Genomic DNA, 102413 nt, shown 5'->3' with positions numbered 1-102413 from the left:
AGGTGTACATTTTTAGAATAAGATCGTTCTTCTCAGATCAGAGGTTCCGAAAAAAGCTTGACACATACGGCGTAAAAGTGCAGCTTTGCTATTTTTCTGAAAAGCGTTAAAATAAGAAATGTAAACGATTCATTTTATTACTATTATGGAAATCTGCAGGCCTGAATTGGACAAGAGGTGAACGTCATGACCTTGCTGCATGATGGAATCACATTTTTAAATTTTGACGGATCTTACGAACAGCAGAAAAAGCTGACCGCATCTGTTCATCATAAATGGATTGATTTCAGCAATTTGCGGGGAACAAGTCTTTACTGCTCTCCCCGCGCGTTCCGGATCATCAGCAGCAAACTCGGTCTTATTCCCAATAAAGGGCTGACGTTTCTCGGCAGCGGAAACTATCACTATGCCGCCCTGGCTCTGATGCATGAGATCACACGTCCGTTCACTCTGGTTTTATTTGATCACCACACCGATCTGAACAGAGGACAGATCGGATCGTTTCTGTCATGTGGTTCATGGGTCTACCATGCGCTCACTAGTGTTCCCCTCCTGAAAAGAGTGATTATGATCGGACCGAATCCCCTCTCCGCCCGTTCCTTTCCTCCACCGATCAGACGAAAAGTGATCATTTTCCCGGAAAATGGCATTCCGTCAGAAGAACAGATCGATGCCGTCATTCCGACCGAAACCATTCAAATCAGTATCGACAAAGATATTCTCTCTCCACATTTTACAAAGACAAACTGGGATCAGGGAAATCTTTCAATGGATGAACTCTGTCAGACGGTTGCGGTACTTCTATCCAAAAAAGAAGTGGAAGAAATCGATGTATGCGGCGAATGGCCGACAAGACCGCATGAACATTTCAATCAGACAGCGCAGCAGCGGCTGCAGCTGAATGAGAGGAGCAACATGAAGATTGCAAAGATGTTCCTCAAGACATTGAACAGAAAAAAAGTCAGAGAATACAAGCTATGATTCATACATACTTTGACCCGAGGTAATAAAAATCACCCTATGCACAACTATTATTCGCCTCTGACTGACCGCATGAGCAGGCAGAGATCCCACTTTTCTGGTTTACTCCCGGTTGATTTTTTTGTGCATTGAAAAAAAGTTCCTTACTATACAATAAAGTTTTTTACTGGACAAAAGCTCTTTACTCAGTAAGAATAGCTGTTCCAGTAAACGAATAATGTGAAGAAACTGTTGACAGTTTAAGATGAAGTTCGGCCCAATTCGGATATCCTTCTGAATTAAACTGTTGCTCCGTACCACGCAATATTATCCACTACTCAGGTCAAACTTAAGCTCAAAATTAATATTTCTCCATTTTCCCCCATGATCTTTCGCCCTGTATCGATAAACCCAACTTTCTCATACAATTTCTGTGCTTTAAAATTCTTATGATTTACTCCTAAAACAACTTCATTACATTCACTGAAGTTCCCTCTCATAAATGGTTTTAGTTGCCACAAGCCCTTTTCAGCAAAACCTTTTCCCTGTTCTGAATAATTAACCGAAAGGTCCATTAAGAGTAAAGCGTTTGGATTATCCGTATGTTTATTAACAAAGTCATCTGCATATAGAACAAAGAAGCCGACAGCTTTTTTGTCTGCTGTAATAACAATAGGCGATCTATCTGGATTAAGTGAAGCTGTTTCTAGAGCCTTAATGGGCAGAGGGGAATATTTTTGTTGATAACTTGGCAAAGTAAAACGTTTGATACTATCTTCATATACTTGTTTATAGAAATCTAATGATACAATAAATTCTGCCAATTAAAGTGTCTCCTCTCAATTCTTGAGTATTGCTCAGTTTACGTCTGTTCATTATAAGCTTCTTATTATTGATATTCTTAAAGTCACTTTAAAACAGGATTAAAAAAGCGAGCCATGAAAAGATTCACTTTCTATCTTTTGACTATTTTTTTCTATACTCGGATGTTGTTGAAATAATTATCAATATGTAGCCTAATAAAACCATAAAAAAGAATGCTCGATCTATAATATTTCCCTGCTGGATAAAAGAAACAATAAACGCTGGTAATAATAGAATAATGCCAATAGGCAAAAGATAGCATACCGTGAATATCTTTCGCTTGCTTTCATAAACGAACTCCTTTACTGTAAACTCAATTTATTTTTGATGGCATCCATAATGCCAACTAATTCAAATGAAATATCAATTTCAGAACCTAACCATTAACAAAAACTGGTGTATCTTAAAGTATTGTGTTTTTTAAAAGTACAGCTGGATCTGTATATAATAATAAATTTAGAGCTCTCAATAATTCGTTAAGTTCTTTAGGCGGCGCTTTCAATTTATTGTCTAAAATACACATCGAAATTTTATTTTTTAAACTAATTAACATAGGCACATAATTAACTTGCGTTTTTAATTGATAATTATAGTCATTTAATAAATCAATTAATGGTTTGTGATGATTAACATCTAATACTTTTAATGTATTTTCTATAGCTTCTATAGCTTTTATCGCTCTTTTACTCTTATTCATTTGTTTTTACCCCTCATATAAAAGCTATTATATTCTTTTGTCAATTCTATTGTAACAATAACCAACACAATTTCAATAATATTCCCGCAACTTAGCGGATAGTTTAAATATCCATCTGTCACATAAAAAGTTTGATCACTGGACATTAATCTGTCTACTGTGCCGTATTGTACTTTCTTTATTATAGAGCGACAAGGAGTTTTCCATTAACGAGCTTCGTCATGAAATCTACGGGTGAATAATGAAATGGCTGCATGAGTTAGCACCTTCATTGTCAATGATCGTTTTTCCGAAAAAAAGCCGCTGTTCATTCGCTGAACAACGGCTTCGTGCTATTATTTATACCGGATCTTTAAGCGAGAGCTTTCAGGCTTTCGCGATTGAAAGCCGGAATATCGTCAGGCGTGCGGCTTGTCACCAGATTGTGACAAACAACAACTTCTTCATCATGATACTTGGCGCCGGCATTTTTCAAATCCACAGCGATCGATTTGTAGCCGGTCACATTGCGATCCTTCAGCGCTTCGGCAGTAATCAGCAATTGCGGTCCGTGGCAAATCGCGAAGACACCCTTGTCGGCATCCATGAATGCTTTGGTGAAAGCAACAAAACGGTCGTCGTCTCTCAGGTTGTCCGGTGAGTAACCGCCGGCAATCAACAATGCATCGAAATCTTCCGGTTTCACATCATCGATTGACGCATCGGCTGTAACCTTCGTTCCGTGTTTTCCCGTAATGGTCGCACCCTTTTCCGTCCCGATAACGACGACAGTATGGCCGGCTTCTTTGTACGCATCAGCCGGGCCTGTGAATTCAACATCTTCGAAATCATTTGCGAGTACTGCAGCAACCTTCTTTGCCATGAAAAAATCCTCCTTAATTATTTCCATAGTCAACCCGCCGGTCTCCCGTGACAGCTTCAAGAACGGGTTTTCCACTCAACGAAGTGAATTTGCGTTCCTAATTTCAATGATTATTTTAGGGAACACCATGAAAAATATCAAACATCTTGCTTTAAGCAGAAAAAAAATTTAATAATAGAAAAGTCTTGAGCTTGACGTAACGTCATGCTATAAAATGAAAAATGTCAGGGGGGGTTGCATGAACTACACCGTGAAACAGCTCGGCGATCTGGCCGGTGTCAGTGCACGGACACTGCGCTTCTATGATCAGATGGATTTACTGAAACCGGAAAAAATCAATGACTCGGGATACCGGATCTACAGCCGGAAACAGGTTGACCTCCTGCAGCAGATCCTCTTCTATCGTGAGCTTGGTTTCAGCTTAAAAGACATCCGCCGTATTCTTTCCGCACCGGGCTTTAATATCGATACCGCCCTGGCGGAACATTATCACAAATTATTGGCAGAGAGGGAGCGTCTGAACCGACTGATCGCGACAGTCGAAAAAACGCTGTCCGCTGAAAAAGGAGAGATCACAATGACTGATCAGGAAAAATTTGAGGGATTTAAGAAAGAGCTCATCGAACAGAATGAAAAACAATATGGGAAAGAAATACGGGAAAAATACGGAACAGAAACGGTTGAAGAATTCTATAAAAAGTTCGGAAGTATGAGCAAGGAAGACTATGATCAGACTGTCAAAATCCAGGATGAGATGTTTTCCGAACTGGAGAAAGCAATGAAAACCGGAGATCCTCACGGCGGAGCGGCTCAACGCGCGGCGGATCTGCATAGGCAATGGCTTGGTTATTTCTGGACATCCTACACAAAAGAAGCTCACGCCGGACTTGTCCGGATGTATGTAGACGATCCTCGCTTTACGGAACACTATGATAGCCGCCTTGGCACGGGCGGAGCGAAAATACTGCGCGACGCGGTTCTGATTTATACGGGACTTAGTTGATAAAGACAACTTGCCGATTGGCAAGTCTTTAGGCGAAGCCAGAGGCTTAGTTGCGGGGGCCAGGCCTAATGCCGAACATGCCGCAGGACGCGGCGATCTGCTCGGTCCCTTACACACTTTAACCCTTAAGTGTAAAAAAGGGCAGGAGCAATTTTCTCGGATGCTCCTGTCCTTTTTCTGTTTTGCCAGCCGAAACCGTTCTGTGTGAAAAATGCCCGTCCGTTTCCGGCTTTTCTTCCTCGCGAAAGTGGTAAACCGGATCAGGACCCGGTTTACGAAAGACAGGGACCGCTGCTCAATTTATGGAGGGCTGATTCATCCGCCCTCTTCTTACATATGCAGTCGATTGAAAATTCTATTTCGATAATTCCGGAACGCCATCGACTTCCGGACGGATCTCTTTTCCATCAGCTGATTAAACTTCAGCCTCTTTATCCGCAGTTCACTGCTGAGAAGCTGCCGTTCCGATTCGTCCCCGCAGCAGCGGATCAGTTCGTTCAAAGTGACGATGTCTTTTTTCAACTGCAGTTCCTCAGGCAAATATCCCGCGTTTTTCAGCATTTTATAGCCCACGTGCAGATCTTCCGGAACTGCCGATAAGTCTTCATGCTTCAGCGGTTTGCCTTTCCCCTCCAGATTATCAAAGGCGCCGGACTTAAGCCCTTCCTGGATCTTCGCTTCCGCAAGGATGTCAATAATGCTCAAGCGAACAACACCTCTTTTAACACGTATCTAATGTTCACCGTCTGCCCCATGTTTTTCCGCAAAAAGCTGTTTCAAGGACTTTCTCGACGGACCGTCAATGAGTTCTCCGTTCGCTTTGAAGCGCGATCCGTGGCACGGGCAGTCCCATGTCCGCTCGCCCTGGTTCCAGTTTACCTCACACCCCATATGCGGGCAAGTCGTATCGACGATCATCAGTCGCCCGTTTTTATCCTTGTAAGCACCGGCACGTTTTCCATTGAAAGAGATGACCGCTCCTTCGTCAGTCGCCAGATCTTCAATCGAAGTCCGGACTTTTTCCAGCTTTCCTTTGATTAAGTGACCGGCCACTTTGCTGTTTTCAATGAAAAAGCGTTTGATCATCGGATCGGCCGCAAAGCGCGACGGGCTGAAAACCTCGCTGTACGGATTGTTGCGTTCCAGAAGTTGATCCGCCAGCAGCCTCGCGGCAAGCGTCCCCGTCGTCATGCCCCATTTTCTGAAACCCGCCGCCACATAGATATGACGCTTTCCGGCGGACAATCTTCCGATATAAGGGACCTTGTCAAGAGTCGTGTAGTCCTGAGCCGACCAATGGAAAACGATCTTGTTCGCGCCGAAAACCTGATCGGCAAATGCAGCCAGATTCTGAAAATGGACTGCTGTATTCTCTCCACGGCCGGTTTTATGATTCTCACCGCCAACGAGCACGAGTGGCTCCCCGCCCAGGGACAGACTTCGGATCGAGCGCCTCGGCTCCCCCGCACTGAGATACATGCCTTCCGGAATCGGTTGTTCCGTCTCGACAGCCATCAAATAAGAACGTTCGGGATACATTCTCGAAAAGTAGAAGGCCTTGTCATAAAAAGGAAAATGCGAACAGATCAATACGTCCCGGCAATGAATCCGCGGCCCCTCCTGAGTATGGACGACACAGGACGGTTCTTCTTCAATATCAACTGCAAGCGTCTCTTCATAGATCAGAACGCCCATTTTAACCAGTTCCGAGATCAGAAAGTGGAGAAACATCAGCGGATGAAATTGGGCCTGATCCGGCATAGTCAAGGCTTTTTTAACCTGTAGCTGCAGATCCGCTGAATCGGAAAGACTTCCCGGAATGCCCAGTTTTTCATAGGCTTCAGCCTCTTTTTCAATCTCTCCGGCTTCCTTTTCGGACGCCGCGTAAACTAAGGCCGGCTGCTTCTGAAAGCCGCAGCGGATATCTTGTTTCTGAACGATTTGGTCGATCCAATGGAGTGCTTCCCGATTGGCCTGATAGTAGAGTTTCGCTTTCTCCTTGCCAAAATGCCCGATCAGTTCATTATAAATCAAGCCATGCTGAGCGGTTATCTTAGCCGTTGTGTAACCGGTCGTTCCGCTGCAAAGCTGTGCCGCCTCGATTAGAGCGACCTTCATCCCTTCTTTAGCCAGCAAATAGGCGGATATAATCCCAGTAATCCCGCCGCCTACAATCAACGTCTCGGTTTGTATATCTTCTTTCAGCGGCTTAAAGGAGGGCAAATGCACCGTGTCCCGCCAAACCGAACAGGTTTCTTCAGAAAAAGGGGCCGTTTTTTGCTTCATAATTTCAGTCCTTCGCTATGATTGATAATCTTTAGTTTCCCCAATCCAGCAAAGGGTATGCGGAACCCGACATTCCTGGCCTCGATCCGGTACATCTCGCCGCCCTCTGCCGGAATTCTGCACCATCTCTTCATGAAGATGAAGATCCGGCCAAAGTTCGATTCTCCCGGTATTTTCCATAACGGATCCTTACCGGTCGTTTGGAAAAATGATCCCGCCCTGTTTGCGTACTTTTTCCATAATCCTGAGCACTTCATGGCTCAAATTTTTCAGATACAGATAATCTGATGTGAGTCCGTTTTCAATGATATCGGCAAAACGGTTGATTTCGTAAAACTTGTCGTTGTCCGACGGGTTCGATGCCACAGTTTCTGTTTCTTTTGTGTGCGCGTCCAGCCACTCAAGCTGGGAGATATCGGATGAGCTGTTGATGCTGAATGTTCCTTTTTCACCGTGAATCTGCGATGGCGCGCAGGAGTGGGCGATCTTCGAACAAAGGATCGTGCAGACAAAACCTTCATACCGCAAAACAAGCGTGCCGCTTCCGTCGATACCGTTTGACAGTTTGACCGGATAATAAGCCGCATCCTCCGGGGCCCCGAATAGCGTGACGGCGACATAGAGCGGATAAATGCCAAGATCCTCAAGCGCGCCGCCGGCAAATTGAGGAGAGAAAATATTCGTGATTTCCCCATCGAGGAACTGATCGTATCTGGAAGAATACTGGATCAGATGCAGGATAGCGGAGCGGATTTTTCCCGCTCTCGGCAACTCCTTCTTCAGCCGGGCAAACACCGGCGTCTGAATATTGCGGATCGCTTCAAACAGAAAAACGTGATTTTTTTCCGCCAGTTCAAATGCTTCGTTAAATTCTTTCACATTCGTGAAAATCGGTTTTTCACAAATTACGTGTTTGCCTCCGCCGAGAAGAACTTTGACCTGTTTAAAATGCAGGCCGTTCGGAGAAGCCACATAAACCACGTCGATATCGCTGCTTTCCGCCAGTTGCTCAATCGATGTAAACCACCTTTTCCCTTGATGTGCTTCGGCAAACGCCCGTGCTTTTTCCTCTGTCCGCGAATAGGCGCCTTCAAAGGTCAGCCTTCCGCTTGTTTCAACAGCTCTGAGAAATGAGTCCGTAATCCGGCTCGTTCCGATCGTCGCCAGTTTCATCATGATCGCCTCCAGCAAATATGCAAACTTGTCTTTATTATAGCTGTTATTCGGCGTGTTGACAGCCCTTTCATTTCATGTGCGGCCTTTGTAAAAAAATGGGGTTTATGATCTTTTTCATGATTTTTATGATATTGTTTATTAATGCGGATTAGATGCCGAACATCTGCAAAAGCGCGTACCTCTTTACAAATAATTAACAGATGTATAAATTTACACACAAATCTCCATTATCCGGGGATTTACTGTATAAGATATAATGAGCGAAACTGAATGTATAATGAGTCTCAATTTCGGGGGAATTAATGAGATGAACGGAATGAAAATCATCAAAAACCAGCCTCTCATGATCGGCTTTATATTACTATATGTTCTTCCGCCGCTTGGAATGGCATGGCTCGCCGCACTCGGAGTCATGGAGTGGACGGATATGATTAAAAAAAGGCGTTCTCTGCCTAGGGATTCAATCAGTATCCTATTTATGCTGATGGCGTTAGCCTCTGTCGGAGCCGCTCTGATTAATTTCCAGATTATTTATCTGTTGTCGACGCTGATGATTCTGGCCTACATGGGGGTTTACCTTTATTATCTGCATCATCATGAATTTCTGCAGATAAGGCAGTACGTCTGGATCACCATTTTCGGCGGAGGTTACCTTTATCTGTCCGACAAACTTTTTCATTTTTTCTCCAGCCATTCGCTGCTCGGGCAGGGAGTCTCACTGATGACCGGGCATCTGCTGCTTGGGTTCACCAAACATAACCGCCTGTATGGGTCTGCTTACAACCCGAATTATGCGTGTTATTTGCTCATCCTTGCTCTTGCGTTCCTTCTCGTGGAACTGCTGCGCGCCATCAGGCGAAAGAATTATAAAATGGGCGCGTTCTGCCTGGCTTTGCTTCCAATAATCGGCCTCGCGATCTATGATACGGGATCGCGTGCGGGGTTCATCATTATGCTGCTGCTTCAGCTGCTCTTTCTGGCCAAGCTGGATAAGCGTCTGTTTTTTGCCGTGGCAGGAGTCATCGCGCTTCTGTCTCCGTTCATTTTCAAGTTCATGCCCCGTTCGGACAACACAAGCTCGTCACTTGGCGACCGCATGTCTATCTGGAAAAACAGTATTCGTATTTTTTTCGAACAGCCTCTTTTTGGCACGACGCCTGTGGGGTTCTCGAGTCAATATTTCAAACTGACCGGTCATACGGTATCGCACGCACATGATCTTTTTCTTTCCATTTTTGACTCTTCGGGTGTGGTAGTCGGTCTGTTCTTTATCGCCATTATGTTGTTCAGCGGATACTCGCTGTTTCAATGTCTGAGAAGCGATAAGAAAAATCGATATTCGGTTAATCTGTTCCTTTTTTCACTTCCGACCATCATCGCTTATGGAATTATGGATTTCACACTTTCATCACCTCAGGTGCTGCTCATTGTGCTTGCACTGGTCGCCTACTGGATCCGTTACACATCACAGATGCGCGTGTTTACAAACTTTCGCGGCTTCCATCGAAAGTTTACCACAATACGTTATTCCGGGGGACAGATCGACCAAAAGGAGCAGAAAAGAGAGGCCGGCCTGATCCGTTCACTTCCCGATCACTCACAGGGGCCATACGCCTCTGAGAAGGAACGGTTTTGATTTTCCCGGTTCCATGGTTTAAAATTCACATGAAAAGTCAGAAATTACGATCATCACCCTTATCAGCTGAACAGTCGTAAGGTATAATAATTACGATTGACTTTATTGGGAGGATCAACCGATGCTTAATAAAATTGCTTTTATTGGCGCAGGTGAACTTGCGGAATCCCTGCTGAAGGGCTTTCTGAACAAGAATTTCATCCGTGCCGATCATGTCTGGATCAATAATCATTCCAGCATGGACCGTCTTAAATATCTTGAACGCACTTATCACGTGAATGTGACTCAGGACAAGCAGACTGCACTGAAGCAGGCCGAAGTGGTCGTTCTTGCGTTCCGTCCTGGCAGCGCGGAAGAAGCTCTGGTCTCTATGAGAGATTATCTTCAAACGGATCAGCTGATCATTTCACTGATGGTTGGCGTTCCTTCAGAATATATTATTTCTGTCGCCGGACAAAGCCTGCCGGTGGTCCGGGTTATGCCGAACACATCCGCCTCGATAGGACTGTCGGCCACAGGAATGGCTGCTGGTGAATTCGTTTCCCGCGAACAAATGGACCTGGCGACGGAATTGTTTGAAACTGTTGGCACGGTAACTGTTGTCAGGGAATCGGATATTGACGTGATTGCAGGGTTGTCAGGGAGCGGACCCGCCTATCTCTATTATCTTGCCGAGGCGATGCAGGAGGCCGGCATCCGCGAGGGAATTTCCGCGGAAGCCTCTGCTCAGCTTGTCCTGCAGACTCTAAGCGGTGCTGTTGCACTTCTGAACCGTTCCGGCAAAGCGGCCGGCGATCTGCTTAAAGCAGTAGCCACACCGGGCGGAACTACGCAGGCAGGCATCGACACTCTGAACGGATATCGAACCAAAGAAGCCATTATTGATTGTGTACATCGGGCAATCGTTCGTGCCGGCGAGATGAGCGTGCCCTTCTCCAAATAACCTGCATTTCTAGTGTCAGAAGATCGGCTGCAGGCAGTTTTTTCATCGTTTTGTTTGATAAAATGAAATTTTTGTGTTAGATTTTATGACATGAATGTTGAATGCTCGCATCAGGATGCCTATGATAAATGAGTAAGCTTTAACACACCTTCTGTTGCAGTTAACCTTAAGTTAAGATGTTCGATCTTAATTTAGGAAACCATCATTTACTCGTTTGCGATGGAATGCCGGCAAGCATTTCCACCGCATATTTTTTTGCTTTTTTTCAGCCACCGCCAAACGTCTTAAGTGAAAACGAAAAGTTTGATTGACGGACCTACTGTTTTCAGGTCGATGTGTTTTCACTATAATGATTATGGAAAAAAACTAAAAAAACGATTGCTTAAAAATCCACAGACCGTCACCGTCCTGGGCGACGTGATTTCAGGACGGTTTATGAACGCAGATGTCATTGTGTCACTTAATGTAATGGAGAGGTGTCTCATTCTATGAGAACAAAGATTTTCACGATAACGGTTGCAAGCCTGCTTTGTTTTGGCTTGACCGCCCCGTCTTTTCCGGCGCCGTTCAGTCGGACAGCTAAAGCGCAGACAGTTTCGTCCACCTTTTTCACATCTTTTGAAAAAGGCGATCCGATGCCTGCCTGGACAAATACAGCGGAGACCGATAAAAATGGAAAGGTCCTTTCCTCAGGCATCGTCGCTTTAGACGGCGATGGGAAAAACGTGAAAACCATGTACACCTCAGTCGGAACCGGACCGGCCGAGCTCTATGCCTCCTCCGATAATGGTGGATGGACGGGCACCCATGCGCTTACTTATTCCGGAAAAGTCACCGGTAAAAAGGGCAGTTTTGCCTTCAACAAACTGTACAAACTTAACATTCCCGTTAAGTCCGATACACAGCTCTCGTACTTTGTCGCGCCGGTCGCTCCGAAAAGCGATCCCGCGTCCGCAGTATCCAGCTATGTTTCCATAGATCTGGCCTTTTCGGATGGTACCTATCTTCACCAAATCAGCCGAGCCATGGACCGGGACGGCATCAGGATGACGCCGTCCGCACAGGGACAGTCCGGGACGCTGATCGCCAACCAATGGAACCAGAAAATTGCGGACATAGGAAAAGTGGCCGCAGGAAAAACGATTACCCGTCTGCTGATCGCCTATTCCGCACCAAAGTCAGGGGTAACTTTTCAAGGGGCGGTTGACGATATCCGGATCGGAAGTGCATCCGAAAATGCGCCTCCTTCATCTCCTGCGGACGAAGTGAATATTCTGAGGGGAACCGCTTCAAGCCCTGATTTTTCAAGGGGAAACACGGTTCCGGCAGTTGCCGTACCGAACAGCTTCGCCTTCTGGTCTCCCGCCATCGACAGCAGTTCTCCCGACCATCTCTATCCGTACAGCGAAAATAACGACCTGCAGAATCTCCCTGAGATCCAGTCCTTTTCTCTGAGCCATTCTCCCAATTTTCAGAGCGGCGACAGGCAGTCTTTTCAAGTCATGCCTTCGGATTTTACCGGAACTCCGGGTGCGAGCAGGCTGAACCGGGGGCTTGCGTTCCAGCGTTCCAATGAGACGGCCAAGCCTTATGACTACAGCGTGACTTTTCTGAACGGCATTAAGGCGGAAATGGCGCCCGCCAGTCACTCCGCCATCCTGCGCTTTACTTTTAAAGGAAGTACGGGAAATTTGATTTTCGATAATCTCGATAACCAGGGCGGACTGACACTCAGCCCAGACCAAAAATCGATACAAGGCTACTCCGATGTCAAGGACAGCACAACCGGAAACACGGACCGTCTCTTCTTTTACGCATCTTTCGATCAGCCGGTGATCGATGCCAGCCGTCTGTACGGGCAGGGACGCGGCCGTGTCACGGCCTTTTATAAATTTGACACGTCGATTAATAAAACAGTCACCATGCGCGCGGCATACTCTCTGATCAGTATCGACCAGGCAAAGACGAACCTGAATCTGGAGATCGGCGGAAACATGTCGTTCGAGCAGGTGGAACAAAACGCGAAAAACGCATGGAATAACGTGTTTGGAAAAGTTTCCGTCCAGGGGGCGGACAGCGGGCAGAGGACGACCCTGTATTCCAGCCTGTACCGTCTTTTTCTCTATCCGAATGCGGGCTTTGAAAATGCAGGAACAGACCAGAATCCCGACTATCGTTATGCCGACCTTTCCGCACACCCGGCAGGGAAAAATACGGCAGAAAAAACAGGGGCCCCGGTGAAAGAAGGACAAATCTACGTTAACAGTAATTTCGCATACAGTGCCCAGACCGTCTGGCCGGCCTACGTCCTGCTTGAGCCGCAATTAGCCGGGCAGCTGATCAACGGATTTCTTCAGTATGAAAACAACGGCGGCACATTTCCTCAATCGTCCTCCGGCTCTTTTGCCGACATGGCTTTCAGTGATGCGTATATTAAGGGCGTGCCGGGAGTGAATCCGGATCTGCTCTATCAAACGCTGCTGAAGGATGCCTCCTCAGACGGGTCAGGTGTCCAGAACCGGCCGCAGCAAAATATTGCGCCCTTTGTCGGGTACACGAATACGGACCAGAAACAAAGCATTAACTGGACATTATCCGACAGCATGAATGATTTCGCGTTTGGCAGCCTGGCCTCCTTCTTGTCAAAGGAGTATCCGGGCCAATCTTACCCGGATGACAGCGCCTATTATTTAAGCCGCGCACAAAACTACCTGAACATCTTTGACCGCGGCACCGGCTTCTTTAATGGCAGAACCGCGGGCGGACAATGGCAAAAAAACAAAAGCGCCACTGATCCGGGATCCTGGGCCAGCGATCAGGCTGACCCAAATATCTGGAATCTTGCTTTTGACGTACCCCAGGACGGCCAGGGGCTGGCCAACCTGTACGGCGGCCGGAACGGACTTTCGAATAAGCTTGACCAATTTTTTTCAACGATTCCGGCTGCCGCTGAAAAATATCCCGCGGCGCGGGAAGCCGCTGCCGGGCATTCCGGCATGTTTACACTTGACAGCCCCTCGTCACCTTCCATTCCTTATATGTACACCTTTGCAGGGGTTCCCTGGAAGACTCAGGATAAGGTTCGGAATATCATGAACCATTTCTATTCGGGCGGCAGCATCGGCCAGGGTTATCTGGGAGACGACACCAGGGCTATGCTTTCCGGCTTCTATTTCTTCAGCGCGGCGGGTTTCTACCCGCTTCAGAAGGGGACTTCGGATTATGCGCTTGGCGCGCCCTATTTCAAACAGATGACAATTCACCTCGACAATGGTCATGATCTTGTCATTAATGCGCCTAATGTCAGCAACACGAATAAATACGTTCAAAGTGTTACATTCAATGGCCGGCCTTTATCCTCCGCCTCAATCCCGCATCAGCTGCTTGCCGGCGGAGGAACACTGTCCTTTCAGATGGGACCCAGACCATCGAACTGGGGGACTTCCGGGAACGACCTGCCGAAGTCACTGACGCCGCTGTCGACCGACGGATCATCCATCTATCCGATGGCTCTGACTGATCTGACCGGTGGATCGGCGTCCAACAAGCAGGCAGATACGTCCTCAAGCGACAATAGTTCTGTTGATCCCATGCTTGATAACCAGTCTGATACGGCGGCCATCTTCCTGAGCGCTCAGCCGTCGATCGTGACCCGCTTCAAAACAGAAAATCCCAGGGTGAAGATGTACACACTGACTTCTTCCGTCGACAATCAGGCGACAAGCGATCCGAAGAGCTGGAGCCTGTTTGGTTCCAACGATGGAAGCAACTGGGATTTGCTTGACAGCCGCTCCAATGAGACATTCGGCTGGCGGTCAATGACCCGTTCATTTTTGATACAAAACACGAACGCTTATCAATTTTATAAGCTGCAGATTACAGACAAAAGCGGAACTTCACCGCTTGCAATCGGCGAATATCAGCTGCTCGGTTATTCAGGCATCGGCAGCAGCTTTGACACCATGCGCCAACATTTGATTTCTGAATTTGAATCGAAAAATCTGTCGGAGCCGGATACCGCGGCGCTGTCCTATGCATTGAATCAGGCACAGACCGCTTATGGACAAGGAAAAATATTGACGGCTGTCTACTATCTTCAAAATTATGTTCAGCAGGTCAACTCGCTCGTTCTCGGAACAGGAATGCAGCAGAATGTACAGAAAATCCTTGCGGCGGATGCACACGCCGTCGTCAATCTGTTATCTGATTAACACACTTTTTTCATGGATAGCACAGAGCTTGTGATCCTGGTATTAGCGGAGACGCGGCGTTCTCGGTTTATGATTTTACTTAATGACAGGAGAACTGCCGCATCGAATCCGTTCATCATATTGAGAAAGTACAGGTGGTTCCAATGCTGGAGAATATAACAATACGTGATGCTGCTGAAGAAGATTTGCCGGCCATCGTGGCGATTTATAACTCAACCATCCCGGGAAGAATGGTTACTGCCGATACGTCCGAGATCAGTGTCGATGAGAGAAAGCCGTGGCTTGAGGAACATCTGGCAAACGAACACCGGCCGCTTTGGGTTGCAGAATTTAACGGGAAAATCTGCGGATGGCTGAGCCTAGAGACCTTCTATGGCCGCCCTGCTTATCAGGCAACAGCGGAAATCAGTGTTTATATTGATCCGGACTGCCGTGGCAAGGGGATTGGCTCATTCCTGATGCGTCAGATCATCGGCCAATGCAAAAATTTTAGGATCAAAACACTGTTGGCCTTTATTTTTGGACACAATACGCCAAGCCTTCATCTATTTCAGCGTTTCGGATTTGAAAAATGGGGCCATCTCCCAAAAGTTGCGGAGCTGGACGGCATCGAAAGAGATTTGGTGATTATGGGCAAAAGAGTAGAAAAATAAGTTTTCCAAGCGGCAAATCCAGTGAAAAAGTATTGATGAGCGGCTTGCCGTCAATGACAAAAGCGCTTCTCCACAAGATTGGGGAGAAACGCTTTTTTACTGCATTTACAGTTTTCTGCTTTCACCAATAATTTTTACTTCAGTCTCCAGATCGACATTGAATTTCGCCTTCACCGTTTTCTGAACGTGGTGAATCAAGTTGATATAGTCTGTGGCCGTCCCATGATCGATGTTGACCATGAACCCCGCGTGCTTTTTCGAAACCTCCACGCCGCCGATGCGTGTTCCCTGAAGACCGGAATCCTGTATCAGCTTCCCGGCAAAATGTCCCGGCGGGCGCTTGAATACGCTCCCGCAGGAGGGATATTCAAGCGGCTGCTTCATCTCGCGGAGATAAGTCAGACGATCCATTTCCGCTTTAATTTCCGGCTCGTGTCCCGGGGTCAGGGCAAATGTCCCTTCCAGAGCAATATAGCCGTTCCTTGAAATTGCGCTGTTTCGGTAGCCAAGCTGGAGATCACGATGATTCAGCTGAAGAAGCTTACCCGAACAGTCAACCACCAGCGCATGATCCAGAACATCGGCTGTCTCGCCGCCGTATGCACCGGCGTTCATATAAAGAGCGCCTCCGATCGACCCCGGGATTCCGCAGGCGAATTCCATCCCGGACAAACTGTGCTTCAGTGCAAAACGGGAAACATCTATGATCGCCGCGCCACTCTGAGCGACAATATGATCCCCTTCGAGACGGATCGCGCTCAGACGGGTCAGATTGATCACCACACCCCGTATACCCCCGTCACGAATAATGACATTTGATCCGTTTCCAAGAACGGTAACGGGAATTCCTTCACGAGCTGTGTATCTGACTATCTCCTGAACTTCTGTATAGCTCTCCGGAAGTACAAGGACATCGGCTTCTCCGCCCGTTTTCGTAAACGTATACGCACTGAGCATCTCATCATATTTTACACGGTCCGCATCCTGAACGATTCGCATAAGATCCTGATATACATTCATCTTATTCATTTCAAATCCACTGTCATCAATCCGACACTTCTTTCAATCACGTACTTGATCGGTTCACTCAAAATTATATCCGCATTTATTATTAATGCCATGATGGCGGCTTTCTGTCAACTTGGCAAAGCAGTAAACCGGAGACTCCGTAAAAAAAGATCAGTGAAAATAAAAATCAGCCTGATCTTTTATAGACAATTAAATTTAAGGCGAGCTAAGCTGAAGGTTTAATTTACCCTAGGCGGACACAGCCTTCCGGAGCATCCTTTTTCAGTCTTAACCATCTTTTTTCATTTCCGTTCTGGACTCGTGTTTCTGTATGTACATGAACGTATCGGCTTTTGCAACCAGTTCTTCGATCGTTATGCCATCATTCGGATAAAAGCTTGCTCCGATACTCAGAGACAGGCTGATCGTGTATCCATCCTGAACAATTTTCCGATTTCTAAGGGCATCAATCTGTCCTGCAATTTGCCTGTAATTTTCCAAGCTCTGAATATCAGGGAGAAGAATCAGAAACTCGTCGCCTCCGTACCGGCAGACGATATCGTTCTTTCTCGTGGATTCTGTCAAGAAGGCCGCAACACGCATCATGATTTTATCGCCCATATGGTGACCATATGTATCATTTATCAACTTAAATTCATTGACATCTACGAACATCAGGCCGAGCATGCTTCCCGTTTGTTTTGCCAGGTTCAAATATTTGTCCGCAAACTTCTCGAAAAGCGCACGGTTCGCCACTCCGGTCAGTTTGTCATAATAAGCCAGTTTTTCAATAACCTTCTCTTTTTGTTTCAGTTCACTGTTTAATCGGGAAAGCTGCTTTACATAATCCCTCAACTGGTTAATTCGGTGAAATTGATTGGTCACATCTACGAATTCAAGCAAAATAGCAACTTGCTCCCTGTCGATCACCCGATTCATTTTCAAGTTCACCTGATGATTTTCGCTGATCATTCGGCGGTGCATCGCGGCTGAGAAGAACGCAGGACTGCCTCCTTCCAGAATTCCTTTCACAGCATGATGAAAAAAAGGTTTATCCAGATTGGGCAGCGCGTTTTCCACACTCATTCCGAGAACGTCATCCTGTCTCCTACCTGTCAGTTCCTCCATGAACGGGTTCCAATAAGCAATCTTCAGGTCCGCGGTCACGATCACGATTCCCTCGTTTATACAGCTTAATATACTTGGCAAAAAAGAATCCATATCAATCATCTTCCATTAAACATTCTATCAATGGTTTGCACGATATCTTCCAGGGATTTAAGCGTCATGTTGATAACAATAGCACCCTCTATCTCCGTGCCCTCAATATCGAAAGTGATGTACAGCATCAATACAAAATTGCTTTCGCATCCGCAGACAAAAAGTTCCGCACTCGCATCATTCAGGACAGTCACTTCAGGCAGCGAGTACTCCACAGGTATATTGATCGTATTGCTCAGCTCACCAATGATAGCATTCAAAACAATATTCCCGATTTCTTTAACTGTATCAAAATCGACATCGGTAAATTCCATATTCCCGATTTGTTCATGTTCTTCATGAAGGCACAGGTTTATAAAGCGATGCATTTTGTCAGCAGGAAATATCAGGCTGACTTTTCCCTCCAACTGTCTGTCGAAAGTAATGGAAGAGACCATGACCGCTCCTTCAGCCACGTTGTTCAGAAACCTGTCCAGTTCGTTTTTTCCCTGTTCAATATCCAGAACTTTGAGATCAGGAACATTCAAAACAATTTTCTTGTCGATTATATCGGACAGCGTAGCCGCCGCGTGTCCGACGCCGACATTGAACAATTCTTTCAGAACGTCTTCTTTGCTCACTCGATCACTCACCGGGCATCATTCCTTATGATGTTACATATCTTTTTCGCCTTCTCTTCATCAAGAGGCTTGTTGATAAAAGACAGGACACCCATTTTTTCAATAACATCCCGCACACGTTTCTGTACGTCTGCCGAGATCACAAAAATTCTGGCGTCAATGTCCCACTGTCTGATTTTTTCAATTAAATCTCCCCCGCGAAGTTTAGGCATCAGCAAATCAACAACGATATAATCCGGATGGTCCGCCTTGAATTTTTCAAGACCTTCTTCGCCGTCACCGGCAAATTCAAACTCCGCATCATCTAAGTATTGCTTGATCAAAGAAGATGTTATCTTTTGGGAAAATTTGGAATCATCAACAATCAGTATTTTTTTCACCTTTCATTCTCTCCCTTTCCTTAACTGCCAATGAATTCCATAAACTTAATTCCCATTGCGACAATCCATCAGGCCTTATGTACGTCCGCCATCGTTCTCTAAGCGGATTTCTTATGACAAAGTTTATCGTTTTCTATTATTCTACAAAGCGAAAGAAACAAAAGAATCGACGTCGTTCTCATGTTTTACCAAAACAGTTAAATAGGACTTTCTACTCATCAAAAACGCATGAGGAAACAAAAATTACTATTCTATTATACGAAAAATATTGAAAAAAAGACAAGCCTATTTCTTTTTTTCCTATTTACTATTGGAAAAACTACCTAATAATTCCTTTTGAATCCGTATCATCTAATAGTCATGAAAGATTGGAGAAGGTTTCTTTTGTCCTGGCAATATCTAACTGATTTTCTTTTTTCAATTCTGTTCCATATCGTTCGTTATAAAAGGATATCATATTCCATTCGTTTTGCGGTCTGTGCCGCTATCTCCTGGCCATAAAGCTTTGAAATCAGATGAAAAGACAGATCCATTCCTGCCGAGATCCCTCCGGACGTCATCAGAGAACCTTCGTCAACAAATTTTATCCCTCTTTGAACGGATACCTTCGGGAACTCACGTTCGAGTCTGTCAAGGTCCATCCAGTGTGTGGTCGCCCGCTGCCCGTCAAGAATACCGGCCCGGGCAAGAAGAAATGCTCCTGTACAAACAGACATCAGAAATTCCGCCTCTGAATATTGTTTTTGAATCCAGCTGATGACATTTTGGTTCTTGATCTCGATCTGCTCGGCACCGTAACCTCCTGGAACAATCACAACATCCAGATGGGGGTGTGCTGCGAAGCCGAAATCAGGTTGAATCTTCAAACCATTTCGCGCTATAATTGTTTCCCCTTTTTCCGAAACGGTGATCACATTGAAAGGCTTTTCATTTGTCTCAGGGAGAGTGGTTACGGAAAAAACTTCGAACGGTCCGGCGAAATCCAGTACTTCCACTTCATTAAATAATAGAATCCCTACCGTATGTTCGGTCATTTTCTCAGCCCCTTATATTTAATTAAATGTTTTACAACATGTAAATAAAATGTCTCTTTCCAGCTATTCTTTAGCTATGACACAAATATCCATTTTTCTCAGAGATGGTACCTCATCCCTTTATTCCATGGATTTATTCACTCCGCGCTATTTCTTTCTGGACCTTCTTGCTCATTGAACCAAGCACAATTCGGTAAGCCTGATCCAGCATGCCTCTCAAAACTTTATCCGGTACGTCGCCCCGCAGATACAGCGAATTCCAATGGACTTTATTCATGTGATAACCCGGGACAATATCTTTATATTCCTCTCTCAGCTGAGCTCCCGACAAAGGTTCTAATTTAACGGTGATGATCGGCTCTCCCTTCCCGTCACCGCCTTGCATCGCAAATATTTTCCCTCGGATCATATACCGGGTTGCCTGCCATTCCTCTTTGTAATCCTTCTCCACGCCTTTTTTCGAAAGGCAATAAGCGTCCATCCAATCGTATTTCAAGAAATATGCCTCCAAACTGCTCCTATGCTTCTGGCAATAAATGAAAAACAATCATTTTAAGAAAATATAAACAAATATAAGGACATTCGGAAGTGTGCCCCATTTCGCGTCCGGCCACCAGAGGATGATCAGCACTTGTGAAACAATAACGGCTAAAAGAGTGACGAGCTTCCACCAGCGCTGACGGGCAACAAGCCCGATCGCGGATAAAAGAAAGAGGACGACAGCAACAAACCAGGCCACCCCGAATATAGAATGCGACCAGCCCGGCAGCGAAAAGAGTGTGCCGCCGGAGAGTTCTTTAATGTGAACAAGACCGAGTTCATTCAGCCCTCCCATTAAATGAATCAATCCGTGCAGCAGCATGACCACAGCCATTACCCAGGACATCAATGATTTCCTCCTTAAAAAACTATGATTAACTTATCCGGACAGAAGAAGTACACAACCGGCAGATTATAGTCCACATCAGTAATCTCCAGCTTGTACCAATCAAAATCCTCTGTTTCTTTCTTCCAGACAATCTCTGACCTGCACGGTATTCTTACACCGTTAAATTCCTTAAATGCTGTATTGACGCCTCCCCAGTCGCTCAGGACATATTTTCCGCCGGTTTCCCGATATCTTTTCGCGGCGAACCGGACCGGATCGCCCTGTTCATTGAAGAAAAAGATTTCTGACGCCTCAATCCCTTTGTAACTCATGGCCGCACGGGCTGAAGAAGCATCAATTGCCTCCCAGGAAATATATGGATTTAAAGCGGCTGTCGGAAACCAAGGCATTTCGGCAAGGTACCTCAGCAGCGTGCTCACATCGATTTCGTACCCTGCCGAGTTGACGACTGGGAATAAGGAAAGCAGACTTATCTTCATCTTCCCTCTGCCGTCCAGATAACGATCCAGGCCGGAAAGATGCAGAAACGAGTTCATCTTGACTGTCGCCAGCCATATAAAACCCGGCTCGTCCGCTCTGAAATATTGTTCCGCAAGGGCAGGCATCCACGCTCCGCCCGGTTTGATTCTCATCCGCCCCTTTTGCTTAAGCCGGACAGTGATAATTCTTTCTTTGCCGACAATATGGGCGTTCTCCAGCCAGGTACGGACCGGCCGCGGCAGTGCGGACAGGTCTTCTTCTCTGATCTTTCCGACACCATTGGTGCTCGCTCCGTTAAGTAGTCCGGCAGCCAGTTCCTTGGCCTCTTTTCTGAATCGGATTTTTGCGGCCGCAGACACAGCTGCAATACATACAGCAATAATGACAATGACAATCAGTATAATAAACAGCGCTTTGATCAATCGATTTAACCCCGCTTTTATATATTGACACTAGCTGTAGTGTCTCTTTATTCGTACAGGATTTTCGATGACAAGTCAATGACTGCAGTACGGCTCTCTGCCTTTTTTAGAGTATCTTTACAAACGGATTCAGTTTAAATGAAAGGAATCCTCAGCCGTTGCTTTAAAGACTCTTCAGTGATTTTAAGCTGGGCAGATATGCCGCCACGCCAAACCGCAATACGTCTGCTTTTTGTTATACCAATCATCCTTGAATCTCCGATCATTCAATGTCGTTTCCGCACTGTAAGAAAAATTTGGCGAAGCCAGGTCTTTGACGACGGCCTGAGTCTTAGTTTTTCTTATACTAGACACCTCTAATCTTTTATTTTTTATACCTTCTCATTTGTATAAAAAAGGCGGCAGCTCTGAACGCTGCCGCCTTTTTTATTTTATTTTTCGATTTCCGGATTATATTTCGCCTCTGAAATGATTGGTTGGAGATGTCCAGTTGCTATTTCCGCCTATAATGATGACTCCTTGTTTTTTGGCTGCTTCCTTGATCAGCGCCAGTTCCTGGCACATTGCATAGGATAAGAGCCCCTTCTCAATATTTGTTTTTATAAAAAAATACAAAGCCGTCAGATACTTGACTGAAAAGCTGTCATAGGACGACGCCGTCATAAGCCTCCACCTCTATTCAAGAATGTCTATTGCTTTTCTCAGGATAACGTTGATTTCCGGGACGAATCGCATTTGTTTCCTATCACATTAAAGAAGCGTTCTCAGGATCCTGTAATAATGTTAAATTATTCCCCTATTTGTTAAATATACTAGAATAGCGTTCACAATAAATCCGTATTTACCGCAAAAAAGATAAAAAAAATATTTATTTTTTTTGCAGAAAAAAAAGGAAATACAAAAAAAGATGTTGAACTTTGGAATGTACTAAATTTTCCAATAGGAGGGATTTTTGCATGAATCAGAAGCTTTGGGATGTGATTCAACTATTTTCCGGGAAGGAAGTCATCGGGGCGGGAGAAATGGCCCTTGCAAGACAGAGTCTGGATGCCGATGTGTTTAATGTATTTAAGGAACAAGTTGAGAAAGGAATCATTATGAAGACTTTTAATTGGGTATGAGTATGTAAAAATGGACGCCAAAAAAGAAATAAGACGGTTTCTTCTCGATTATTTAAAAAACAGTGAATGGGATAGTGAAACACGCCATCTGATTTCTTCCCTTTTGCACGGTGAGGGGAAGATTTTTCATGAATCGGCGCCTTTTACATGGGGCGAATTCTCTTATTATATTGCCTCAGTTTTTCGCGAGGACACCGAGTTTCACGACGAGCAGACCGCCTGTGCCGGAATTGTTGAGCTTCTGATCCTTGCCACGGATATCATTGATGAACTGGCGGACGGCGATGCAAAAAGTCCTGTGCTGTCCGGGCTGACACCGCAGCGAACGCTGACTTTGTCGAGCATGCTCTTGATGGAATCTTTCTACTTGATTTTAAAATGCTCTGCAGCAGATCGGCTCGGGAAATTAAGCTGTGTGATCCGGAATCTAAGAACGGCTTCTATCGGTCAGTGGAGGGATTTGTCTTTCAGAATTACTGGAAACGCGCCTTCGGAAAGCGATTATTTTGCTCTGACCGAACAAAAATCGGTCTCCTTAATGCGGCTTGTTTTCGAAATGAATGCAATTGAGAACGAACCGGTCTGGGAGGATATTGCGAAATACATCGGATTCTCCGGCCAGTTAAGAAACGATGCCGCCGATATTCTTCGCGATACGAAAAGCGACCTGATCAACAAGAAAGCGACGCTGCCGCTGATCAAGGCCGTCGAATTCAGTAAGCAAAAGGACGGCGGCCGATTGCTCGATCAGCTGAATCTTCTCGGCACCTCCTGGGACGACAGCCTGCTGAGGCAGAATATCAGAGACTATATAAAAAAAACGGGCGCCATTGATTATTGTCTGATCCTTTCAAAAGTCTATTTGAACAGGGCGGTCAAATTGATTAAAAAATACGGCGAAGCGCAGCGTGACAAGAGCGATGTTAAACAATTAATAGATTACCTGGAAAGGTGACAGCCGATGAAAAAGAAAATGATACCGATTCTTTTTGTATTTATCTTTGTCATCGTCAACCTTTACTGCCTGGGCCGCGTATTAACCGACCGCTCACTGCTTCGTTTCTTATCAAAGGTTTCCTCAATAGACTATTACTATTCTTTGCTGTTTATCGGGCTTATGTTTGTCGGTACCGGCCTTGTTTGCTTCTTGAAAAGACCTGATTCCATCGTTATCCGCAGCTTTTTTTATCTCATGTATACCTCAGGGTTTGCCATCGCTCTATCAAACGCTTCGGGTCTTGATGTATTACCCGGCAAAGAAATTGAAGTCATCACGGCAAGCCTCGCCCCTTATTTCCTGATACGGTTCTTCGAATTTTTTCCATCTTCTTCGAAACCGTTGTTCTTTCAATATATCCGGAGAGTCACCTTGTTGCTGGCGGCCATCATTAACATCGTATTCTTCTGCACTTATCCCTATCATTTAAGCAGAAGCCCTGAGCTGCTCCAGTTCATTAGAATAGCCCTTATAGCCAATGTGTGCATCTCTCTAATCGCCTGCATCTGCCTGACTTATCTGCACTTAAAAATGAACTCTTCAAAGGTGAAAAATCAGCTGTATATTTTGATCGCCAGCCTAGTCCTTTCGTTTTTGCCCGTTCTCTTTCTGAGCCTGATTCCAGCAATTCTTCACCTTGCAAACATCCCTTTCTTCTTCAGTCTGCTGAGTATCATCCTGTTTCCGGCAACCCTTGCCTATCTGTTGACCATGCAGGAAATCATCGATATAAAAATGAGCATGAGACCGCTTCTGTTCGAGATTCTGGCCCTGCTGCTTTCTTTAGTTTCTGTTAATGTTTTGTTCTTTCTCTTTTATCCTCTGACTCCTGAACTTTTTTATCGATTAAACGGGTTTATGCTGGTCATTCTTGCCATTTACCACCTCATTCAAAAAATAGTCGAGCCTCTGGTTAAAAGGGAGTGGACGAGCAAAGAACACGATATCCAAAGAGAAAAAAAGATCATCCTGCAGCAAATCCTGAACGGGCAGCATCTCGCCTCCTGCGGCAGGCTGATTGTCAACCTGATTCATCAGACGGTCGACATCAACGGTGCCTGTCTGATCTGGAAGAAAAATCAAGCACCGAAAATCATCTACCAGACCGGGATTTTTGCTGATGGACGTCTTGCCGATGCGTGCATGCAGCATCTGAATCACAAAAAAAATGAACATCGCTCCGAAGCTCTGAATTGCCACATTTTCCCGCTCGATAACGAACAGGGCAATAAAGGATGGATTATCATCGGACAAAAGATCAATGAAACACATCTGGATCGAAACGAACGCCTGCTGCTTGAGAAAATACAGTCCGATGCGGCAGAGTTGCTGACGAGCACAGAAACCCTTTCCGGATTAGGCAGGGAATTAAGAGAAACGCAAAACCGGTCTCTGTCTCAGGAACAGTTTAATCACGCCTTGCTGATCGACAGAGAAGAAGAAAAACGGAAATTATCGATTTATCTCCACGATGAAGTGCTCCAGAATGTTATACTGATGGCAAACAAAGTCGAAGCGCTGCATGATGAACAGATAATCGGAGATAAAGCGTACCTTGAAATGAAAGAAATTTTTATGAACGGTATTTACGACATCAGGGAGATGTCCCGTGAGCTTCATCCGTTCATGGTTGAGGATCTGGGGCTGGAGCAAAGCCTTCAGGCATTGAAGCGCAAACTGCAGAATAATTATAATGTCGTTATTCAGACGGCATACGATCTGAGCTTAAAAGTTATATCTAAAAAACTGGCGATTCAGGTTTATCGGATGATCAAGGAGCTCTTATATAACGCGATCAAGCATTCATCCTCCCCTTTTGTTTCCGTGTCGCTGAAAAGTCTGGATCATTCTTTAATCATCAACGTAAAAGATAAGGGAAAAGGATTTAAAATACCGGCGAGCCTGTCCAACCTGACCGAAGAGAACCACCTTGGTTTAATCACCGTACAAAAACGGGTGGATCAGTTGGGCGGCCGATTTGACATTACATCAGAGGAGGGCAAAGGCACATCGATTACCATTACGCTTCCGCTGGAACGGAGTGATGAACTTGAGTATCAACGTACTGCTGGTCGATGACCACGTGTTAATGCTGATGGGTTTAAAAGAATTGCTAGAGAAGGAAGCCGACCTGCATGTCGTTGCTACGCTGTCCGATCCGTCGGCTCTCGAAGAAACGATCGGGCGACGGAATCCCGACGTGATCGTTCTTGACGTCCGGATGAAAACAAAAAACGGGATTGAACTGGCCAAAATTGTCAGGCAAGAGTTTCCCGATTTAAAAATCGTGATTCTGTCCGGTTACAATTATGATGAGTATATTGATGCCGCCAGACAGGCAGGGACGGATGCCTATGTCACTAAGGAGAAATCAAATACGGAATTGATTACCGCGATCAGGCAGGTCTGTCAGGGACGCCGGATTTTCCCTTATCAGCACCGGGAGCAGGCGGGGGAGGCACTGACCGCAAAGGAACGGGAAATCCTGAGGCAGATTGCCGCGGATAAGACCAATGCTGAAATCAGCGAAGAATTGTCGATCAGCAAACGAACGGTGGAATACCATATCGCCTCTATTATGCGCAAACTGGACGCCGACTCCCGTGTGGGTGCCGTCGTAAACGGGATTAAAAAGGGACTGCTCAACGTTTGACCCATAGAAGGTCTGGAGCCAATTCAACAGATAATCCGCCTTTTTCCTGGGGCTCCAAATACTTATTTTCTTTTCTTCGTTTGTTAATCCTGAAACCATTCATCAAGCGGCTGCACTGAAACAGGCCTTTCACCTCATCCATTTGTCCCTTCCCTCACGCCGTGGTTCACATAGAATGCAGTATCAAGTTCGGGGAGGTGTTGATACATGGGTTATGGTTGCGGCTGCTACACAGGCGGTTATACTGGCGGCTATGGAACTAGCTTTACTTTAATTGTTGTTCTGTTTATTCTGCTGATCATTGTCGGTGCTACTTTCGTTTATTAACCCACTTCCTGAGCCCTTTCAGGACCAGCATCTATTCATTTCATTCCTCATGGGCACCCCGTCGCACAGGTGCCCTTTTGATTTTACCCTTGCAGCAGGCTGCATCTATTTTCCAGGTAAATGAATCACTTTTAAAACGTCCCGTTCCAATCCAAAAAAATCATCAGCGGACTCTCCGCTCCCCGTCATAGGACGTGATGGCGCCGTAGAGATCCGGACGGCGGTCCCTGAACAGGCCCCAGTCGAGGCGCTGGGCCTGCAGCTGATCCAGATCAAACTCGGCGGTCAGTGCCTTCTCAGTTACCCGGTCGGCCTCGGCAATCTTGTTTCCCCGGGGACCGGCGATGAACGAAGAACCGTAAAATGTAATTTCCGAGTCATCGTCTCTCTCGGTTCCGATCCGGTTGGAAGCAATCACAGGAATCAGATTTGACGCCGCATGACCCAGCATGCAGGCCTGCCAGTGTTCCTTTGAATCGATGGATGAATCATAAGGCTCGGATCCGATAGCCGTTGGGTAGAAAAGCAGCTCGGCGCCCATCAGTGTCATACAGCGGGCCGCCTCCGGAAACCATTGGTCCCAGCAGACACCGACGCCGATCGTTCCGAAGTGGGTCTTCCACACTTTGAATCCCGTGTCTCCCGGATTGAAATAAAATTTTTCTTCATAGCCCGGCCCGTCCGGGATGTGGCTTTTCCGATAAGTTCCGAGTACCGATCCGTCCGCGTCAATCACGGCCAGAGAATTATAAAGCGCATTGTTTTTCTTTTCATAGAAACTGATCGGCAGCACCACCTGCAGTTCCCCGGCTATTTTTCTGAAATGGTTCACCGCCTGGCTCTGTTCCAGTTCCTTTGCCAGTGCGTAATAATCTGCTTTTTCCTTCTGACAGAAGTACGGTGTTTCAAACAGTTCCTGAAGCAGGATGATCTGCGCCCCTTTTTCCGCCGCGCTTCTGACCAGTGCCTCTGCTTTCGCCAGATTTTCTTCGATTGCCCATGAGCAGCTCATCTGCGTTGCCGCCACTTTGACCTTTCTCAAAAGACTCACCTCTTGTTTTGTACTGGTGCCGGCATCTGCTGGGTCGAGCAATGCACATTGCCGCCTTCTTTGATGATTGCCATGCCATCTACTTTCCGTATTGTGCGGTCGGGGAACTGATCTTCCAAAACCTGTTCAGCCATCCGGTCTGTTTCTTCAGCATCGCCGCCGAAAACCGGCAGTATGACCCCGCGATTTACGAAGTAAAAATTTAAATAGCTTAACGTTAACCGGGTTCCATTATGTTCCCTTTTCGGAGGCTGCTGAATAGCAATGACTTCAAATTTTCTCCCCTTTGCGTCAGTGGCCCGGCTCAATAGTTTAAGGTTTTCCCGGGCAATTTCGTAATTTTCGTCCTCCGGATCGTCACAAACCTGTATCAGTATCTTGCCTGGCGCGACGAAACAAGCGACATTGTCGATGTGTCCGTCAGTCTCATCGCCGCTCAGTCCCCGTTTCAGCCAGATCACTTTTTCGATGTTCAGGAATTGCCTGAGTTCATCCTCGATTTCGCTGCGGGTCCGTTCCGGATTCCGATTAGGATGGAGCAGGCACTGTTCGGTGGTCAGCAGTGTCCCCTCCCCGTCCACATGAATCGAGCCGCCCTCAAGCACCAGAGGCGCGTCAAATCGCCGGACATGAAAATGGTCCAGCATGGACGGAGCAACCCGGTCGTCCAGATCCCACGGCGCATATTTTCCCCCCCACGCATTGAACCGCCAGTTGACGCCCGCCCGATCCCCATTTTCATCAATGAGAAAAGTCGGACCGTTGTCGCGAATCCACGAGTCGTTATGACGAATCGCAAGCACTTCAACGTTAAGTCCGGTAAAAATAGCTTTTACCGCTTCCGATTCTCCGGGATTGACGATCACCGTCACCGGTTCGAACTCGGAAATGGCTTGAACAAATTCTGCATAGCCCCGGCAAACGGACGCGTAATTCTGTGGAAAACACATAGAATCCCGGACCGGCCATGAGATGAATGTACGCTCATGGGCATCCCATTCCGCCGGCATCCTGAAGCATAAATCGATCGGATTCATAGAGTACCTCACCATGACAATTTTTTAACCATTCTCTTATGTTATCATAAAATCCGTAATGCAGACATTCCCGAATATATCCCCCTTCACATGCAGCGATCTGCAGATTCAGCACCCCGGATCCGTCTGAGAAACAGCCACAAAAAGCCAAGACAAATTAATGTTAACGCGCTGAATCCGATGATCATCGGCAGATTATTCGAAGGCATTAATGTCATCGAAACGATCATCAAGGAGAGAATGTTCAGGCCTGTCATGATTGAAAAGACGATCATCACCGGCGCAAGAAGAAAGCCAAGCGTTTTCTTTTTCAAAATCATGACCGCGGCAATACCCATAAGAGGCAAATAAAAGGATAAATCAAGCGCATGTACGGGATTGGTAAGCAGGCCGTCTTTGACGATACTTTCAGGAACAGTATTGGAAAGCGCCGCGGGAAGCGATTGAGAGAGCCATAATAAAACGAACAGCACAGCGATAACGAGCAGGAAAATGCCGACTGCCCTTGTCGGTGCTTTTTCAGTAAACCACTTGCTGAAGTTTTCCTTTACATGATTCATAAAAAAGCAGATGACTGAATAAAGCGACAGTCCCAGAATCAGACAATAGACGTGGAACAGGAAGTTAAAATGAACAGCAAAGGTGTAGATCACGTAAGCATAAATGTTGGTAGTCATTGTGCCCGCCCAAATCAGTTTGGCTGTTCTGCTGCCTTTGGAAGAAAAAATAGCGGAAATAATGAGGACGGGTACCACAATGAACAAGTTCGAGATGTCCTGTCCAATACTTTGGGCCACCCAGTCAATCGTCTCCCTCGCGTAGAAATCAGGGTACCAGATCCCGATGCTGCTGGTTATAGCCATAAGAATGACAGTTGGGACCGTGAAATAGAGCAGTGTTTTATTCGCTGAAGATCGTTCTTTCATTTTCATCGTCCGTTCTCTCCATTTATTTTATCCATTTCTGATATATTGGACAGCATTTTCCTTATAACGTTTCGGGCTGCCCTCAGTTCATCTCCATCAATATCTTTAAATAATGTCCGGGTAAAAGCATCGGCTTCCTCTCTCAGCTTTTTCCAGAAGTCAAGGCTTGAGTCGGTCAGTTTCAACCGGATCGCCCGTGAGTCCTGTTTGTCTTTTTCCAGTGTTAAAAAACCTTTTTGCTGCAGCTTCAATGCGATCTGTTTGACATTTTGGTGGGAGCTCCCCATTTCCCGGGCAGCTTCTTTTATGGTCGGCGGCCGATCGAACAAGTTATCGATCACAATGGACAAAAACCATTGTTTCGTCGTCACGTCAAATTTTTTTAATTCCTTTTCCAGCATGGTATTGATTCTGTTCGCCGCCACAAAAACAGCCCCGAACACATATTGTCCGTCCGGCATCAAGTCTAATTTACTCATGTTTTTCACCTGCCATAAAAAGATCATCTGCGACTTTTACATCAGCCTTTCATGTTGTCAATCGTCCGGAAAGCTTGCTTAAGTTCAAAAAGGTAATGCATTACCCATTTAGATAATATATTACCTTTTTGGCATTTGTCAATACACCACGGCGAGCACCCGGTTCATAATTTTGTCGGATCAACCGAATCTTTACGCTTCCACAGTTTCTTCATTCGTTTGGTATTGACCGCGAAAAGCACCGTTTTGTGCGAGCAATAAATGTTCTGCGATTGAGTGTGTCCGTCAGATCATCGCTTTCAGCGAGCCGGATCAGTTCATGATCCTCGCTTTCCTTCATCAGCAGAATAAACCCGGTATTTCCAAGAACCATCACTAAATATGTAGCCAAGAACGAGTATGTCTGGATAACGCCGGCTGTAAAGAGGCCTATTGTAAAATGGAATGACAGAGCCGCAGCGCCTCTTCCCAGCAAAGACAGTTTACACATGATAGGATCTATTCTCAGAAAAGGACAGGGATCACGCCATAACCCCTTTGCGCAATCCCTGTATCCAACCCTCATCACATTTAAAAACCGCACTCTTCATCACTTTGATTACTCTTTGGAGCCTGCAATCTCCTTTTTAACCGTGTCCAGACTTTTCTCTTCAATCGCATACCCCGCTTGCACCGCGGTGTCCCTGATTGTTTTGACCCAGGCTTCCGATTCATCCGCCAGATTGCCTTCCGAGTACAACTGCCAGACACGATTGCAGGCGGGCGGATAACTTAATTCTGCAGACAGCAGCAGCAGATGCAAGCCCTCTTCCGCGTCCTGCTTTACGGATTCTCCTCCGAATTCACCCTTGGTCCGTATTTCCGAAAGAGTATACATTGCTTCCGCATTATGCAGAGAGACGGCCTCCTCAATCAGCGCGATCCCTCGCTGTGTATTTTTTTTCACTTCTCTGCCCTCGCCGAAAGCCATGCCCACGTGATAGAGCGCCGGACTGAACTTTTGAGCGGCACTGCGGAACAGGTATTCAATTGCATTCTGCGGTGTGATGTCTATATCGGAATTTTTCTTATCTCCGGCAAGCACCCATATCTCATACTGGGCCTGAGGCAAGGTCCGTGCGGCTTTCAGGAGCCACTTGTAAGCCCGTTCCCGATTGACCTGTCCGCTTTTGAGCGTCTTGTATCCGGAGAAGTAATACTGGTACAGGGCAAACTGAGCGTCCGGATAACCGGCTGCGGCAGCATTCTCCAGCAGTTTTTTGGCACGCTCCAAATCCTTCGGGAAGTAGAGGCCATCCAGCAGAACATTGGCCATCTTGTACATGGCCGGGACAAACCCGTCGTCCGCTGCCGCTTTCAGATAGCCGGCCGCTTCCCTGTGCTCAATTAACATTTCGTTGCCGTTCTCATACTTGTCCATGATAAGCATCCGTGCGTTCGGATTGCCCGCGTCCGCGAATTTTCTGAGTAGTGCAAAAGCCCTTTCGGTATCCTTCTGAAACAGAATATCTTTATAGCGTCCTTCATAATAACTCTGAAACTGCTTCATCTGCGCGTCCCAGTTATTCTTCTCTGCCGCTTCTCCAAGATAATAAAGACCTTTTTCATTGTCTTTTTTCAGGCATTTCCCGTCTATATAAAGATCGCCCAGGCGCGCTTCCGCCGCCGCGTAACCCTGTTCCGCCGCCGCATTCAGCCATTTAAGCGCGCCCTCCTGCTCCATCAGAAACTCATTTCCGTTTTCGTAGAATTTCCACAGGCTGTAGGCTGCCTCAATGCTGCCGCCTTCTGCCGCCGCATTTAGCATAGTATACGCCTTCTTCTTGTCTCCGTGTACGGGCTGGCCCAAGCAAACACCATCGTAGTAGATCTGGAAAAGAAGATATTCGGCTAGAGGCAACTTTTTCTCAGCCGCCGATTCAAGAACAGCCAGATAATCCTCGGCATTTTCTTTGGAAATAAATACATAGTTTTTCTCAAAAGCGTCCGCCAGCGCGCCTACCGCCTGTTCGTAACCGCCGGCGGCTGCTGTTTTCAAATATGAAAATGCCTGTTCCTTGCTGAAGGCCGCCCCCTGCGGCGAGCGGCTGAATGTAAAGATCATCCACATCGCCTCAAGGCTGCCTTCCTCAGCCAGCTGTTCACTGGTTCTGAGAGCAGCCTCGTCCGTGATTTTCTCAGGAAGATCTTTTGAATCCACAGATTTTCCTTCTCCGGCTGCCGAAGGGGCGGCCTGATCCCTCTGCTCCATCCGCGCCAGCCATTTCCGGGCTTCGCTTTCATCGTAGACGGGAAGATGCTCATCACTGTACAGCTCATACAGCTTCTTTTCCGCTTCCGGCAAACCTCCGACGGCAATCTCTTTCAGCAGATCGATCCCGGCACTCAGCACCTTGCTGTCTCCGGCATACCGCCCGAGCCAGTAAGACGTTTTTTCCCATCGCTCGTCCAGAGGAATTCCGCTTCTGAGATACTCTTCCAGCGCGCTGGGTGTCAGCGGCTTCAGCAGTTCTTCTTTTGTCACGAACAAGGATAGCGTTTCATGACTGAGAACCTCTCCTGTTGCGGAATTTTCCAGGCTGATCCGCGCCGTAACCAAATCTCCGTAATGAAAGAGGGGTAAAACAGCGTATGGAATGGAGACTTGCATCCGATCCTGGCGCAATGGAAAAGAATAGTCAAATTCCCCGTCCTCATTCTTATACGTACCGCTCTCCGGTCCGGACTGAACGGCCAAAGGAGTGCTGCCCGGTTCCTGGTACAGTTGAATACTGATTTTTCGACGGCGCCTCAACTTACGGATTAAATGCTCGGGGGCCACCTGCAGATTGAACGTTACTCCCGATTCAATGTCTGTGTTGCCCAAAGTTACTTCCAGCATACTATTTGTCGAATTTTCCATAACGGCTCCTCTTCGTTTTCATGTTAGACGGAGATGACAGGCGATCATCTCTACTCTCTCGCCACCGTTTCCCACTTTATTATCAGAGACTGAATGTACGGTCGAAGGCTCTTGTGGAACGTTTCCGGACAACTCACACGTTTCCATTTCACAATTGATTATTCGTCTGAGACATCAACAACACGACAGTCATATTCTCTTTTTGTCCCTTAAAAATTACTGAAGACTCCTTCTCATTTTTATATTAAATGAACGCTAAAAGTGAATCAAGCCGTATAAATTTTCAGTAAATTTGAAATTGATGACGCTTTGAGTGTTTTTAATTCCGTAATTGCGGAGGAACACTCAGTCAGTTAATGGTTTTTCCGATCTAATTGATCGGTCAGTAACGTTTTAATCCAGGTAGTCCCCGATCACTTTCCAGATTTCAACCTTCTCTTCAAACGATTTCGTATAACGGCCGGGTACGGGACTGGACGACGGAAGCCGCGTATAATCGATACCCTGAATCGAAGAAAAACCAATATACTTTTTAAATACTGAATAGGATTTTCCTCCATTGAAGGCGATAAGTTTAATGTCGGGATGTGCTTTCAATAAACTCTTTATATCGTTCGGCTCCTCACCCCTGATCGCCGAATCCAGACTTCCTTTTCTGATGCACTGGTGAATGGAATCCCAGAGAGCGATTTTGTGCCTTCTCAGGAACGCCAGTTTATCCACGTAATCGTTTTTTTTCTTCTCTCCGAAGAGTGTGGAGAGTATTGTCCAGAAATGATTTCTCGGGTTGGCATAATATTGCTGCTTCATTAGCGAAATTTGGCCCGGGATCGATCCGAGAATCAACACCATGGAATCCGGTTCGATGATCGGGGCCAATGAAAAGATGGTTTGTTCGGTGCTCACTTATTGCGCACTCCATTTCTCATGTGTTCCTCAATTAATGACTGACTTTAAACCGCTGGCCCAAATGCCGGATTAAACATTGAGATCCCTTTTCCGGTAAAAGAAATAGGTCAGTGCAGATAAGACGGCAACAAGCAAAATCGCCGGAATAATGATACCAGCGCTGAGACCGCCACCCTCAACCAGATCTTTATAACTGAAATATTTAAAGGGAGACAGCAGATTGAGCATGTTCAGCCTGTCGGTCAGATCCGTTATTTTCGATACCACAAACGAAGCCAGCAGAACTCCGGCAGAAAGTGAACCTGACGCCTTCGGGTTCTTGATGAATGCCGCCAGCGCCGCGCCGAGCGACAGGAAAATGAGCTGAACGATAAACATGCTCACCATGAACCGAACAATTTCGCCGGAAATGTCCGCCCCTTTATTATAAGCGTCAACCATAAAAATGGATGAAACGAGTGTAACGATGTTCAATACAAAGACCTCCACTAGGGCGGCAAACAGTTTGGCGGTGATAACGGCGGTTCGTGACAGCGGTTTGACGATCAGAAACTCGGTTGTCTTGTCACGCTCCTCTTTGGCGACGATGCCCGCGCCGAGAAGCACCGCATGGATAGCGACCGTAAGCTCAATATAAAGAAACAGCATCGCAAAATACCCGCTCATCGTCGTCACATCAAACGAACCAAATCCCAGCAGCGCTTTAAGCGAATGCGGCATACTGTTGAAGAGCGCGTTATTCTGTCCACTTGAAGAATAAGCCGTGTACTTACTCATACCGCTTAAAACGAGTAAAAACATGCAGACGCTCCATATGATCAGGGCTTTTCTGTTCGCCTTCAGTTCTCTCAGAAAAATATTCATCATCATGCCTCCTCGTATGGCCCGTGAACCGTTCAGTTCACTGCATGTATATCTTTTTTCACATAAATGATATAGCTTATCGCTATCGCTGCGATGACGATACCCGCACCGGCAATAAGATAAGACGGCTCATAGCCGGTATGCTTAATAATGTAGGTCATATCAAAATATTTAAAAGGAGAAATAAAGCGCGCGGCCGCGTTATCCTTGCCGGCGGCAATAATCGCGCCGATCATGTAAAGGCCGAAAACGACGCCGAGCGAGACCGGAATCACGGATTTCAGTTTTGCGAAGAAGACGGAAACAGCGACTCCGATCGCGAGAAAAATCAGCTGAATGAAAAACAAGGTCAGATTAATCAGAAAAAAGATCCGACCGCTGTAATCCGACGTTTTCACCATCGATGCCATAAGAGACACTGCAAGATAATAGATGACGTCGGTGGCCATGATCATCGTAAACGCAGCCAGAAGTTTGGCGCTGACAACGGCCGAACGCGAGACAGGCTTGACGAGAAGAAAGTCCGCCGTCCGCTCCCGCACTTCTTTTGAGAGGACTGAAGTGCCAAGGTTCATCGCCTGGATGGCCGCACACAGTGTGATAAACGAAAAGATCATGGAATAAAAACCGAGAAGCGAGGTGATGCTGTCAACCGAGATGCCGAGCGCCGCCCGCACCGGCTCGGGGTAGCCGCCCAGCAGCCTTTTAAAGCCTGCCGCATCGCTTACAATACCGCGGTATACTGAAAAATAGATTGCAGCCAGCGCGATCATAGCGCATATCCAGATCAGCGTCGATCTTCTCATCGATTTCAGCTCGTGCAGATACATGTTCATACCGTTTCACCCTCCTTTTCATAGTAATGAAGGAAGATCTCCTCTAGATCGGGTTCTTCGATCAACAGGTTGGCGATGTTGGTCTGTGAAATCTTCCTGATGACTGTGTTGATATCGCCTCTGAATAAAAAATTCACCATATGATCCTTAAGCTCCAGTTTGCTTACTCCGGGCATTTCAAAAAACGATCGGTCGATGGCCGCAGGTGTTTCAATTCTGATCCTTTTATAGTTGTTTTCCCTCAGATCGCTCATTTTTTCAAGCTTGATAATCCTGCCCTCTTTGATGAGCGCAACACGGTTGCACATGCGCTGCACCTCTCCGAGAATATGCGAGGAAAAGAATATTGTCGCCCCTTTTTTATTCTCATCTCTGATGAGTTCAAAGAATTTCTGCTGCATCAGCGGATCGAGCCCGCTTGTCGGTTCATCAAGTATAATCAGTTTAGGGTCGTGAAGCAGCCCCTGTACGATACCGACCTTCTTCCTGTTGCCAAACGAAAGGTCGTCAATCTTCTTTTTCAGATCGAGATCCATGATTTCAGCTAGTTCGCGGATTCTTTTTTTACAGTCTTTCTTATAGAAACTTGCGGAATAGTTGAGCAGATCGATAACCCTCATATGATCGTAGTAAAACACTTCGGACGGCAGGTAACCGACGTCTTTTTTTACTTGCGGATGCTCGATGCAGCTCTTCCCGAAGATCGTTGCGCTGCCGCTTGTCGGGTGAATCAGCCCGAGCAGCGTCCGGATCGCTGTCGATTTTCCCGCTCCGTTCGGTCCGATAAATCCGAAAATGTCCCCTTCCTCAACCTTAAAATTAACATCAATAATTCCTCTGGACTTGCCGTAGCTCTTGGTCAGTTTTTTGAACTCGATGGCACTCATGTTCATTCCTCCCGGACAGTCATTTATAGAAAGCATTTTCCAAAATAGCGATATACTCATCAAACTCCGTCATGAATTCCTGAATATCAAAGTGTGCTTTATAATCGGGATCTTGCCGCATCCGTTCGAGTACGCGGTTGCCAAAGCCCTGGCTGACCCACATAATGATTTTCGTCACATGGCGTAAATCCAGCCCTTCTTTCAATTTTGAAGCGTCAATATTTGCAAACAGCTTGTTGAAACCGTCCTGAACGGCAGCCTTATACTTATTTTCAAGTTCCGGCTTGATCTCGATAGCGTCATCTACCATCGAAACAACGAGAAAGTTATATAAATCGGGATGCTTCTGACTAAGCTTGATTTTCAGCAGCGTCACTTGTCTCAGCCTTTTGATAAGATCGGTCTCTCCATAATCGACTTTACTGTAAAAATCATTTAAAAAAATATCTAGGGAATAATCGTAAAGAAACAGAAACAGCTTTTTTTTGTTGCCAAAATAATGGAAGAGCAGCCCTTTGGAGATGTTCGCCCTCTTCACGATCTCGTTTGTCGAAGCGTTTTTATACCCCCTTTCCGAGAACTCCGTCAGCGCGGCATTGATAATACGCGTTTGTTTCTCGGGTTCAAGACTCAGAAATTTTGAAATCAACCGATCACCTTCTTATTGCCATCACTATTGACCATTTCGGTCAATTAAAGTATACAGCCGTTGACCGGCTTAGTCAACGGCGGCAACCGCCTGCTATTCTCCCGCTGCTTTCGTTATATCGATCGTCAGCCAGATTCGGCGCTCTATCGGCCAGATTCGGCGCTCTATCGGCCAGATTCGGCGCTCTATCGGCCAGATCGGTTTGCCCCCCGATTTTGGACACCAAAATCGAGGGGCAAACCGATCCAAGGTTAAAGGAAGAAATCCTGCCCATACTAATGCTTGGAGGTGTACCAATTGATGATGAATCTATGGATGGCCGTGTTCTTCCTCATGTTCTCTGCACAAACCGCTCAGCCTCAGGACAGTTTGACCGTCACTCTTCAGGGGCAGACAATTGCCGTTGTTCACCGTACAGATTTCACAGCCCCCGTTCCGGTTGCGCCAATGATTGACGATCAAAAGTACAGTCAATTCATCAATAAAATTGATCAGCAAATCTACCGCGCTCCCGTAAACGCGATGATCAATGAACAGGGCAGCATTATCCATGGGCAGGCCGGACGCAGATTATACAGGCAGACATTCAAAGATCAGTTTTATGCCTATTTCTTCGGATTTGGGCCTTCAAAAATAGAGCTTCCCCTGCTGAATATTTATCCGAAAGTGGACGGCGAGCTGCTTGCCAACATCCGGGTAAAAAAAATTGGCCGGTATGCGACTTATTTTAATGCGGGGAATACAAACCGGACGCACAATATTTTGCTCGCCGCAAAAGCCATTGACAATTATGTTGTTTTTCCAAATGAGACATTTTCATTCAACGAAGTGGTCGGGAAGAGAACCCCGGACAAGGGATACACGAGTGCTCCGATCATTGTTAAAGGGGAATTTTCCGAAGATATCGGAGGAGGGATCTGCCAGGTCTCATCAACTTTGTTTAATGCCGTCGACAACGCGGGGCTCTACATCGTGGAACGCTACTCTCACAGCAGGAGTGTCCCTTATGTCCCGCCCGGACGCGATGCGACAGTCAGCTGGTATGGGCCGGACTTGCGTTTTCAAAATAAATATAACCAGCCGATCCTGATTCGAGCGAAACAATATGGGGGGAGTATAGAAGTCACCCTTTATTCTTCCGACGTGATCAATATCGAACCGCGAAAAATTCCCGACCCCTCATCCCAGTTGCCGGAGGAAATCAAAAAACAGCCGGAAACGCAATCTTCCAGACCGCCCGGAGATGAAAAATCACGATATCCATAAGTGAATTCGGTTCCGCCTTAATTCAAAAAGCTGCCCGCCCCACGTGAACAATAATGTCCTAGTGCAGGGCCGGCAGCCTGATGGTTAGTCAAAATATTTCTGGAAATCCTTATTCCATGATTGGGTCTGTCTGTCATCCATCTGTTCCATTTGATCGATAAGCTTCTGAATAAAATCAATTTGCAATTTGCAGTGATCAAACATGTTTTCAAATTGCAGTCTAGCAATAGTATCCAGGGTGACGTATTGTTCTTTTTCCTTCTGACCTGCTCTTAATTTATCCAATTCCTTTTCAATCATTAATTTTTGTTCTTTAAATGCCCGCAGTTTCTCGTCTTTCGGCAGATCATGAAGGAAGGCTAAGCCCGTATAGAGTGTGCCTGGCAAAATCACTGAATTCTCAACCAGGCTTTCTTTCAGTAATCGGATATACTCAACCTGCCCTTTTTCCGTGATCTTATAAATCGCTTTGATGCGATGGCCCGTTTGTTCCACACTATCCACTTCAACAAGCCCTTCTTTTTCCATCTTCTTCAATGCATGATAGATGGATCCCGGCAGGATTCCGGCCCAGATATCCGACTGGTTCGTCTGCAGTATTTGCTGAATTTCATACCCGGACAGAGACTTTATTTTTAACATTCCAAGCACCATGAGACGAACCATTTTACAACACCTCAAACTTACTTAATCAACTTTGACTATTTGTGTAGAATTAATCATATCATAAAGATCAGGCTGTGGCTATGCAACATGGTCGGGATTTCTCATGACTTTTTTCAATCGGATCTGACCTTTTCCCTCCTGATTAAAAGTGACCGCCGACAGGAGCAGCAGGACGAACGTAAAAATAACCAAGATCATTACTGAACCAGTAAAAGACATATTCGATGTCCCCAGCGCCGATCGCAAGCCGTGAACATAATAACCAAGCGGGAACAGCTCACCCATCTTTACAACCCAGCCTGGAGCGGAATGCAGGGAATAGAAGGTATCCGTTCCAAAAATCATCGGCATGAAGAGGAGGTTTGATATAATACTGATTTGACCTTCGTTATGGGCAAAATTGGAGATCAGAAAGCCTAAGCACGTAAAACACAAGATGCCGATAAACATCATCCCCAACAGCGCAAGCACTTGACCAAGGTTAATAGCCACATTGAAAAAAAGTGTTCCTGTGAAAAGAACGACTAAATTAATCACTATTCCTAAAATCGTTCGGGCGGCCGTCATCAGAAAAATAAAACCGATAACCGGAAAGGGTGTTAATTTCAATAATTGATAAACTCCTCGGCTGCGCTGCCCATGAACCTGGAAGGCGATTCCGGAAACACCCCAGAACAATGAGCTTAAAGCGATCACGCCGGTTAAAAGTTTCGGCGTGTAAGCATCGTTATTAAAATAATAACCCAGGCCAATCAACAGTCCGATTGGAAAAATAATCGAGTAAAACAGAGTGATTTTATCCCTCAGTGACGTCACAATCATCGTTTTTAATATCGTCATCATGTCAGTTCTCTCCCATAGTTAATTGTAAATACAGTTCTTCAAGATTCTGAACGCCATGTTTCTGACACAATGCCTTTACAGTCCCCTCGGCAATCACCATTCCCTGATCAATCATGATCACACGATAGGAAAGTTTTGTGACTTCATCCATGTCATGTGACGTAAAGACCACCGTGGTTCCTTTCCGATTCAAATCCAGGATCAATTGGTGAATCTCCCTCCGAGACTTGGGATCCAGCGCGGAAGTCGGTTCATCCAGAAAAACGACTTTCGGATCATGTACCAGTGCCACCGCAATAGCCAGACGTTTTTGCTGCCCACCGGACAGTTTCGACGCCTCTGTTTTCACCACTTCGCTTAAACCACACAGAGTCAGCAGCTCCACCGCTTTCTGTTTCGGAAGTTTTCTCTTATAAAACGCGGCAAAAAGATTTAAATTTTCAATGGCCGTTAATCCCGGAAAAAAAGGAGTGGCCTGAAGCTGCGCGCCTATCGACTTACGGTAATCGTGCACCCAGTAACCAACTTCTCCCTCGTCCTGTTTTCTTATTCCAAGCATCATCTCAATTGTAGTGGATTTTCCCGCTCCGTTTGGGCCGATAATCGCCAGAATTTCTTTCTCGTGCACTGTGATTGAAACACCATTAACAACATTTCTTGAATCGTATTGCTTTTTAAGACCCTTTGCTTGAATCAAAATGTCAGGCATCCATAATCCTCCTTTGGTTATCTTTGAATAGTCAACGTTGAATTATAAAATAAATAAAAAGTTGAGTTCTTATACTCAACATTGATTATTCATATTTATATAACCAATATAACAAAAAACAATTAAAAAGTTAAGCGTAATTTATAAACTTGGGCGATTCTCTAATCAAATCAAGTTCTACAGAATTGACGGTCCAGTTATTAAAACAATCATACTCTCTCTTTAAGAGCAAAGCTTTTGACTATTTTAATAAGGAGCAGCAGTTAACGTATTTTACGTTAGCCAGCTGCTCAATAGTTTTTTTCTTAGGAGCAAAGGCGTTTCCCTTAGCAAAAATTTCTTCACTTTTTTGAAGCGGCGCTGGAACTTGCTTTTTTTATTGAAAGAACGTCTGCCAAAAGCTGGCTAAAGTCAATCCGATCAGTAAGATGACCATGGTCCAGCTCCATATTTGGCCGAACATCCTGGTTCTGTATGGTCCCATCAGCTCTCGGTTGCTCGTCATTAAGACCATGAAAATAAGCAGGGGAAGCATCAAAATACCACCGATGACCTGAGCGATGACAGAGAAATAATTTAGCGGCAAGTTGGGTATCAGAATGGCAAACGCCGCTAGGATCAGGCTCCCAAAATAGACTGCATAAAATTTAGGTGCTTCCCATATCTTGTCATTGAGACTTTTTGACCAGCCAAACAGCTCCGCTATACTCCAGGAAGAAGAAAGCGAAACCGTTATCGAGGCCAGAAAACCGGCATTGAACAGTCCGAGCCCAAACAGAATAGCCGGCCACCGCCCGACAACGTTATTAAGCGCCAGGATCATATCGGATGGTCCCGCACTGCTGATATTTTGAATGTGACCAAAAAGAGCCGCGCCTGCGATGATCGCTCCTGCGGCGATAATGACCTGAAAGAGAATGCCTACGGCCGTGTCGATTCGGCCAAGACGAAGCTCTTGCGCCGTTACCCCTTTATCAACGGTCCCGCTCCCTTGAAAAAAGACCATCCACGGGGCGACCGCGTTACCGATGGTCGCGATCACGTACCAAATCACACCGCCCTGAAGCGCGGCCGGAACGTTCCACGCCGCAAAAGCATGCCCTATAGCTGCCAGACTCGGATGTGTCATTGCTGCAACCACCAAAAAGATCACATTCAGTGCGGCTATAAAAAGCGCTACCCGCTCTTTTGTCCAGTACCCGGTAAAGAGAACGAAAACGACAACAAGCAGTAAACAGAACAAGGAACTCAGCCATAAAGGCAAGCCCAGCAGAACGAGTCCGGCCGTCATTCCGATGAATTCAGTAACCAGTATCAGCAAATTTTCAAAAGCAAGAGTTGAGATATGATAGTATCCCCAGAATCGTCCGTAGCGCCGCAGGGCCAGTTTGGAGAAGCCCTCCTGTGTTACGGCGCCAAGACGCATGCTCATTTCCTGGATCGTAAAGGTCAAAGGGGCCAGGCACAGGATCAAGGGAACAAAAAGGCCGATACCGAATACTGCCCCTGTCACCGTGTAAGAAATCACCCCGCCGGCATCATTATTTGCCATCGCAGCAATCAAGCCGGGTCCCATAAGCGCCCAAATGAGCAAAACGAAACGCCGCCATCCTCTCCTGCGGTTGGTAACCATTTCACGGAACTTGGATTGACTGTCGGCTGTTGAGGTCAATGTTGATTGAACTTTACTCATTTTGATTCACATCCCATACAGATTTTGATATTTTTAAGCAATCTATTCCCGGATGCAGAGGCATGTGCCTGACCTCACCCGCACGTGTTGAAAAAAAAGAAACACCGTGCAGCACATTCCTCAAACAAATGAATCGTGATAAACGGAATTTGAGATCTGCCAGAAGAATGTATTATACAGAACGATCCATTTGTGCCAGACGTTCCATCACCAGTTTTACCGCGATCGCATCGTCCAAATAACCGATGGGAAACGCGTAATCAGGTATAATGTCTGCTGATAAAATAAAATATAAGAGCGCGCTTCCCAGTATGGCACGTTCATCAGAAGAAGTGTTCCCATCGCAATATTTGCTAAACATCTGTTTCAGTTGTTCAATAAAAGGACCTGCGCCATTGACTTGTTCCACCTTTGAATGAAAATCGTCGTGGATGATCTGATCTCCCTCACCCGTTTGCGCGTACTTTTCATATTTTGCTAACTCCTGGCGAACGCGGTCAGCAGTAAATTGTTGATCAAATAGCTCGGATGATTCAAGGACATTTTGAATGGAATCAATCGAGTGATACATGTCATCAGAATGCCTAGTCGGTTCCGGAACATCGCCAACACTGGCGTTCACCAGTTCCTCCAATGGAACATGCAAATGCAGGGAGAATTGTTTTAAGTGGCTCAGTTTTGCCTGTTGTTTGCCATTGATAATTCGGGAAATCGTTGCCGGATCGATTCCAGACAGCCCGCTTAGCTTGCGCATCGAAAGCGCATGTTTCTCAAGCAAGGACTTTAGAAGCACGCCGATAGTTAAATGCTTTGACACGGAACTTCCACCCTCCCTTATGAATGCTAACAGATAAACATATGCAATGAATCCGCTCGTTGTTTCTTCTTTTTTGTTTCTCATTCACTGGCAGATGTTGCCGGTTTATCAATGTATTCTGTCTGCTTGTTTATGTTTTATCAACCAAGTCTAACCGAAGCAATTTGAGCTCGCTAAGGGCACCCTAATTTTACGGTTTTCTCCATATACGTACGCAGCACTAAAAAATAGATTTTACCATTATACATAAAACCCCCGGCGATGTTTAATGACAACGCCGAGGGCTGCAATCCTGATTCAAGGCCGTTCTTTCATTAACCTGTTCTCTGAAAAAGATTAACCTACTAATCTATTAATAAGTATGGGAGATAAAACCCTTAGACACTTTTCTGATCTTCCTGTGCTTAGGCCGGGCTAGTCCTACGATGCACTCCGGGGTTGTGATCCTCTCCATTATCCTCCCTAGTGAGCGGTTCCTGGAAACCATCAGTTAAAGTATTTCTTCGTGAGACTCTGCAACTGGCTGGGGTTAAGGACAACCTCGTCATTGTTCGCCTGCAGCATATCATCGTACATGACTTCATCCGTTCCCTGGATTTGATGGTAATGGATTTGCTGCTGCGGATGCAGATCGCTCACGGCACTCAGTCCGGCACTCACCATGTCGTCCTGAGTCATATTGGTCGTAATCAGGTATTTCGAGAGCGAACCGAACAAGGCCGGCAGCTTCGTCACATTGGCAGGCTGACCGACTTTTTGGGCAATGCCGACCAGTGCGGCTTCTTGGAGCTGCTGGCGGCCGTAATCAGTCCCGGGAAGAGAATATCGCTCATGAACGATCTCGTTAACTATTTTTCCGTCAAGTGCATGTGTTCCGGCCGTAAATGTCTTGTTCTGGTCTTCAGCATACCATGGATGGGTCAGGGTTACATTAAACGGCAGGGTCATATTAATCCCGCCGATCGCGTTAACCATGTCCTGAAAACCCCAGTTATTGGTTTCCGCAAAGTAGTTGATCGGCACACCTGTAAGCTGTGAGATGGCCCCTACCGCGTTAGTCGTTCCCTGTTTGAGCCCGTGGTTCAGCTGCTCCATGTAGTTGACGCTCGTCAGTTTTGTGTAGCCGACTCCCGGCATATAGACGCGGGTATCGCGCGGAATACTCAAAATGTCGTAATTATGGGTATTCAAATTCACATGAACGAGAAGCATGGAGTCGCTGTGACCGGCAGGATCTCCCGGCCGCGCATCCGAACCGATAAGCAGCAGATTGAATGTTCCGGTTCGCTGTTTAAATTTGTCCGAAGACTGACCAATCGCTTTTAAATGATTGAAGTGATTCTGCGGTTGGAGTTTATAATAAGCATAGGCTCCATATCCGACTCCTCCGATGATAAGAATAGCGAGTGTCAGCAAAACATAGCGTAAAACCCTGTGACTTTTTTTAGCCTTTTTATGTGAAAGCCTGGATTCTTCATTAAGCTGAACCATTTTCTGCTCCTTCTGATCTCAAAAATGTATTTTTCTAGTAAAATTATCTGTTCTCTTAAATTTTGTCTCACTTTTTTTTAGCAAGTATAAGGCAATTTGCACAGCGATCGCGTCATCCAGATACCCAATCGGAAAAATGTAATCCGGAATCACATCCACTGGCAAAATAAAATAGATCAGCGCGCCTCCCATGATCGCGAGTTGATAGGGTGTACCCTTTCCCGAACGGAATCTCTCAAACATATCTTTCAAATGGCTGATAAAAGGGCCAATACTGCCCACCTTTTGGAGCTTTTTCTCAAAACCCGTCAGAATGGTTTTTCTTCCCTCTTCAGTTTTTGAAAACTGCTCATAATCAGCCAGCTGATGTTTCACGTCTTCAATTGTGAACTTTTTATTTAATAGATTAGAGGATTCGAGGATATTTTGAATGGTGTCAATCGACGAATAAATGTCACGATCTGAATCCGGATTTCCCTGTTCCCGCTCGGTGAGGTATCCTGCAGCCACAAATAAATCCGCAACAGGCACTTCAAGGCATTCAGCAAATTTTCGCAAGTGCTCCGGAGTTGCCCTTCGCTTACCGTGAATGATCCTTGAGATGGTGGCGTTATCGATCCCGGTGAGCTCGCTAAGTTTTTTCATCGATAATGACCGCTGTCTTGACAATTGCTTCAACAGCAAACCCATATCACTGTTTCTTCCCGTTTCAGACATCCTTTGCTTCCTTTCTATGATTTACTGTTCACCACTATCCCCGTTTATGAATCTAAGTTTTTTATTTGCTGCCTGTCACCTACAAAAATTATATTATCTTAATTTGACATTTTGTCAAACAGTATTTTCTTTTTGTCAACGCAAGCGGAGTTGTAAATGATGGAGAAAAAATGAAAATCCGATTTAACCTGTCACAGTAGAAATCGGATTTTGTTACTGTCTAATCGCTTACTCGTCTAAGGCGTATAATCGTACATGTTCCAGATTTATTTGAGGTGATGAAATGAAGAAGACATTACGTTTATCTGACTTTGTTCAGTTCATCGATAAAAGCTGGCCTGCGAGCGTATTGCTGCTTCAATTTTTGGATTAAGGCATCTGCTGCCCGTTTTCCGCACGCCTTCTTGAACGTTTTGATTTTATAGCAGACCTGCCGGTACTGGCTACGGTTGCTGCTGCCCGCAGCTCCATTTTCGATGGTTGCTGTAAAAATTCGTTTGACTTCATCCGGATAGATTTTCGAAAGATGCGGATGCAAATTTTCAATCTCATATGGATGGTTCTTGCAATAACTCAGCAGCTTTTCGTACCTTTTCTCATGAATCAGAATCTTGACATAGGCCGCAGGCAGATACGAGCCCTGTTCGAAGTGAGCGATAATTTCTTCTGAGACCCTGTTCCATTCATCCGGTGCGTACATACCGGCGAGCGGTTCGTAGTAGCTGTAGTCGCCTGTGTACAAAAAGCGGAGCATCAGCTGTTTTTCACCGTCCGTATTTCCAAGATGCGTGTATGCCTGCAGCCGGTATTTCATCCATCTCTCGACATATCCCGGACTGCCTTTCCTGTCCGACTCTTCGCCGTCCTCACAGAGCCTCAGCACTTCCTTCCAGTCGTCACGGCCAGCTGCCAGCTTAATCGCCCGCTCCCTGAAAGAGGCCAACCGGATATGTTCATATAAAAATTGATGTGCGGCTTCTTTCTCTTCAAGAGATTCCAGCAATTCCAGCCTGAGATAGAGCAGCCTCTCCCTCTCATAATGCAGACTCCATGAATCCTCTTGGGGCACCGCAATCAGACGGTCAACCGCTTCTTCCCATTTCTCTCTCAGACTGTCGATACGGCACAATGGGATCAGGGCGTCAAGCATTTGATTCCGCCAGTCGGACCAGCCGTCATACCGCTCATTCTGCAGCTCTTTCATTATTTTATTAAACATAGCCCTTTTCGCGGACTGGCTGCTGTTTTTGGCAGAGGAAACGGCTTCAGCCAGCATATTCAGGCTTTGATCAATGACCTCTCCCGGCCCGCCATCCGAGTCATCGCAGTACTGCAGCATGTCCACCACTTCCGGGAGTACGACCAGGCACAATGAAGCGGCAAGTTCGCTTCTTCCATTATCCAGCTCGTTCCGGGCCTGCTCAAGAACCATATTGGCGCCCTCAAGCGCCTGATCTGCCCTGTTCCATTCAATAAAACCGTCCCTTCCTTCAGCCCGCCGGATGGAGCCGGCAACGAGTTTGCGACTTTTCTTGAGAAGTGATTCCTCAGGGGCATGTTGAAAGAGCAGTTTATCCTTGATTTCTTTATTTTCATCAGCCAGGCCGATAATAATCGAAAGCAGCTCATCTTTTGACAGATGGCTTAATTCCTCATACAGATCAGGCTCGGTCTTCTTTTTACGTTTGCGCGGCTCAGGTTTTCTCTGATTATCCGACCTGTCTCTGAGTGCGTAAAAAGCCGCTGCCTGATGCTTGCAGTACGGACCCCAGTCGTACGGACAGTCGCAGGACGTTCCAACGATTTCGGTGTCTTGATCCAGTTCAACCTCCACCGAATAATCCGAACTCCCGGAAACCGAGATTTCGTAATGATCCGGCTCCCTTTCCTCTATCCGCTCCACATCTCCCGAATTGTAATAATCCAAACCGCGCGCAAGAATAATCGGGTCCATTTCATTCTCAAAGTTTTTTAAATTCAAATCGAGCACTCCCTATGTCGATGCGTATGATGCAAAATCAAATTCAACTTAAAGACTTACCCATGATTTCCGGATTTCTTTTATTATACTGCTGTCAGCCGGATTCCCTGAAGTGCATGAACATTCAAAACTCCTATGGCTGAAAAGAGAAAACCTTGGACTCATTAAAATGGACACCAGCCGATATCGCAACCACGGAACGGCTTTCAGACAAAATCAGTAAGGATTCGACCCATTTTTATTTTCCCAGAAAATGTGTATAATGAAGTCAGAAAATACGTAAAATCAAAACCGTCCGATCTGACTGCAATCAGATCAGACGGTTCGATCAGGCAATATCCGCATTGAGCGGAATCAGTGCAGAAATTGAATCATTGAAGAATGACCCGTCTCAGCACTTGGGTGAGGATATGAGACGGATCATTTTTTATTTCTAGACAAGCGAAGGGAGCGATGAAACGTCATGCGCCGACAATCATTACTTAAGCTGAACTTATTCAGTTGTCTGTACGGTTTTCTTCTGTTTGTACTGACGTTTATGATCTTCCAGCCCTATCGAGCAGCTTCTCTGCTGCACATACCGATCGGATCGGTTTCCAAAGGATTTTTCTGGATAGCTATTTTATCTGCGGTGATTTATATGGGCTTTATGTCCCGTTTGGCCACCCAAAGACCGCATGACTGGAAATCGGCATTGGCCGTTTCCCTGTATGCGGTGCTCTGGTTTCCCTATTGGTTGCTGTTTGTACTCATCACTTTTCTTACGCTTCGCTGATGCCAGATCGGATCGGCGGTTAAAGAACAATCTCCGGCAAAAATTTACCGGTATTGATGACAGATTTGTATAATAAAACTAACTCCTGCGAAGACCGATATATTCTCAGAACGGCCGATGTATTCCCAGGACGGCTGATATTTTTCCGCGAATACCGACTTATTCCCAGGACGGCCAATATTTATCCGCGAAGGCTGTTATTTTAAGCCGATTTCTGAACCCGTACACCCGGCTAATCATTCGATTTTATCTTAGATGATTTATTCCTTACTGACTTGAACAAACTCCACGAGCGGAGGAAATGACGTGAAAACGAATGAACCATCAGAAAATATTACAATCCCATCCAGTGAATTAGAGGAACTCAGGAAAAGCTTTGAGAAGAATTAGCCTGAATCCCTGTTGAATCATATTCATATGTCTCCAGGCAGCAGACAATTAGTGGAAAATGACAGTTTTGCCCTGCTGATTGCAATCGTTGCCGATCAGTCGGTAAAAATGGAGGTTGCTTGGAATCTGCCTTATGAACTTGGCAAGAGAATCGGGATGGAGCATCTTAATCCGGAATGGATTTCAAGGAATATTGATAAAGTCAAAAATGCGATTGCTTAAAAACCGGCGCTTCACCGTTTCCCTCAAAAGATTGCCGATTATATTTTTTCACTGTCGGCGATTATAGAAAACAAGTATGCTTCTGCAACTGACATGTTGAGAAGTTCTATGGATTATCATGCCTTTGTCTCGACTGTCAAAGAAGTTTCAGGAATCAGCGACAAAAAAGTAAACTTTCTATTTCTGATATTATCAATGGATTTTCATTATTCATTTAAAAATACGGAGGAAAGCTCGGTGCTTTTCGATACACATATGGAGAAATGGCTGTCTCAGTATTTCAATAGACCCGTATCAAAAAAAGAAACGAGCGAAATCTGCAGCATTGTTTCTCCCGAAAATCCGGCATTATTCTGTCCGTACATCTGGAATTCAGAGCGTCAAATGAAAAAGTAAGGGGGCATGTCCTTCACTTAACGGATTGTACCGCATGCGCGTGTCAAATCTCAATTGGATGGGACAAACCGTTGGAAAAGGGGCGGAGTTTTCTTCATTCGGCGACAATAGAACCCGTTTAACTGTCATTTCAATAGTCGGAAGCCGATTTTTCACTAAATGATGAAGAAGCGGGCGGATCTGGCTGGTTCCCAATCTGCACGCAGGAGCAAAAAGCCTGAAATCGTCAGTAAAGTGCAGGGAATCGTTAGTAAACGTTTGAGAATCAACAGTAAACGGCCTGAAATCAATAAGTGTGAATAATCAGAATTGAGTCAAGGCTTTTCACCGATACCGACTGCTCAATGTGGGCGGCAGCGGGACGATGATCTTGTGTTGTTGACTTGTTAACGAAATCTCAGGACGCAGTTCGCCGGCTTGACTGAATCACTACTTTTGACCCTTCTGCAGCAAAAGTTCTGCTTAGCAGACCTCCGAGATTTTAGCACTACCGCTGAGTACACTGTTTTTCCTCTGTGATGAAGCAAAAAGATTATTTGAGTATCCCTTTAACTCATTCAGAGCGGAATATATCGCCCCTCACGAAGATATATCGACGCTCAGCGAATTATATCGCCCTTCGCGAAGATATATCGACGCTCAACAGATTATATCGCCCTTCACAAAAATATATCGACGCTCAGCGGATTATATCGCTCTTCACAAAAATATATCGACGCTCAGCAGATTATATCGCTCTTCACAAAAATATATCGACGCTCAACAGATTATATCGCTCTTCACAAAAATATATCGACGCTCAACAGATTATATCGCCGTTCACAAAAATATATCGACGCTCAGCAGATTATATCGCTCTTCACAAAAATATATCGACGCGCGGCAGATTATATCGCTCTTCACAAAAATATATCGACGCTCAGCAGATTATATCGCTCTTCACAAAAATATATCGACGCTCAACAGATTATATCGCTCTTCACAAAAATATATCGACGCTCAACAGATTATATCGCCGTTCACAAAAATATATCGACGCTCAGCAGATTATATCGCTCTTCACAAAAATATATCGACGCGCGGCAGATTATATCGCCCTTCACAAAAATATATCGACGCTCAGCAGATTATATCGCTCTTCACAAAAATATATCGACGCTCAGCAGATTATATCGCTCTTCGCAAAGATATATCGACGCGCGGCAGATTATATCGCCCTTTACGAAAATAGACAATGATGGATTATGAACTAGCGGAATTATCAGTAAATATTAATTCAGATGGGAACTGTTTCAGGTGACTCACCGATATGGAGGGTGAAGACGTTGCAGAAAAAATCATCGGTAAAAAAGAAGTCAGTATGCTGGAATTATTTTATGATCTCATATTTGCTTATGCGATCAGCCGTATAACCGAAGTGCTGCATCTGGTCAGCAACCATACCATTCCTCTGATCAATCTGGCCGAGTATTTGATGATGGTGCTTGTTTTTTGGTCGATATGGACCTATCAGACGGTTTATGCCAATCGTTTTCTGGAAGAGAACCTGAGCAACTCCGTTTTTTTAATCTTTGATATGTTTTGGGTTGTTGTTCTGTCAATCAATGAAAACTTTTAATCTACTCATTTCGCCTTTGCCGGATCAACATCTGTCCTGCTTTTAAGTATTGTAGGTATTCATTTAATAACCGCACTGCTGGAACTGTTTATCCTGAAGGAACTGGATACAACTTTCTTTGTCATCGTCTTTGATATAGGATCAGCCTTATTCATCTACTCAATGTTGGGCATATTGATCGCTTATCCAAAGAAAAATGCTCATATTACAGGTGCTGAAATCACCGTTAGTGTACTTAACATGGATTATTTTCAGCGTGCTCTTTAAAAACAGTACTTGCCATTTTTGTGCGGATTCATGCTCACCTTGGTCACATTAGCGGTATACTGGTGGCATATCATTCTGCAATCCGAACATAAAGTAAAACGTGAAGTTACAAGGGAATGAGTTATATTCTTCTTAGATGTCATTTTCCCGCATCTACCCTATCATTCCTCTCAACCGAAGTATCCCTGCAATTTACACAAAATTAATATCTTTTGTATTAGTAAATCTTGCTTACTAAGGTATAATTTACTTAGAAATATAGGGAAAGCCTGGGAATAATGAACTATGGAGCAGAAAATTGTCAGAGAATTGGATAAAATCATCAGTGGAAAACATATCAAAACGGTTTTCCAGCCGATTGTTTCTTTGCGTAACGGGGAGATCCACGGCTACGAGGCACTGAGCCGCGTGATTTGCCAAACGGATTTGGCGAATCCCGAAGATTTGTTTCACGCGGCGTTAACATATAATCGTTTGCGGGAACTGGATCAGTTATGCCGAACAACAACCCTGGAGACTATCAGCGGAAAACTGACTTTTGATAAAAAACTATTTCTTAACGTCAATTCGCTCATTATCAATCATGATCAGTTCCAACTTGGATTTACAAGTCGTTTTTTAAAACAATACAGCCTTAAGCCCGAGCAGATCGTTCTTGAAATTACGGAGCGCAACTCCATTGCGGATATTGATAAATTCAGAAAAACAATCGCCCATTTTAAAGCGGAGAATTTCCACATCGCGATCGATGATGCGGGGGCGATGTATTCGGGATTAAATTTGATAAACACCATTCACCCGCATTACATTAAAATGGACAGGCGCCTGATCCATAACATTGATCTGGGCAGGCTGAATTTTGCTTTGATCAAAGGCATGACTGAATTCTGCCGCATGTCGAATATTCGTCTGATCGCCGAGGGAATTGAAACACAGTCAGAACTGATGATTCTGATTGATCTGGGTGTACCTTATGCTCAGGGGTACTTTCTTCAGAAACCGGATGAACAGATCAAGGATATTGATGCCGCTATTAAAAGGATGATCACTGATTGCCATAAAAGAAAAAACAACGTTTTTGGAACGCCAAGCGCGAACAGCCACATTTCAAATATCTGCACACCGACTGAAGTTGTCTCGAAAGATACGAAAGTCGAGGATATTTTTAATAAATTAAAGGCAAATCCGGATGCCTTTGGATTTTGTGTCGTAGAAAACGAGCGTATCATCGGCATGATCACTAAATCACATCTGACTTTGCAGCTAAGCGGACGATTCGGGTTCAGCCTGTATCAGAACCAGCCGGTATCGCTGCTCATGGACACCGATTTTATTGCGGTCGATTACCAGATGCCGATTAATGAAGTATCCAGGATGGCCATGTCACGGCCTCAGGAAAAGCTTTACGATTTCATCGTCGTAACTAAAAATGATAATTATCTCGGAACGGTGACCATCAAGGACCTGCTGCAGAAGACAACGGAGATAGAAGTCGTCAAGGCAAAATATGAAAATCCGCTGACCGGTCTTCCTGGAAATCTCGTGATTGAACAAAAAATAAGAATGTGTCTTTCTGAAAAAAAGACTTTTGGCATTCTTTACCTCGATATTAATCACTTTAAGGAATACAATGATATCTACGGTTTTGAAAACGGGGATTGTGTAATTAAGCTTCTTGCCGATATCCTTGTACTCCATCTCCCTCCCGGCCAGTTTGTCGGGCATGTGGGAGGTGACGATTTCGTGGTCATTCTCGATGACAAGGATCTGAAAAGCTATTGCAGCCATGTCAGCTCAGAATTTAGTCGAAAAGTCCTGCACTATTACAACCCAACCGACAGAGCGAACGGGTATATTGTCGCCGAAAACCGCTGGGGTGTTATTGAAAAATTTTCACTGGTTACTGCTTCTGTAGCCGGAATCCGCGCGAAAAGCCAGGATTTTACCAGTGTGTTGGATCTAACAGAAAAGCTGGCCAAACTGAAAAAGAAAAGCAAAAAGCTGAAGGATGACAACTATTTGCTGATTCAGTCTTAACGCGCTAAAATGACTGGTCAAGTCCGGATCCGACGTGATTTGTATTTTAACAAGGAAACAGAAGTTTTTCCGGATAACGGGAGCGCTATTTCTTTCTCCTTCAATTTCATTTCCTGTGAAGCCCAGTTTTTTTAGCTGGGCACTCTTCATTAAAATCCCTTTTGAAACAGTAGTTCCTGCACGGCCGCCGTTTGTCGGAAGCCGTTTATAAAACATTCATTGAAAATTTTTATGCAACTGTTGCATAAAATCCTGCCGGTGAATGATATAATAAGAGCTATGATTTCGAGGAGGAGCATTGATGGTAACCATTCGAGATGTGGCAAAATGTGCCGGTGTGTCCGCGTCGACGGCATCGCGTGCCATGCGGAACAGTTCGCTGATCAGCCTTGCCACCCGGGAAAAAGTGCAGCTCATTGCAGCAAAAATGAACTATGTCCCAAACTTCACTGCTCATAATTTAGCAACTAACGCCAATAATACGGTTGGTATTGTTTTCCCGGTGGATAAGGGCGATCTGTATCAAAACCCATTTTATACCGAATTAATTGAGGGAATTAATCAAGAATTAAACCCGAGGCATATCTTTATCACGGTTGTGATGGGCAGTACGGTTAAAGAGCTGAAGAACAACATCCAAGTAATGATTGAAAACAGCAAGATTCAGCAGTTCATTTTGCTGTATTCTGTAGAAAATGATCCGATTTTGAAATACTTGCAGCAACGAAAAGTGAAGTATGCCATGATTGGCAAGCCCTATGCGAGTCCCAATAGCATCCCCTATGTGGACAACGATAATATCAATGCCGGACTGGATGCAACGGAATATTTGATAAGCAAGGGGCATCGTCATTTAGGGTATGCATTTACCAGCAGATGCCAGCTGGTACAAACAGACCGGCTGCGCGGATTTCATGAAGCCATCCGCCGCAGTGCGCTTGACGGGTACGATTTGGAGTTAAGCAGTAAAAGTTTTGACGCAAAGATCAAGGAATTTCTGCAGTGCCGCCCGGATGTATCCGCCATCCTAGCGAGTGATGATATTTTAGCCTTTCAAGTGCAAAAAGCGGTGCAGCGGATCGCCCCCGAAAGGCAAATTGAGCTGATGGGGTTTAACGATTCTTTATTTGCTAAATTTGCCGAACCGAAAATCAGCACCGTGCAAATTTATCCGAAACGACTTGGTAACGCAGCCGCACAGTTGATTATTCGGCAACTCGAGCAGGATTCAAATGAACCTTTCGAAAAAATGATTGTACCCTATAAAATCATCGAACGAAACTAATAAAATTTAACCAGCGGATTTGTCCCGCTAATCGTGCAGTTATTTCGCCTAAACCACGAATCGGCTGCTTTTTTGTTTGCTTTTTGATACAATCGACTGTCTCCTTGTAAATAAATCTTCAATTTTTTTGCTTGCAACCGGTTGCATTATTTTGTAAGCCGTTACATAATAGATTATGCAAGTAAAGAACATTATCCTTTTCAAGGTATTTTTGTTCTATTTTGTCACATTATGATGAGGAGGAGAAAAAACTATGTATCAAGAACAATCCGCTAAGGCCGATGTAAAAAACACCGGACAACTATTACCAAGTCTCCCGGTCAGTACGATTTGGATGATTAGTTTTGGTTTTTTAGGTGTGCAAATGGCATTCTCATTGCAAAGTTCAAACATGGGACGTATCTTCCAGACAATTGGCGCAGATCCTACTAAACTCGGTTTCTTCTTTATCTTGCCTCCGCTGGCAGGCTTAGTTGTTCAACCCTTAGTTGGTTATTTTTCCGACCGCACGTGGGTACCAAAACTTGGCCGCCGTATCCCTTATCTGCTCATCGGAGCCGTTGTTGCCGTCATGGTCATGTGCCTGTTGCCTAATTCCGGCAGTTTTGGTTTTGGTTTTGGATCAATGACAGCGTTGACATTTGGAGCCGTCACGATTCTTTTTATGGATCTATCGTCGAACGTTGCTATGCAACCGTTTAAAATGATGGTTGGCGATATGGTTAACGAGGAACAAAAAGGCTTTGCCTACTCAATTCAAAGCTTTCTCTCTAACAGCGGTGCTGTTCTGGCCTGCATTTTCCCCTTCGTTTTAACCGTGCTGGGCACGTCAAATACTGCACCAAAAGGGATTGTACCGCAATCAGTTGTTGTTTCATTTTATGCTGGGGCAGTTATTTTAATTGTCTGCAGTTTAATTACGGTATTAAAGGTTAAGGAATATTCACCTTCTGAGTATGCATTTTATCATGGGATTACTGATGAAAACGTTCACAGAGAGAGCAACATTTTCAAGCTGCTTGTCCATGCACCAAAAGTTTTCTGGACAGTCACCGTCGTGCAGCTCTTTTGCTGGATGGGCTTCCAGTATTTATGGGCTTACGGCGCAGGTGCCGTTGCTAAGAATGTTTGGCAGACAGTCGATCCAACCAGCGCAGCTTATCAAGACGCCGGGAACTGGTTTGGTATTTTATCAGCTGTGTATTCATTTGCAGCCGTTTTGTGGTCACTTGCCTTGTCGCGCATGCCAAACGATAAGCGGAAGCCAGCTTATGCCTTCAGCCTATTGCTAGGCGGTATCGGCTTTGGCTCAGTATTCTTCATTCATAATCAATGGGCATTGATCGTTTCATTTATCTTGATCGGTATAGCCTGGGCAGCTATGATGACATTCCCATTCACGATCCTGACCAATGCTTTGTCGAGCGAGAATATGGGAACGTATCTCGGACTGTTCAATGGAAGCATTTGTTTACCGCAAATTATTGCATCCTGCGCAAGCTTTGCCTTATTTCCAGCGTTCGGATCATCGATGCCGACAATGATTTTACTTTCAGGTGTCTTGCTCATTATCGGCGCATTCTCTGTTTCAATCGTCAAAGAAACCTATGCAGAATAAGTTAATCAGCAATATTAAATGAGAACTGGTCTGTTATATTTACGGCAATGTCAGTTGAAACCGTTTTAAATTCCGTTTGACGGTGCAACCGGTTGCATTTAATATAAGGGCATATAAGAACATTCAAAACGGACATATGAGGAGGAATCGCACTATGCAACGGATCTTTGATATTGATTCCTGGGAAGTCGTTACCCATAAACTGGATAAAGAAAACAAACGCCTTCAGGAAAGCATGACCAGCATTGGCAACGGCTACATGGGCATGCGGGGGTTTTTTGAAGAAAATTATAGCGGCGACACACTGCAAGGTATTTACATCGGCGGCGTCTGGTTTCCTGACAAGACACGTGTCGGGTGGTGGAAGAACGGCTATCCAAAGTACTTCGGTAAAGTGATCAACGCTGTTAACTTTATTAAGACAAACGTATTTATAAACGATAAGCCCATTGATCTGGCCACTGATTCGATCGGCGATTTTACATTAAGGCTGGACATGAAACGTTCCATCCTATCTCGTGAATTTATGCTCGAAAAAGACGACGCCAAATTAAAAGTATCCATTGATCGCTTTGTCAGCGCCGCACAAAAGGAATTATTTGTAGATGCTTATCAATTTGAAAATGCGGGATCAACAAGCTTTAAATTGACCGTTAACACCCAAATTGATGCCGATGTTAAAAATGAAGATGCAAATTACGGTGAACGTTTCTGGGAAATACTGGATAAATCACAAAGTGAAAACAGAGGCGAAATTGTTGCGATAACCAAAGCAAATAATTTCGGCACTCCTCGATTTATCGTTGGTGATGAAATGGTCAACAAAACCGATTTGATGCCTGAAAAGACGAATCAATTAGAATCGGCCGTTCAAAACCAGTTCAGTAAGGAACTTGCACCGGCTGGCACAGCTTACTTCGAAAAGCGTGTTGTTGTCGTTACTTCACGCGATTACGAGGATCAGCCCAGCTTAATTCAAGCCATGCACGAATTAGCGGCTAAAATTGCCGAAGAAAAGTTATCTGATCTGCAATCTGCTCACTCACAAGTCTGGGCGCAACGCTGGGAAAAATCCGATGTTGAGATTGACGGCGACGATGCTGCGCAACAAGGAATCCGCTTCAACCTGTACCAATTATTCTCCACTTACTATGGTGAAGATGATCGTTTGAATATCGGTCCTAAAGGCTTTACCGGTGAAAAGTACGGCGGTGCCACCTATTGGGATACCGAGGCATTCGCCATTCCGATGTACTTAGGGGTTACCGATTCTTCAGTTACCCGTAATTTGTTAATGTACCGTTACAAACAGCTTGATGGTGCTTATGTCAATGCTAAGGAACAAGGCTTAAAGGGTGCTTTGTATCCGATGGTGACTTTCAATGGAATTGAATGTCACAACGAATGGGAAATCACCTTTGAAGAAATTCACCGGAACGGCGATATTGCATTTGCGATTTACAACTACACCCGTTATACCGGTGATAAATCCTATGTATTGAACGAAGGCAGCAAGGTCCTAACCGAAATTTCCCGCTTCTGGGCAGATCGGATACACTATTCGCAACGCAAAGGTCAGTACATGATTCACGGTGTTACCGGACCTGACGAATATGAAAACAATGTCAATAACAACTGGTACACAAACTATCTCGCAAAATGGACATTAAAATACACGCTTGAAATTTTGGATGATGTTTCACCTGAACAGGCGGCTGAACTAAACGTTTCTAATGAAGAAAAGCAGCATTGGCAAGATATCATCAACAAAATGTATCTGCCGGAGGACGATGAACTTGGCATCTTTGTTCAGGACGATGACTTCCTGGATAAAGAATTGAAGCCGGTCAGCGAGCTTCCCGCTGATCAATTACCCATTAACCAGCATTGGTCTTGGGATAAGATTTTGCGATCGGCATTTATCAAGCAAGGGGATATCCTTCAAGGCATCTGGGACTTTATCGATGACTTCACACCTGAGCAAAAGAAAGCTAACTTTGATTTCTATGAACCCTTAACTGTTCATGAATCAAGTTTGTCGGCTTCCATTCATTCGATTTTAGCCGCCGACTTGCATTACGAAGATAAGGCCGTTGAAATGTATGAACGGACATCCCGGCTGGATCTGGATAACTACAATAACGATACTGCCGACGGACTGCACATTACATCAATGACAGGCAGCTGGTTAGCGATCGTGCAAGGCTTCGCAGGTATGCGCGTCCGCCATGATCAATTACACTTTTCCCCATTTTTACCTAAGAAATGGAGCGGATACCGATTCCGGCTCAACTTCCGCGGACGGGTTGTTCAGGTCTCTGTTGGCAGTGATGGAACACACTTGACATTAGTTTCCGGCAAACCGCTCACTATTGATGTTAAAGGACAAAATGTTCAACTGGGGCCGGAAACAGTGACGGCTTAATCCATCAGAATACTGGATGACGACAGGTATTCTGATGGATTCATTCCGAAATTATACCTGAAGGATAGAGAATGGTTAAGGAGGCGGCATCGTGAAAATTTCCAAAGCTGTGATTGGTTCAATTGCCGATGAGCCAATTATGCAATATACATTGGAAAACGATCACCAAGTGCAGGTCGTCTGTATGTCCTATGCAGCAACCTGGCAGGGATTTATGGTCCCGGATCAAGATGATAAATTGCACAATATGATTTTACAATTCGATGACGTCAACTCTTATCTGACGAATCCATTTCATGTCGGTCACACCATTGGCCGCGTGGGCGGCCGGATTAAGAACGGGTGCTTCACCATTAACAACGTTAAGTACCATGTTTCAGCAAACGAAGGGCCGAATTTGATTCACGGCGGTGACCATGGCTTTTCCAGCTGGAACTGGCAAGCCGCGACGGAAAGCTCCCATGATGCTGTGAAGGTTACATTCAGTCGAAAGATTACAACTCAAGACGATGGTTTTCCGGGAGATATTGAGGCAAAAATCTCTTACATTCTGGACAATCAGGACAAAGTCACGATTCAATTTTACGGTCAAAGCAATGCGGACACACTTTTCAATCCAATGACGCATGTATACTTCAATTTAAGCAATGACCAAGAAACCATCATGAACCATGAACTGCAAATTAATAGCCGTCAACACGTCGAAACCGACGGTCAAAAACTGCCGACCGGTCGTTTACTTGAGAACCATGAAACAGCATTTGATTTTTCCAAGCCTGTAACATTGCAGTCTGCCCTGGCGCAATTGCAGCGAGAATCAGGTAAAACACAATTTGACGATGCTTTTAAATTGGCCGACCGGGAGCAGCCGGCTGTTGTGATACGGGATCGCTCAGATCACCGGCAAATCAGCGTTTATTCCGACCGAAATGGTGTCGTGATGTTCACGGCAAATCCTGATGTGATTGGAAAATCAAAGGAATGGGAAGCAAGCCATCCGTATAATGGCGTGGCGATTGAAGCACAGACACTTCCGGATGCCATCCATCATCCAGGCTTTGGGGACATCGTTTTAAGTGCGAATCAAGCTGAAGTTTATACCGTACAGTATCACTATGAAGAAATTAGATGAGGAGGGAAAATAGATTGGCAAACTTTAAAGATATTAAAGGATTTATTTTCGATTTGGACGGCGTGATTACGTTAACCTCCAAGTATCACGGTCAGGCCTGGCACCAACTTGCCGATGAGCTCGGTGTGACATGGACAAAAGCACTCGCGGATGGTCTTAAAGGGATCAGCCGTATGGACTCACTGGAAATGATTTTGAAGGCGGGCAATAAAGAAAACGATTATACCGAAGAAGAAAAGATCCGGTTCGCCGCTAAAAAAAATGACAACTATTTAACACTGATCGGAAAAATGACCGATGAAGATATATTACCTGGAATCCCGGCGTTCTTAAAAGACTTGGCTGCCCACAATTATAAAATTTGTTTGGCATCCGCTTCAAAGAATTCGCCGATCATCCTTGAGAAGCTGGATCTGGTAAAATATTTTCCAATAGTTGTCGACCCGTCGAAGCTGAAGAAGGGCAAGCCGGATCCGGAAATATATGTTCGTGGGGCTGAACTGCTGCACTTGAAGCCCGAAGAATGCATTGGGATTGAAGATGCCGCTGCCGGGATTCAAGCCATTAATGGCGCCGGCGAAACATCCATCGGAATTGGTGATGCCACTGAATTAAGCGCCGCTGATATTCGCTTTGCCCGTACGACAGACATGACGCTGGTTAACATTGAAGCCGCAATGAAGATTAACGCATAAATAGCCGATTTAAAAATGTTTCCGATCGACGGAGGGGATTGGAAACATTTAGGTTGGGGCAAAAACGAACACAGCCGCGATTATTATCGGCGTTGTTTTCGCTACCGGATATGTACTCAAAAATTGCTTAGTGCATAACGAAAACTGTTTGCGAGGTAAACACGGATTTTGCGGGTAAATTTGAAGAGAGTGAGTTAAAGTAACCATTGAATGTAAGATGGAGAAACTTTCTTTGCAACTTTGACAAAGTTTCACTTCATGACATAGAACGAATTTTGATCATTTTTGGCTGAACTTTTTCTGGATTAAGTTGAACTTTTTCTCATTTCGGCTGATCTTCTGAATTTCGGTTCTGTTTTTTTGCTTTTGGGCAGACAGTCAAGATTCAGTTCCTTCTTGGCTCAATCTTCCTCAACCATGCCGCAACTGGATAAAATCAATCTTAGTTTCTAAACGTCAATCGAGACTGTGCTTTAATAGATTTAATCATGTACAGGAGGCCTGATCCTTGAAATCATTCACTATCATTCTTGGAGATATTACAACTGTCAAAGCGGATGCCATTGTCAATGCCGCAAACACATCTCTGCTCGGCGGAGGCGGTGTAGACGGCGCAATTCACAGAGCCGCCGGGCCGCAACTCCTTGAAGAGTGCAGGGCATTGCACGGGTGCGCAACCGGCGAAGCGAAAATCACTAAGGGCTATCGTCTGCCCGCTAAATTCGTGATCCATACCCCCGGCCCGGTCTGGCAGGGCGGCAGCCGCCATGAAGCCGATTTGCTGAGGAACAGTTATCTGAACAGCCTGAAACTGGCCGACGCCCACGGATGCCGAAAGGTCGCGTTTCCCTCCATTAGCACGGGCGTTTATCACTTTCCATTGAACCAGGCGGCTGCCATTGCCGTTCAGACCATCCGGGATTTTCTTGCCCGCTCAGAACATGTTGCACACGTGCAGATGGTTTGCTTTGATGAAGAAACCAGGAAAGCCTATGAAAAGGCCGATAAAGGCTGACTCAAGTTTCTCTGTGACGGAACGGCTCTTTTTGATTATTATAAAAGCGATATTCACTAGCGCACAGTCCCATACTCCGCCATTCTGTTATTCGCACAAACACGGTTGCATTCCTCACAAGCTGTGACAACACTAACTTTTCTATCAATAGATCCGCTTCAGCCATAGAACGGATTATTTTTTATGGAAAATTATCTTACAAATAGACTGACGTTTCGAAATATAGTGATATTATAAACATATATAAAATCTACCAAGGAAAGAAGGGGTAAAATGTTCAAAGACGTTATGAACTTGTCGGTTGTCACGTTTAACGCTGTTTGGGGAGATAAGGAAAAGAATCTGAATCGCATTAAGGGGTACATTGAAAGCGCCGCGAAACGGGGCAGCGATTTTATTGTTTTTCCTGAAATGGCTCTGACAGGTTATGATGACGAGACTGAAAAACCTCTCGAAGAAAAAATGCAGTTTAAGCTTTCCGAGACGATACCAGGTGAATCGACTTATGAAATCGCCGATCTGACAAAAAAGTACGGCATCTATGCAGTTTTCGGCATGCCTGAAAAAGATACTGCGGATCCATCAAAACTTTATAATGCGCTGGCCGTTTTTTCACCGGACGGATTGGTCGGTTCTTACCGGAAAATGCATCTCCCGGCACCGGAACCCAATTGGGCGACCCGGGGGGATAAACCGTTTATATTGGATACGCCATGGGGTCCCGTCGGATGCGCCATCTGTTATGATTCCTATTGTTTTCCTGAGCTGATGCGTTATTATGCCGCTAAAGGCTGCCGGCTCTATATCAATAGCACGGCGCTCGCCAAATGCCACGGCAAGGGCCTGGGCACGACAACACTTGAAGCCGGAGTTATCCGTGAAGGCATTTATATCGCGTCTGCCAATCTGGGCGGCATGGATCTCTATAATGATTTCTGGGGAGGCAGCAGCATCATCGGGCCGAGCCGAAAAACATGGGAACCGTATTACTTTGCGGGGCATAAATTTACGGATGATGTCGCCAGCGAGTCGGAGATGTTCACTGCGACCATTGACTTGTCCCTTGCTTCCCGGTTCCTGTTTAAATACAACGCATCAGTTGAGGGTACCGACTGGAGACCGGAAAAATACATTGAAATGTTCGAAGACACGTTAAAGGATTCGGCGCTTATAAAAAAGTGAAATCGAGATAGCTGCCCTTTCAGACTCTGACGGCAGGCAAACAAAACCAGCAGCAAAAGGACAGCTGCGTGTGAGTATGAAAATGATTGACTAAGAGATTCGCTTCAGCCATACAGCAATGGCATACGGAGCGGATTTTTTCTTTATATGGGCGGATTGCTTGGATCGATAGGCAGACCCATCTGCAAGGAATCGTAAAACACACCGTCAATAAGAAAATCTCTTCTGATCGTGCCCTCTTCTTCAAAACCGAATGATTTATAAAGACGGATTGCCCGCGCGTTGTCTGTACGGACGCGCAGATTTATTTTTCTGATGACGTCATTTTTATGTGCCCAATTGATAAGTTCCGCCACCAGCGCTTTGCCGATCCCTTCACCCCAATAGTCTTTCAGCACACTGATGCCGAATTCACCGGTATGGGCCGTTCTGGATTTGGAACCGCCGGAAAAGTCCAGATTGCCAACGATTTGCCCCCCGGATTCAGCGATCAGAAACAATGCATTTTCTCTGCTCAGGACGCTCTCAATCAATGACTCTTCCTTTGCAATGGTCAGATGGAGCTATCTGCCGAACCGAATGTCAAAAAATCAGATTCTGCGGCAATCTTGTTTAGATACGTGATTAATGGCTCCGCATCCGATTTTTCCGCTTCTCTGATCATAATTTTTCCTTCTTCCATCGTTGATCAGACCTTTCTGCTATTTGATGTGCCTAAAAATCAAATCATCACGATTCGCTCGTTTAAATTGGAAGCCGTTCCTCCGACTTCTATGCGGGTAACCCTACCCTGTTTGTGTGTTAATTTGGAAAGGATTAATGAAGGGCGGTTCATACTGTACCCTTGTTCAAAAATCAACGGACGCACAGGCTCTTCTGAAATTCTTCCATATTTGTATAAATAGCATGTTAATGCCCCTGTGGAAGTGCCCGTAGCACTTTCTTCAGGAATATCATACAAAGGCGCAAAGTTTCTGCAGCAGGCGGTCACACCGGTTTTTGGATCAGGCGTGAACAAGTGATAGCCAACGACGTGATATTTTCTGCTCACTTCAGTAATCTGAGAAAAATCAGGTTTAATCTTGTTCAGAATGTCCACGCTTTTTATTGGAACAAGTATATCTTTAAGTCCTGTTGACACAATCTCTATGGGCAGGCTGTTGTCCAATTCCAAAACAGATACATTTAAAGAATCCGCGATCTCTTCTCTGTCCGGCTGTTCATAAAATGTGGGAAGCGATTGAGAAAGATAAACCCGGTGATCCCCGTCAACAGTTACCTCCAGCAAACCTGCGCGGGTTTCCAAACTGTACGTGCCGACACGCACTCTTTTTTTCAATAACATTAAAGAGAAAGTAGCAATGGTCGCGTGACCGCATAAATCAACTTCATGGTTAGGAGTAAAATAGCTCAATTTGAAGTTGGCTATGTCCGACTGCTGAACGAAGGCTGTTTCTGAGAATCCAATCTGGCGGGCAATCTTCTGCTTATCCTCGAGGTTAAGAACATCAGCATCTAAAACGACTCCGGCAGGGTTGCCCCCATTCACGTTTTTAGAAAAAGCGTTTAGAGTATACACGTGAACATCCAAATGAATGACCTCTATTCTTTTTTATCATCAGATCCATGCACAATTTTAATGTGGATTACGTGCTAAGCAACAGTTTAAATCCGTTCGTTATTTTCCTTTGCATGAATGGCTTGTAACATTCCAAAAGTAACACCAAGAGATATACACCATCAGAAATGATACGTCCTAATCCTATAAGCTGTTCGTGATCGTCAACGCTCAGAGTATACCCGCTGCGAATTGCATGACAAAGTTGTTCTTACTGTATGTTTGATCATCATTCCAGCCCGTTGTTTAATATGAAAAAAGTCCATTGACGATGGCACTTTATCAAGGAATCTTTTCAAATTAATCTCCCTATTTTGTTACGCAGCTTCTGAATGTTTCGCATCACCATCAAGATTGAAATTTATTTTTTAGATAATCATCTTTTAAAATACCATAATAAACTCTATCGTCATACTCATTTTCATCTTTGTAAAAAAAAGATTGTCTCAAGGTTCCTTCATAGTTCATCATTGATTTTTGCAACACTTTACCCGAGGACATATTTCTTCCTCTATGAAAAGCCTGCAATCGATTGAGTCCCGTTTTTTCAAATGTAAATTTTATTAAAGCGGATAAAGCTTCGGATGCATATCCCTTTCTTTGATAAGACCTGCCGATACAATATTCGACATCTGCATAGTTATGATTCAAGTCAATGTCGCAAAAAGCAATCTGACCAATATTTTCATTATTTTCTCTCAAGATTATGGCCCATCTATAATACTCATCATTACAATACGCTGCAATCCAATGATTAAGTAATTCAGTAACTGAATCAATGTTTTCATATACCGGTTCGCCATAATTTAATTGAACTTCTTCATCATTAATCCAGTTTTTCAGCATATCATTGGCGTCATTCAAAGTAAATCTTCTGAGTAAAAGCCTATCCGTTTCTATTGTTTGTGTCCCAATATTTATCAAAGCTGCCACCTCGCAAAAAATCACATTTTCGTCTTGTCATTTGCTATAAAAATAAGCGATAAACCCTTTCATCAATTTATCGATTAGATGGGTTTCTATTTTGCCCGGTTTTTGTTGCCAGAGAAGATAATTTCTCATGAGATCCTATTATCACAGTGTACATCGCGTTTTTGAATTTATTAATTCATATGATGTTACGTCAAATCACCGCCTTTGGCACTGTTCCGTTTGCTCTTCTGATGTAAATAAAAAGCACCTCAGAAGGTGCATAAATCAGCAGCATTCACTTTTTTCTATTCGATATTTCCCGGGTATTAATCCTTTAGTTTTGCGCTTCATCTATTTTCCATTGCTGAGCAGGCTGCGTTCACTTGGCAGGAACAGTGTGAGAATGGCCGCAATCAGCGGAAGTATTGCGAACAGATTGAAGATGGCGTACACACCGTATATATCGGACAGCCAGCCGATGGCCGTCGCACCGATGCCGCCGGCGCCGATGCCGAAGCCGACCATCAGGCCGGAAACGAGGCCGATGTTTTTCGGAAACATCATTTGTCCGTAGACAACCGTGACGGCAAATGAAGACAGCACAAACAGCCCGAAAACAAACAGGACAATGATTGAGAAAATGCCACGAACGTGCGGCAGCAGCCAGGCGAATGGAATGGTGACGGCCATCGAGACAAACAGCAGCCATTTTCGGCTGACGATGTCGGAGAGGCGGCCGCCTAGAAAGGTCCCCACTGCTCCCGCGGCGAGAAACAGGAACGTCAGCAGATCTCCGTATTTCAGCGCAATGCCCTGGTGCAGATAGAGAAAGGGCAGGAATCCGGCAACACCGATCTGCGTCCACGAACGCAGGATAACCACGGCGGTCAGCAGGCAAAGGCCGGCCGGATGATTCCGTCCTCTGATGTTAGCCTGGCGTGCTTTGTTTCGCACCAGGCTTTGCCGGTACCAGGGCAGTATCGAAAGCACGATCACAAATCCTAAGACTGTTGCCAGGGTAAACCAGCCAAGGCCCCTCAGGCCGGTCGCAATCAGAAAAAGCGGCAAAAGCAGCGGCCCGACCGCCTGGCCGAAGTTTCCCCCGACCTGGAAGATCGCCTGCGCCGTTCCCCTCGCGCTGCCGGCCGCCATGTAGGTGCCGCGCATTGCTTCTGGGTGGAAAATACCGGAGCCGATTCCGGACAAACCGACCAATAGAAGCAAGATCCAGTAAGCGGACGCGAACCCCGAAGCCGTCAGTCCGAAACCGGTCAGACAAATACCGATCGGCAAGAACCACGATTTTGGTTTTTTATCGGTTAGAATTCCGAACAGTGGTTGTGAAACCGAGGATGTGATCATGGAGACAAACAAAATCACCCCGGCCTGCAAATAGTTCAGATGAAAAGCCTGCTTATAAAGCGGCAGGAGCGCCGGAACGATGCCGGTTGTCATTAAATCATTCAGAAAATGGGTCAGGCTGAGGCCGACCAATTCTTTTTTCGCCGCCAGACGCCTTTTCGTCTTACCCTTGACCGTTGGTAACGCCATACTCATAATTTCAAAGCCCCCCGGTTTGAAGCCGCATTCTTTTACAGATGGGTTGAATACTTCTATACTATCAGAAGAATCCGGAAAACTCATGGACGATTCTGCTTTTCTTTCGCACGATTTTGATCGGGAGGATTTCAGATGATAAAAAATGAGGCCAACCACTACAGCAAGTCCAAGCCTGAAGCGCACCCCTACGTCGATATTCAGAGACGCGCGCATCTTGGGTACGGCCCGACTTTCAAGGAAAACTGGCATGAAGAAATCCAGCTCTACTATCTGACTTCCGGGACGGGATTGCTCCGATGCGAATCTGAGAAAATTGATATGCAGTCCGGCGACATCGCTCTCATTAACAGCAATGAACTGCACGTTCTGGAAAGCAGATGCATGAAATTAAGCTGCTATGTGATTCGCATTGATCTCGCTTCGTTTTTCAGTCTGATGCCCGGTCCGCGCCACACCAAGTACGCCGAGCTGTTATCGCAGCAGTTGATCTGTTTCTGTCACCTAATCAGAAAAGACCCGCGGATCCTGCACTGCGTCCGCACCCTGATCAGGGAAGATGAAATGCAGAATGACGGCTTCGAACTCGCCATCCAGTCATCCCTGCTCGAATTGCTTGTTCTGCTCTTGCGCGGCTATGTCACCAAAATCTATACAAAAAAGCGATTTAATACGCGGATGATCAGCCTGAATCAGCTGAAGTCCGTGATCAGCTTCATGAATGAGAACTTTCAGAAATCGATGACCGTCGCCGAACTCGCCGATCAGGCGCTGATGAGCGAAGCACACTTTTGCCGCACGTTTAAAAAAATATACGGGGAGACAGTTGTCAATTATATCAACTTGCTCAGGGTCGATAAAGCCGTTGACCTTTTACAGAGCGGTTCATTAAGTATAACGGAAATCGCCATGGCTGTCGGATTTAATGATGCGAACTATTTCAGCCGTGTATTCAAACGAAAAAAAGGCATCACTCCGCAGGCGATGCGTCAGGCTTTCAACCATTCAAAACGGGCTCTGGAAAATCAGCGGCCTCAAGGCAGTTCCATCGTAACGTGAGGAATGTTATCGATTAAATAAACTTCCGTAGTTTTTTTAAAACCGAATGATGCATAAAGGGACTGTATGTATTCCTGGGCTTCGATGACAACCGTTTTCCCGGGAGCCCCATCTTCGATAACATGTAGAATTTTGGAGACCAGCAATTTGCCTAAGCCTTGCCCTCTGTATTTTCGATTGATTAGTACCCGGCCGAAAGTAACCGAATTTCCTTCCTCAAAGATCCGGGCGTAAGCAATGATTTCCTGTTGATCGTCCAAAGCATACACATGAAGGCTTTTCAAATCATTTTCATCCACTTCGTGATAAGGGCATTCTTGTTCAACAACAAATACATCTTCTCGAGCTTTGTATATTTCATATAACTCTCGAGCTGTGAGCTGTGAGAACTCTTTGATTTTCCAGTCTAATTTCATTGTTCCGCTCCGTTTCAGTATTGGTAGTTTCAAGATTTTTATCGATCGTTACCGGATTTTTCATCGTTTCAGCTGTTCACTGGTAAAGTTATCGGTCGTTACAAGCGTATTATCGGTCGTTACGCACAATTTATCGGTCGTCACAAGCGTTTTATCGGTCGTCACGAACAGTTTATCGGTCGTCGTGAGCAGTTTATCGGTCGTTACCGGATTTTTCATCGTTCAAGCTGTTCACTGGTAAAGTTTATCTGCCATAGAAGCAGCATACGCATACCGCCACCACACTGGACCGGGATCATCCCTTTCCAGACGATTCAGGGAGAAAACACTTACTTTTTTTAGAGTTCACGCCTGCGGAAATAAAGGCAGGCGCAAGTCAGCAGGAGGAAGATAAGGAGGCACGCCGTCAGTACCGGCATTCGCATTGCTGAAGACGACAGATGGCGGCTAATCAGATCCATGTTGGCACTGCCGATTACAGATGGTGCTCCATCTTTTATTTTCGGAAGAAGTGAGCTCAGGTTAATGAGTCCCCAGATGACGAAACCCCCGACGGCGGCGAGTGCATAGTTTTTAAAAAGCGTTCCGGACAGAATGACGGCAGCGATCGTCAGACATCCGTACAGCCACATACAAAAGAGTGCAAGAAAAAGATGACCCGGCCTGTCTCCCGGGAAAAGATAGACGGTGTAAATGACACAAAGCGCTGCAGAAACGGTATAGGACAATGTCCAGACAAGCACATCAGCAAAAAATTTTGAAAGGATAAACTGACTTCGCGAGAGCTGCTTCGTCAGCATGATCTGCGCAGTCCCCTTCAACGTTTCTGTCACGATACCGCTGGAAAAAACAAGAATGAGAACAATGATGCCCAACTGGCCGATATTTTTAAAAAATTGCGCGTAGGCATCCAAATAAGTCGGTGTCGGCACCTGGATAATCGTGCCCGTTCCTGCCATACGGAGTAAATCCGGCATCAGCTTGGCAAACAGCGGACTGGTCATCCCGAAAATAATCAGTACAAGAAAGACGATAACGCCCTTGAATGTCTTAAACTGTTCTTTTAATTCTTTAGCAGTGAAAGTCAATAAGCTATGCACCGTGAATCACCTCGATAAACACATCTTCCAGACTTGATTCCATTTGTTCAAAATGAGAGAGTGGTATATTCAATTCCGCTAAGAGCGGACAGATCACTTCGCATAGTTTTCCGGAATCGGTGGAGATGAGAAGCAGCTGCGACGTTCCTTCCTGTCTGACTTCCCTAACAAATGGAAATAAGGAAAGCCGGTCTTTCAGCTCGTTCATTTTGTCAGCCGTGGGCACCTTCAGGCGAAAACTCTGACCGGCAAATTTTTTCTCAATGTCCGGCAAATCACCTTCCAGCTCTAAATGACCGTGATGCAGGATGCCAATAGTATCACAGACTCGCTGTACGTCGGCGAGAATATGTGTCGAAAAAACAACGGTCACCCGTCCTTTCAGCGAGGCGATAATGTCCAGGATATCTTTCCTTCCGACCGGATCCAGCGCCGACGTCGGCTCGTCCAAGATGAGCAGCTCCGGTTCATGGATCAGGGATTGAGCAATTCCGAGCCGCTGTTTCATACCGCGTGAAAAGCCCCCGATTTTCCGTTTCACACTGGCAAGTCCGACCAGTTCCAGCAGTTCGTCGATCCTTTTTTTATTTTTTTTCATATCCATGCCGCTAAGATTGCCGCAAAGTAAAAGATACTCTCGAGGTGTCATAAATCCATAAAATTCAGGAACATCGGGCAAATAACCGATATGTTTGTTTGCCGCTGCCGAGCCGAAACGTACACGCTCGCCGCAGACCGTGATTTCTCCTCCGTTTGGTCTGGTGAGGCCCATGATCATGCGAATCGTTGTCGTCTTGCCTGCTCCATTAAGTCCAAGAAATCCGAAGATGCTTCCTTTCTCAACTGATAAGTTCAGACCATTGACGACATTGGTTGAGCCATAACGCTTTGTCAGATTTCTGATCCCCAGTACCGGCATATCAGTCCTCCTCCCGTCCGATGATAAAGTAAAGAACCGGACCAATCAGGCTAAACAGAATAATAATAACCGCCCATATGCCCGTATTAAGCGTACGGGTCCTTCCCCGGCGAATCATGTGAATCAGAGCAATCAACATTAATCCAAGTTCCAGAGCCGCTACAGGAATAAGAAACGGCCAGTATTGCAGAGCGTGCATAGGTACCCATCCCTTCAGTCTATAAAAGTGGCAGTGCTTTTTATACTATTTTTCCGCTTCCAGCGAAGCAAGCCTTGCAAGAATACGGCCGTAACGCGGTTCGGAAGCCAGATCTGCAAATACAGGATTATTCTTCACGACCGCGATTAAATCTTTGCGGACGAGCCGGTCGCTGCGCGGAGCTCCTGCGCCAAGGGGCAAATCGGCAAATAGTTCCCCCAGCGCGTCAAAAACGCCATCGGTTTTCAATGTTAACGGAAACAAGTCTTTTCGCAAAGCAGCATCCGTGTACGCCTCAAGCATATCAAGCGTCCGTTCTTTTTTTCCATGACTGATGAACAACTGCGCGGCAATCAGGTAAACGGGAAAGTAGAGTGAAGGATTCAAATCAGCGAGATTAAACACGCGTCCGAACTCCAGGGTCTTATCAAGCCACGTTTCCAGTTTCTCTGGCGTGTCCGCATAAAGCGTGAGCAGATCGGGACCGGCGCCGACAATACCGCATATGTTCAGGTAAACAGAGCGCTGAAGCAAACCGATCGCTTTTTGGCTCTCGCCTCTCATCGCGTGTGCCTTGGCAAGCAAAATATCGGTGGAAATCGGCAGTTCCTCGATTTCCGCAAGAAGGCTGATCGTCTCTGCTGGCTGCCGCAATGCCAGATAACAGAATGCCCGCATTGAAAGCGCCTGCCTCGCAAGAATGGACTGACCACTTTCCGCCTCAACCCGCTGAAACAGTCCGGCTGCTTCCTGATAAATTTCGTCTGAACGCTCCGGACCGGCAAGCGGTGCATGATTGACCAGCAGCGTCCCCATAGCAAAAAGCAGTCTCCAGCAAGAAAAATACTTTTTTATATAAGAGCGGCACTCCTCATGAACACGAGCAAAGGGCTGCTCTGCAAAAGCCTGGCTCAGTTTGTGGTACAGCTTCTTGATCTCCTCCTGCGCCATCTGCTCCTCATATCCGAGCAGTTCATCCACGCTGATGCTGAAATAGGCGGCAATGACCGGCAGAAGCGCAACATCCGGATAATTCTGGCCAGACTCCCACTTGGACACGGCAGCTTTGGACACACCCAGATAGGCGGCCATTTCTTCCTGAGTTACCCCTTTTTTTCTCCGTTTTTCGGCGATGACTTGATTCATACGAATCATTTTCATCTCTTCACCTTCTCACCTGTCAGATTCTAAGTCTTAGAAAAAATCGAATGGGATCACTGAATGCCCCTATGTTCATTATATTCAGTCGCTATCATCTTCTAAAGCGAGCATCTATTAACAACAGCTCCATATTGTTAACTAATGGTTAACTCTCTTACATGTGTCATCCCTTACTTGCCCCAGGGAGAACGATTCGTTGAAAGTCATCGCCCTCAATCTGGAGACAATCGCCCCAAAACGTAAAACTTTCGCCCCGTTTTTGGCGGTAATCGCCCTAAAGCGTTGAATGCTCGCCCCCTTATCAAGGACAATCGCCCTGAAGCTTAAAACGATCAATTGTCTCTTTATCTTGACCCAACAATACTTTTTTCTCCGTCTCCGGTTCTTGTCCATTAATTTTAATCATGCTTTAAGAATTGCGATTTACACTTGCGTGAGTAGGTTCAAAATCAATGAGGAAGGAGACGCTTATCATGGAACGGATGAAACAATTTAATTTTTGGATAAGCCATCCTTGTGTCCGTCGTATTATTGATTGAATCGGGATACGGTCTCTATACGTACTATCAGAGAAGCCAGAGGCCTTTCCAGCCAGGAACTTTTTCATTAAATATGCCGAATGCCTTTCCAAATAATTCCGGGGGCTATGCCCCGGGGGCCGATTCTTCACAGTTTGGCGGCGGCAACTTCCAAGGCGGAAGACGAGCGCTCGGTGGAATGATGGGTGCAAGAAATTTTCAAAACAGCCCTTTTGGACTGGCTGTTGATGTGGCGGGTCTGATCCTGGCTGTTATTGCTTTGATAAATTAGACTTCAACAAAGAAACAACCGCTGAAAACGGAGCCGAACATCATGAGTCGCAGACCAATCAGGAATCTTTCTGCGAGTCAAATCAGCGATGGCGTTAAGACAAACAGAATATGAATGGTGTGATCGGATTTGTTTAAAAATTTGTGTTTGACACGCGGAGGAATGCGTACGACATCGCCTTCGTCCAGAACATGTTCATGGCCGTCCAAAACGACACAAGTTTCTCCGCTCATGACAACCGCGAGTTCTTCTTTCTCCTGATGGACAAAGTATCCTTTTGTTGTTTGCGCGTGGGGCCGTAGATCCATCATCAGCATCTCTATATTGGCCTTCATAAAGTCGGGGGTGAGCACATCATAGACGATGTGCTCACGATTCTCGCGACAAACTTTTTTTCGGTCCTTTTTTCGTGAAATAAGCGTATTGGGATCAATGTCATTGATGAATAGTGTGAACAGCAGGACATTCAGCGCTTTTGCAATCAGTTCCAGAACGCTGAGTGAAGGGTTCGCATTCCCCCGTTCCAGTTGGCTGATCAAGGACGTACTTATCCCGGAGTGCTCCGCAAACTGCCGAATAGTCATCCCCGTTTTCTTTCTGTAATTCAGCAAGGTTTCCCCAAGCTTGTTCCGTAACATTTTATTCACCCGGAATCCTATAAATTGTGTTTTTTGCTGCGATAACCACAACATCGTAAACTCGGTGGTCAAAGCCTTGTCCTCGGCAATGTAAAGACGTAAGATGATCATTGTTTATTATAATGCATGACTATATTTTATTGTGTACTTTTTCTTTTTCGTCCGAGGAGTGATTCTTTGAAAACCATCAGTCCGCCATTATCTTATATACTGTTGTTCTTCGGTGTTTTCGCGCTATCCACATCGGCCATTTTTGTCAAACTATCCGACGCCCCGTCGACAATCATTGCAGGTTACAGAATGCTCTTTTCCGCGCTCGCGCTCCTGCCTTTTCTGCTGTTCAGGAAAGCCGAGCTGCGGGAATTAGCCCACTTGTCAAAAAAGCAATGGTTGTTAGGTGTCTTATCCGGCATTTTTCTTGCCGCCCATTACACATTATGGTTCGAGTCGCTGCGCTTCACTTCGGTCGCCAGTTCAACCGTGCTCGTGACGCTTCAGCCGCTGTTTGCCTTCGCATTCGGCTACCTGCTCTTTGGAGAAAAGTTGACACGGCGCGCGCTGTTTGGAGGTTTTCTGGCTATTGCCGGAAGCGCGATTATCGGCTGGCAGGACTTCCGGGTCAGCGGAACTGCTCTTCTGGGTGACGCACTGGCTTTATTTGCAGCCGGCGTCATCACCGCTTATTTCTTCATCGGGCAGCATCTCAGGCAAAAACTGTCGCTCTTCCCCTATGCCATTCTCGGATACGGGAGCAGTGCTATCTTTCTATTAAGCTACTCTCTGTTTCAAGGATTTTCCCTGACACGCTACTCGGCTTTGAATTGGCTGTGGTTTGCCGGTCTCGCTCTGATCTCCACGATTCTGGGTCAGACCGTTTTCAACTGGCTGCTGAAATGGATGAAGGCTTCAACCATATCGATGAGTATTTTAGGCGAGCCGATCGGTACCTGCATCCTTGCCTATTTTATTTTGGGGCAGGGCATGACGCTGCAGCAGGGTATCGGTATTGTTGTGATCCTCGCCGGTATTTTCATTTTTCTATACAGAAAATAAGAGATAGTCTGGCAAAACGAGCATTAGTGACTATAAATAATCAGAAAAATAAAATTTAGATGAATTACGATTGAAATGGCCGAGAAAAAAAGATAGTATATGGGACAAACAATGTTAGAAATGTTTACGTCAAATTGATGAAAGGATGAATGATCATGAGTCTGGAGGCTTTGAACGAACGTGTGAAAAAAGATCTTTCTTGTCTCGCATTCGGCGGTCCCGACTGGGTGCTTCCGATCCATCATCCCGAGGGTCATGTCTACGACGCCGTGATCGTCGGCGGCGGTCAATGCGGCTTAGGTATCGCCTTCGGTCTCCTGTGTGAACGGGTGTCCAACATCCTCGTCATCGACGAAAATTCTGAAGGTCTGGAAGGGCCATGGGTTACCTACGCCCGTATGATGACGCTGCGAACGCCCAAACAGCTGACCCCGATCGATCTCGGGATTCCCTCTTTGACCTGCCGTGCATGGTGGGAAGCTCAGTTCGGACCGGAAAGCTGGGAAGCGCTCGACAAGATTCCGAAGGGTGACTGGATGCGCTATCTGCGCTGGTATCGGGAAGTGCTTCGTCTGCCTGTCATGAACCGTGTGAAGCTGAAGCTGATCGAGCCTGCGGAAGACGGCGTTCACCGGCTGCATATCGAAGGAGCCGGAGCGACATCCGACAGGCTGCTGGCGCGAAAAGTCATTCTGGCGACCGGAATCCAGGGCGGCGGACAATGGTATGTGCCATCAATGATTTCGGAAAAATTGCCGCGCCGGCTCTATGCCCATACGTCCGAGGCCATTAATTTTGAAGCGCTTAAGGGTAAGAAAATTGCTGTTCTGGGCGGCGGAGCATCAGCCTTCGATAATGCCAATTTCGCACTCTCTGAAGGTGCAGGTGAAGTTCATGTCTTTGTCCGCCGGGAGCAGTTGCCGCGCATCAATCCGATCCGCCAGATGGAATCTTCCGGCATTATCGCCCATTTTCACACACTTTCGGATGCCGACAAGTACGCGGTTATGGCCCATTTCTTCAAGTTCAATCAGCCGCCGACCAATGACACGTTCGGCCGTGCGGCCTCATGGCCCGGTTTTCATCTGCACCTTGGAGCGCCGTGGCTTGATGTGGCAGCCGCAGATGACGGAGCAATAGTGACAACGCCTCAAGGCAAATTGACTTTTGATTTTCTGATCATCAGCACCGGCCTTCGCACCGATCCGGCTCTGCGCCCGGAACTGAGCCTGGTCGAAAGCCACATCGCCCGCTGGCGTGACCGTTATCAAGCGCCGGAGGAAATCGCCAACCCTATGCTTGACGCGCACCCTTATCTCAGTTCCGGCTTCGCCTTCCGGAGCCGCGACGAAGAAGGGCAGAATCTGCTTCACGGTCTCTTCGCGTTTAACTATTCCGGAATGATCAGCTGCGGCCTCTCCGCCTCGGCGCTGTCTGGCATGAAATACAGCATACCAGAAGTCGTCGCGGCGGTAACGGACCAGCTCTTTCGCGATGATCGCAAGGAGCATCTGAAAAACTTCTTTGACTATGATGAGCCCGAGTTTGTCGGCGAATGGCCGAAAAAGAGCCGGGTGTGAATTAACTGGAAATAAGCATCGTTTATAGGAAGAACGTCAGAGCGCACCGTCTAATTATTCAAGATGCGTTCTTTTCGTATGTCGACCTAAATACAAGAGGAATGAATCTTACGTTTCTATCAAACCAGGACCAAAATGGACTTATTGTCGTATTGAAATAAAGTTCTTTACTTACAAATAAAGTTGTTTACTGGACAAAAAAGTCCTTTACTGAAAACGGTCTTGTTGCGCGGCAATGTCGAACTGTTCATAAAATCGATAGGAGTGAAAGATCTGACAATATATAATGGCTGAACTTTTTTGTCATGTTGACTCAGCTTGGTCCAATTTGAATTTCGGTTCGACTTCTTATTTTCGGTTCGACATTTGCCAGATTCGGTTCTACTTTTCAATAGTTCGGTTCGACTTTTTCGCATTTCGGTTCAACTTCTCACTTTCGGCTCTACTTTTGCCAGATTCGGTTCGACTTTTCAATAGTTCGGTTCGACTTCTTCCCGTTTCGGTTCAACTTCTTATTTTCGGTTCAACTTTTGCCGGATTCGGTTCTACTTTTCAATAGTTCGGTTCGACTTTTTCGCATTTCGGTCCAACTTCTCATTTTCGGTTCTACTTTTCAATAGTTCGGTTCGACTTCTTCCCGTTTCGGTTCAACTTCTCATTTCTGGTTCGACTTTTGCCGGATTCGGTTCTACTTTTCAATAGTTCGGTTCGACTTTTTCGCGTTTTGGCTCGACTTTCTCCTGATTGGGTTCAGCTTTCTAAATTCGATCGAACTGTTGCGCATTGTCCGTCTACTACGCAACAGACCATTTATCTAATTATAGAGCAGTAAAGAACTTTTTTTCGTGAAATCTATGGTTGAATGCTGGTATGCCAGCATGAGTAAACAACTGTTTTCTTGAATGGCTATGCAATCTCCTTTTGTATTTTTCCATTTATATTTCCTCCACACCTGAAAAATCCAAGATTTCTTCGATAGTCAATCCGAAATATTTCGCAATCTTATAAGCAAGAACCAAAGCCGTGTATATTTTTCACGTTCCAATGAGGTAATGGTCTGCCTCGTTACGCTGACTGCAAAAGCAACCTCTTCCTGTGATATTTTATTTTTTTGCGCAACTCCTGAATTCTTGATTTCAAATATCCTCCTCCCTATATTGCAAAGCAAGCTTTGCAAAAATGTCAAACACGCTTTCCAAAACAATGAAACAACTGTCCTGCTCATTATAAAAATGCTCCGCGAAAGCGCGAAGCACCTGAAGGATGCACATTTGAAATGTTTGATAATCATATTGTCCACAGTGGCGCAGTATAACAAGCCGGATGAACACTATCTCACTCTCCTAATCAAAAACCGTGAGTACCTGATTTAATTCAATTAATGCACGCGGGTCGATTTTTAACGTAGACGTTGATTGTCCCGTCCCGCCGTAAATAAAATCATAATCGAACAGACGCCTGTCTGCCACGCAAGGTAAACCAAAACCAATCAGGGCAACGCTCCCTACATCAAATCCTGTTGCTTTCCGAACTTCCCCGGGAGAGGCCAACTTTACTTTACTGCAGCCAAGAAGATCAGCCAGTTTATTAAAATCGATCTTTTCGCGACTTCCCGATATAATAGCCCCCAGAAATCCTTGATCTGTTTTAAGGATCAGCGTCGGAGCTGTCTGGCCGACTTCAATACCAAAATAATCCGAGCCGTCTTCTCTAGTCAGGATTGGCTTCTCATGCTGGATGATTTCATATCTATATTGAGTGCCTTTTAAAATCTCCGATAAGTTCATCTCCGCTGCATCTCCAATTTAAATCATCTTTTGTTTATCGCTCATCCTTCACGTTCATCTGAAGGCGGCCTCACCCTACTTCACTTGCTTTATGGAAATGTTAACCTTGTAGCGTCCATAGTTCAATAACTCCTTGCAAAAATTATCCAGTTCGCCGGGCAAAAAATGCGCGGTCAGCAGATAGCATCCGTCTCCAGAAATCTTATACACCGATTCAACATTCGGATTGACGGCCATCGTGTTTTCAAAGACACCATAATCCTGAGACCCATATACATCGTGATAAAGACCTATCCAAACAGCTTTTTACAAACGGTTCTTAAGGAAAAATTACAGGAGCAGGGAGTCAATCAGCTGGTCATTTGTGGTATGATGACTCATATGTGTGTGGATTCAACAACCCGGCAGGCTAAAGAATTGGGCTATCAAGTAAAACTGATTTCCGACGCTTGCGCTACGCGGGATCTTTCATACGGTCAATCCATCGTATCCGCTACAGACGTACAGAACGCCTTTCTTTCAGCATTGTCCAGTTTTTCCGAAGTTGAATCGACAGCAGCCTGCTGTCGTAAATAAGCTGTATTACCCAATAAAACGATGGAGGTCCCGTCATATGAAACAAGCCCTGATTGTCGTTGATATGCAGGAAGTCTTTTTTAATAACCCGGAAAACGATCTGTACGAAAAAGAACGTGTACTGAAAAATATCAATCGCTTAATCGATCAGGCCCACAATCAGGACATCCCGGTGATCTTTATACAGCATACAAGCCAGGATCCCGATGATGAACTCTTTGAAGGCACATTCAACTGGCAGCTCCACAAAAATTTAAACCGGTCGGAATCGGACCAAGTGATCAGGAAGACGACCTGGGATGCATTTTACCGGACAGAGCTCCATAACTATTTAAAGGAAAATAAAATCGACCAGCTAACGTTCGCGGGAGCGCAAACCGAGTTCTGCCTGGATACAACAATCCGGGCGGCATACAGCCTGGGCTATCAGCAGAACAGGTTATTTCGGTACACCCACAGTACCCTGGACAGTTCCGTTCTGAAAGCACAGGACATCATTGACCATCATGAATCCATCTGGAACAATCGGTTTCTGACCCTGATCGATGGCGGTATTCATTTGTAAGAAAAAGGAGTTGCACCCATTGTTTGCGAACCATGATGATCCAAATTCAAAACCCAATATAAACCACAGCAGTCTGCACCCCGACTGCGGTAACTGTTTCGGTTTGTGCTGTGTTGCACTGTCTTTCGCAGCTTCAGCAGATTTTGCGATCGAAAAAGATGCCGGCAGACCCTGCCCGAATCTGCAATCGGACTTTCGCTGCAGCATTCATAAAGATCTCAGGCAGAAGGGGTTTAAAGGGTGTACCGCTTTTGACTGTTTCGGTGCAGGGCAACAGGTTTCTCAAGTCACTTTCGGAGGGGTCGATTGGCATGACGAGCAGGAAACGGCAAGGAAAATATTCGATGTGTTCCCAATTATGCTGCAGCTTCATGAGATGCTCTGGTATCTGACTGAAGCTCTTACCTTGAAAGCGTCTCTGCCGATTCACCGAGAGCTTTGCTCCGCACTTGATGAAACGCAGCGATTGTCCCAACTTAGTCCCGATTCACTCCTGGCACTCGACGTTCCCGCTCACCGATCAAAGGTTAACGCGCTGCTCTTAAAAACAAGCGAACGCGTGTGGGCGGAGTCACGCAGGCTGCTTAAGGGTTATAAAAAAAATAAGCGAATCGACCGGCGTGGAGCCGATCTTATAGGGGCATATCTGAGCGGAGCCGATCTGAGCGGAGCCGACCTAAGAGGTGCATATCTCATTGCTGCGGATCTCCGAGGCGCCGATTTGCGAGCAGCCGACTTCATCGGTGCTGATTTACGGGATGCCGACCTTAGCGGAGCTGATCTCACCGGGAGTATCTTTCTCACTCAGGCTCAGATCAGCTCGGCGAAAGGCGATACACGCACTAAACTACCGCACCTGCTTTCTCGCCCGGCACATTGGTCTGTTTCAAGCAAATAAAAAAGGGGACAGGAATTTTTTATTCAAAGCGCAGCATCGATTTGAACAGTGAAAACAAAAATGTTCACGTTTTTTTATAATAGACAGCACTAAAGAGCATGTTTCGATCCGTTTTTTTCAAAACATACTCTTTGACATACTCTCTCTATCCGGACTTTTCTCAGGCGGTTATTGACCGAAACAAATTATGGCTTCACTAAATTAACCCGAAATCCTTTAAAAGATTGTCCGATCGAAGCCGCACTCAATTTAATTGGAACGAAGTGGTCATTTTTAATCATCATGGAGCTGATGATCGACGGCACTTTGAGATATAGCGAAATTCTGAGGAATTTAGAGGGGATCAGCCCAAGGACGTTATCCGCCAAATTAAAGCTGCTTGAGGAATCTAAGATTATTTCCAAGAAAATATATGCTGAAGTTCCTCCTCATGTTGACTATTCATTAACGGAATTTGGAGAAAAACTGGAGCCTATATTTTTGGAACTGAAAAAGTTCGGGATCACCCTGCAAAATTAGACGGGAAATCATGCCGGTTTGGACTGCGTTCCCGGTTGATCGTGACTCATTGTGAAACTTTACAATGAACAGCCTATTCATTAACCCTTTCTGCTTTCAAGCGGCCTGTTCGCCATGGACTGTTTTTGCAACCGGCCTTTTGTCTCTGCGTGCCGTCTATAGTAAACCGTAGTAATGACGAAGAGACCGCCTAACCGTCCTTGTTCACCACCTGCACATAGGCAAAAAGAGCCGAAAATTGTGGCTGTGCTCCATGAGCATCGGCTCGTGTCGGCGATGTCCGCCAACCACGCTTTTTCAAATTTCATATTTTTCACACCGTATTCATTTCTTTAATGTCGCAATCATGCCTTTAATAAAGATATCAAAGGCAATGGAAATCGATTCATTGAGAGGAACGTCGATATTGAACCCTCCTTGTCTCTCAAGTGTACTAAAACCATATGAAAGGGCACGCAATCCTCTGACGAAATGGATCGCTTTCTCTTCACTCAGATGATAAGGTTCCAGCACCCGTAAAATAATGGCGATAGTATCTGAACTCATTTGATTGATTTCCGTATCCTGTGGATCAAGCGCGCTTAAGGTCGCGCTATACAATCCGGGATTATCCTTCATTAAATGAATATAAGCGAACCCGATGGCTTTCAGTGCTTCCTCGCCCGACTTCCCGACGGCTGCAGTCATAATCTCATGATAAAGCTGTTTCAGCGCGTGAAGCGCCAGCGCTTTTCGTAAATCATTCAAGCTTGAAATATGATTGTACAGTGACGGTGTCTTAATTTCCAATGCTTTTGCAACTCTTGCAAGGGTCAGAGCCTCATACCCCTCCTGATTGACAATTTTCTCGCTGATTTGGAGAATCGCTTGCCTAGTAACCTTTTCTCTCATTTTGTTCCACCTTTCAAAGCTCTTTCGGCCTGTCGAATGGCGCGCGACATGATTTCTTCAGGACTATTCAATAACTTCCCATGCCCGACACCTAATAAGCTTGGTGACAATTTTTTAAGTTTAATCGCGCTTTGAACGGCAACTTCTTTATTCCAGGTAGCCCAAGCCGGAAAAGGAAATAAGGGCTTTAACTGGCCTGAAACTGCTACCCCTCCCCTTATCTGAAAAGCGTCGCCTGCAATCAGCGCTCGCGTTTTTTCGTTAAATAAGGCGATGTGTCCGGGAGTATGGCCCGGAGATGCGATCACTTGAAAAGGTCCGATGATATCGCCTTCGGAAACTAAAGTATCAGGTGTTGTCTGAATTTGCCCCGGTTTTGGAACGCCCCCCTTGACAGGTGTTTGCGGTTCATCCGTCTCAAGCGTCACGTCCCCCTTCAAAAGTTTCGCATCCCGTGCAGAAATCACCACTTCGCAATCAGGCAGCAGCTTTTTCAGTCCGTCCAGAGATCCGATATGATCACTGTGGGCGTGTGTTAACAGGATACGCGAAATCGGTTTACCGATATCTTCAGCGGCCTTCAAAATTCCTTTATAGCTGAACGGCAGGGCGGTATCAATTAACGTCAATGCATTTCCTTCATCAACTAAATAACAATTGACGGGAAACCAGGACGGAAAGAAAGTGAGCTGATAAATGGAACCTTCTCTTGTAATTTTCATTTTGAATGACTCCTTTTTACTATTTATATTAGCATTATAACTAATATCATTAGTTTTGTAAAGATCCCATTTTACTTCATGATTTAACAACAAATAATTGGTCTCAAAATAAAGGATCCCAGAGCCTATGATTTCAACTTACAAATTCAAATGATTCTATTTAGAGATCACTTAAAATGAAAAAGATTCTCTCCAGTCATATAATGCAATTAATCCCACCATAGTTTAGAGGCCGCTAAGCGTCCGTCTTGCTGACTTATGTTGTTCAAAATTTGTCCGCTCTGCTGAATGCAGCCAGGCAGATGTGGTGATAAATCAGCGAAGGTCAATACAATTGGGCTGATGACCGATAAATCAAGCCTAACGACTGATTAACTGCTGTTAACGACCGATAAATCAAGCCTAACGACCGATTAACTGCTGTTAACGACCGATATTTAAGCCTAACGACTGATATGCGGATAATTATTCTATTTGATGGTTGAAACAAAACCTCCTTCCTATTTCATACGGCGACAACAAAAAATCCGGGAATCGATCATCCCGGATTCAAGCAGATAAGCCGCGCGGGCTGAAGAGCCCGACTTTATTTATAAAAAGATTTTACATTCAGCACTTGGCAAGTTCTTTTATATCTTCAAGAAAAGCGGATATTGCTTCCTCTTTTGTTGCCCATGAAGTCACGAGACGAATGGCTGAATGATCCGAATCAACTTTTTCCCAGACATGAAAGGAATAGTTATTCTGAAGGCTGGAAATTAATATGTCGGGCAGGATTGGAAAGATTTGATTGGACGGAGAGTCTGCCAGAAACCCGAAATTCGCTTCAGACAATCCTTCTCTGAGCCTGTCCGCCATCTTATTGGCGTGCGCGGCCAGATCAAAGAACAGATTGTCCCCGAACAGCTCAAGAAACTGAATGCCCAGAATCCTCCCCTTCGCAAGCAGCGCTCCTTTTTGCTTTATGTAATACCGGAAGTCTTCCTTCAGCGCGTCACGGCAAATCACTAAGGCTTCACCAAGCAGCGCGCCGTTCTTGGTCCCGCCGATATAGAAAGCGTCAACGAGCTCAGGCAGATCGCTTAATTCCAGGTCATTGCCTTCGGAGCACAAGGCCGATCCAAGCCGGGCGCCGTCCATATACAGAATCAGATTGTGTGCATGGCAGAATTCGCTTAACTGTTCCAGTTCGCCTTTGGTATAAATGGACCCTATTTCAGTCGTATCGGAAATGTAGACCAGCTTTGGTTTCACCATGTGCTCATCAGGATGCGCATCGAGCACCGCCTGAACCGCTTCAGGGGTCAGTTTCCCGCCTTCATCCGACTCGGCGACAACCACCTTGTGTCCTGTTGCTTCGATTGCGCCGGTTTCATGTGTGTTGATGTGGCCGGTCTTCGCCGCGATTGCGGCTTCATGCGGACGCAGGAAAGCAGATATCGCGATCAGATTCGTCTGCGTCCCGCCCGGAATCAGATGGATCGCAACATCTGTCCGTCCGAGTTTCTGCTTCAGCAGATCGATCGCTTTTAATGAATAGCTGTCTTCCCCGTAACCCTCTTCCTGCTCCAGGTTTGACTCTATTAAAGCGTTCAAGATTCTGGGATGTGCCCCTTCACTGTAGTCATTCTTGAAACTATACATTCATGTCCCCCGTCTCGTTATAACGTTACATCTTTTAGCCCGGACATCTGAAAAAGCATCAGCCGCCGTAATAAAAACCGGTCTCTTTCATCGTCAGCGGATCGCCCTCACGGTGCACACCGGCGCCGATCACTTCGCCAACATATATATAGTGATCGCCTTTCTCCACCTTATCCACAACCTTGCACTCGAAATAACTGAGCGCATCCTTGAAGATCGGACATCCGGTCTCCCCGGTGTAAAATTCATACCCGGCCAGCTTATTGCCTTCCGGTTCAAGGGCACGAAAAAACGCGGTGACCATCTCTTTCTGCCCGGTTTCCAGTACATTGACGCTGAATACGCCGCCGGCGGCTATTTGTTCCTGGGAGCGTGTGCCCGCCTTTGCGGCAAGAGTGACCATGGGCGGTTCAAAAGAAGTCTGTGTCAGCCAGTTTCCCGCAAAAGCGTTGACGCCGCCTTCATCCTTCGTTCCCACAAGATACAAACCATATGTAATACCGCGCAGAGCCGTCTTCTTTGCCTTTGCATCCATCTTTGTTTCCTCTTTTCTTATCATTTATTTCACAAATTCTCCTTAAAATTATTATAGGGCAAACTTTCTTAATACGTCCAATGCAACGCAGCTGCTGACCGTGCAAAAGAGACCTTTCTTAAGAAGGAAGGGAACGAGCGCGCAAAAATAGCGGGACCTCAGAAATCTTCAAGGCCTCGCTTATAAAGCGTTACAATCCGCCGTTCGCTTACGTCAAAGATGCGGATACACATTTCTTTGAACCAAGTTCATGTATCTGGCATACTCTATTAAAAACATTAGAAAACTTGGCGTAGGCTGAGCCTTAGTTGCGGGGGCCAGGACGGCCTAATGCCGAACATGCCGCAGGACGCGGCGATCTGTTCGGTCGCTTATACTATAATCCTTAAAAACTTATACTCTCCTATAGTATGAGAAAAACCAGGGCGTCTTCCCCGCCATGAAAAATGTGAGAGTCCAATTTCGCATCCATCCTTCTTAAGCGCAAGGTGGATTATTTTTTGTCCTCATGTGCGGCTTGATTTCTTATAAATGGATTCATCTGAAGAAGGATCAATCACGGTAATTGTATCATTTTGATATGCTCCAGATTCCGGAACACGGTTTCCCTTTCAGCGGTTATGATCGTCATTTTATTATTCTGCACCTTCTGAACCAGGCCTATTTTTTCAGCATCATTTCCACCATCGATGATCACCAGCTGGTTTTCTAATTTTTTCAGCTGTTCTTCAAATGTTCTGGCCAGTGAAATGTTAACCGGTATAAGCGGCAGTTTTTGATTGTTCAGGGAATAAGGTGTTGCATTTGCCGGATAAGGTATGAGCCATTTGACATGGTTCATGGAGATAAACATCGTTTTATACACAGGGGAGTGAAAGACAAAGTAGTCGTTCATGATGCTGGTTAAATAGCCATGAATGGAAATATTACTAGTCACAAACACCTGAACAAACATTCCTTTGGCATTGGTCAGCATGTTGCGGAAAGAGATTTGATCCGTTTCAAACGGTTTTTCTACAGGAGGATCGTACGAGGCATCTTCCTCTATCGTGGTTTCTTTCAATTTTTGAATATGAACCATCGGAATGTAATAAAAGGAACGGTTTTTGCCCACATACAGAACAATAATGTCCAGCCCGGAATCGATGAGGGTTCCTTTGTAAAAACTGCCTCCGGAGATCTCTACTTCTATATATTTTCCAATTAAATCTTTAAAATCATTCATTTTAAGGTTCCTTTCTTCTTATATGAGCCTATACTTGACCAACTCCGCCGAAAATCCAGGTTACCCAGTAATATAAAATGACTAGTGTAAACAAAACGGTCGGCGGAATGACGAACACGGTGACTTTTACATACTCCCGCCAGGTGATTCGTACTTTTCCTTTTTTCAGGATATGCATCCACATCAAGGTGGCAAGCGTTCCCATCGGGAGAAGCAGGGAACCCATGTCACTGCCGATGACATTAGCCAGATATGAGACTTTCAAGGTCAGCAGATTCAGATGCATGTTCGTTAATGTGAGGGTCCCAACCATAAGTGCCGGATGATTGTTAAAAAGATTGGAGAGAACGGACAGCAGCAAACCCATCATGACACTCGCATGGAGCAAGTTCCCGGATACCACAGGATGCAAATAGTTGACGAGTAAAGTGGTCAAACCGATGTTATTCAAGCCATAGATAATGACATACATGCTGAAGGCGAAAATGAGAATATACCAGGGCGTTTTCTTTAGCATATCGTAAGGAGGTATTTTTAAATAAGCCCATCTCCATCCGAGAAGGATCAACGAACCGGCAACAGCGACAATGTAGACCGGGATCGACAGAAATGAAGCGACAAACAGGCTGACCCGGACGGAAAATACGAACAGCAGGACATTGCGCATCAGCCGGGAACGGTTCTTTTCCGATACATGATGAAGTTCTGATTTGAGCGGATGATACGATTTGAATGAACGTCCGGTCACCGTAACAGGAACGGTTTTCGGCAATATTTTGTAAAATCTGAGGAACAGAAGCCCGGTCAGCAAAAGCAGGCCGAGCGATGCCGGAACAAACATCATAGCCGTATGCATATACAATGTCATATGCACGATCTTCAGAGCAATCAGGTTAACGATATTGCTAACGCCGATCGGAGCACTCGACGCGGTGGCGATCAGGCCCCCGGACAGCAAATACGGGATTTTCTCATGATTTTTCAGGCCCATATTGTTGAGCAGCATGACCAAAATCGGCGTGGTGATTAAAATACTTCCATCATTATTGAAAAAAAGAGTCATTAGAAAACAGAGAAGATTGATGTACCAGAATAAGCGAATTCCCGACCCCTTTGCCTGGGCGGCGAGTTTTTCCGCCATCCAATTAAAGAAACCGAAGCTTTCCAGGACAATCGCCATAACAATCGTTGCTATAATCGTAATAGCCGCACCGCTTATTGTATCTGCTATTTTCCCAAGATCCGATAGTGAAACACTTCCGCTCAGTAGCACAATAAACGCGCCAACTGCAGCAGGTATGGCTTCATTAATCCCTCCCGGTCTCCAAAGAATAAATACAACAGTCGCAAAAAAGGTTAAAACGGTTATCCAAACCATAGGTTGAAAAATCATAGTTGTCTCCTTTCAATCTGGCCGGCAAATTCATGATGTTTTTAAGAGACGACCCTGCCTCTTATGCGCTCCGCTCATGTCACTCCCTTCCATCTATCTCTGCTGTCGTATTGTCCTATATTTATATGCATCATGAGGTAGACGAGCTTTGGGTTAGTTACCTGTTTTCCATAACTTCCACTGGAATCTATGTACTTGTGTCTCTGCGACGGGACGTGTGCCGTGAAAAGACAGATTAGAAGAGAGCAAAAATTGTGTCCTTGCCTGAATGAAAGGGTTTAATCAAGCCGGTATGGTTTTGAATTTGGATAAACGCCATATTGGAGGATGTATTCTTCGACCAGGTCGGGATAAAAAGCGCGGTTTAATATTGGGGTTACAAGGTTATTCGCTTACTCGGGGTTTTGTCCTGACGGTTTAGCGGCCCGCTTTTACTCATGCAGGCGATAAGGGCTCAGCAGGCGGAATTTTCTGCAGTTCGTCATCAACTTTAGCCTGGTGAAAACTTGCTTTTAGCACACACGCTCCCCGTGAGGCTTTCTTGTCATTATAGTTTTTTCTTATAGCCTCTATTATTTCGTTGAAATCCATAAGATTCATAGAAACTGCAAGCATCAAGCCGATCTTCTTCTGTCACCAGAATCATTTGCGTGCAGTTCCTTTCCGCAGCCCTTTTTTCTAGTTCAAGCAGTAAGGCCCTGCCAACTCCCGCCCTCCTCGTGGTTTGATCAACGATCATGTTTTCAATCACCAAGAAGGGTTTGCAGTCCCCGTAAAGCTCTTCACAGACAATACCCATCACCGAACCGGCCAATTTATTTTCTATTATTGCGCTTAATAGGATGTGCGTGTTTTCCTCTCGAATTTTTACAAATTGTTTTTTCATCTTCACAACATCCGATTCTTCATTCCAAAACTGCCGGTAAAGAACTGATAGTTGAGGAATATCCTCAAGCTGCATTTCTCTGACGATCATACATTCACCTCAGATCAATAATCCGTATCAACTTTCCGTTTTATGTTTTTCATACTTCTCAATTCGCTTCCGTATACGCTTAAGGCTTTATTTGCGAAATGGAGAACTTAGCCGCGCCATTGACTTACTTGACAGTGTTTAAATTACATTCTGTCATCTTTTATACAATTTTAACGCACAAATCGGTCTCTCAAAACTATTTTTTGTGTTTGACTATTAAATATTAAAATGAACAGCAACAGTATTGATATATAAATACATATGTGATATATTTCTAATAAATCAAACATTTGGGATTACAATATGCCGATACCGAAAAACTATTCTTCTCCCGTCCGTTTATCTGCCAAGGATAAGGCATTTAATCAATTGCAACGATGTATTATTGATGGAACGCTTGAACCCGGAGAAAAACTATACGATTCGGAACTGGCAGAAACTCTCAGCATCAGCCGAACACCCATACGCGAAGCCCTGCAGCTGCTTGAAGTTCAGGGATTTATTGAGACGTTTCCCGGCAGAGAAACACGTATTACCCTGATTAAAAAGAAAGATGTTCTGAAAGTGTATCCCCCGCTTGCTTCGTTGCAAGCTTTGGCAGCTGAGGAAGCAGCTGAACTCATCACTCCGGAACAAGTTGAAGAGCTGAAGGCCATTAACCAAAAATATGAAGAAGCCATAAAAAATGGACAGCCATTTGACGCGATGACTTGTGATGAAGACTATCACAATCTCATTTTAAAGATTGCTGATAATCCGTACATCGATCGTTTTTCGGCAACCTTGCAGCTGCACATTCGACGCTTTAAATATGTTTTTCTAAAAAATGATCTTACCCTTAAAACAGATTCCGTAAAGGAACATGCCGCCGTTATTCAAGCTTTTAATGAACACAACCCTGAGTCAGCCTCAGCTGTTATGAGCCGGAACTGGCTGAGGCCCATGAACGAAGTTTATCGTCTTCTAAAATAGCAAAATTCATGAAAGGGGCATTCTCTATGAAGCTAAGCACAAAAATAACGGTTGTTATAAGAGAAGGACTGCAAATGTGGCAAGAGCTGAATATCACCGCATTTACAGTCAGCGGCATTGCCGGAACAGTAAAAGATATTATCGGTGAAAATTATGAAGACGGCTCCGGGCACATGTACCTGCCCATGTTCAAGCAGCCCGTATTAGTTTTCTCCGCGGACAAAGACCAAATTAAAAAGGTGCATCAGCGTGCGTTAAGCAGAGATATCCATCTCTCAATCTATACGGAGGAACTTTTCAAGACGGACAATGACCAGGATAACCGGGCGGCCGTTAAATCATGCAGGGATGAAGACCTTCAAATTGTCGGCATGGCGATGTATGGTCCGAAAAATACCGTTGACAAGATCGTGAAGGGGCTTTCTCTGCATAAATGATTTGATAGTAAATTAAAGTCAGGCAAGGGAGACCGCTAAATGAGAGCACAAGAGAAACAAAACAACGGCATCTATTATATTTTACTCTTACTTGTCCCGATATTTTGGGGCGGCGCTTTTGGAGCAACGAAACACGTGATCACCGAGATACCCCCCGTAACAGCTGCAACAATTCGTTTTGGATTAGCCAGTATTATTTTATTGACGATTACAGCGGTCAGATCTGAATGGAAAACAAATTTATCTAAAAAAAGCGGAATCGGTATCCTGTTCATGTCGCTCACCGGAATTTTTGGATACAATCTCTTTTTCTTTGAATCAATGAAATACACTTCGCCTATCAATGGATCTTTAATTATGGCGACGACACCCGTTTTTGTTGTCCTTGGTGCCGTTGTTTTCCTGAAAGAATCATGGAATCTCCGGATTGGTTTCGGTCTCCTGTTGTCTCTCTTTGGTGTATTTCTCGTGATCGTCAGGGGGTCGCTTCAGACGATCACGGCGCTAAAGTTCAACATCGGAGACCTCTTGCTTCTTACAGCGTTAGGCTGCTGGGTCGCCCACGGACTCATCGGGAAGGTTGTGATGAAGACCTGCTCCCCCTTTTGACGACAACAGTTACGATGTTGATCGGCTCATTTTTTCTGGCCATTGGTTCTTTTTTTGAGAATGGCTGGGGGAATGTGACTCATGTGTCTGTGCAAGCGTGGGCGGAAATGGCTTTTATGGTCCTATGCTCGACGGTCGTCGCTTTCTTTCTTTGGAATATGGGCATTCAAAAAATTGGAGCGAGCAGAACGAGCATGTATATGAATTTAGTCCCTATTAATGCCACGTGGATTTCGATGCTCTTCTATGGTTCGTCCATTACATGGCAGCAAATCATGGGTATGGCTTTAGTCATCATTGCGGTGTTCTTTTCAACAGGCAGCCCGGGACTCCATTTCAGCAAGTTCAGGCAGCATAAAAATGATCCATTGAAGAAAACTCAATGGATGATTAAAAAATAAACGGATTCAAAAATTCTGTTTATTCTTGAATCGCAAACACAGTTCATAAACTGCAGCGAATCGCGTACGTTGGATAAGTAATGGTCGAAACGGACGGGCTGATGTCTCATTTACAAATCGAGGGGAGATGAAATTATGGGCAAAAATAGGATTGAAGCATTTAGTGACGGTGTTTTTGCTATTGCCATAACCCTGCTGGTATTAAATATTAATAACCAGGATCTCATTAAAGCAGACATCACCTCAACCCTGATTCACCTTTACCCTAACATCCTGGCTTATATTCTCAGCTTTCTGATCATCGGTGTGTACTGGGTGGCCCATCACACGATGATCCATTTTGTCAGGACCATTGATCGGAATGCTTTATGGATTAATAACCTGACTTTACTCTTTATAGCCTTTATGCCCTTTCCAACTTTACTGATCAGCTGGCACTATAATGATCCGATCGCCATTACGATTTATTGTCTCACGCTTTCGATGACCAATCTGACAGGTTCCTGGTTTTGGCGGTATGTTTCAAAAAATAACCGTCACATTGAGAGAAACTTGTCGGAGAAATTTATCAAAAGAATTTTAATCATACATTTATGCCCGATAGGAATCTATGGTTTTGCCATCTGGTTTTCTTTTTATTCGATTTATCTCAGTTATATTTTAATCGCATTGGTACCCGCTTTTTTCATACTGCCGAACCCTTGGATACATAAAATGCTTTCAGTCGGCAAGAGAGAGAAACCTTAGAAATAAGAGATAAAATCATGTGTTTAATGGGATCAAAATATTTTAAATGGATTTCTTCTTTTTCAATTTGTCTTCTGCGCGTTTTATATTCTCAGCAACTCTGAATTTAACGATCTTGCTGATTAATTCGTAAGGCAGAGGATTTCCAATTGGAAACTGCACCGACCCTTTTGATCCCTTATATTTCGATAACTCTTGTTTAAAGGCGGTGATTCCGCTGGAAGTCGGATAAAATCCAATATGCTTTTTGTAGGCGGCAAAGTACACCAAATTTCCGTGCAACGCAAAAGCGGGCATTTGATAGCTGATCTTTTCTTCAGCTCCCGGTGCCGACTCTTTTATAACTTTCCTTAACGTTCTCAGTATGTCCTGAACCTCGGGAGGAAATTGTAAAATATATTCATCGATTGATTGAAATGTAATTTTGCTTCCCTCCATGATGTCTCCTTTCGTAAGCCTTGTTTAGTCGTTTTAATACCCTTTTCTTATAAGTCTCCCCGCCTCTGGATCTACACTTATGTATTTATATCTAGTATTTGCGGAAATGTATCGGTATTGTGTTTCCCCGGATGATCAAACGTTCATCTTTTAAAATAAGCATAAATGAACAAACTTTGCATCTCAATATGTTACATTTAAGGGAGAAAAATTTTCTGCTGGGGCAATCCTCCTTAAGAGATGAAACAAAAAAGTGGTGTATGGATATGAAATACAGAGAGTCGGGCATGCCGGATGAACAATTATGGAAAACTTTTTTCGATCCGGATCAGATTCTTGAGCAGATGGGCATTGGGCGAAACATTAATACACTGATTGATGTTGGCTGCGGATACGGAACTTTTTTAATACCGGCCGCTAAACGGATCAGCGGACAGGCCATAGGCATAGACATTGACCCGGAGATGATTGAGGCTTGCAGGACAAAGGCACTGAAGCAAAACCTGGAAAATGTCGCTCTCGTTTGCGGTGATATGTCCGCTGCAAACAGAGCCGAATCTCTTGAAAGGCATACAGAAACTGTTGATTACATCACGCTTTTCAATATCCTTCATTGTGAAAAGCCTCTGGCTTTACTGAGGAGCGCATATAACTTGCTGAACAGCAAAGGAAGGGCGGGCGTTATCCACTGGAAGTACGGGGACACGCCAAGAGGGCCCTCACTCGAAATCAGGCCGACACCCGAAAAAATCAGTGAATGGGCGGAAGAGGCAGGGTTTTCTTTACTCGATTCTTTTGATCTGCCGCCTTATCACTTTGGGCTGGTATTTGAAAAAAAATAAACAAAGAGCGGCACCACTTTATTGCATCTTTGCTTGCCTTGATGGTATGCAAAATCGAGGACAGAACTCTATTCCTTATCTGTCCTCGATTTTGCTAATGTATGAAGTCTGTTCATCGTTTTCCAATTGCGGATCGTCGCCGGCACGTCCAGCTTTTGAAGATGATTCGCAAGTTTGGAATGTCGAATACTATGCCGCAATAAAAGATAAATATCCCTGTTCACTATTCGACAATCATCTTCCCCACTCTTAAACCTGTTCAAGTCATCCATTTTTTGCTTTAAAGGGGGGTGGGTCAACAGGGCGACGTATAGGCTTTCTCCTTCTGAATTTGCCCATTCCGCTTCTTTAATTTCTTCCTCAGAAAATGGACAAACCCGGATCACCCGTTCTAACTCGGCGGCTGTTCTCAAAACGACAACGACTGGAAATCCAAAAATCGTTTCGATCTCGTTTTCTATTTTCTTACGAAGCGTATCTTCTTCATCATCGGATTCAAATAAAACATTGCCGCTCTGAATATACGTTTCTACCCGGTTAAGGCCGATGGATTCAAGTACATGTCTTAAATCGGCCATTTTTATCTTGTTTTTACCGCCCACGTTAATGCCCCTCAACAGAGCCAAATAAACAGTCACTTCGATAATCCTCCTGAATATTTTTCGAGTCGGCTTTTTTTCATGGGCCCTTTTTTTAAGCTCGCCGTCTTAAAGTAAAAAAATAGAATTATTTTCGTCCGGGTTTCCCTGATTTGGTTTTCTTCTCCTTTTTCACTTTAGGAGGAAGACTTTTTACATAGGAATATGAAATATCCAGCCATTTATGGGCAAATTCATCATCGGTCAGCTTGCTTTCCGGAACCTCAACATACTCCTTCATCATACGGCCGGGGGCAGGCTCAAAAGGCCTGATTTCATCGTTTTCAGCCTGAATTGCCGAGCGGTCGTTTTCAGATAATCTGAGGAAAACGATTTTGCCCTTCACGCCCGTCCACATATTGTCATTCACAAAATAGACCGAAGCCCCGAACATCATCTTCTTTTTGCACGCATAGCCCGCAACGAGTGTCGCCAGGTATTCTCCCAGATTCTGATCCGCTTTTTCCCAGTCCATGTTCATAGCCTCCTCGTAAATTTTGGGCTCTGTCATCTTATCCGTTGCTTTTCGCTCCACGCGCTCGCTTTCCGCGGGCGATCCGCGCACCTTCCGGTCAATCAACAAAGCACAAAATCAACATTGGGCTTTAAGCCCGATGTTGATACTAAAAAAGGACCTTTAATCTAAGGACAGATCAAAGGTTCTGTGTTTAGTTTCAATGATGTTCTATGCTTGACTCAATTCTTTTTCTCTTTTTTAATGATTGCCTTTTCAATCTTCTCTTCATAGAAACAAAGAGTTAACCCAAGCCGACTCTTGCCAGGGTCAGACCGAGCGTCCGCGCTGTTGACGTATAAATTTCTCGGAAAAGATCCGCGTTTTCCACGAGTGACACGCCATAAGAAGGAATCATTTCTTTTATTTTCGGTTGCCATACTTTCATCTGCTCTGGGAAGCATTTTTCTAATACATCAAGCATCACGTAAACGGCAGTTGAAGCACCCGGAGAAGCGCCGAGCAATGCGGCGATCGAGCCATCAGCAGCTGTAACAACTTCTGTACCAAATTGAAGAGTTCCCCTGCCGCCGGCTTCCGTATCTTTGATCACTTGCACACGTTGGCCCGCTACCACTAGATCCCAGTCCTCGCTTTTGGCGTTTGGAATAAACTCTCGTAATTCTTCCATACGCTTTTCATTCGATAACATCACTTGCTGGATCAGGTATTTTGTCAATGCCATCTGTTTGACACCTGCCGAGAGCATCGTGAAGACATTATTCAGTTTTACGGAACCTATCAAATCAAGGTTTGAGCCTGTTTTTAAGAACTTTGGCGAGAAACCGGCAAACGGTCCGAACAGCAATGTTTTCTTGCCCGCGATATATCTTGTATCAAGATGCGGAACAGACATTGGCGGAGCACCAATCTTAGCTTTCCCGTATACTTTGGCATGATGCTGCCGGGCAACTTCTGGATTGTTGCAGACCATAAAGAGTCCGCTGACCGGGAATCCTCCGATATGTTTGGACTCAGGAATGCCGGTTTTTTGAAGTAAAGGCAGACTTCCGCCCCCACCGCCGATAAAGACGAACTTTGCCGTATGGTATTCGATTTTACCGCTATCGATATCCTGCACTTTCACTTCCCATGAGCCGTCCGCACGTTTAATATCCTTAACGCGATGCTTGTAGTTTATCTCGACGTTTTTACTCTTTAAATGGTCAAACAACATGCGTGTTAAAGCCCCAAAGTTGACATCCGTTCCAGAGTCGATTTTTGTTGCCGCTATCGGTTCATTCGATGTACGACCTTCCATGATCAGCGGAATCCATTCCTTCAGCTTTTCAGGGTCATCGGAAAATTCCATTCCCTTAAACAAGGGATTATTTGACAGCGTTTTAAAACGTTTTTTCAAAAACGTTACATTTTTTTCCCCTTGTACGAAACTCATATGAGGGATCGGCATGATAAAGTCCTGCGGACGACGAATCAGATTGCTGTTTACAAGATAGGACCAAAACTGTCTTGAAAGCTGAAACTGTTCATTAATTTTTATCGCTTTGCTAATATCTATAGATCCGTCAGATTTTTCGGATGTATAGTTCAGCTCGCACAGCGCAGAATGGCCCGTACCCGCATTATTCCATTCGTTAGAGCTTTCCTCTCCCGCGTTTCCGAGTTTCTCAAACACTTTGATTTCCCATTCAGGTGCTAGCGTTTTCAATAACGATCCTAAAGTAGCGCTCATGACTCCTGCACCAATTAAGATCACATCTGTTTTTTTCTGTATATTGCTCATTGTAACCTTCCTTATCCCCTGTATTTGCATGAGCAGGCGCTCCTTTAGAAGTCACAAAAAGCAAGGCGGCACCCAGAACACACCATTTCTGCTTCAATTATAACGCTATCATAGTCTATTATAATTATTTATAGGTTAAAATATCTAGCACAAGACCCCAGAAACACAAAAACCATCACTTCTTGCAATGATTAGGGTCTTGGTTTACGTAACCAGTAAACTAGTAGACTCTTATTCGGATCGTATGTTTTATACGAACAAATATTCCCAAGTTAAGAAAAAAAGATATCCGGCATTGGTATTATGCATTATTTCAATTTAAGTAAGACTTGTGACGTGGTCTGTCTGCAATGCCTTGTTAATAAACGACAATCCAGAAATGGGAATGTCCCTTAAGGTAACTAAAAGCCATTTGCACCAAAATAACGGTAAAGTGATACGCTATATCCGGGCCGCCAACCGGTCAAAGATAGTGTGTTGAAACTACATTGCAAAACCTGGATGTGTGTCAAAAAACAGCTATTTTTTAAATAGTGAATCATGGACTTGATCCAACTGTTCTTAAATTTTGATACGCTTCTTTAATTCAGTTATTCAAGGCAAAAAAAGCGTTTTTATGAAAGCGTTTTATTTTTATGTTTTTTTTAATACATTAATTGGCATCAACATTGCAGGTATGAAAAAAGAATAGGGGGGAGGGGGGATAAACATTTGGTTTGATGAACCGGGAAAGCTTATCCGGTTATTAAATGAGCTGGATAGCAAAATCAAAATAGTTGTCTCGAAGTTCGGCGAGTAAACCAAGCATTTAGATCATAATCGAGAGAAGGTGTACCTTATGTTTAAGTACATTAGGCGTTTTGCAGGAAGAAAGAACAGGAGACGGGCGGTTACCGTCTTTGCAACGATTGCTCTGGTTCTGTCATTTACGCTGATCGGGGCCGTCAATGCGAAAAGCATCGCTTATACGGAGCCCTATCGTCCTCAGTTTCATTATTCACCAGCCCAAAATTGGATGAATGATCCTAATGGACTGATCTATTACAAGGGCGAATATCATCTGTTCTACCAGTATAACAAGTTTGGGACGACAGGAGGGAACGGTTCGTGGGGACATGCCGTGAGCAAGGATCTTGTCCATTGGAGAGAGCTTCCGGTAGCGATCCCTGTAGATGCCAATGAGGAGGTTTGGTCTGGGAGTGTCGTTTTCGATAGGACCAATTCGAGTGGTTTGGGAACATCTTCAAACCCACCGCTAGTTGCCATTTATACCAGTTTCCAGAAGTCTAGTGGAATTCAACGGCAAGCTTTGGCTTACAGCACCGACAATGGCACAATGTGGACGAAGTATGCTGGAAATCCGGTGCTTGACATTGGATCTCACAACTTTCGAGATCCCAAGGTCTTCTGGTATGAACCGACAAAAAGTTGGCGGATGGTTGTAGCTCTGTCAGATCAACATAAGGTTAGTATTTATTCCTCCCCCGATCTGAAAAGCTGGTCGTTACTGAGCGAATTTGGCCCTGACGGAGTCACTAACGCTGTTTGGGAGTGTCCGGATCTATTTCCAATGCCTTTGGATGGCAACAACAATAAGATAAAATGGGTACTGACTGTTAATGTTTTCGGTAAAACACAGTATTTTGTTGGGGACTTTAATGGTACCACATTCACCGATGGTGAACCGGCATACATTCCCCCAACTGGTTCGGTTCTCAACGATTTTGAAGGTCCGGACTATGGATTGTGGCAGACAACCGGAACGGCCTTCGGCACTGGTCCGGTCAAGGATGAGCCCGGTCCGACAGGATACATGGGACACGGGTTCGTGGATAGTTTCCACGGCAGCGATAGTGAAGTCGGTACCCTAACATCCCCGGTATTTACAATCAACCAAAACTACTTGAATTTTCTTATCGCCGGAGGTAATCATCCTTATGTAGCTAGTGCTTCGACCGCCCCGCCTCCGGGACAGATCTTTGAAGACTTTGAAGGAACCAGCTTGCCCGGATGGATAGGGACCGGTGATTTCGTCGGAATCGTTCCGGTCAAAGAAAATTTGAGCGGTATGTTAGGAAGTCAAGTTTTAGACACGTATCAAACCGGTGATAGCGCCGAAGGAACTCTGACGTCTCCGACGTTCACGATTAACTCTGATTATATCGATTTTCTTATCGCCGGAGGGGATCATCCTATCTCGTCGGGTCACCCTACAGTTCTTAATCTCATCATTGATGGGAATGTTGTAGCGAGTGCTACCGGTAATAATAGCCCGAATCTCGACTGGAAATTCTTTGACGTCAGGAATTATCGTGGCAAGCAGGCTACCTTACAAATCGTTGATCAAAATGATGGAAGCGGCGGCTGGGGACATCTCATGGTTGATAACATTGTCTTCTCCGATGTAAAGGCAATGCCCTGGGATTCTGAAACGGCTGTCAATCTTTTGGTCAACGGGCAGGTTGTTCGTACTGCAACCGGTAATGACAGCGCGGCATTGGACTGGGCATCTTGGGATTTGCATGATCTGCAGGGACAAAAGGCTCAGATTCAGATTGTTGACCGAAACACAGGGGGCTGGGGGCACATACTGGCTGATCAGTTTACCTTGGCCGATTCTCCCGCCACCAATGTTCTCCAGCGAGCTCATTGGATTGACCACGGACAGGATTTCTATGCAGCGGTCACCTACAACGATGCTCCTGCAGACCAGCGGATCATGATCGGCTGGATGAACAACTGGAACTATGCTAATGACATTCCAACTTCGCCTTGGCGGGGCGTGCAGTCCCTTCCTCGGGAGCTGAAGCTGCAAACCATAAACGGTAAGCCACAGATCACTCAGTTACCCGTTCGAGAGGCTAAGGATTTGGCACAAAGGGTCCAATATCAGCTGAAAAACACGCCCCTTGCCGATAGAGAAACCACACTGGGAGAAAATGCCTCAGGGAAAGCATACCGTTTGGACGTTACCTTTACGCCACAAACAGCAGAAAACTTCGGAGTGAATATCCGTACCGGAAACGGTGAGCAAACCACGATCGGCTATGATGCAGTGAACGGGCAACTCTACCTTGATCGCACAAAATCAGGGGATGTAAGCTTTAATGCATCCTTTCCAAGCATCGAGCGGGCAAACTTACCACTCCGGGATGGAAAAGTATCCCTACAGATCTATGTGGATTGGTCTTCCGTGGAAGTTTTCGCCAATGGCGGCTGGGTTGCTATAACTGATCAGATTTTCCCTAGTCCCGACAGTGATGGTATTCAGTTATTTTCAATGAGGGGAAGAACCCTAATTGATAATCTCAAAGTTTCTGTAATGCCGTCCATCTGGACCCACAATGAGATGCCAGTCAAGCCGCAGTAATGAGTTTATTCTGAATTTCCAAAATAAAAGCGCTTAACCCATATTTAGGCTAAGCGCTTTTTCTTCACTGAAAACAGCCATTTTGGGGATTTTATCAGAGCCTTCACCCTTCTGTATGATCCTTGTTTCAATTGTAAACGATTCTTCAACGGTACGAAAATACAAAGAGGCTGAGTCTTTTCATTTGCTCTTCATCGTCCTCTGTGTTAATTTGTATATGCAAATGAAATGGGGTCTGAGAAAAATGTGTGAAGAGAATCGGCTTTTAACCCGTTGTCTCTATTTTACTGCCAGCCGGTTTGCCCGCAACATCACGAAATTAGCTGAAAAAACGTTCGATGCCGATGATCTTGCGCCAACTTACCTGTACTTGATCATGACTGTCAGATTTCATCCGAACATTACGCAAAAAGAACTGTGCCGCAAATTGTCCATTGCTCCCTCAACGAGTACACGTTTTATCGATAAGCTTGAAAAACGAAAACTCGTGACACGAACGGCAAGCGGAAAGGAAACCAATATCGCTCTGACTGATGAGGGAGAAAAAATCTACAAGCATTTTCGAGAATCTCTCGAAGTACTGTTTGACCGTTATTCTGCGATCTTAGGTCCTGAATTCAGTGCGGATTTAAGCAAGATGCTTCATGAAGCAAGCAATAAGCTGGAACAGAACCAATAATTTTTTGTCTTTCATTTGCATATACAAATAAAAAACAAGGAGGTTTCCATTTTCTCAGATCCTGTGATTTCAATAATCGGTACCGGTCCTGGCATCCGTTTTGCCTCCGATCGGATTTTGATGTAATGCAATCGATCTGAATGTGAAATTATCATTAAGGAGAAAGGATAATCGACTAATGAAAATACTGGATATCGTCGCTCATCCTCACTTGGCACAGTCAAACGTCAACAGAATATGGATGAAGCGTTTAAACCAAGAAGAGAACATCACCGTTCATGACCTGTACAGCACTTATCCAAATGGAATCATCGATGTGAATAAAGAGCAGCAGCTTCTATCGGAACATGACCGAATCATTTTTCAGTTCCCTATGTATTGGTACAGCAGTCCTTCACTGCTTAAAGAATGGCAGGACGTTGTGCTTACATACGGCTGGGCCTATGGGTCTAATGGAACGAAATTAAGAGGAAAAGACTTCATATTGGCCATATCAATCGGCGGGTCGGAAGCCAATTATCAGGCAGGCGGTTCAAACCAATTCAGCGTCAGCGAACTCGTCAAGCCCTTCCAGGCGACCGCTAACCTGACCGGCATGCGCTTCCTCCCCGTTTTTAAAAAACTGGGTGTCCGTCTGTTCTCAAGTGAAGAGATTCAACAAAGTGCAGAAGAATTAGTCAAGTATCTCAAAGCAGAACATTGATTGAACCTGCTCCATGGATGCAATGACCTTGGTGGTGGATTGACTGCGTCCCATTGAATCCGTGACCTATCTATTCGCCTTACCATTTTAAATTAATATTTTTCCCTTTAAAAAGTGACACAAAAGCAGATTTTTGTGTCGTTTTTTTCTTATTAAATAACGCGTTGAAATAAAGATCTATACTGAGAACGTTGTTGCGCAATAAACACGAACTGTTCATAAAATCGATAGGAGTGAAGTAAAGATCTGACAATATATAATGGCTGAACTTTTTTGTCATGTTGACTCAGCTTGGTCCAATTTGAATTTCGGTTCGACTTTTGCTAGATTCGGTTCTACTTTTCAATAGTTCGGTTCGACTTCTTCCCGTTTCGGTTCAACTTCTCATTTTCGGTTCGATTTTTGCCGGATTCGGTACTACTTTTCAATATTTCGGTTCTACTTTTTCGCGTTTTGGCTCGACTTTCTCCTGATTGGGTTCAGCTTTCTAAATTCGATCGAACTGTTGGGCATTGTCCGTTAACTGCGCAGTAAAAAGTAGATATTATATTTGTTGTGATTTATGTCTAACGTAATAGAAAATGGAGTAAGCAAAAATGAGAGAGAAGCATATCACGAAAATAAATAAAGCCACTGATAAAACTGATTTAATCAGATGCAGATCATATTTTTGATTAAAAATCATTGAAAATTTTATAACGCCATTAGGTGAATTTGGAGCAATGTTTAATAAGAAAGATGTAATAATACTTATTGATATAGTCCAGAACAAAATTTTTATGATGTTTTTTAACGTATTTAAATTATTCAAGTTAATTTCATTTCCCTGATATTCTTCATTTTAATTTAATCTGTTAATATCCTTAGGAAGAATTACCTTTGTCAGTTTTTCATGACCGAAGATTCCTTTATTTTCATATACAACTTTTCCTTCAGATAAATCCTCAAACGACAACAATTGCAATTTTTTAACGTTAGTTAAATCAAGAGTAATGTTTATTAATGAATGGTCTGGTTTCTCACAGACAATGTTCAATTGAGACGAAAAAAAGTTGATCCCACCAATCACTAGGCGAATGGGGTAAACTTTGGGTTCAGCCATGTTAAGCACCTCATTCTGATCGTTAATCCTTACTCTTGCTCAATACCCATCAGCTACGCATCGTGTATTTCCTTAATTATAAGTCAGTAAAGATCACTTTGTCATGAAATCTATGTGTGAACCGTGGGATTCACATCATGTGTAAACACCTATTTTCTTGAATTGTTGTTTGTTTAATTTTAAAAGTACTGACTGGTACCCTTCCGATTAAACGACCTTATTTGATTTATCAACAAAAATAAGAAAGCCTACAAAATTCACCGGCAGATCGTATACGGCGCGTCTGTCTACGCCAAAGGTTTGCCCATCGGCAAGTTTTCTTCAGGATCAGCCTATCGATTCATTTTTTACCGTCAGGCTGATGCGGAAACAGCTTTTACAATTATCATGAAACATCTTTTACGTTTACTTCGTACACTTCAATTGTAATTCCCTTTTTTAATAATGTGAACTCTATATTCTAACTTCTGTTTTGCGTGTCCTTGCTTTTTTTATCGATGAGTGATATAAGAAAAACTTGACGAAGCCAAGGCTTTGACGACGGCCTGAGCCTTAGTTTTTCTTATACTAGACACCTCTAATCTTTTATTCATTGTACTTTCTTATTTGTATAAACAAAAACTGAATGTTTTTATTGGGGAGTGAAGGTTTTGACGTTGCAGATACCGGATCAGGTTAATTTATTTGATGAAATGGTGAAACAGGCGAAGCTGCATCCGAAAAAAGTGATTATTGAGGATGTCAATAGCTCGCTAACCTATAATCGATTTTTAATTGCTGTCAACATTATGAGTAAGAAAATTCATGAAGCCGTCAAAAACGAGGAACGAGTGGGTCTTTTTTTACCGAATGTAGCGGCGCATGTCATCGTATTGTTCTCGCTGTTTAAGAATGAACAGCAGCCGTGCATTTTAAATTTTACGATGGGAACACAGAACATTATCGACTGCATCGAGACGGCTTCTTTGAAAACGGTGATTACGTCCAGAGTATTTGTGAAGGCGGCCGATCTCGGTTATACCGTCGAAGAAATGGAGAAGCAGGTTAAAATCGTTTACCTGGAGGATTTACGGGATGGCATTTCTACTTTCCATAAATTGTCCGGACTGATTGAATCGCGGGTCTCGCGTTTCAAGAAAAGAGATTCCTCGCAAGTCGTCTTGTTTACCTCCGGAACCGAATCCAAACCAAAGGGCGTTATTCTGACCCATCGAAACATTTACGCGGATATCCAGCAAGTCTTTGCGCATATAGAAATCTGGGATACCGATCGAATTTTCAATCCGCTGCCGCTCTTTCATTCGTTTGGCATGACCGTGGGCGCTATCCTTCCGCTTGTCACAAATGTCAAAGTGTTCCTTTACCCCTCCCCGCTTCATTACAAGGAGGTTCCAAAGGCGATTGAAAAAGATAAAAGCACCCTATTTGTAGCGACAAATACTTTTTTTGAGAATTATGCTAAATTCGCCACGAAAGAACAGTTCCAAACGTTAAGAATTGTTGTAGCCGGCGGAGAAAAGCTGCAGAAGGACGTCATGGAACTCTATCAGAATAAATTCGGAATTACCCTTCTCCAGGGTTACGGGACAACGGAAACATCGCCGATTATTGCTTTGAATACGCCGGAGCAACATAAAGAGGGAACGGTAGGCAAACTGATCCCATTAATGGAAGCGAAGATTGCTAAAGTAGAGGGCGTTCAAGAAGGCGGCAACTTGCTGCTCAAAGGCCCGAATGTCATGAAGGGATATTTGATTCACGGAAAAGGGTTTGTGCCCTGCGGGGAATGGTACAATACCGGCGATATCGCGGAAATCGATGAAGAAGGATTTATTCGGATCATCGGCCGGCTCAAGCGATTTGCGAAAATAGCCGGTGAAATGATCTCGCTGAATAAAGTTGAGGAATTAGCACTCGAGTGCTTTGGCGAGTCTGTTTTCTACGCCGTGAGTATCCCGGATACCCGCAAAGGCGAACAAATTGTCATGTTCACGACAAAGCCCAAGATTTCATCAAGAGAATTTAAAAAGTTTATCAAGAGCAAAAAAATGTCGTTATTGTATATGCCTTCCGACATCAAATACGTAGAGGAAGTCCCGCTTTTAGGCAGCGGAAAACCAAACTATTGGGCATTGGAAAATTTAGCGAAAAATCAATAAAGCCATAGATATACGGGACTTTGTCAAATAGTGTTGATGGTCCATAGAACTCTATCTTTATGGTAGGGTTCTTTTTTTACTG

101 protein-coding genes and 1 pseudogene are annotated in these 102413 nt (G+C 45.0%); 41 read left to right on the top strand and 61 right to left on the bottom strand.

Annotation, left to right across the window (positions count from 1 at the left end; all coding sequences use genetic code 11):
• Positions 1 to 186 precede the first annotated feature (186 nt).
• Positions 187 to 981 carry an arginase family protein gene (locus tag IEX81_RS13430; protein WP_188804183.1) on the top strand — a complete coding sequence of 265 codons (795 nt, stop codon included), beginning with the start codon at positions 187 to 189 and terminating at the stop codon, positions 979 to 981.
• Between the two features lie 317 nt (positions 982 to 1298).
• Here the strand turns inward: IEX81_RS13430 and IEX81_RS13425 are convergent, their stop codons facing one another.
• From IEX81_RS13425 to IEX81_RS13415, 3 genes are all read right to left on the bottom strand, one after another.
• Positions 1299 to 1784, bottom strand: a complete 486-nt coding sequence (locus IEX81_RS13425; RefSeq protein ID WP_188804181.1) for a GNAT family N-acetyltransferase — start codon at positions 1782 to 1784, stop codon at positions 1299 to 1301.
• 443 nt (positions 1785 to 2227) lie between these two features.
• Positions 2228 to 2521, bottom strand: a complete 294-nt coding sequence (locus IEX81_RS13420) for a bacteriocin immunity protein (RefSeq protein ID WP_188804179.1) — start codon at positions 2519 to 2521, stop codon at positions 2228 to 2230.
• 352 nt (positions 2522 to 2873) lie between these two features.
• Positions 2874 to 3383 carry a type 1 glutamine amidotransferase domain-containing protein gene (locus IEX81_RS13415; protein ID WP_188804177.1) on the bottom strand — a complete coding sequence of 170 codons (510 nt, stop codon included), beginning with the start codon at positions 3381 to 3383 and terminating at the stop codon, positions 2874 to 2876.
• Positions 3384 to 3621: 238 nt separating this feature from the next.
• Here IEX81_RS13415 and IEX81_RS13410 point away from each other — a divergent pair, with 238 nt between their 5' ends.
• Positions 3622 to 4386, top strand: coding sequence for a MerR family transcriptional regulator (locus IEX81_RS13410; protein ID WP_188804175.1), 765 nt, complete (start codon positions 3622 to 3624; stop codon positions 4384 to 4386).
• Between the two features lie 330 nt (positions 4387 to 4716).
• Here the strand turns inward: IEX81_RS13410 and IEX81_RS13405 are convergent, their stop codons facing one another.
• From IEX81_RS13405 to IEX81_RS13395, 3 genes are all read right to left on the bottom strand, one after another.
• The gene (locus tag IEX81_RS13405) at positions 4717 to 5091 is read right to left on the bottom strand and encodes a DnaJ family domain-containing protein (RefSeq protein ID WP_188804173.1); all 375 of its coding nucleotides are present in this window, start codon (positions 5089 to 5091) and stop codon (positions 4717 to 4719) included.
• A 27-nt stretch (positions 5092 to 5118) separates the two neighbouring features.
• Positions 5119 to 6672, bottom strand: a complete 1554-nt coding sequence (locus IEX81_RS13400; RefSeq protein ID WP_188804171.1) for an FAD-dependent oxidoreductase — start codon at positions 6670 to 6672, stop codon at positions 5119 to 5121.
• Between the two features lie 189 nt (positions 6673 to 6861).
• A complete protein-coding gene (locus tag IEX81_RS13395; RefSeq protein WP_188804169.1) occupies positions 6862 to 7845 on the bottom strand; it encodes a Gfo/Idh/MocA family protein in 984 nt (327 codons plus the stop codon).
• Positions 7846 to 8155: 310 nt separating this feature from the next.
• On the opposite strand from IEX81_RS13395, the gene IEX81_RS13390 reads away from it, so the two are divergent.
• The 4 genes from IEX81_RS13390 (at position 8156) to IEX81_RS13375 (ending at position 15291) form a co-directional block, all read left to right on the top strand.
• Positions 8156 to 9484 carry an O-antigen ligase family protein gene (locus tag IEX81_RS13390; RefSeq protein ID WP_188804167.1) on the top strand — a complete coding sequence of 443 codons (1329 nt, stop codon included), beginning with the start codon at positions 8156 to 8158 and terminating at the stop codon, positions 9482 to 9484.
• 121 nt (positions 9485 to 9605) lie between these two features.
• Positions 9606 to 10427: a pyrroline-5-carboxylate reductase gene (proC, locus tag IEX81_RS13385; RefSeq protein ID WP_188804164.1), complete on the top strand. Its 822-nt coding sequence runs from the start codon at positions 9606 to 9608 to the stop codon at positions 10425 to 10427.
• Positions 10428 to 10915: 488 nt separating this feature from the next.
• Positions 10916 to 14638 carry a GH92 family glycosyl hydrolase gene (locus IEX81_RS13380; RefSeq protein WP_188804162.1) on the top strand — a complete coding sequence of 1241 codons (3723 nt, stop codon included), beginning with the start codon at positions 10916 to 10918 and terminating at the stop codon, positions 14636 to 14638.
• Between the two features lie 143 nt (positions 14639 to 14781).
• Positions 14782 to 15291: a GNAT family N-acetyltransferase gene (locus IEX81_RS13375; RefSeq protein ID WP_188804160.1), complete on the top strand. Its 510-nt coding sequence runs from the start codon at positions 14782 to 14784 to the stop codon at positions 15289 to 15291.
• A 105-nt stretch (positions 15292 to 15396) separates the two neighbouring features.
• Here IEX81_RS13375 and murB read toward each other — a convergent pair whose 3' ends face one another.
• The 9 genes from murB to IEX81_RS13330 form a co-directional block, all read right to left on the bottom strand.
• Positions 15397 to 16320, bottom strand: coding sequence for a UDP-N-acetylmuramate dehydrogenase (gene murB / locus IEX81_RS13370; protein ID WP_188804158.1), 924 nt, complete (start codon positions 16318 to 16320; stop codon positions 15397 to 15399).
• A 267-nt stretch (positions 16321 to 16587) separates the two neighbouring features.
• The gene (locus IEX81_RS13365; RefSeq protein ID WP_229727620.1) at positions 16588 to 17520 is read right to left on the bottom strand and encodes a GGDEF domain-containing protein; all 933 of its coding nucleotides are present in this window, start codon (positions 17518 to 17520) and stop codon (positions 16588 to 16590) included.
• A 5-nt stretch (positions 17521 to 17525) separates the two neighbouring features.
• Complete coding sequence (locus tag IEX81_RS13360) at positions 17526 to 18152, bottom strand: chemotaxis protein CheC (protein ID WP_188804154.1); 627 nt, start codon at positions 18150 to 18152, stop codon at positions 17526 to 17528.
• Positions 18149 to 18520 (bottom strand): response regulator, encoded by a 372-nt coding sequence (locus IEX81_RS13355; RefSeq protein ID WP_188804152.1) that lies wholly within the window; start codon positions 18518 to 18520, stop codon positions 18149 to 18151. Before IEX81_RS13355 ends, IEX81_RS13360 begins: the two co-directional genes overlap by 4 nt.
• Positions 18521 to 18960: 440 nt before the next feature.
• Positions 18961 to 19554, bottom strand: a complete 594-nt coding sequence (locus IEX81_RS13350; protein WP_188804150.1) for a DJ-1/PfpI family protein — start codon at positions 19552 to 19554, stop codon at positions 18961 to 18963.
• A 133-nt stretch (positions 19555 to 19687) separates the two neighbouring features.
• Complete coding sequence (locus IEX81_RS13345; RefSeq protein WP_188804149.1) at positions 19688 to 20050, bottom strand: MmcQ/YjbR family DNA-binding protein; 363 nt, start codon at positions 20048 to 20050, stop codon at positions 19688 to 19690.
• Positions 20051 to 20101: 51 nt separating this feature from the next.
• Positions 20102 to 20440, bottom strand: coding sequence for a hypothetical protein (locus tag IEX81_RS13340; RefSeq protein ID WP_188804147.1), 339 nt, complete (start codon positions 20438 to 20440; stop codon positions 20102 to 20104).
• Positions 20441 to 20454: 14 nt separating this feature from the next.
• A complete protein-coding gene (locus IEX81_RS13335) occupies positions 20455 to 21345 on the bottom strand; it encodes a DUF6544 family protein (protein ID WP_188804145.1) in 891 nt (296 codons plus the stop codon).
• Between the two features lie 450 nt (positions 21346 to 21795).
• A complete protein-coding gene (locus IEX81_RS13330; protein WP_188804143.1) occupies positions 21796 to 22008 on the bottom strand; it encodes a hypothetical protein in 213 nt (70 codons plus the stop codon).
• A gap of 293 nt (positions 22009 to 22301) precedes the next feature.
• Here IEX81_RS13330 and IEX81_RS13325 point away from each other — a divergent pair, with 293 nt between their 5' ends.
• From IEX81_RS13325 to IEX81_RS13310, 4 genes are read left to right on the top strand one after another with little or no spacing between them, the layout of a single operon-like run.
• The gene (locus IEX81_RS13325; RefSeq protein ID WP_188804141.1) at positions 22302 to 22466 is read left to right on the top strand and encodes a hypothetical protein; all 165 of its coding nucleotides are present in this window, start codon (positions 22302 to 22304) and stop codon (positions 22464 to 22466) included.
• Positions 22467 to 22476: 10 nt separating this feature from the next.
• Positions 22477 to 23421: a polyprenyl synthetase family protein gene (locus IEX81_RS13320; RefSeq protein WP_188804139.1), complete on the top strand. Its 945-nt coding sequence runs from the start codon at positions 22477 to 22479 to the stop codon at positions 23419 to 23421.
• A gap of 6 nt (positions 23422 to 23427) precedes the next feature.
• On the top strand, positions 23428 to 25542 hold the full coding sequence (locus tag IEX81_RS13315; protein ID WP_188804137.1) for a sensor histidine kinase: 2115 nt from the start codon (positions 23428 to 23430) through the stop codon (positions 25540 to 25542).
• Positions 25514 to 26116, top strand: a complete 603-nt coding sequence (locus tag IEX81_RS13310; RefSeq protein ID WP_188804135.1) for a response regulator — start codon at positions 25514 to 25516, stop codon at positions 26114 to 26116. The genes IEX81_RS13315 and IEX81_RS13310 overlap by 29 nt, the downstream gene beginning before the upstream one ends.
• Here IEX81_RS13310 and IEX81_RS13305 read toward each other — a convergent pair.
• Complete coding sequence (locus IEX81_RS13305; RefSeq protein WP_188804133.1) at positions 26106 to 26258, bottom strand: hypothetical protein; 153 nt, start codon at positions 26256 to 26258, stop codon at positions 26106 to 26108. The genes IEX81_RS13310 and IEX81_RS13305 overlap by 11 nt on opposite strands.
• 65 nt (positions 26259 to 26323) lie before the next feature.
• On the opposite strand from IEX81_RS13305, the gene IEX81_RS13300 reads away from it, so the two are divergent.
• Positions 26324 to 26443 carry a YjcZ family sporulation protein gene (locus tag IEX81_RS13300; protein WP_188804130.1) on the top strand — a complete coding sequence of 40 codons (120 nt, stop codon included), beginning with the start codon at positions 26324 to 26326 and terminating at the stop codon, positions 26441 to 26443.
• 163 nt (positions 26444 to 26606) lie between these two features.
• Here the strand turns inward: IEX81_RS13300 and aguB are convergent, their stop codons facing one another.
• The 11 genes from aguB to IEX81_RS13245 all read right to left on the bottom strand — a co-directional run bounded on the left by aguB (position 26607) and on the right by IEX81_RS13245 (position 36983).
• On the bottom strand, positions 26607 to 27485 hold the full coding sequence (aguB, locus tag IEX81_RS13295) for an N-carbamoylputrescine amidase (RefSeq protein ID WP_188804128.1): 879 nt from the start codon (positions 27483 to 27485) through the stop codon (positions 26607 to 26609).
• A 5-nt stretch (positions 27486 to 27490) separates the two neighbouring features.
• Positions 27491 to 28531, bottom strand: coding sequence for an agmatine deiminase family protein (locus IEX81_RS13290; RefSeq protein ID WP_188804126.1), 1041 nt, complete (start codon positions 28529 to 28531; stop codon positions 27491 to 27493).
• An 86-nt stretch (positions 28532 to 28617) separates the two neighbouring features.
• The gene (locus IEX81_RS13285; protein WP_188804124.1) at positions 28618 to 29463 is read right to left on the bottom strand and encodes a hypothetical protein; all 846 of its coding nucleotides are present in this window, start codon (positions 29461 to 29463) and stop codon (positions 28618 to 28620) included.
• Complete coding sequence (locus IEX81_RS13280) at positions 29460 to 29936, bottom strand: MarR family winged helix-turn-helix transcriptional regulator (RefSeq protein WP_188804122.1); 477 nt, start codon at positions 29934 to 29936, stop codon at positions 29460 to 29462. Before IEX81_RS13280 ends, IEX81_RS13285 begins: the two co-directional genes overlap by 4 nt.
• A 211-nt stretch (positions 29937 to 30147) precedes the next feature.
• The gene (locus tag IEX81_RS13275) at positions 30148 to 30426 is read right to left on the bottom strand and encodes a hypothetical protein (protein ID WP_188804120.1); all 279 of its coding nucleotides are present in this window, start codon (positions 30424 to 30426) and stop codon (positions 30148 to 30150) included.
• Positions 30427 to 30534: 108 nt separating this feature from the next.
• Entirely contained in the window at positions 30535 to 32838 is a 2304-nt protein-coding gene (locus IEX81_RS13270) for a tetratricopeptide repeat protein (RefSeq protein ID WP_188804118.1), read from the bottom strand.
• 393 nt (positions 32839 to 33231) lie between these two features.
• Positions 33232 to 33744 (bottom strand): DNA-deoxyinosine glycosylase, encoded by a 513-nt coding sequence (locus tag IEX81_RS13265; RefSeq protein ID WP_229727619.1) that lies wholly within the window; start codon positions 33742 to 33744, stop codon positions 33232 to 33234.
• A gap of 72 nt (positions 33745 to 33816) precedes the next feature.
• Entirely contained in the window at positions 33817 to 34611 is a 795-nt protein-coding gene (locus IEX81_RS13260; RefSeq protein WP_188804116.1) for an ABC transporter permease subunit, read from the bottom strand.
• A gap of 32 nt (positions 34612 to 34643) precedes the next feature.
• The gene (locus IEX81_RS13255; RefSeq protein WP_188804114.1) at positions 34644 to 35447 is read right to left on the bottom strand and encodes an ABC transporter permease subunit; all 804 of its coding nucleotides are present in this window, start codon (positions 35445 to 35447) and stop codon (positions 34644 to 34646) included.
• Entirely contained in the window at positions 35444 to 36334 is an 891-nt protein-coding gene (locus IEX81_RS13250) for an ABC transporter ATP-binding protein (RefSeq protein ID WP_188804112.1), read from the bottom strand. Before IEX81_RS13250 ends, IEX81_RS13255 begins: the two co-directional genes overlap by 4 nt.
• Before the next feature lie 19 nt (positions 36335 to 36353).
• Entirely contained in the window at positions 36354 to 36983 is a 630-nt protein-coding gene (locus IEX81_RS13245; RefSeq protein WP_188804109.1) for a TetR/AcrR family transcriptional regulator, read from the bottom strand.
• Positions 36984 to 37283: 300 nt separating this feature from the next.
• Between IEX81_RS13245 and IEX81_RS13240 the strand changes: the two genes are divergently transcribed.
• A complete protein-coding gene (locus IEX81_RS13240) occupies positions 37284 to 38249 on the top strand; it encodes a VanW family protein (RefSeq protein ID WP_188804107.1) in 966 nt (321 codons plus the stop codon).
• 84 nt (positions 38250 to 38333) lie between these two features.
• Here IEX81_RS13240 and IEX81_RS13235 read toward each other — a convergent pair whose 3' ends face one another.
• The 8 genes from IEX81_RS13235 to IEX81_RS13200 form a co-directional block, all read right to left on the bottom strand.
• Positions 38334 to 38915, bottom strand: coding sequence for a PadR family transcriptional regulator (locus IEX81_RS13235; protein ID WP_188804105.1), 582 nt, complete (start codon positions 38913 to 38915; stop codon positions 38334 to 38336).
• Positions 38916 to 38993: 78 nt separating this feature from the next.
• Positions 38994 to 39758, bottom strand: a complete 765-nt coding sequence (locus IEX81_RS13230) for an ABC transporter permease (protein ID WP_188804103.1) — start codon at positions 39756 to 39758, stop codon at positions 38994 to 38996.
• 1 nt (position 39759) lies between these two features.
• Positions 39760 to 40467, bottom strand: a complete 708-nt coding sequence (locus tag IEX81_RS13225; RefSeq protein ID WP_188804101.1) for an ABC transporter ATP-binding protein — start codon at positions 40465 to 40467, stop codon at positions 39760 to 39762.
• A 376-nt stretch (positions 40468 to 40843) separates the two neighbouring features.
• Entirely contained in the window at positions 40844 to 42160 is a 1317-nt protein-coding gene (locus IEX81_RS13220; protein WP_188804099.1) for an NRAMP family divalent metal transporter, read from the bottom strand.
• Between the two features lie 172 nt (positions 42161 to 42332).
• Positions 42333 to 42977, bottom strand: a complete 645-nt coding sequence (locus IEX81_RS13215; RefSeq protein WP_268239364.1) for a DUF1232 domain-containing protein — start codon at positions 42975 to 42977, stop codon at positions 42333 to 42335.
• Positions 42978 to 43463: 486 nt separating this feature from the next.
• Complete coding sequence (locus IEX81_RS13210; protein WP_188804095.1) at positions 43464 to 44468, bottom strand: LCP family protein; 1005 nt, start codon at positions 44466 to 44468, stop codon at positions 43464 to 43466.
• A gap of 18 nt (positions 44469 to 44486) precedes the next feature.
• The gene (locus IEX81_RS13205) at positions 44487 to 45185 is read right to left on the bottom strand and encodes a DUF1232 domain-containing protein (RefSeq protein WP_188804093.1); all 699 of its coding nucleotides are present in this window, start codon (positions 45183 to 45185) and stop codon (positions 44487 to 44489) included.
• A 301-nt stretch (positions 45186 to 45486) separates the two neighbouring features.
• Positions 45487 to 47166, bottom strand: coding sequence for an SWIM zinc finger family protein (locus IEX81_RS13200; RefSeq protein ID WP_188804091.1), 1680 nt, complete (start codon positions 47164 to 47166; stop codon positions 45487 to 45489).
• Positions 47167 to 47629: 463 nt separating this feature from the next.
• On the opposite strand from IEX81_RS13200, the gene IEX81_RS13195 reads away from it, so the two are divergent.
• From IEX81_RS13195 to IEX81_RS13140, 12 genes are all read left to right on the top strand, one after another.
• Complete coding sequence (locus IEX81_RS13195; protein WP_188804089.1) at positions 47630 to 47941, top strand: hypothetical protein; 312 nt, start codon at positions 47630 to 47632, stop codon at positions 47939 to 47941.
• Positions 47942 to 48382: 441 nt separating this feature from the next.
• Complete coding sequence (locus IEX81_RS13190) at positions 48383 to 48553, top strand: hypothetical protein (protein WP_188804087.1); 171 nt, start codon at positions 48383 to 48385, stop codon at positions 48551 to 48553.
• A 932-nt stretch (positions 48554 to 49485) separates the two neighbouring features.
• On the top strand, positions 49486 to 50187 hold the full coding sequence (locus tag IEX81_RS13185; protein WP_188804085.1) for a hypothetical protein: 702 nt from the start codon (positions 49486 to 49488) through the stop codon (positions 50185 to 50187).
• 71 nt (positions 50188 to 50258) lie between these two features.
• Positions 50259 to 50567 carry a low temperature requirement protein A gene (locus tag IEX81_RS13180; RefSeq protein WP_188804083.1) on the top strand — a complete coding sequence of 103 codons (309 nt, stop codon included), beginning with the start codon at positions 50259 to 50261 and terminating at the stop codon, positions 50565 to 50567.
• Between the two features lie 552 nt (positions 50568 to 51119).
• The gene (locus IEX81_RS13175; RefSeq protein ID WP_188804081.1) at positions 51120 to 52871 is read left to right on the top strand and encodes a GGDEF domain-containing protein; all 1752 of its coding nucleotides are present in this window, start codon (positions 51120 to 51122) and stop codon (positions 52869 to 52871) included.
• Between the two features lie 301 nt (positions 52872 to 53172).
• On the top strand, positions 53173 to 54156 hold the full coding sequence (locus tag IEX81_RS13170; protein WP_188804079.1) for a LacI family DNA-binding transcriptional regulator: 984 nt from the start codon (positions 53173 to 53175) through the stop codon (positions 54154 to 54156).
• A gap of 253 nt (positions 54157 to 54409) precedes the next feature.
• Positions 54410 to 55774 carry an SLC45 family MFS transporter gene (locus IEX81_RS13165; protein WP_188804077.1) on the top strand — a complete coding sequence of 455 codons (1365 nt, stop codon included), beginning with the start codon at positions 54410 to 54412 and terminating at the stop codon, positions 55772 to 55774.
• A gap of 154 nt (positions 55775 to 55928) precedes the next feature.
• Positions 55929 to 58199: a glycoside hydrolase family 65 protein gene (locus IEX81_RS13160; protein ID WP_188804075.1), complete on the top strand. Its 2271-nt coding sequence runs from the start codon at positions 55929 to 55931 to the stop codon at positions 58197 to 58199.
• Positions 58200 to 58290: 91 nt separating this feature from the next.
• Positions 58291 to 59331, top strand: a complete 1041-nt coding sequence (locus tag IEX81_RS13155; RefSeq protein WP_188804073.1) for an aldose epimerase family protein — start codon at positions 58291 to 58293, stop codon at positions 59329 to 59331.
• A 14-nt stretch (positions 59332 to 59345) separates the two neighbouring features.
• Positions 59346 to 60026, top strand: coding sequence for a beta-phosphoglucomutase (pgmB, locus tag IEX81_RS13150; RefSeq protein ID WP_188804071.1), 681 nt, complete (start codon positions 59346 to 59348; stop codon positions 60024 to 60026).
• 508 nt (positions 60027 to 60534) lie between these two features.
• Positions 60535 to 61041 carry an O-acetyl-ADP-ribose deacetylase gene (locus IEX81_RS13145; protein ID WP_188804069.1) on the top strand — a complete coding sequence of 169 codons (507 nt, stop codon included), beginning with the start codon at positions 60535 to 60537 and terminating at the stop codon, positions 61039 to 61041.
• A gap of 273 nt (positions 61042 to 61314) precedes the next feature.
• On the top strand, positions 61315 to 62223 hold the full coding sequence (locus IEX81_RS13140; protein WP_188804067.1) for a carbon-nitrogen hydrolase family protein: 909 nt from the start codon (positions 61315 to 61317) through the stop codon (positions 62221 to 62223).
• A 143-nt stretch (positions 62224 to 62366) separates the two neighbouring features.
• On the opposite strand, the gene IEX81_RS13135 is transcribed toward IEX81_RS13140, so the two are convergent.
• From IEX81_RS13135 to IEX81_RS13120, 5 genes are all read right to left on the bottom strand, one after another.
• Entirely contained in the window at positions 62367 to 62756 is a 390-nt protein-coding gene (locus IEX81_RS13135) for a GNAT family N-acetyltransferase (protein ID WP_229727618.1), read from the bottom strand.
• Between the two features lie 20 nt (positions 62757 to 62776).
• A complete protein-coding gene (locus IEX81_RS16730) occupies positions 62777 to 62905 on the bottom strand; it encodes a hypothetical protein (RefSeq protein WP_268239363.1) in 129 nt (42 codons plus the stop codon).
• A 39-nt stretch (positions 62906 to 62944) separates the two neighbouring features.
• On the bottom strand, positions 62945 to 63814 hold the full coding sequence (locus tag IEX81_RS13130) for a PhzF family phenazine biosynthesis protein (protein WP_188804065.1): 870 nt from the start codon (positions 63812 to 63814) through the stop codon (positions 62945 to 62947).
• A 375-nt stretch (positions 63815 to 64189) separates the two neighbouring features.
• On the bottom strand, positions 64190 to 64765 hold the full coding sequence (locus IEX81_RS13125; protein WP_188804063.1) for a GNAT family N-acetyltransferase: 576 nt from the start codon (positions 64763 to 64765) through the stop codon (positions 64190 to 64192).
• A 339-nt stretch (positions 64766 to 65104) separates the two neighbouring features.
• On the bottom strand, positions 65105 to 66310 hold the full coding sequence (locus IEX81_RS13120; protein WP_229727617.1) for an MFS transporter: 1206 nt from the start codon (positions 66308 to 66310) through the stop codon (positions 65105 to 65107).
• Positions 66311 to 66445: 135 nt separating this feature from the next.
• Between IEX81_RS13120 and IEX81_RS13115 the strand changes: the two genes are divergently transcribed.
• Positions 66446 to 67369 carry an AraC family transcriptional regulator gene (locus tag IEX81_RS13115; RefSeq protein ID WP_188804061.1) on the top strand — a complete coding sequence of 308 codons (924 nt, stop codon included), beginning with the start codon at positions 66446 to 66448 and terminating at the stop codon, positions 67367 to 67369.
• On the opposite strand, the gene IEX81_RS13110 is transcribed toward IEX81_RS13115, so the two are convergent.
• The 6 genes from IEX81_RS13110 to IEX81_RS13085 form a co-directional block, all read right to left on the bottom strand.
• On the bottom strand, positions 67345 to 67785 hold the full coding sequence (locus IEX81_RS13110; protein ID WP_188804059.1) for a GNAT family N-acetyltransferase: 441 nt from the start codon (positions 67783 to 67785) through the stop codon (positions 67345 to 67347). The genes IEX81_RS13115 and IEX81_RS13110 overlap by 25 nt on opposite strands.
• 60 nt (positions 67786 to 67845) lie before the next feature.
• Complete coding sequence (locus tag IEX81_RS13105; RefSeq protein ID WP_188804057.1) at positions 67846 to 68004, bottom strand: hypothetical protein; 159 nt, start codon at positions 68002 to 68004, stop codon at positions 67846 to 67848.
• 119 nt (positions 68005 to 68123) lie between these two features.
• A complete protein-coding gene (locus IEX81_RS13100) occupies positions 68124 to 68885 on the bottom strand; it encodes an ABC transporter permease (RefSeq protein ID WP_188804055.1) in 762 nt (253 codons plus the stop codon).
• Complete coding sequence (locus IEX81_RS13095; protein WP_188804053.1) at positions 68878 to 69804, bottom strand: ABC transporter ATP-binding protein; 927 nt, start codon at positions 69802 to 69804, stop codon at positions 68878 to 68880. Before IEX81_RS13095 ends, IEX81_RS13100 begins: the two co-directional genes overlap by 8 nt.
• A 1-nt stretch (position 69805) precedes the next feature.
• Positions 69806 to 70003, bottom strand: coding sequence for a PLDc N-terminal domain-containing protein (locus tag IEX81_RS13090; RefSeq protein WP_188804051.1), 198 nt, complete (start codon positions 70001 to 70003; stop codon positions 69806 to 69808).
• Between the two features lie 45 nt (positions 70004 to 70048).
• Positions 70049 to 71164: a helix-turn-helix domain-containing protein gene (locus tag IEX81_RS13085; RefSeq protein WP_188804049.1), complete on the bottom strand. Its 1116-nt coding sequence runs from the start codon at positions 71162 to 71164 to the stop codon at positions 70049 to 70051.
• Between the two features lie 516 nt (positions 71165 to 71680).
• Here IEX81_RS13085 and IEX81_RS13080 point away from each other — a divergent pair.
• Complete coding sequence (locus IEX81_RS13080; protein ID WP_188804047.1) at positions 71681 to 71974, top strand: hypothetical protein; 294 nt, start codon at positions 71681 to 71683, stop codon at positions 71972 to 71974.
• 77 nt (positions 71975 to 72051) lie between these two features.
• Here the strand turns inward: IEX81_RS13080 and IEX81_RS13075 are convergent, their stop codons facing one another.
• Entirely contained in the window at positions 72052 to 72612 is a 561-nt protein-coding gene (locus IEX81_RS13075) for a helix-turn-helix domain-containing protein (protein WP_188804045.1), read from the bottom strand.
• A gap of 186 nt (positions 72613 to 72798) precedes the next feature.
• Between IEX81_RS13075 and IEX81_RS13070 the strand changes: the two genes are divergently transcribed.
• Entirely contained in the window at positions 72799 to 73665 is an 867-nt protein-coding gene (locus tag IEX81_RS13070) for a DMT family transporter (RefSeq protein ID WP_373292382.1), read from the top strand.
• A gap of 155 nt (positions 73666 to 73820) precedes the next feature.
• Positions 73821 to 75245: an NAD(P)-binding domain-containing protein gene (locus IEX81_RS13065; RefSeq protein WP_188804041.1), complete on the top strand. Its 1425-nt coding sequence runs from the start codon at positions 73821 to 73823 to the stop codon at positions 75243 to 75245.
• 1343 nt (positions 75246 to 76588) lie between these two features.
• Here IEX81_RS13065 and IEX81_RS13060 read toward each other — a convergent pair.
• Together IEX81_RS13060 and IEX81_RS16980 are read right to left on the bottom strand one after the other, a co-directional pair.
• Positions 76589 to 77032, bottom strand: coding sequence for an aminoacyl-tRNA deacylase (locus IEX81_RS13060; protein ID WP_188804039.1), 444 nt, complete (start codon positions 77030 to 77032; stop codon positions 76589 to 76591).
• Positions 77033 to 77107: 75 nt separating this feature from the next.
• Positions 77108 to 77326, bottom strand: coding sequence for an Lrp/AsnC ligand binding domain-containing protein (locus IEX81_RS16980; protein ID WP_506003412.1), 219 nt, complete (start codon positions 77324 to 77326; stop codon positions 77108 to 77110).
• On the opposite strand from IEX81_RS16980, the gene IEX81_RS13055 reads away from it, so the two are divergent.
• From IEX81_RS13055 to IEX81_RS13040, 4 genes are all read left to right on the top strand, one after another.
• Positions 77312 to 77608 carry an isochorismatase family protein gene (locus tag IEX81_RS13055; protein ID WP_229727615.1) on the top strand — a complete coding sequence of 99 codons (297 nt, stop codon included), beginning with the start codon at positions 77312 to 77314 and terminating at the stop codon, positions 77606 to 77608. The two genes, IEX81_RS16980 and IEX81_RS13055, sit on opposite strands and share 15 nt — an antisense overlap.
• Positions 77609 to 77645: 37 nt before the next feature.
• Complete coding sequence (locus IEX81_RS13050) at positions 77646 to 78173, top strand: cysteine hydrolase family protein (RefSeq protein ID WP_188804034.1); 528 nt, start codon at positions 77646 to 77648, stop codon at positions 78171 to 78173.
• 19 nt (positions 78174 to 78192) lie between these two features.
• On the top strand, positions 78193 to 79071 hold the full coding sequence (locus IEX81_RS13045; protein WP_188804032.1) for a pentapeptide repeat-containing protein: 879 nt from the start codon (positions 78193 to 78195) through the stop codon (positions 79069 to 79071).
• A gap of 171 nt (positions 79072 to 79242) precedes the next feature.
• Positions 79243 to 79590 carry a winged helix-turn-helix transcriptional regulator gene (locus IEX81_RS13040; protein ID WP_229727614.1) on the top strand — a complete coding sequence of 116 codons (348 nt, stop codon included), beginning with the start codon at positions 79243 to 79245 and terminating at the stop codon, positions 79588 to 79590.
• 324 nt (positions 79591 to 79914) lie between these two features.
• On the opposite strand, the gene IEX81_RS13035 is transcribed toward IEX81_RS13040, so the two are convergent.
• The 7 genes from IEX81_RS13035 to IEX81_RS13005 form a co-directional block, all read right to left on the bottom strand.
• Positions 79915 to 80481, bottom strand: a complete 567-nt coding sequence (locus IEX81_RS13035; protein ID WP_188804030.1) for a TetR/AcrR family transcriptional regulator — start codon at positions 80479 to 80481, stop codon at positions 79915 to 79917.
• Positions 80478 to 81203, bottom strand: coding sequence for an MBL fold metallo-hydrolase (locus IEX81_RS13030; protein ID WP_188804028.1), 726 nt, complete (start codon positions 81201 to 81203; stop codon positions 80478 to 80480). Before IEX81_RS13030 ends, IEX81_RS13035 begins: the two co-directional genes overlap by 4 nt.
• A gap of 609 nt (positions 81204 to 81812) precedes the next feature.
• Positions 81813 to 82847 carry a threonine aldolase family protein gene (locus IEX81_RS13025; RefSeq protein WP_188804026.1) on the bottom strand — a complete coding sequence of 345 codons (1035 nt, stop codon included), beginning with the start codon at positions 82845 to 82847 and terminating at the stop codon, positions 81813 to 81815.
• A 58-nt stretch (positions 82848 to 82905) separates the two neighbouring features.
• Entirely contained in the window at positions 82906 to 83382 is a 477-nt protein-coding gene (locus IEX81_RS13020) for a flavin reductase family protein (RefSeq protein WP_188804024.1), read from the bottom strand.
• A gap of 556 nt (positions 83383 to 83938) precedes the next feature.
• Positions 83939 to 84607: a YwrJ family protein gene (locus IEX81_RS13015; protein ID WP_188804022.1), complete on the bottom strand. Its 669-nt coding sequence runs from the start codon at positions 84605 to 84607 to the stop codon at positions 83939 to 83941.
• A 28-nt stretch (positions 84608 to 84635) separates the two neighbouring features.
• Positions 84636 to 86000: an arsenic transporter gene (locus tag IEX81_RS13010; RefSeq protein ID WP_188804020.1), complete on the bottom strand. Its 1365-nt coding sequence runs from the start codon at positions 85998 to 86000 to the stop codon at positions 84636 to 84638.
• 547 nt (positions 86001 to 86547) lie between these two features.
• Positions 86548 to 86976: a GNAT family N-acetyltransferase gene (locus IEX81_RS13005; RefSeq protein ID WP_188804018.1), complete on the bottom strand. Its 429-nt coding sequence runs from the start codon at positions 86974 to 86976 to the stop codon at positions 86548 to 86550.
• 303 nt (positions 86977 to 87279) lie between these two features.
• On the opposite strand from IEX81_RS13005, the gene IEX81_RS13000 reads away from it, so the two are divergent.
• The 4 genes and pseudogenes from IEX81_RS13000 (at position 87280) to IEX81_RS12985 (ending at position 90142) form a co-directional block, all read left to right on the top strand.
• Positions 87280 to 87948 (top strand): GntR family transcriptional regulator, encoded by a 669-nt coding sequence (locus IEX81_RS13000; protein WP_188804016.1) that lies wholly within the window; start codon positions 87280 to 87282, stop codon positions 87946 to 87948.
• Between the two features lie 26 nt (positions 87949 to 87974).
• Positions 87975 to 88385, top strand: a complete 411-nt coding sequence (locus IEX81_RS12995) for a DUF2000 domain-containing protein (protein ID WP_188804014.1) — start codon at positions 87975 to 87977, stop codon at positions 88383 to 88385.
• Between the two features lie 39 nt (positions 88386 to 88424).
• Positions 88425 to 89395 (top strand): annotated as a pseudogene (locus IEX81_RS12990) (DMT family transporter).
• Between the two features lie 135 nt (positions 89396 to 89530).
• Positions 89531 to 90142: a TMEM175 family protein gene (locus IEX81_RS12985; RefSeq protein WP_188804012.1), complete on the top strand. Its 612-nt coding sequence runs from the start codon at positions 89531 to 89533 to the stop codon at positions 90140 to 90142.
• A 42-nt stretch (positions 90143 to 90184) separates the two neighbouring features.
• Here the strand turns inward: IEX81_RS12985 and IEX81_RS12980 are convergent, their stop codons facing one another.
• Positions 90185 to 90580 (bottom strand): iron chaperone, encoded by a 396-nt coding sequence (locus IEX81_RS12980; protein ID WP_188804010.1) that lies wholly within the window; start codon positions 90578 to 90580, stop codon positions 90185 to 90187.
• A gap of 266 nt (positions 90581 to 90846) precedes the next feature.
• Between IEX81_RS12980 and IEX81_RS12975 the strand changes: the two genes are divergently transcribed.
• Positions 90847 to 91422: a class I SAM-dependent methyltransferase gene (locus IEX81_RS12975; RefSeq protein ID WP_188804008.1), complete on the top strand. Its 576-nt coding sequence runs from the start codon at positions 90847 to 90849 to the stop codon at positions 91420 to 91422.
• Between the two features lie 68 nt (positions 91423 to 91490).
• Here IEX81_RS12975 and IEX81_RS12970 read toward each other — a convergent pair whose 3' ends face one another.
• From IEX81_RS12970 to IEX81_RS12960, 3 genes are all read right to left on the bottom strand, one after another.
• Positions 91491 to 92060, bottom strand: coding sequence for a DUF1697 domain-containing protein (locus IEX81_RS12970; RefSeq protein WP_188804006.1), 570 nt, complete (start codon positions 92058 to 92060; stop codon positions 91491 to 91493).
• An 88-nt stretch (positions 92061 to 92148) separates the two neighbouring features.
• Positions 92149 to 92535 (bottom strand): TfoX/Sxy family protein, encoded by a 387-nt coding sequence (locus IEX81_RS12965; RefSeq protein WP_188804004.1) that lies wholly within the window; start codon positions 92533 to 92535, stop codon positions 92149 to 92151.
• A gap of 283 nt (positions 92536 to 92818) precedes the next feature.
• Positions 92819 to 94348, bottom strand: a complete 1530-nt coding sequence (locus IEX81_RS12960; RefSeq protein ID WP_268239362.1) for a malate:quinone oxidoreductase — start codon at positions 94346 to 94348, stop codon at positions 92819 to 92821.
• 808 nt (positions 94349 to 95156) lie between these two features.
• Between IEX81_RS12960 and IEX81_RS12955 the strand changes: the two genes are divergently transcribed.
• The 3 genes from IEX81_RS12955 to IEX81_RS12945 all read left to right on the top strand — a co-directional run bounded on the left by IEX81_RS12955 (position 95157) and on the right by IEX81_RS12945 (position 99070).
• Complete coding sequence (locus tag IEX81_RS12955) at positions 95157 to 97688, top strand: GH32 C-terminal domain-containing protein (protein WP_188804000.1); 2532 nt, start codon at positions 95157 to 95159, stop codon at positions 97686 to 97688.
• A gap of 244 nt (positions 97689 to 97932) precedes the next feature.
• Positions 97933 to 98367, top strand: coding sequence for a MarR family winged helix-turn-helix transcriptional regulator (locus tag IEX81_RS12950; RefSeq protein ID WP_188803998.1), 435 nt, complete (start codon positions 97933 to 97935; stop codon positions 98365 to 98367).
• Between the two features lie 178 nt (positions 98368 to 98545).
• The gene (locus tag IEX81_RS12945; RefSeq protein ID WP_188803996.1) at positions 98546 to 99070 is read left to right on the top strand and encodes an NAD(P)H-dependent oxidoreductase; all 525 of its coding nucleotides are present in this window, start codon (positions 98546 to 98548) and stop codon (positions 99068 to 99070) included.
• An 841-nt stretch (positions 99071 to 99911) separates the two neighbouring features.
• Here the strand turns inward: IEX81_RS12945 and IEX81_RS12940 are convergent.
• Positions 99912 to 100172: a hypothetical protein gene (locus tag IEX81_RS12940; protein WP_188803994.1), complete on the bottom strand. Its 261-nt coding sequence runs from the start codon at positions 100170 to 100172 to the stop codon at positions 99912 to 99914.
• Between the two features lie 641 nt (positions 100173 to 100813).
• Between IEX81_RS12940 and IEX81_RS12935 the strand changes: the two genes are divergently transcribed.
• Positions 100814 to 102331: an AMP-binding protein gene (locus tag IEX81_RS12935; protein ID WP_229727613.1), complete on the top strand. Its 1518-nt coding sequence runs from the start codon at positions 100814 to 100816 to the stop codon at positions 102329 to 102331.
• Positions 102332 to 102413: the final 82 nt, after the last annotated feature.

Origin of the sequence: Sporolactobacillus putidus (assembly GCF_014647035.1) — a bacterium.
GTDB classification, from domain to species: Bacteria; Bacillota; Bacilli; order Bacillales; family Sporolactobacillaceae; genus Sporolactobacillus; species Sporolactobacillus putidus.
Note: the sequence above shows the minus strand (reverse complement) of the source record. Positions and strands in the feature narration are given on the sequence as shown.

Bases quoted from the DNA above. Each gene is read 5' to 3' on its own strand.
- IEX81_RS13410 (WP_188804175.1), top strand. From the start codon at position 3,622: ATGAACTACACCGTGAAACAGCTCGGCGATCTGGCCGGTGTCAGTGCA.
- IEX81_RS13050 (WP_188804034.1), top strand. From the start codon at position 77,646: ATGAAACAAGCCCTGATTGTCGTTGATATGCAGGAAGTCTTTTTTAAT.
- IEX81_RS13035 (WP_188804030.1), bottom strand. From the start codon at position 80,481: ATGAGAGAAAAGGTTACTAGGCAAGCGATTCTCCAAATCAGCGAGAAA.
- IEX81_RS12965 (WP_188804004.1), bottom strand. From the start codon at position 92,535: ATGGACTGGGAAAAAGCGGATCAGAATCTGGGAGAATACCTGGCGACA.
- IEX81_RS12995 (WP_188804014.1), top strand. From the start codon at position 87,975: ATGAAGCTAAGCACAAAAATAACGGTTGTTATAAGAGAAGGACTGCAA.
- IEX81_RS13380 (WP_188804162.1), top strand. From the start codon at position 10,916: ATGAGAACAAAGATTTTCACGATAACGGTTGCAAGCCTGCTTTGTTTT.
- IEX81_RS13350 (WP_188804150.1), bottom strand. From the start codon at position 19,554: ATGACCGAACATACGGTAGGGATTCTATTATTTAATGAAGTGGAAGTA.
- IEX81_RS13090 (WP_188804051.1), bottom strand. From the start codon at position 70,003: ATGCACGCTCTGCAATACTGGCCGTTTCTTATTCCTGTAGCGGCTCTG.
- IEX81_RS13170 (WP_188804079.1), top strand. From the start codon at position 53,173: ATGGTAACCATTCGAGATGTGGCAAAATGTGCCGGTGTGTCCGCGTCG.
- IEX81_RS13390 (WP_188804167.1), top strand. From the start codon at position 8,156: ATGAACGGAATGAAAATCATCAAAAACCAGCCTCTCATGATCGGCTTT.
- IEX81_RS13210 (WP_188804095.1), bottom strand. From the start codon at position 44,468: ATGGTTCAGCTTAATGAAGAATCCAGGCTTTCACATAAAAAGGCTAAA.
- IEX81_RS13340 (WP_188804147.1), bottom strand. From the start codon at position 20,440: ATGTCCTGGGTAATGGCTGTGGTCATGCTGCTGCACGGATTGATTCAT.
- IEX81_RS13120 (WP_229727617.1), bottom strand. From the start codon at position 66,310: ATGAGTATGGCGTTACCAACGGTCAAGGGTAAGACGAAAAGGCGTCTG.
- IEX81_RS12950 (WP_188803998.1), top strand. From the start codon at position 97,933: ATGTGTGAAGAGAATCGGCTTTTAACCCGTTGTCTCTATTTTACTGCC.
- IEX81_RS16730 (WP_268239363.1), bottom strand. From the start codon at position 62,905: ATGGAAGAAGGAAAAATTATGATCAGAGAAGCGGAAAAATCGGATGCG.
- IEX81_RS13420 (WP_188804179.1), bottom strand. From the start codon at position 2,521: ATGAATAAGAGTAAAAGAGCGATAAAAGCTATAGAAGCTATAGAAAAT.
- IEX81_RS13325 (WP_188804141.1), top strand. From the start codon at position 22,302: ATGAATCAGAAGCTTTGGGATGTGATTCAACTATTTTCCGGGAAGGAA.
- IEX81_RS12980 (WP_188804010.1), bottom strand. From the start codon at position 90,580: ATGGAGGGAAGCAAAATTACATTTCAATCAATCGATGAATATATTTTA.
- IEX81_RS13270 (WP_188804118.1), bottom strand. From the start codon at position 32,838: ATGGAAAATTCGACAAATAGTATGCTGGAAGTAACTTTGGGCAACACA.
- IEX81_RS13395 (WP_188804169.1), bottom strand. From the start codon at position 7,845: ATGAAACTGGCGACGATCGGAACGAGCCGGATTACGGACTCATTTCTC.
- IEX81_RS13255 (WP_188804114.1), bottom strand. From the start codon at position 35,447: ATGAACATGTATCTGCACGAGCTGAAATCGATGAGAAGATCGACGCTG.
- IEX81_RS13005 (WP_188804018.1), bottom strand. From the start codon at position 86,976: ATGATCGTCAGAGAAATGCAGCTTGAGGATATTCCTCAACTATCAGTT.
- IEX81_RS13095 (WP_188804053.1), bottom strand. From the start codon at position 69,804: ATGCCGGTACTGGGGATCAGAAATCTGACAAAGCGTTATGGCTCAACC.
- IEX81_RS13115 (WP_188804061.1), top strand. From the start codon at position 66,446: ATGATAAAAAATGAGGCCAACCACTACAGCAAGTCCAAGCCTGAAGCG.
- IEX81_RS13175 (WP_188804081.1), top strand. From the start codon at position 51,120: ATGGAGCAGAAAATTGTCAGAGAATTGGATAAAATCATCAGTGGAAAA.
- IEX81_RS13060 (WP_188804039.1), bottom strand. From the start codon at position 77,032: ATGAACTTATCGGAGATTTTAAAAGGCACTCAATATAGATATGAAATC.
- IEX81_RS13010 (WP_188804020.1), bottom strand. From the start codon at position 86,000: ATGATTTTTCAACCTATGGTTTGGATAACCGTTTTAACCTTTTTTGCG.
- murB (WP_188804158.1), bottom strand. From the start codon at position 16,320: ATGAATAAGATGAATGTATATCAGGATCTTATGCGAATCGTTCAGGAT.
- IEX81_RS13285 (WP_188804124.1), bottom strand. From the start codon at position 29,463: ATGAAAATGAAAGAACGATCTTCAGCGAATAAAACACTGCTCTATTTC.
- IEX81_RS13165 (WP_188804077.1), top strand. From the start codon at position 54,410: ATGTATCAAGAACAATCCGCTAAGGCCGATGTAAAAAACACCGGACAA.
- IEX81_RS13375 (WP_188804160.1), top strand. From the start codon at position 14,782: ATGCTGGAGAATATAACAATACGTGATGCTGCTGAAGAAGATTTGCCG.
- IEX81_RS13160 (WP_188804075.1), top strand. From the start codon at position 55,929: ATGCAACGGATCTTTGATATTGATTCCTGGGAAGTCGTTACCCATAAA.
- IEX81_RS13330 (WP_188804143.1), bottom strand. From the start codon at position 22,008: ATGACGGCGTCGTCCTATGACAGCTTTTCAGTCAAGTATCTGACGGCT.
- IEX81_RS13400 (WP_188804171.1), bottom strand. From the start codon at position 6,672: ATGAAGCAAAAAACGGCCCCTTTTTCTGAAGAAACCTGTTCGGTTTGG.
- IEX81_RS13020 (WP_188804024.1), bottom strand. From the start codon at position 83,382: ATGGATGCAAAGGCAAAGAAGACGGCTCTGCGCGGTATTACATATGGT.
- IEX81_RS13275 (WP_188804120.1), bottom strand. From the start codon at position 30,426: ATGTGTAAACTGTCTTTGCTGGGAAGAGGCGCTGCGGCTCTGTCATTC.
- IEX81_RS13180 (WP_188804083.1), top strand. From the start codon at position 50,259: ATGGAGGGTGAAGACGTTGCAGAAAAAATCATCGGTAAAAAAGAAGTC.
- IEX81_RS12975 (WP_188804008.1), top strand. From the start codon at position 90,847: ATGAAATACAGAGAGTCGGGCATGCCGGATGAACAATTATGGAAAACT.
- IEX81_RS13240 (WP_188804107.1), top strand. From the start codon at position 37,284: ATGATGAATCTATGGATGGCCGTGTTCTTCCTCATGTTCTCTGCACAA.
- IEX81_RS12955 (WP_188804000.1), top strand. From the start codon at position 95,157: ATGTTTAAGTACATTAGGCGTTTTGCAGGAAGAAAGAACAGGAGACGG.
- IEX81_RS13225 (WP_188804101.1), bottom strand. From the start codon at position 40,467: ATGCCTGACATTTTGATTCAAGCAAAGGGTCTTAAAAAGCAATACGAT.
- IEX81_RS13220 (WP_188804099.1), bottom strand. From the start codon at position 42,160: ATGAGTAAAGTTCAATCAACATTGACCTCAACAGCCGACAGTCAATCC.
- IEX81_RS13230 (WP_188804103.1), bottom strand. From the start codon at position 39,758: ATGATGACGATATTAAAAACGATGATTGTGACGTCACTGAGGGATAAA.
- IEX81_RS13110 (WP_188804059.1), bottom strand. From the start codon at position 67,785: ATGAAATTAGACTGGAAAATCAAAGAGTTCTCACAGCTCACAGCTCGA.
- IEX81_RS13105 (WP_188804057.1), bottom strand. From the start codon at position 68,004: ATGAAAAATCCGGTAACGACCGATAAACTGCTCACGACGACCGATAAA.
- IEX81_RS13205 (WP_188804093.1), bottom strand. From the start codon at position 45,185: ATGTCTGAAACGGGAAGAAACAGTGATATGGGTTTGCTGTTGAAGCAA.
- IEX81_RS13140 (WP_188804067.1), top strand. From the start codon at position 61,315: ATGTTCAAAGACGTTATGAACTTGTCGGTTGTCACGTTTAACGCTGTT.
- IEX81_RS13430 (WP_188804183.1), top strand. From the start codon at position 187: ATGACCTTGCTGCATGATGGAATCACATTTTTAAATTTTGACGGATCT.
- IEX81_RS13320 (WP_188804139.1), top strand. From the start codon at position 22,477: ATGGACGCCAAAAAAGAAATAAGACGGTTTCTTCTCGATTATTTAAAA.
- IEX81_RS12960 (WP_268239362.1), bottom strand. From the start codon at position 94,348: ATGCAAATACAGGGGATAAGGAAGGTTACAATGAGCAATATACAGAAA.
- IEX81_RS13290 (WP_188804126.1), bottom strand. From the start codon at position 28,531: ATGAATCCGATCGATTTATGCTTCAGGATGCCGGCGGAATGGGATGCC.
- IEX81_RS13025 (WP_188804026.1), bottom strand. From the start codon at position 82,847: ATGTATAGTTTCAAGAATGACTACAGTGAAGGGGCACATCCCAGAATC.
- IEX81_RS13000 (WP_188804016.1), top strand. From the start codon at position 87,280: ATGCCGATACCGAAAAACTATTCTTCTCCCGTCCGTTTATCTGCCAAG.
- IEX81_RS12940 (WP_188803994.1), bottom strand. From the start codon at position 100,172: ATGGCTGAACCCAAAGTTTACCCCATTCGCCTAGTGATTGGTGGGATC.
- IEX81_RS13075 (WP_188804045.1), bottom strand. From the start codon at position 72,612: ATGTTACGGAACAAGCTTGGGGAAACCTTGCTGAATTACAGAAAGAAA.
- IEX81_RS13235 (WP_188804105.1), bottom strand. From the start codon at position 38,915: ATGGTTCGTCTCATGGTGCTTGGAATGTTAAAAATAAAGTCTCTGTCC.
- IEX81_RS13415 (WP_188804177.1), bottom strand. From the start codon at position 3,383: ATGGCAAAGAAGGTTGCTGCAGTACTCGCAAATGATTTCGAAGATGTT.
- IEX81_RS13305 (WP_188804133.1), bottom strand. From the start codon at position 26,258: ATGGATGAGGTGAAAGGCCTGTTTCAGTGCAGCCGCTTGATGAATGGT.
- IEX81_RS13280 (WP_188804122.1), bottom strand. From the start codon at position 29,936: ATGAGTAAATTAGACTTGATGCCGGACGGACAATATGTGTTCGGGGCT.
- IEX81_RS13315 (WP_188804137.1), top strand. From the start codon at position 23,428: ATGAAAAAGAAAATGATACCGATTCTTTTTGTATTTATCTTTGTCATC.
- IEX81_RS13250 (WP_188804112.1), bottom strand. From the start codon at position 36,334: ATGAGTGCCATCGAGTTCAAAAAACTGACCAAGAGCTACGGCAAGTCC.
- IEX81_RS13015 (WP_188804022.1), bottom strand. From the start codon at position 84,607: ATGAATGATTTTAAAGATTTAATTGGAAAATATATAGAAGTAGAGATC.
- IEX81_RS13300 (WP_188804130.1), top strand. From the start codon at position 26,324: ATGGGTTATGGTTGCGGCTGCTACACAGGCGGTTATACTGGCGGCTAT.
- IEX81_RS12945 (WP_188803996.1), top strand. From the start codon at position 98,546: ATGAAAATACTGGATATCGTCGCTCATCCTCACTTGGCACAGTCAAAC.
- IEX81_RS12985 (WP_188804012.1), top strand. From the start codon at position 89,531: ATGGGCAAAAATAGGATTGAAGCATTTAGTGACGGTGTTTTTGCTATT.
- IEX81_RS13260 (WP_188804116.1), bottom strand. From the start codon at position 34,611: ATGAATATTTTTCTGAGAGAACTGAAGGCGAACAGAAAAGCCCTGATC.
- IEX81_RS13195 (WP_188804089.1), top strand. From the start codon at position 47,630: ATGCGCCGACAATCATTACTTAAGCTGAACTTATTCAGTTGTCTGTAC.
- IEX81_RS13365 (WP_229727620.1), bottom strand. From the start codon at position 17,520: ATGGATTCTTTTTTGCCAAGTATATTAAGCTGTATAAACGAGGGAATC.
- IEX81_RS13065 (WP_188804041.1), top strand. From the start codon at position 73,821: ATGAGTCTGGAGGCTTTGAACGAACGTGTGAAAAAAGATCTTTCTTGT.
- IEX81_RS13030 (WP_188804028.1), bottom strand. From the start codon at position 81,203: ATGAAAATTACAAGAGAAGGTTCCATTTATCAGCTCACTTTCTTTCCG.
- IEX81_RS13085 (WP_188804049.1), bottom strand. From the start codon at position 71,164: ATGAAAATGATTCGTATGAATCAAGTCATCGCCGAAAAACGGAGAAAA.
- proC (WP_188804164.1), top strand. From the start codon at position 9,606: ATGCTTAATAAAATTGCTTTTATTGGCGCAGGTGAACTTGCGGAATCC.